This is a genomic window from Paraburkholderia sp. GAS42 (assembly GCF_050436565.1).
Taxonomy (GTDB): Bacteria; Pseudomonadota; Gammaproteobacteria; order Burkholderiales; family Burkholderiaceae; genus Paraburkholderia.
On sequence record NZ_JBNDML010000003.1, the window covers coordinates 288,358 to 403,700 of the forward strand.

102 protein-coding genes and 6 tRNA genes (2 of these 108 only partly in view) are annotated in these 115,343 nt (G+C 62.6%); 74 read left to right on the forward strand and 34 right to left on the reverse strand.

The features are described 5' to 3' along the window. From P3T16_RS06235 to ftsB, 5 genes are all read left to right on the forward strand, one after another. A protein-coding gene (locus P3T16_RS06235; protein ID WP_429341588.1) for an alpha/beta fold hydrolase crosses the window boundary here: on the forward strand, window positions 1-471 show its 3' portion. It extends 333 nt beyond the left edge of the window; only the last 471 of its 804 coding nucleotides appear in the window; its start codon lies beyond the left edge, outside the window; its stop codon occupies window positions 469-471. 176 nt (window positions 472-647) lie between these two features. Then, a complete protein-coding gene (locus P3T16_RS06240; RefSeq protein WP_429257677.1) occupies window positions 648-2,309 on the forward strand; it encodes a CTP synthase in 1,662 nt (553 codons plus the stop codon). Next, window positions 2,306-3,160, forward strand: a complete 855-nt coding sequence (gene kdsA, locus P3T16_RS06245; RefSeq protein WP_429257676.1) for a 3-deoxy-8-phosphooctulonate synthase — start codon at window positions 2,306-2,308, stop codon at window positions 3,158-3,160. The genes P3T16_RS06240 and kdsA overlap by 4 nt, the downstream gene beginning before the upstream one ends. Window positions 3,161-3,298: 138 nt before the next feature. Continuing rightward, window positions 3,299-4,582: a phosphopyruvate hydratase gene (gene eno, locus P3T16_RS06250; RefSeq protein WP_429257675.1), complete on the forward strand. Its 1,284-nt coding sequence runs from the start codon at window positions 3,299-3,301 to the stop codon at window positions 4,580-4,582. 120 nt (window positions 4,583-4,702) lie between these two features. Further along, on the forward strand, window positions 4,703-5,134 hold the full coding sequence (ftsB, locus tag P3T16_RS06255; protein ID WP_429257674.1) for a cell division protein FtsB: 432 nt from the start codon (window positions 4,703-4,705) through the stop codon (window positions 5,132-5,134). A 112-nt stretch (window positions 5,135-5,246) separates the two neighbouring features. On the opposite strand, the gene P3T16_RS06260 is transcribed toward ftsB, so the two are convergent. The 3 genes from P3T16_RS06260 to P3T16_RS06270 form a co-directional block, all read right to left on the reverse strand. Further along, on the reverse strand, window positions 5,247-5,615 hold the full coding sequence (locus P3T16_RS06260) for a hypothetical protein (RefSeq protein WP_429341589.1): 369 nt from the start codon (window positions 5,613-5,615) through the stop codon (window positions 5,247-5,249). Window positions 5,616-5,806: 191 nt separating this feature from the next. Next, complete coding sequence (hslO, locus tag P3T16_RS06265; RefSeq protein ID WP_429257672.1) at window positions 5,807-6,757, reverse strand: Hsp33 family molecular chaperone HslO; 951 nt, start codon at window positions 6,755-6,757, stop codon at window positions 5,807-5,809. 61 nt (window positions 6,758-6,818) lie between these two features. After that, window positions 6,819-7,343, reverse strand: a complete 525-nt coding sequence (locus P3T16_RS06270) for a gamma carbonic anhydrase family protein (protein WP_429257671.1) — start codon at window positions 7,341-7,343, stop codon at window positions 6,819-6,821. 167 nt (window positions 7,344-7,510) lie between these two features. Between P3T16_RS06270 and P3T16_RS06275 the strand changes: the two genes are divergently transcribed. The 10 genes from P3T16_RS06275 to P3T16_RS06320 all read left to right on the forward strand — a co-directional run bounded on the left by P3T16_RS06275 (window position 7,511) and on the right by P3T16_RS06320 (window position 16,696). Continuing rightward, complete coding sequence (locus P3T16_RS06275; RefSeq protein ID WP_429341590.1) at window positions 7,511-8,380, forward strand: ferritin-like domain-containing protein; 870 nt, start codon at window positions 7,511-7,513, stop codon at window positions 8,378-8,380. 279 nt (window positions 8,381-8,659) lie between these two features. Continuing rightward, window positions 8,660-9,544 (forward strand): alpha/beta fold hydrolase, encoded by an 885-nt coding sequence (locus P3T16_RS06280; protein ID WP_429341591.1) that lies wholly within the window; start codon window positions 8,660-8,662, stop codon window positions 9,542-9,544. Window positions 9,545-9,634: 90 nt separating this feature from the next. After that, window positions 9,635-10,465, forward strand: coding sequence for a 3',5'-nucleoside bisphosphate phosphatase (locus P3T16_RS06285; RefSeq protein ID WP_429341726.1), 831 nt, complete (start codon window positions 9,635-9,637; stop codon window positions 10,463-10,465). A 78-nt stretch (window positions 10,466-10,543) separates the two neighbouring features. After that, window positions 10,544-11,179, forward strand: a complete 636-nt coding sequence (locus tag P3T16_RS06290) for an L-threonylcarbamoyladenylate synthase (RefSeq protein ID WP_429257668.1) — start codon at window positions 10,544-10,546, stop codon at window positions 11,177-11,179. Window positions 11,180-11,236: 57 nt separating this feature from the next. Beyond that, entirely contained in the window at window positions 11,237-11,899 is a 663-nt protein-coding gene (locus tag P3T16_RS06295; protein WP_429257667.1) for a site-2 protease family protein, read from the forward strand. A 7-nt stretch (window positions 11,900-11,906) separates the two neighbouring features. Continuing rightward, the gene (locus tag P3T16_RS06300; protein WP_429257666.1) at window positions 11,907-13,109 is read left to right on the forward strand and encodes a tryptophan--tRNA ligase; all 1,203 of its coding nucleotides are present in this window, start codon (window positions 11,907-11,909) and stop codon (window positions 13,107-13,109) included. Between the two features lie 14 nt (window positions 13,110-13,123). Continuing rightward, a complete protein-coding gene (locus tag P3T16_RS06305) occupies window positions 13,124-13,726 on the forward strand; it encodes a class I SAM-dependent methyltransferase (protein ID WP_429341592.1) in 603 nt (200 codons plus the stop codon). Window positions 13,727-13,768: 42 nt separating this feature from the next. After that, entirely contained in the window at window positions 13,769-14,674 is a 906-nt protein-coding gene (gene dapA, locus P3T16_RS06310) for a 4-hydroxy-tetrahydrodipicolinate synthase (protein ID WP_429257664.1), read from the forward strand. Window positions 14,675-14,775: 101 nt separating this feature from the next. Continuing rightward, window positions 14,776-15,915 (forward strand): outer membrane protein assembly factor BamC, encoded by a 1,140-nt coding sequence (gene bamC, locus P3T16_RS06315; protein ID WP_429341593.1) that lies wholly within the window; start codon window positions 14,776-14,778, stop codon window positions 15,913-15,915. A gap of 7 nt (window positions 15,916-15,922) precedes the next feature. Further along, on the forward strand, window positions 15,923-16,696 hold the full coding sequence (locus P3T16_RS06320; protein WP_429341594.1) for an MBL fold metallo-hydrolase: 774 nt from the start codon (window positions 15,923-15,925) through the stop codon (window positions 16,694-16,696). A 177-nt stretch (window positions 16,697-16,873) separates the two neighbouring features. Here P3T16_RS06320 and P3T16_RS06325 read toward each other — a convergent pair whose 3' ends face one another. After that, complete coding sequence (locus P3T16_RS06325; protein WP_429257661.1) at window positions 16,874-17,569, reverse strand: Bax inhibitor-1/YccA family protein; 696 nt, start codon at window positions 17,567-17,569, stop codon at window positions 16,874-16,876. 266 nt (window positions 17,570-17,835) lie between these two features. Here P3T16_RS06325 and ndk point away from each other — a divergent pair, with 266 nt between their 5' ends. From ndk to P3T16_RS06410, 17 genes are all read left to right on the forward strand, one after another. Further along, window positions 17,836-18,261, forward strand: a complete 426-nt coding sequence (ndk, locus tag P3T16_RS06330; RefSeq protein ID WP_429257660.1) for a nucleoside-diphosphate kinase — start codon at window positions 17,836-17,838, stop codon at window positions 18,259-18,261. A 119-nt stretch (window positions 18,262-18,380) separates the two neighbouring features. Then, the gene (gene rlmN / locus P3T16_RS06335; protein WP_429257659.1) at window positions 18,381-19,532 is read left to right on the forward strand and encodes a 23S rRNA (adenine(2503)-C(2))-methyltransferase RlmN; all 1,152 of its coding nucleotides are present in this window, start codon (window positions 18,381-18,383) and stop codon (window positions 19,530-19,532) included. Between the two features lie 183 nt (window positions 19,533-19,715). Beyond that, on the forward strand, window positions 19,716-20,795 hold the full coding sequence (locus P3T16_RS06340; RefSeq protein WP_429341595.1) for a helix-turn-helix domain-containing protein: 1,080 nt from the start codon (window positions 19,716-19,718) through the stop codon (window positions 20,793-20,795). Window positions 20,796-20,876: 81 nt separating this feature from the next. Further along, window positions 20,877-22,193, forward strand: a complete 1,317-nt coding sequence (ispG, locus tag P3T16_RS06345; RefSeq protein ID WP_429257657.1) for a flavodoxin-dependent (E)-4-hydroxy-3-methylbut-2-enyl-diphosphate synthase — start codon at window positions 20,877-20,879, stop codon at window positions 22,191-22,193. 33 nt (window positions 22,194-22,226) lie between these two features. Continuing rightward, on the forward strand, window positions 22,227-23,567 hold the full coding sequence (gene hisS / locus P3T16_RS06350) for a histidine--tRNA ligase (RefSeq protein WP_429341596.1): 1,341 nt from the start codon (window positions 22,227-22,229) through the stop codon (window positions 23,565-23,567). Between the two features lie 66 nt (window positions 23,568-23,633). Continuing rightward, a complete protein-coding gene (locus P3T16_RS06355) occupies window positions 23,634-24,263 on the forward strand; it encodes a tetratricopeptide repeat protein (RefSeq protein ID WP_429257655.1) in 630 nt (209 codons plus the stop codon). 63 nt (window positions 24,264-24,326) lie between these two features. Beyond that, entirely contained in the window at window positions 24,327-25,472 is a 1,146-nt protein-coding gene (gene bamB, locus P3T16_RS06360; protein ID WP_429257654.1) for an outer membrane protein assembly factor BamB, read from the forward strand. 456 nt (window positions 25,473-25,928) lie between these two features. Beyond that, window positions 25,929-27,266 (forward strand): ribosome biogenesis GTPase Der, encoded by a 1,338-nt coding sequence (der, locus tag P3T16_RS06365; RefSeq protein ID WP_429341597.1) that lies wholly within the window; start codon window positions 25,929-25,931, stop codon window positions 27,264-27,266. A 142-nt stretch (window positions 27,267-27,408) separates the two neighbouring features. Continuing rightward, entirely contained in the window at window positions 27,409-27,645 is a 237-nt protein-coding gene (gene hfq, locus P3T16_RS06370) for an RNA chaperone Hfq (RefSeq protein ID WP_006051315.1), read from the forward strand. Between the two features lie 31 nt (window positions 27,646-27,676). Further along, window positions 27,677-28,891 carry a GTPase HflX gene (gene hflX, locus P3T16_RS06375; protein ID WP_429341598.1) on the forward strand — a complete coding sequence of 405 codons (1,215 nt, stop codon included), beginning with the start codon at window positions 27,677-27,679 and terminating at the stop codon, window positions 28,889-28,891. A 49-nt stretch (window positions 28,892-28,940) separates the two neighbouring features. Continuing rightward, window positions 28,941-30,335, forward strand: coding sequence for an FtsH protease activity modulator HflK (gene hflK / locus P3T16_RS06380; RefSeq protein WP_429257651.1), 1,395 nt, complete (start codon window positions 28,941-28,943; stop codon window positions 30,333-30,335). Between the two features lie 11 nt (window positions 30,336-30,346). Next, a complete protein-coding gene (gene hflC, locus P3T16_RS06385; RefSeq protein ID WP_429341599.1) occupies window positions 30,347-31,255 on the forward strand; it encodes a protease modulator HflC in 909 nt (302 codons plus the stop codon). 46 nt (window positions 31,256-31,301) lie between these two features. Continuing rightward, complete coding sequence (locus tag P3T16_RS06390) at window positions 31,302-31,493, forward strand: DUF2065 domain-containing protein (protein ID WP_228977878.1); 192 nt, start codon at window positions 31,302-31,304, stop codon at window positions 31,491-31,493. A gap of 215 nt (window positions 31,494-31,708) precedes the next feature. Continuing rightward, window positions 31,709-32,860 carry an ATP phosphoribosyltransferase regulatory subunit gene (locus tag P3T16_RS06395; protein ID WP_429257649.1) on the forward strand — a complete coding sequence of 384 codons (1,152 nt, stop codon included), beginning with the start codon at window positions 31,709-31,711 and terminating at the stop codon, window positions 32,858-32,860. A 146-nt stretch (window positions 32,861-33,006) separates the two neighbouring features. Continuing rightward, on the forward strand, window positions 33,007-34,353 hold the full coding sequence (locus P3T16_RS06400; protein WP_429257648.1) for an adenylosuccinate synthase: 1,347 nt from the start codon (window positions 33,007-33,009) through the stop codon (window positions 34,351-34,353). Between the two features lie 3 nt (window positions 34,354-34,356). Beyond that, window positions 34,357-34,944, forward strand: coding sequence for a phosphoribosyltransferase (locus P3T16_RS06405; protein WP_429341600.1), 588 nt, complete (start codon window positions 34,357-34,359; stop codon window positions 34,942-34,944). A gap of 287 nt (window positions 34,945-35,231) precedes the next feature. After that, on the forward strand, window positions 35,232-37,118 hold the full coding sequence (locus P3T16_RS06410) for a potassium transporter Kup (protein WP_429257646.1): 1,887 nt from the start codon (window positions 35,232-35,234) through the stop codon (window positions 37,116-37,118). A gap of 143 nt (window positions 37,119-37,261) precedes the next feature. Here P3T16_RS06410 and P3T16_RS06415 read toward each other — a convergent pair whose 3' ends face one another. Further along, window positions 37,262-39,607, reverse strand: a complete 2,346-nt coding sequence (locus P3T16_RS06415; RefSeq protein WP_429341601.1) for a Tex family protein — start codon at window positions 39,605-39,607, stop codon at window positions 37,262-37,264. Between the two features lie 306 nt (window positions 39,608-39,913). Between P3T16_RS06415 and P3T16_RS06420 the strand changes: the two genes are divergently transcribed. From P3T16_RS06420 to P3T16_RS06430, 3 genes are all read left to right on the forward strand, one after another. Further along, window positions 39,914-40,927, forward strand: a complete 1,014-nt coding sequence (locus tag P3T16_RS06420; RefSeq protein ID WP_429341602.1) for a hypothetical protein — start codon at window positions 39,914-39,916, stop codon at window positions 40,925-40,927. A 78-nt stretch (window positions 40,928-41,005) separates the two neighbouring features. Continuing rightward, the gene (locus P3T16_RS06425; protein WP_429257643.1) at window positions 41,006-41,224 is read left to right on the forward strand and encodes a DUF465 domain-containing protein; all 219 of its coding nucleotides are present in this window, start codon (window positions 41,006-41,008) and stop codon (window positions 41,222-41,224) included. A 63-nt stretch (window positions 41,225-41,287) separates the two neighbouring features. Then, window positions 41,288-43,543 carry an ATP-dependent DNA helicase gene (locus P3T16_RS06430; protein WP_429341603.1) on the forward strand — a complete coding sequence of 752 codons (2,256 nt, stop codon included), beginning with the start codon at window positions 41,288-41,290 and terminating at the stop codon, window positions 43,541-43,543. Between the two features lie 196 nt (window positions 43,544-43,739). Here the strand turns inward: P3T16_RS06430 and P3T16_RS06435 are convergent, their stop codons facing one another. Beyond that, on the reverse strand, window positions 43,740-44,021 hold the full coding sequence (locus P3T16_RS06435; protein WP_429257641.1) for a hypothetical protein: 282 nt from the start codon (window positions 44,019-44,021) through the stop codon (window positions 43,740-43,742). 229 nt (window positions 44,022-44,250) lie between these two features. Then, complete coding sequence (locus P3T16_RS06440; protein ID WP_429341604.1) at window positions 44,251-45,480, reverse strand: JmjC domain-containing protein; 1,230 nt, start codon at window positions 45,478-45,480, stop codon at window positions 44,251-44,253. Between the two features lie 32 nt (window positions 45,481-45,512). Here P3T16_RS06440 and P3T16_RS06445 point away from each other — a divergent pair, with 32 nt between their 5' ends. Beyond that, on the forward strand, window positions 45,513-46,055 hold the full coding sequence (locus P3T16_RS06445; protein WP_429341605.1) for an FKBP-type peptidyl-prolyl cis-trans isomerase: 543 nt from the start codon (window positions 45,513-45,515) through the stop codon (window positions 46,053-46,055). On the opposite strand, the gene P3T16_RS06450 is transcribed toward P3T16_RS06445, so the two are convergent. From P3T16_RS06450 to P3T16_RS06465, 4 genes are all read right to left on the reverse strand, one after another. Further along, window positions 46,035-47,339, reverse strand: a complete 1,305-nt coding sequence (locus P3T16_RS06450) for a hypothetical protein (RefSeq protein ID WP_429341606.1) — start codon at window positions 47,337-47,339, stop codon at window positions 46,035-46,037. The genes P3T16_RS06445 and P3T16_RS06450 overlap by 21 nt on opposite strands. After that, window positions 47,326-49,995, reverse strand: coding sequence for a DNA mismatch repair protein MutS (gene mutS / locus P3T16_RS06455; protein ID WP_429341607.1), 2,670 nt, complete (start codon window positions 49,993-49,995; stop codon window positions 47,326-47,328). The genes P3T16_RS06450 and mutS overlap by 14 nt, the downstream gene beginning before the upstream one ends. A gap of 111 nt (window positions 49,996-50,106) precedes the next feature. After that, the gene (gene lplT, locus P3T16_RS06460) at window positions 50,107-51,405 is read right to left on the reverse strand and encodes a lysophospholipid transporter LplT (RefSeq protein ID WP_429341608.1); all 1,299 of its coding nucleotides are present in this window, start codon (window positions 51,403-51,405) and stop codon (window positions 50,107-50,109) included. Window positions 51,406-51,499: 94 nt separating this feature from the next. After that, the gene (locus P3T16_RS06465; protein ID WP_429257635.1) at window positions 51,500-52,303 is read right to left on the reverse strand and encodes an inositol monophosphatase family protein; all 804 of its coding nucleotides are present in this window, start codon (window positions 52,301-52,303) and stop codon (window positions 51,500-51,502) included. 305 nt (window positions 52,304-52,608) lie between these two features. On the opposite strand from P3T16_RS06465, the gene P3T16_RS06470 reads away from it, so the two are divergent. Both P3T16_RS06470 and cysE read left to right on the forward strand, forming a co-directional pair. After that, complete coding sequence (locus P3T16_RS06470; RefSeq protein WP_429341727.1) at window positions 52,609-53,427, forward strand: RNA methyltransferase; 819 nt, start codon at window positions 52,609-52,611, stop codon at window positions 53,425-53,427. 217 nt (window positions 53,428-53,644) lie between these two features. After that, complete coding sequence (gene cysE, locus P3T16_RS06475; protein ID WP_429257634.1) at window positions 53,645-54,436, forward strand: serine O-acetyltransferase; 792 nt, start codon at window positions 53,645-53,647, stop codon at window positions 54,434-54,436. Window positions 54,437-54,481: 45 nt separating this feature from the next. Here the strand turns inward: cysE and P3T16_RS06480 are convergent, their stop codons facing one another. The 4 genes from P3T16_RS06480 to P3T16_RS06495 all read right to left on the reverse strand — a co-directional run bounded on the left by P3T16_RS06480 (window position 54,482) and on the right by P3T16_RS06495 (window position 57,302). Next, the gene (locus P3T16_RS06480) at window positions 54,482-55,291 is read right to left on the reverse strand and encodes a UDP-2,3-diacylglucosamine diphosphatase (protein WP_429341609.1); all 810 of its coding nucleotides are present in this window, start codon (window positions 55,289-55,291) and stop codon (window positions 54,482-54,484) included. An 82-nt stretch (window positions 55,292-55,373) separates the two neighbouring features. Next, the gene (locus P3T16_RS06485) at window positions 55,374-55,868 is read right to left on the reverse strand and encodes a peptidylprolyl isomerase (RefSeq protein ID WP_429257632.1); all 495 of its coding nucleotides are present in this window, start codon (window positions 55,866-55,868) and stop codon (window positions 55,374-55,376) included. Between the two features lie 93 nt (window positions 55,869-55,961). Then, complete coding sequence (locus tag P3T16_RS06490; protein WP_429341610.1) at window positions 55,962-56,549, reverse strand: peptidylprolyl isomerase; 588 nt, start codon at window positions 56,547-56,549, stop codon at window positions 55,962-55,964. Window positions 56,550-56,591: 42 nt separating this feature from the next. Next, a complete protein-coding gene (locus P3T16_RS06495) occupies window positions 56,592-57,302 on the reverse strand; it encodes a tetratricopeptide repeat protein (RefSeq protein WP_429341611.1) in 711 nt (236 codons plus the stop codon). A 241-nt stretch (window positions 57,303-57,543) separates the two neighbouring features. Between P3T16_RS06495 and cysS the strand changes: the two genes are divergently transcribed. The 8 genes from cysS to P3T16_RS06535 all read left to right on the forward strand — a co-directional run bounded on the left by cysS (window position 57,544) and on the right by P3T16_RS06535 (window position 65,506). Then, the gene (cysS, locus tag P3T16_RS06500) at window positions 57,544-58,941 is read left to right on the forward strand and encodes a cysteine--tRNA ligase (RefSeq protein WP_429341612.1); all 1,398 of its coding nucleotides are present in this window, start codon (window positions 57,544-57,546) and stop codon (window positions 58,939-58,941) included. A gap of 47 nt (window positions 58,942-58,988) precedes the next feature. Next, the gene (locus P3T16_RS06505) at window positions 58,989-60,038 is read left to right on the forward strand and encodes a DNA-3-methyladenine glycosylase family protein (protein ID WP_429341613.1); all 1,050 of its coding nucleotides are present in this window, start codon (window positions 58,989-58,991) and stop codon (window positions 60,036-60,038) included. Window positions 60,039-60,144: 106 nt separating this feature from the next. Further along, window positions 60,145-61,116 (forward strand): acetyl-CoA carboxylase carboxyltransferase subunit alpha, encoded by a 972-nt coding sequence (locus P3T16_RS06510; RefSeq protein WP_090530526.1) that lies wholly within the window; start codon window positions 60,145-60,147, stop codon window positions 61,114-61,116. Window positions 61,117-61,156: 40 nt separating this feature from the next. Then, window positions 61,157-62,584 (forward strand): tRNA lysidine(34) synthetase TilS, encoded by a 1,428-nt coding sequence (gene tilS, locus P3T16_RS06515; RefSeq protein ID WP_429341614.1) that lies wholly within the window; start codon window positions 61,157-61,159, stop codon window positions 62,582-62,584. Between the two features lie 372 nt (window positions 62,585-62,956). Then, window positions 62,957-64,207, forward strand: a complete 1,251-nt coding sequence (locus P3T16_RS06520) for an aspartate kinase (protein ID WP_429257626.1) — start codon at window positions 62,957-62,959, stop codon at window positions 64,205-64,207. 214 nt (window positions 64,208-64,421) lie between these two features. Beyond that, a tRNA-Ser gene (locus P3T16_RS06525) sits at window positions 64,422-64,515 on the forward strand. Window positions 64,516-64,721: 206 nt separating this feature from the next. Beyond that, the gene (locus P3T16_RS06530; RefSeq protein ID WP_429257625.1) at window positions 64,722-64,901 is read left to right on the forward strand and encodes a DUF2934 domain-containing protein; all 180 of its coding nucleotides are present in this window, start codon (window positions 64,722-64,724) and stop codon (window positions 64,899-64,901) included. A gap of 239 nt (window positions 64,902-65,140) precedes the next feature. Further along, the gene (locus tag P3T16_RS06535; protein WP_429341615.1) at window positions 65,141-65,506 is read left to right on the forward strand and encodes a hypothetical protein; all 366 of its coding nucleotides are present in this window, start codon (window positions 65,141-65,143) and stop codon (window positions 65,504-65,506) included. A 133-nt stretch (window positions 65,507-65,639) separates the two neighbouring features. On the opposite strand, the gene fabI is transcribed toward P3T16_RS06535, so the two are convergent. Continuing rightward, window positions 65,640-66,431 (reverse strand): enoyl-ACP reductase FabI, encoded by a 792-nt coding sequence (fabI, locus tag P3T16_RS06540; RefSeq protein WP_429257623.1) that lies wholly within the window; start codon window positions 66,429-66,431, stop codon window positions 65,640-65,642. Window positions 66,432-66,739: 308 nt separating this feature from the next. Between fabI and P3T16_RS06545 the strand changes: the two genes are divergently transcribed. From P3T16_RS06545 to P3T16_RS06565, 5 genes are all read left to right on the forward strand, one after another. Beyond that, the gene (locus tag P3T16_RS06545; RefSeq protein WP_429341616.1) at window positions 66,740-68,551 is read left to right on the forward strand and encodes an extracellular solute-binding protein; all 1,812 of its coding nucleotides are present in this window, start codon (window positions 66,740-66,742) and stop codon (window positions 68,549-68,551) included. A gap of 93 nt (window positions 68,552-68,644) precedes the next feature. Then, a complete protein-coding gene (locus P3T16_RS06550) occupies window positions 68,645-69,682 on the forward strand; it encodes a microcin C ABC transporter permease YejB (RefSeq protein WP_429257621.1) in 1,038 nt (345 codons plus the stop codon). 1 nt (window position 69,683) lies between these two features. Next, a complete protein-coding gene (locus tag P3T16_RS06555) occupies window positions 69,684-70,778 on the forward strand; it encodes an ABC transporter permease (protein ID WP_429341617.1) in 1,095 nt (364 codons plus the stop codon). Continuing rightward, a complete protein-coding gene (locus tag P3T16_RS06560; protein WP_429341618.1) occupies window positions 70,775-72,406 on the forward strand; it encodes an ABC transporter ATP-binding protein in 1,632 nt (543 codons plus the stop codon). Before P3T16_RS06555 ends, P3T16_RS06560 begins: the two co-directional genes overlap by 4 nt. A gap of 125 nt (window positions 72,407-72,531) precedes the next feature. Continuing rightward, window positions 72,532-73,200 carry a C40 family peptidase gene (locus P3T16_RS06565; protein WP_429341619.1) on the forward strand — a complete coding sequence of 223 codons (669 nt, stop codon included), beginning with the start codon at window positions 72,532-72,534 and terminating at the stop codon, window positions 73,198-73,200. Window positions 73,201-73,308: 108 nt separating this feature from the next. Here the strand turns inward: P3T16_RS06565 and P3T16_RS06570 are convergent, their stop codons facing one another. Next, complete coding sequence (locus tag P3T16_RS06570) at window positions 73,309-74,280, reverse strand: patatin-like phospholipase family protein (RefSeq protein WP_429341620.1); 972 nt, start codon at window positions 74,278-74,280, stop codon at window positions 73,309-73,311. A gap of 395 nt (window positions 74,281-74,675) precedes the next feature. Between P3T16_RS06570 and gltX the strand changes: the two genes are divergently transcribed. From gltX to P3T16_RS06605, 7 genes are all read left to right on the forward strand, one after another. Next, on the forward strand, window positions 74,676-76,085 hold the full coding sequence (gene gltX, locus P3T16_RS06575) for a glutamate--tRNA ligase (RefSeq protein WP_429341621.1): 1,410 nt from the start codon (window positions 74,676-74,678) through the stop codon (window positions 76,083-76,085). A 127-nt stretch (window positions 76,086-76,212) separates the two neighbouring features. Then, window positions 76,213-76,288 (forward strand) — tRNA-Ala (locus P3T16_RS06580). A 152-nt stretch (window positions 76,289-76,440) separates the two neighbouring features. Then, window positions 76,441-76,516, forward strand: a tRNA-Glu gene (locus tag P3T16_RS06585). Window positions 76,517-76,596: 80 nt separating this feature from the next. Further along, a tRNA-Asp gene (locus P3T16_RS06590) sits at window positions 76,597-76,673 on the forward strand. A 60-nt stretch (window positions 76,674-76,733) separates the two neighbouring features. Further along, window positions 76,734-76,809 (forward strand) — tRNA-Glu (locus P3T16_RS06595). A gap of 80 nt (window positions 76,810-76,889) precedes the next feature. Continuing rightward, window positions 76,890-76,966: transfer RNA gene (locus P3T16_RS06600), tRNA-Asp, on the forward strand. 207 nt (window positions 76,967-77,173) lie between these two features. Further along, window positions 77,174-77,641, forward strand: coding sequence for a GNAT family N-acetyltransferase (locus tag P3T16_RS06605; protein WP_429257615.1), 468 nt, complete (start codon window positions 77,174-77,176; stop codon window positions 77,639-77,641). A gap of 22 nt (window positions 77,642-77,663) precedes the next feature. Here P3T16_RS06605 and P3T16_RS06610 read toward each other — a convergent pair whose 3' ends face one another. After that, entirely contained in the window at window positions 77,664-78,557 is an 894-nt protein-coding gene (locus tag P3T16_RS06610) for an AraC family transcriptional regulator (RefSeq protein ID WP_429341622.1), read from the reverse strand. A gap of 164 nt (window positions 78,558-78,721) precedes the next feature. Here P3T16_RS06610 and rraA point away from each other — a divergent pair, with 164 nt between their 5' ends. Then, complete coding sequence (gene rraA / locus P3T16_RS06615; protein ID WP_429341623.1) at window positions 78,722-79,216, forward strand: ribonuclease E activity regulator RraA; 495 nt, start codon at window positions 78,722-78,724, stop codon at window positions 79,214-79,216. 18 nt (window positions 79,217-79,234) lie between these two features. Next, window positions 79,235-79,636, forward strand: a complete 402-nt coding sequence (locus P3T16_RS06620) for a gamma-glutamylcyclotransferase family protein (protein WP_429341624.1) — start codon at window positions 79,235-79,237, stop codon at window positions 79,634-79,636. Window positions 79,637-79,880: 244 nt separating this feature from the next. On the opposite strand, the gene aceB is transcribed toward P3T16_RS06620, so the two are convergent. Both aceB and P3T16_RS06630 read right to left on the reverse strand, forming a co-directional pair. Next, on the reverse strand, window positions 79,881-81,485 hold the full coding sequence (gene aceB, locus P3T16_RS06625; RefSeq protein WP_429341625.1) for a malate synthase A: 1,605 nt from the start codon (window positions 81,483-81,485) through the stop codon (window positions 79,881-79,883). 56 nt (window positions 81,486-81,541) lie between these two features. After that, window positions 81,542-82,351: a haloacid dehalogenase type II gene (locus P3T16_RS06630; protein ID WP_429341626.1), complete on the reverse strand. Its 810-nt coding sequence runs from the start codon at window positions 82,349-82,351 to the stop codon at window positions 81,542-81,544. Between the two features lie 151 nt (window positions 82,352-82,502). Between P3T16_RS06630 and P3T16_RS06635 the strand changes: the two genes are divergently transcribed. Beyond that, window positions 82,503-83,405, forward strand: coding sequence for a LysR family transcriptional regulator (locus tag P3T16_RS06635; RefSeq protein ID WP_429257609.1), 903 nt, complete (start codon window positions 82,503-82,505; stop codon window positions 83,403-83,405). Window positions 83,406-83,589: 184 nt separating this feature from the next. Further along, window positions 83,590-84,024 carry a universal stress protein gene (locus tag P3T16_RS06640; protein ID WP_429257793.1) on the forward strand — a complete coding sequence of 145 codons (435 nt, stop codon included), beginning with the start codon at window positions 83,590-83,592 and terminating at the stop codon, window positions 84,022-84,024. A gap of 278 nt (window positions 84,025-84,302) precedes the next feature. Here the strand turns inward: P3T16_RS06640 and aceA are convergent, their stop codons facing one another. The 3 genes from aceA to P3T16_RS06655 all read right to left on the reverse strand — a co-directional run bounded on the left by aceA (window position 84,303) and on the right by P3T16_RS06655 (window position 88,311). After that, window positions 84,303-85,607 (reverse strand): isocitrate lyase, encoded by a 1,305-nt coding sequence (gene aceA, locus P3T16_RS06645; RefSeq protein ID WP_429257608.1) that lies wholly within the window; start codon window positions 85,605-85,607, stop codon window positions 84,303-84,305. Between the two features lie 438 nt (window positions 85,608-86,045). Next, a complete protein-coding gene (locus P3T16_RS06650; protein WP_429341627.1) occupies window positions 86,046-87,641 on the reverse strand; it encodes a DEAD/DEAH box helicase in 1,596 nt (531 codons plus the stop codon). Between the two features lie 400 nt (window positions 87,642-88,041). Further along, on the reverse strand, window positions 88,042-88,311 hold the full coding sequence (locus tag P3T16_RS06655; protein ID WP_429341628.1) for an acyl-CoA-binding protein: 270 nt from the start codon (window positions 88,309-88,311) through the stop codon (window positions 88,042-88,044). Window positions 88,312-88,479: 168 nt separating this feature from the next. Between P3T16_RS06655 and tsaB the strand changes: the two genes are divergently transcribed. The 4 genes from tsaB to P3T16_RS06675 are packed head-to-tail and all read left to right on the forward strand — an operon-like array spanning window position 88,480 to window position 91,724. After that, window positions 88,480-89,352, forward strand: a complete 873-nt coding sequence (gene tsaB / locus P3T16_RS06660; RefSeq protein WP_429341629.1) for a tRNA (adenosine(37)-N6)-threonylcarbamoyltransferase complex dimerization subunit type 1 TsaB — start codon at window positions 88,480-88,482, stop codon at window positions 89,350-89,352. Continuing rightward, window positions 89,349-89,843 (forward strand): ribosomal protein S18-alanine N-acetyltransferase, encoded by a 495-nt coding sequence (gene rimI / locus P3T16_RS06665; protein ID WP_429341630.1) that lies wholly within the window; start codon window positions 89,349-89,351, stop codon window positions 89,841-89,843. The genes tsaB and rimI overlap by 4 nt, the downstream gene beginning before the upstream one ends. Next, entirely contained in the window at window positions 89,830-90,738 is a 909-nt protein-coding gene (locus P3T16_RS06670) for a uracil-DNA glycosylase (RefSeq protein WP_429257603.1), read from the forward strand. Before rimI ends, P3T16_RS06670 begins: the two co-directional genes overlap by 14 nt. Then, entirely contained in the window at window positions 90,738-91,724 is a 987-nt protein-coding gene (locus P3T16_RS06675; RefSeq protein ID WP_429257602.1) for a DUF1853 family protein, read from the forward strand. The genes P3T16_RS06670 and P3T16_RS06675 overlap by 1 nt, the downstream gene beginning before the upstream one ends. Before the next feature lie 166 nt (window positions 91,725-91,890). Here P3T16_RS06675 and thiD read toward each other — a convergent pair whose 3' ends face one another. Further along, window positions 91,891-92,697, reverse strand: a complete 807-nt coding sequence (gene thiD / locus P3T16_RS06680) for a bifunctional hydroxymethylpyrimidine kinase/phosphomethylpyrimidine kinase (protein ID WP_429341631.1) — start codon at window positions 92,695-92,697, stop codon at window positions 91,891-91,893. A gap of 82 nt (window positions 92,698-92,779) precedes the next feature. Further along, on the reverse strand, window positions 92,780-94,087 hold the full coding sequence (gene lplT, locus P3T16_RS06685) for a lysophospholipid transporter LplT (protein WP_429257600.1): 1,308 nt from the start codon (window positions 94,085-94,087) through the stop codon (window positions 92,780-92,782). 218 nt (window positions 94,088-94,305) lie between these two features. Between lplT (P3T16_RS06685) and alr the strand changes: the two genes are divergently transcribed. From alr to P3T16_RS06700, 3 genes are all read left to right on the forward strand, one after another. After that, on the forward strand, window positions 94,306-95,376 hold the full coding sequence (gene alr, locus P3T16_RS06690; RefSeq protein WP_429341632.1) for an alanine racemase: 1,071 nt from the start codon (window positions 94,306-94,308) through the stop codon (window positions 95,374-95,376). Between the two features lie 48 nt (window positions 95,377-95,424). Beyond that, entirely contained in the window at window positions 95,425-96,801 is a 1,377-nt protein-coding gene (gene radA, locus P3T16_RS06695) for a DNA repair protein RadA (RefSeq protein ID WP_429257598.1), read from the forward strand. Between the two features lie 144 nt (window positions 96,802-96,945). Beyond that, entirely contained in the window at window positions 96,946-97,212 is a 267-nt protein-coding gene (locus P3T16_RS06700; protein WP_429257597.1) for a DUF2866 domain-containing protein, read from the forward strand. A gap of 44 nt (window positions 97,213-97,256) precedes the next feature. Here the strand turns inward: P3T16_RS06700 and P3T16_RS06705 are convergent, their stop codons facing one another. Further along, window positions 97,257-98,294 carry a CaiB/BaiF CoA transferase family protein gene (locus tag P3T16_RS06705; RefSeq protein WP_429341728.1) on the reverse strand — a complete coding sequence of 346 codons (1,038 nt, stop codon included), beginning with the start codon at window positions 98,292-98,294 and terminating at the stop codon, window positions 97,257-97,259. Between the two features lie 63 nt (window positions 98,295-98,357). After that, window positions 98,358-100,298, reverse strand: coding sequence for an ATP-binding cassette domain-containing protein (locus tag P3T16_RS06710; RefSeq protein WP_429341633.1), 1,941 nt, complete (start codon window positions 100,296-100,298; stop codon window positions 98,358-98,360). 122 nt (window positions 100,299-100,420) lie between these two features. Between P3T16_RS06710 and P3T16_RS06715 the strand changes: the two genes are divergently transcribed. Beyond that, window positions 100,421-100,900 (forward strand): glutathione peroxidase, encoded by a 480-nt coding sequence (locus tag P3T16_RS06715; protein WP_429257595.1) that lies wholly within the window; start codon window positions 100,421-100,423, stop codon window positions 100,898-100,900. An 84-nt stretch (window positions 100,901-100,984) separates the two neighbouring features. Here the strand turns inward: P3T16_RS06715 and cls are convergent, their stop codons facing one another. From cls to dapC, 6 genes are all read right to left on the reverse strand, one after another. Continuing rightward, window positions 100,985-102,433 (reverse strand): cardiolipin synthase, encoded by a 1,449-nt coding sequence (gene cls / locus P3T16_RS06720; RefSeq protein WP_429341634.1) that lies wholly within the window; start codon window positions 102,431-102,433, stop codon window positions 100,985-100,987. 168 nt (window positions 102,434-102,601) lie between these two features. Further along, on the reverse strand, window positions 102,602-103,486 hold the full coding sequence (gene prmB / locus P3T16_RS06725) for a 50S ribosomal protein L3 N(5)-glutamine methyltransferase (protein ID WP_429257593.1): 885 nt from the start codon (window positions 103,484-103,486) through the stop codon (window positions 102,602-102,604). 13 nt (window positions 103,487-103,499) lie between these two features. Then, window positions 103,500-104,639, reverse strand: coding sequence for a succinyl-diaminopimelate desuccinylase (gene dapE, locus P3T16_RS06730; RefSeq protein ID WP_429341635.1), 1,140 nt, complete (start codon window positions 104,637-104,639; stop codon window positions 103,500-103,502). 101 nt (window positions 104,640-104,740) lie between these two features. Further along, window positions 104,741-105,106 carry an ArsC family reductase gene (locus P3T16_RS06735; protein WP_429341636.1) on the reverse strand — a complete coding sequence of 122 codons (366 nt, stop codon included), beginning with the start codon at window positions 105,104-105,106 and terminating at the stop codon, window positions 104,741-104,743. Further along, window positions 105,106-105,933: a 2,3,4,5-tetrahydropyridine-2,6-dicarboxylate N-succinyltransferase gene (gene dapD / locus P3T16_RS06740; RefSeq protein WP_429257590.1), complete on the reverse strand. Its 828-nt coding sequence runs from the start codon at window positions 105,931-105,933 to the stop codon at window positions 105,106-105,108. The genes P3T16_RS06735 and dapD overlap by 1 nt, the downstream gene beginning before the upstream one ends. A 68-nt stretch (window positions 105,934-106,001) precedes the next feature. After that, window positions 106,002-107,219 (reverse strand): succinyldiaminopimelate transaminase, encoded by a 1,218-nt coding sequence (dapC, locus tag P3T16_RS06745; protein WP_429341637.1) that lies wholly within the window; start codon window positions 107,217-107,219, stop codon window positions 106,002-106,004. A 289-nt stretch (window positions 107,220-107,508) separates the two neighbouring features. On the opposite strand from dapC, the gene P3T16_RS06750 reads away from it, so the two are divergent. The 3 genes from P3T16_RS06750 (at window position 107,509) to P3T16_RS06760 (ending at window position 113,490) form a co-directional block, all read left to right on the forward strand. Further along, the gene (locus P3T16_RS06750) at window positions 107,509-108,462 is read left to right on the forward strand and encodes a DMT family transporter (RefSeq protein ID WP_429341638.1); all 954 of its coding nucleotides are present in this window, start codon (window positions 107,509-107,511) and stop codon (window positions 108,460-108,462) included. A 147-nt stretch (window positions 108,463-108,609) separates the two neighbouring features. Continuing rightward, complete coding sequence (smc, locus tag P3T16_RS06755) at window positions 108,610-112,128, forward strand: chromosome segregation protein SMC (RefSeq protein WP_429341639.1); 3,519 nt, start codon at window positions 108,610-108,612, stop codon at window positions 112,126-112,128. 117 nt (window positions 112,129-112,245) lie between these two features. After that, window positions 112,246-113,490, forward strand: coding sequence for a cell division protein ZipA C-terminal FtsZ-binding domain-containing protein (locus P3T16_RS06760; protein WP_429341640.1), 1,245 nt, complete (start codon window positions 112,246-112,248; stop codon window positions 113,488-113,490). Between the two features lie 71 nt (window positions 113,491-113,561). Here P3T16_RS06760 and P3T16_RS06765 read toward each other — a convergent pair whose 3' ends face one another. Beyond that, entirely contained in the window at window positions 113,562-114,404 is an 843-nt protein-coding gene (locus P3T16_RS06765) for a hypothetical protein (RefSeq protein ID WP_429341641.1), read from the reverse strand. A 235-nt stretch (window positions 114,405-114,639) separates the two neighbouring features. Between P3T16_RS06765 and ligA the strand changes: the two genes are divergently transcribed. Continuing rightward, window positions 114,640-115,343, forward strand: the 5' portion of a protein-coding gene (ligA, locus tag P3T16_RS06770; protein ID WP_429341642.1) for an NAD-dependent DNA ligase LigA. 1,348 nt of this gene lie beyond the right edge of the window; only the first 704 of its 2,052 coding nucleotides appear in the window; the start codon lies at window positions 114,640-114,642; the stop codon falls past the right edge of the window.

Below are 115,343 nucleotides of genomic sequence, written 5' to 3' on the forward strand. Positions count from 1 at the left end.
GTGTCGCAATGGACGGGCCTTGACGAGAAACTTTCACCCGCCGCCGCGACGCGTACGCGCCGCACGCACTGGGCCAGTCGCGACGAAACCTGGCGCCACTTTCATTCGAAGCCGGCGTTCGCGCGCTGGGACGAGCGCGTACTGTCCGATTACGTCGACTTCGGCATTCCGCAGACTTCCGCAGATGGTGGCCGCACGCTCGCGTTCGACCGTCGCACCGAATACCTGATCTATCGCACCTTGCCGCATACGCTTGGCGCGCGGCTCGCACATGGCGTGCAGGTGCCGGTCGGTTTCATCGCGGGCACGCATTCGAGGGAGATCCGCCAGGTCGGTCTCGATGCGACCCGCCGCGTGGCAGGCGATCGCCTCGAATGGATCGAGGGCAGCCATCTGTATCCAATGGAAAAGCCGCTTGAAACCGCGCGTGCGTTGCAACGGATGCTTCACGAACTGGAGCGCCGCACGTGAGCGCGCGGCGCAGCTGACGGCAAGGTTCACGCCGGCGGCATCCGAACAGATCTGCCCGGGTGGCGAAGCGGCGAGGGCAATGGAAAACGGTGCGGGATCGGGCCAGCGTCGTCGCATATTGCTGGGTTGAGACCCTGCTTTACGGTATAATCCGTTTTTCCCGCGAGCATCCAGCGATGACCAAATATGTTTTCGTCACCGGCGGCGTAGTTTCTTCCCTCGGCAAGGGTATTGCCGCCGCTTCCCTCGCCGCGATCCTCGAATCGCGCGGTCTCAAAGTCACCCTCCTCAAGCTCGATCCTTACATCAATGTCGACCCCGGCACGATGAGCCCGTTTCAACACGGCGAAGTGTTCGTGACGGAAGATGGGGCGGAGACTGACCTCGACCTCGGCCACTACGAGCGCTTCATCAGCACGAAGATGCGCAAGGCCAATAACTTCACCACGGGCCAGATTTACGAGTCGGTGATCCGCAAGGAACGCCGCGGCGATTATCTGGGCAAGACGGTGCAGGTCATCCCGCACATCACGAATGAGATCCAGGCGTTTGTCGAACGCGGCGCGGCTTCCGCGACGTGCGGCGAGCCGGACGTCGCGATCGTCGAAGTGGGTGGCACCGTAGGCGACATCGAATCGCTGCCGTTCCTCGAGGCCGCGCGCCAGATGAGCCTGCGCATGGGCCGCAACAGCGCGTGCTTCGTGCACCTGACGCTTGTGCCGTGGGTCGCCACCGCCGGCGAACTGAAAACCAAGCCGACGCAGCATAGCGTGCAGAAGCTCCGTGAAATCGGCATCTCGCCGCACGTGCTGCTGTGCCGTGCCGACCGTCCCATTCCGGACGACGAACGCGCGAAGATCTCGATGTTCTCGAACGTGCCGGAAGACGCCGTCATTTCCGTGTGGGACGCCGACAGCATCTACAAGATTCCACAGATGCTGCACGACCAGGGCATGGACGAGATCGTCTGCAACGAGCTGAAGCTGTCGCCGAAGCCGGCCGATCTGTCGATGTGGTCGGATCTGGTCGAGAAGCTCGAACACCCGAAACACGAAGTCACGATCGGCATGGTCGGCAAGTATGTCGATCTGACCGAGTCGTACAAGTCGCTGATCGAAGCGCTGCGCCATGCGTCGATCCACACGTCGACGAAGGTCAACATCGAGTACATCGATTCGGAAGAAGTCGAGGCCGACGGTGTCGAGAGCCTCAGGCATCTCGACGCGGTGCTCGTGCCGGGCGGCTTCGGCCGTCGTGGCACCGAAGGCAAGATCAAGGCAATCCGCTACGCACGCGAAGCGAAGGTGCCGTACCTCGGCATCTGCCTCGGCATGCAGCTGGCCGTGATCGAATTCGCGCGCGACGTGGTCGGTCTGAAGAACGCGAACAGCACCGAGTTCGACCAGGCCACAGAGAACCGCGTGGTCGCGCTGATCACCGAGTGGTACGACCGCGAAGGCAAGGTCGAGAAGCGCGACGAAGAGTCGGACCTCGGCGGCACGATGCGGCTCGGTTCGCAACGTTGCCCGATCAAGCCGGGCACGATGGCCTCGGAGATCTACGGCAAGGACGTGAACGAACGTCACCGTCATCGTTATGAAGTCAATAACCGCTTCGTGCCCCAGCTCGAAGCCGGCGGCCTTATCATCAGCGCCCGCACCCCGAGCGAAGATCTGCCGGAAATGATGGAACTGCCGCGCGACATGCACCCGTGGTTCGTCGGCGTTCAATTCCACCCGGAATTCACGTCCACGCCACGTGATGGACATCCGCTCTTCAAGTCATTCGTCGAAGCCGCGCTCGTGCATCATCTGGCGGGCGTCGAGGAGAAAGCATGAAACTGGGCGACTTCGAAATCGGCCTCGACAAGCCGTTTTTCCTGATCGCGGGCACGTGTGTCGTCGAATCCGAACAGATGACGATCGACACCGCCGGCAAGCTCAAGGAAATCTGCGCGAAGCTGAACATTCCGTTCATCTACAAATCGTCGTATGACAAGGCCAATCGCAGCAGTGGCAAGTCGTTCCGCGGTCTGGGCATGGACGAAGGTCTGCGCATCCTGTCGGAAGTGAAGAAGCAGCTCGGCCTGCCGGTGCTCACCGACGTCCACAGCGAACACGAGATCGAGCAGGTCGCGTCGGTCGTGGACGTGCTGCAGACGCCGGCGTTCCTGTGCCGTCAGACCGATTTCATCCACGCGTGCGCGCGTTCGGGCAAACCGGTCAACATCAAGAAGGGCCAGTTTCTCGCGCCACACGACATGAAGAACGTGATCGACAAGGCGCGCGACGCAGCACGCGAAGCCGGCCTGTCGGAAGACCGCTTCATGGCCTGCGAACGCGGCGTGTCGTTTGGTTATAACAACCTGGTTTCGGACATGCGCTCGCTCGCGATCATGCGCGAAACCAACGCGCCGGTCGTCTTCGACGCGACTCACTCGGTGCAGTTGCCGGGCGGGCAGGGCACGAGTTCTGGCGGCCAGCGCGAATTCGTGCCGGTGCTGGCACGTGCGGCGGTTGCAACGGGCGTCGCCGGTCTCTTCATGGAAACGCATCCGAATCCGGCACAGGCAAAGTCGGACGGCCCGAACGCTGTGCCGTTGCATCGCATGGCCGATCTGCTCGAGACGCTGCTGACGCTCGATCAGGCCGTCAAGCGCGCGCCGTTCCTCGAAAGCGATTTCAACTAATGCAGTCGCTCGCAGCGTGTCAGCCGGCGCGCTGCGAGCAGGTCGAATGGTCGTCGAAAGCATCCAGGCGCGAGCGGATTTTCTGCGCAACGGATGCAGTTTCACCGTCAGAATCCAACGTCATTTCTTGAGGAAACCATGAGTGCTATCGTAGATATCATCGGTCGCGAGATTCTCGATTCGCGAGGCAACCCCACCGTCGAATGCGACGTGTTGCTCGAATCGGGCACGATGGGCCGCGCGGCAGTGCCGTCGGGCGCATCGACGGGTTCGCGCGAAGCCATCGAGCTGCGCGACGGCGAAACAGGCCGCTACGGCGGCAAAGGCGTGTTGAAGGCCGTCGAGCACATCAACACCGAAATCTCCGAAGCGATCATGGGCCTCGACGCATCGGAACAGGCTTTCCTCGACAAGACGCTGCTCGAACTCGACGGCACCGACAACAAGTCGCGCCTCGGCGCGAACGCGATGCTGGCCGTTTCGATGGCCGTCGCGAAGGCTGCGGCTGAAGAAGCCGGCCTGCCGCTGTACCGCTATTTCGGCGGCTCGGGCGCGATGCAACTGCCGGTGCCGATGATGAACATCGTCAACGGTGGCGCGCATGCGAACAACAGCCTGGACATCCAGGAATTCATGATCGTGCCGGTCAGCCAGCCGACGTTCCGTGAAGCATTGCGTTGCGGCGCTGAAGTGTTCCACGCGCTGAAGAAGATTCTGAGCGACCGCGGCATGAGCACGGCAGTGGGTGATGAAGGCGGCTTCGCGCCGAACTTCGGCAGCAACGACGAATGCCTGTCGACGATCCTGCAAGCCATTGAAAAGGCCGGCTATCGCGCGGGCGAAGACGTGCTGCTCGCGCTCGACTGCGCAGCGAGCGAGTTCTACCACGACGGCAAGTACCAGTTGGCCGGCGAAGGCCTGCAACTGTCGTCGACGGAATTCGCGGACTACCTCGGCGCGCTCGCCGACAAGTTCCCGATCGTGTCGATCGAAGACGGCATGCACGAAAGCGACTGGGAAGGCTGGAAGATTCTTACAGACAAGCTCGGCAGCAAGATCCAGCTGGTCGGCGACGATCTGTTCGTGACGAACACGCGCATCCTGAAGGAAGGCATCGAGAAGGGCATCGCGAACTCGATCCTGATCAAGATCAACCAGATCGGTACGCTGACGGAAACCTTCGCGGCCATCGAAATGGCGAAGCGCGCTGGCTACACGGCTGTGATCTCGCACCGCTCGGGCGAAACCGAAGATTCGACGATCGCCGATATCGCAGTTGGCCTGAACGCCGGTCAGATCAAGACGGGTTCGCTGTCGCGTTCGGATCGCATCTCGAAGTACAACCAGTTGCTGCGTATCGAAGAAGATCTCGGCGATATCGCCAGCTACCCGGGCAAGTCGGCGTTCTACAATCTGCGCTAATCGCGCGACGATTGTGCTCTGAGCGCGAATTCGACCTTTGAACCGGTCACACTTCGTTTCTGGATCAGCCCGCCGCCCTGCGTATAGCGCAGGGCGGCGCGTATTATTTGTGCTCTCTTCATGCGGCTTGTTACTGTCGTTTTGATCGTCCTGCTGGCGCTGATCCAGTACCCGCTCTGGTGGGGGCATGGTGGCTGGCTGCGCGTGCACGAACTGCAGGAGCAGCTTGCGCTCCAGCAAAAGAAGAACGCGGACGCGAAGCTGCGTAACGAGCGTATCGATGGCGAAGTGCACGATCTGCAGAACGGCACGGCGGCTGTCGAAGAGCGCGCGCGTTACGAAATGGGCATGGTGAAGGACGGCGAAGTGTTTGTGCAGTTCGTGTCGCCGAACGCGCCGTTGCCTGCTGCCACTACGCCTTCGGCAACGACGTCGACACGTGGTGAAGTGTCGGCCGCGCCGCTGCATGTGGTGCCGAATCCGGAATCGCGCGCGAAGCCGGACAAGAAGCACGCCGCGAAGAAGGATCCGAAACAGAAGGGCGCAGGTTGATGTGCGGCCTGGAAAAACCGTAGTCGACTTCGTCTCAGGTTTCAACCACGAAAAAGCCGCCCATCGGGCGGCTTTTTTTACGGCTGACGGATGCGTTTCCGGGCGCGTCAGGTTACCAGCCCCAGCCCGTTCCGAAGCCCACGCCCGAACCCCAGCCATGCCCCCATCCGCCGCTGTAGTAGCTGCCGTAGACGCTCACGGGCGGCGTGTAATACCTTGACCACGCCTCTGCTGCAGCCTCAGCGGCCATCGACTGGTTTTGCTCCGCGAGCACCTGCCGGTCGATCGCGTCGTAGCGGGCGCGTTCTTCAGGCGTCAAGGGTTGGGCGGTCGCCGATACGCCCGACTGGTCGGCCGGCAGGCGACTGTAGATCGGGGAAGGGCCGGGCGGGTCCATGACGCAGCCGGTCAACGCGGCACTGCCAGCGACGACGGATAGCGCCACAAGAATCCGGACGGAACAAATCAGCGAGGGTTTCATGTCAGCCTCCATCGGCGGGACGCCCGGAATAGTCCGTGTAAAAGTGGCGCCGCCAATGTTCAACCTGGGTTCAACGCAGGGTTGAACGCAAATGTGAGCCATAAGACGCCGCCATCCATACTTGACCAGGAAGGCGGCGCGTTTCAGATTCAGCTAGCGATATGTAACGCGGTGACGCGGCGCGGCGGCGTTTAGTGGCGTTGACCCGCCGCCGGCATCACTCCTTCTGAGAGCCCGCTGACAAGAAAAAGTTGCGCCACGTCGACCGGGTCGAATTCGTACCGCTGATTACAGAACTCGCAGTGGATCTCGACGTGTCCACGTTCTTCGAGCACGCCGTCGACTTCCTCGCGGCCGAGCATTTTCAGCATCGCGCCAACCTTGCCGCGCGAGCAGCTGCATTCGAAACGTGCCGGCGTCGGCTTGAAATGCTGGACGTTTTCCTGCCAGAACAGACGCCTGAATACGGTGTCGGGTTCTTCTTTCAACAGTTCGTCGTTGGATAGCGTGCCGCCGAGCGTGCATACGCGTTCCCACGTGTCCGCGTCGAGTTCGCCTGGATGCGGCACGATGCCACCGTCGCCCGGCAGCTTCTGCAGCAGCATGCCGACGGCGCGTTCCGAATTCGCGGCGAGCCACAGGCGCGTGTCAAGCTGCTCGGAATGGTGCATATAGTGTTCGAGCACTTCGACCATCGACTTGAGCGGTCCGTCCACGCCGTTCAGCGGCACGATACTCTGATACGGCTGCTGGCCGGGCTGCTTGTCGCGCGGATCGAGCGTGATCACGCAGCGGCCGTTACCGCCCGCGTTCAGCAGTTCGATGAGCGACGTGTCGTCGCCGATCGTGCTGGCGACATCGCCGGAAAACTTGGCTGTGGCACGCATCGACAGATCCGAGCTGCATTGCACGACTAGCATCTGCACCGGTCCGTCGCCGAAAATCTGCATGACGAGCGTGCCGTCGAACTTCAGATTCGCCGACAGCAGCGCGCACGCGGCCATCATTTCGCCGAGCACGTTGCGCACGGGCGCCGGGTACTTGCGACGTGTCAGTACTTCCTGCCACGTATTGCGTAGCGAAACGATCTCGCCACGCACCGGCGCCGCGCTGAACATGAATTTTTGCAACTGGTCGTTCACAACTTTTCCTCGGTCGAATGGCGCTGTCCCTGAACTGCGCCTGTGCGCCGCGCACTCCGGCTCAGCCGATGCGCACGAGTTGCGCCTTGAAATAATCCCTGCGTTCCACGTAGCTTTCCGCGGCGCGCCGCAAATTTGCGATGTCCGCTTCCGTCAGTTCGCGGACGACTTTCGCCGGCGCACCCAGAATCAGCGAATTGTCGGGAAAAACCTTGCCTTCGGTCACGACGGCGCCCGCGCCAACCAGACAGTTGCGGCCGATTACCGCTCCATTCAAGACCACCGCCTGAATTCCGATCAGCGCACCTTCCTTGATCGTGCAGCCGTGCAGCATCACCTGATGGCCGATCGTGACATTGGCTTCGATCGTCATCGGGAAGCCGGGATCGGTGTGGAGCACCGCGTTTTCCTGGATATTGCTGCCCGCGCCGATCGAAATCTGGTCGTTATCGCCGCGGATCGTGGCGCCGAACCAGACGCTCGCATTTTCGTCGATGGCGACCTTGCCGATGATGGTCGCGGTGTCCGCGACGAACACGCTTTCGTGGATGGTGGGTGCTGCATCGCCAAGTTTGTAGATTGCCACAGTGTTTCCTCTGCGTCGGGCGTCGCACCGCTGACGTGGGGCGCGACGGCAGCGTGTCGGGCGCGCTTCATGGTCGAATCGCGTATTCTAAACGGTTGCACACGAGGCGCGCCTCGCGCGGTCCCGTTCCTGTCAGACGATTCCCTTTTTTTGCCGCTTTGCTGCCCATGATGAACCCAGCCGTTTCTTCGTTCTCGCCATCCTCGTTTGCGGACGCCTGCCTGCGCAGCGAGGCGCTTGGCGTGCTGCGCGAGCGCGATCCCGCGACAAAGGCGCGGGCGACGCGCGATCTGTACGCGCGCGCCCGCGACGGCCACCTGCATTGCCTGCCCGCGCGGGTGATCAATGAACCGGACGGTCTGCCGGGCCGGCCGGAGCGGCCTGAACTCGTGGAGCCGCGTCGGCTGGGGCGACGCAGCATGCAGTCGCCGGAAGGACGCGCGGTGCTGCTGCATGCGCTCGCGCATATCGAATTCAACGCGATCAACCTGGCGCTCGACGCAGTCTGGCGTTTCGCCGGGATGCCGGCTGCGTTCTATCTCGACTGGTTGAAGGTCGCATCGGAAGAAGCGCACCATTTCTCGCTGCTGAGCGCGCGGCTGGCCGAATTTGGCCACGCGTACGGCGATTTTCCCGCGCACGACGGCCTGTGGGACATGTGCGACCGCACCCGCGACGACGTGCTCGCGCGCATGGCGCTCGTGCCACGCACGCTCGAGGCACGCGGGCTGGATGCGTCCCCGCCGATTCGCGCCAGGTTGCAACAGGCGGGTGATCACACGTCGGCAGCGATCCTCGACGTCATCCTGCGCGACGAAATCGGCCACGTGCTGATCGGGAACCGCTGGTTCCGGTTTCTGTGCGATCAGCTCGCGCTCGATCCGCATGTGACCTACACACGTCTGGCCGACCTGTATCACGCGCCCAGATTGCGCGGACCGTTCAATTTCGAAGCGCGGCGCGATGCCGGTTTTGACGAGGCGGAACTCGCCGCGCTGGCCGGGCTGGAAGCGGGACAGGCGCCGGACGCGGATTGAACGCCTGGTGGATGCACACGATCCCGCAGGGCATTGAATCGTCTCCGCGCGTTGCGGATACGAAGAGCGGAACACGCTTTACAACTCCGGCGAGTAGTTAAATTGACTGCATTTGATCTACTACATCAGAAGCGCCGCGGAGGTCCGAAAGAGTCACATCGACTCGCATCTGATTAATCGACCGACCGCTGGATTTCGCACCTGCGCGCCCGCGACACCGCCTCGATGGCCGACTATCTCGTTATAATCGAACGACCATTCTTTTTTGTGGAATTACCCATGAACACCTCCCAGTCCGACTTCGTCTCCGTGCGCGGCGTGCGCCTGCACGTGCGACGCTGGGGCAACCCGGATGCGCCTGCGCTTTTCATGCTGCATGGCTGGATGGACGTCGCCGCTTCGTTCCAGTTCGTCGTCGACGCACTGGGCGGCGACTGGCAGGTGATCGCGCCCGATGCGCGCGGCTTTGGTCTGTCTGACTGGCCGGTGGCGGCGCATGGTGGCGGAAACTACTGGTTTCAGGAATACATCTCCGACCTCGACGCGCTGCTCGATCATTACGCGCCGTCCGGCGAGGTCAATCTGGTCGGCCACAGCATGGGCGCGAACGTCGTCTGCCTGTATGCAGGCGCCCGGCCGGAGCGCGTGCGCCGCGTGGTCGATCTCGAAGGCTTTGGGCTCGGGGCGTCACGCGCGGAGCAGTGGCCGCGCCGGCTGCGGACCTGGCTCGACGAACTGAAGGAGCCACCCACGCTGAAAAGCTACGCGACGCTCGACGACGTCGCCGCCCGTCTGATCCGCACGAACGCGCGCCTCGAGCCGCTGCGGGCCCGTTTTCTCGCGCAGCACTGGTCGAAGCAGGGCGATGACGGCCGTTTTACGCTGCTCGCCGATCCGGCGCACAAGATGCGCGGGCCGCTGCAGTATCGCCTCGACGAAGTGATGGCCGTCTGGCGCAACGTACGGGCGAAGGTGCTGCACGTCGAAGCGGCCGCCTCGCCGACGCTCGCGCAGATCGCAGGCGAAACGCCGCTCAGCGAGTTCAAGGCGCGCTTTCAGGCATTCCCGGACTGGCGCGAAAAGATCATCGACGATGCCGGTCACATGATCCATCACGACCAGCCGGAGCAGGTCGCCGCGCTGATCGAGGGATTTTGCGCATAAATTTTTGCGCATAAGGTCGGATGCTGGGGGATTGGTGCGACGAACTACTGCATTGCAGTAAAATGGTTGCTGAATCTTTTCAAGGCAACGATGAACGCCGATCTGCACTGCCATTCCACGGTTTCCGACGGCCAGTTTGCGCCGGCCGACGTTGCGCGCCGCGCGCAAGCGGGCGGCGTGACGCTGTGGGCGCTGACCGATCACGACGAGGTGGGCGGTCAGGCGGAGGCGCGCGCAGCGGCGACGGCGCTCGGCATGCAGTACCTGAGCGGCGTCGAGATTTCGGTGACGTGGGCATCGCGAACGGTGCACATCGTCGGTCTGCATGTCGATCCGGAAAACGCCGTGCTGCTGGAAGGCCTGGCCCGCACGCGTAACGGTCGTGCGGCGCGTGCCGAAGCGATCGGCGAACGGCTGGCGACGCTCGGTATTCCTGACGCGTACGCTGGCGCGCTGCGCTATGTGTCGAACCCCGACATGATTTCGCGGACCCATTTCGCGCGATACATGGTGGAAAGCGGTTACGCCGAATCGACGCAGGACGTCTTCACGCGCTTTCTCGGCGACGGCAAACCGGGCTATGTGTCGCATCGCTGGGCAAAACTGGCTGACGCCGTGCAATGGATCAAGACCGCCGGCGGCGAGGCGGTCGTCGCGCATCCGGGGCGTTACGCATACACGCCGGTGGAGTTCGACGCGTTTTTCGGCGAATTCATCGATCTTGGCGGTAAGGCGATCGAAGTCGTCACTGGCAGTCACACGCCAGACCAGTACCGCGAATACGCCGACGTCGCGCGCCGTTTCGGCTTCGAGGCGTCGCGTGGCTCGGACTTCCACGCGGCCGGCGAAGGCCGTGTCGACTTCGGCAGCCTGCCGCCGCTTCCTTCCGATCTCACGCCCGTCTGGGAACGCTGGCTGTGACGCGCTGCAGTTGCGTCGCGCGGTGCGCGCAGACTGTCGCGGGCTGAGCGCGACTTCCAGTTATCCTGATCACTCACCATGTCTCAATTCTTTCGGCTTCATCCCGATAATCCGCAGCTGCGCCTCATCAAGCAGGCCGCGCAGATCATCAACGACGGCGGTGTCGTCGCGCTACCGACCGATTCGAGTTACGCGCTCGCGTGCCGCCTCGACGACAAGGATGCGGTCGAGCGTATCCGGCGCATTCGCGGTCTCGACGAGAAGCAGTTGCTGTCGCTGCTGGTGCGCGATCTGTCGGAGCTGGCCAATTTCGCGATGGTCGATAACCGGCAGTACCGCTTGATCAAGTCGGTGACGCCGGGGCCGTACGTGTTCGTGTTGCAGGCGACGAAGGAAGTGCCGCGCCGTCTGTCGCACCCGTCGCGCAAGACAATCGGCCTGCGTGTGCCCGATCACGCAATTACGCTCGCGATTCTCGAAGAACTCGGTGAGCCATTGCTCGGTTCGACGTTAATCATGCCGGGTGAAACCCAACCGCTGAATGATCCGGAGGAAATCCGTGCGCGCCTCGAAAAACAGATCGACCTGGTGATCGACGGCGGCGCGTGTCCGTGCGAACCGTCGACGGTGATCGATCTGACCGGCGCTGAACCCGTACTCGTCCGTCCTGGCCGCGGCAGCCTTCAGCCATTTGGTCTGGAACAACCCGCGTAAGCAGCCGGCATCGAAAGCCACCGGTTGCGACTCCCCGCATTGATACAATAGCGAGTTATGGATTCTTCCCTGATACAGACCATTGTCGTGTACGCGTTGCCGGTGATTTTCGCCATCACGCTGCACGAGGCCGCGCATGGCTACGTCGCGCGCATGCTCGGCGACAACACGGCGTACGTGCTCGGCCGCGTTTCCTTCAATCCGATGCGGCACATCGATCCGCTCGGCACCATCGCGATTCCGCTGCTGCTGTACTTCGCGACGAGCGGCGCGTTCATGTTCGGCTACGCGAAGCCGGTGCCGGTTGCGTTCGGCAACCTGCGCAATCCGCGCTGGGGCAGCCTGTGGGTCGCGCTCGCCGGGCCGATGTGCAATTTCGTGCAGGCGCTCGTGTGGGGCGTGATCGGGGTTGCGCTTGCGGCGATGAACGTCGACGAGCCGTTCTTCACGCGGATGGCGGGCGCCGGCGTTGGTATCAATCTTGTGCTCGGCGTGCTGAATCTGTTCCCGTTGCCGCCGCTCGACGGCGGTCGTGTGCTGACTGCGCTGTTGCCGGCGCGGCAGTCGATCGCGTTGTCGCGCATCGAGCCCTATGGTTTTTTCATTGTGATGGCGCTCGTGATGACGGGCACCCTGACGAAATTCTGGCTGCGCCCGCTCGTCAACCTCGGTTACGACGCCGTGACGGCTATCCTGACTCCTCTCGCTTCGCTTCTCTAATACAACCATGTTCCCAGACCGTATCTTCTCCGGCATGCGGCCCACCGGGTCGCTGCACCTCGGCCACTATCACGGCGTGCTGAAAAACTGGGTGCGGCTGCAGTCCGAATACCCGTGCTTTTTCTGTGTCGTCGACTGGCACGCGCTGACGACGCATTACGAAACGCCCGAGGTCATCGAAACGAGCGTCTGGGAAGTGCTGATCGACTGGCTCGCTTCGGGCATCGATCCGGCGCAGGCCACGCTCTTCATCCAGAGCAGGGTGCCCGAGCACGCGGAACTGGCGCTGCTGCTCGGCATGAGCACGCCGCTCGGCTGGCTTGAGCGCGTGCCGACCTACAAGGAACAGATGGAGAAGCTGAAGGACAAGGACTTGTCCACATACGGCTTCCTCGGCTATCCGGTTTTGATGGCGGCCGACATTCTGTTGTATCGCGGCTCGCTGGTGCCCGTCGGCGAAGATCAGGTGCCTCACGTCGAAATGACGCGCGAAATTGCGCGCCGTTTCAACTATCTGTACGGCCGCGAGCCGGGCTTCGAGGAGAAGGCCAACGAAGCCGCGAAGAAGCTCGGCGGCAAGCGTTCGAAGCTGTATCACGAGCTGCGCGTCGCGTATCAGCAGGAAGGCGACGACGAAGCGCTCGAACAGGCGCGCGCGATGTTGCAGGAATCGCAGAGCCTGTCGATGAGCGACCGCGAGCGCCTCTTCGGTTATCTCGAAGGTTCGCGCAAGATCATTCTGGTCGAGCCGCAGGCCATGCTGACGGAAGCGTCGCGGATGCCGGGGCTCGACGGCCAGAAGATGTCGAAGTCGTACGGCAACACGATCGGTCTGCGCGAAGACGCCGAAACGATCACGAAGAAAGTCCGCACGATGCCGACCGACCCGGCGCGTGTGCGTCGCACTGATCCGGGCGATCCGGACAAGTGCCCGGTATGGCAACTGCACCAGGTCTACACCGACGAGACCACGCACGAATGGGTGCAGAAGGGTTGCCGCTCGGCCGGCATCGGCTGTCTCGAGTGCAAGCAGCCGGTGATCGAAGGCATTTTGCGCGAACAGCAGCCGATGCTCGAGCGCGCGCAGAAGTACATGGACGACCCGTCGCTCCTGCGCGCGATCGTCGCCGATGGTTGCGACAAGGCGCGCCGTTTTGCGACGGAGACGATGCGCGATGTGCGCGAGGCGATGGGCCTGTCGTACAACTGATCGCGACGTTGCGCATGGGCAATCACGCTTCTTCGACACATTCGACGCTGGCTGAGGTGTCACACTGGGTGCGTCGCTGGACGCATCTCGTGACGGCCGGTGGCGCGGTACTCGATGTTGCATCGGGCGAGGGGCGGCACGCCCGCTGGTTTGCGGCGCACGGCCATCCGGTCACCGCGCTCGACTGTGACGCGGACGCACTCGCCACGCTGCACGATGAGCCGCGTGTGACTACGCTCACGGCCGACATCGAAGACGGGCCGTGGCCGCTTGCGGCGGATACGAAATTCGCAGCGGTTGTCGTCACGAACTATCTGTATCGCCCGCTGTTTCCCCGCCTGCTGGACGCGCTTGCGCCAGCGGGCGTCCTGATTTACGAGACTTTCGCGCAGGGCAACGAAACCGTCGGCAAGCCTTCGCGACCGGCGTTTCTGCTCGCGCCTGGCGAACTGCTCGACGCCGTTCGCGGGCGTCTGCGCGTGGTTGCGTATCAGGATGGTTTTCTCGCGCAGCCGCGTCCGGCTTACGTCCAGCGGATCTGCGCGGTTCTGGAGGCGGATCGTCCGGTCGACGGGAAAGAAGCTCTACCCCCGCCGCGTTACGATCTGGCCGGCTAATCCGCTACAATCGCGGTTTACTGATCTAATTCATGGCGTTTCATGACTAACGGCAATCAAGACGGCATTCAGATTCGCGGCAGCATTCCCGCAATCATCACTCCGATGCTCGAAGACGGCAGCCTCGATCTGCCAGCGTTCCGCAAACTGATCGACTGGCACATCGAAGAAGGCACGAACGGTCTCGTCGTCGTCGGAACGAGCGGCGAATCGGCCACGCTATCGGTCGAAGAACACGTGCTGATGGTCAAGACCGCGGTCGAGCACGTCGCCGGACGCATTCCGGTGATCGCGGGCTCGGGCGGCAACTCCACCACCGAAGCCATCGAACTCACCGAGCAGGCGAAGAAAGTCGGTGCCGACGCCTCGCTGCAGGTCGTGCCGTACTACAACAAGCCGACGCAGGAAGGCATCTTCCGCCACTTCTCGAAGATCGCGGAAACCGTCGATCTGCCCGTGATCCTGTACAACGTGCCGGGCCGTACGGTCGCGGACATGTCGAACGAAACGATCCTGCGTCTCGCGCAGGTGCCGGGCATTGTCGGCGTGAAGGAAGCGACTGGCAGCATCGATCGCGCCGCGCACCTGATCAAGGCGGCGCCGGCACATTTCGGCATCTACAGCGGCGACGATCCGACTGCGATCGCGCTGATGCTGCTGGGCGGCCACGGCAATATTTCCGTGACGGCCAATATCGCACCGCGTCTGATGGCCGAACTGTGCCGCGCCGCGCTCGCGGCCGACGCAAAGACCGCGCGTGAAATCCATCTGAAACTGCTTTCGCTGCACAAGAACCTCTTCATCGAATCGAATCCGATTCCAGCGAAGTGGGCGCTGCAGCAACTTGGCCGCGTTCAGGGCGGCATCCGTCTGCCGTTGACGCCGCTCGACGCGCGCTACCACGATGTTGTGCGTGCCGCGCTGCGCGAGTCAGGTCTGCTGGGCTGATCCCAGCCCAGCATGACCGGCATTCCCATTAACCGACGTCGAAATCGCCCACGTTCCCGGCACTGAACCAGGCAACACGTTCCAGCATCACGAAGGACTTCATGAAACGTTCTGCACTTTCCCTCCACGCAACCCGCATGGCGGCGCTGGCGCTTGCCCTCAGTACGCTCGCAGGCTGCGACACGCTGAACGACTGGTTTTCGTCCGACAAGGTGAACTACAAGGTCGCGGGCAGTGCGCCGCCGCTCGCCGTGCCGAGCGACCTGTCGACCGCGAAGGTCGACCAGCGTTACGTGGCGCCGCCGGTCGACGCTGCATTGGGCGGCGCGCCGCAGCGCGCGGTGACGCCGGCGGGCAACAGGACGGAAGGCGTGCCGAGTGCGCAGGATCCGTTCGGCATGCACATCGAGCGTGACGGCGATCGCCGCTGGCTCGTGGTCGATGGCCGCACGCCGGACCAGCTCTGGCCGCAGTTGCAGGAATTCTGGCAGGAAAACGGCTTCTCGCTGACGACCGATGCGCCTGCTACCGGCATCATGTCGACCGACTGGGCCGAAAACCGCGCGAATATTCCGGACGACTGGTTCCGTCGCACGATTGGCAAGGTCGTCGACTTCGCCTACTCGTCGGGCACGCGCGACCGTTTCCGGACGCTGGTGTCGCGTGGCGGTGCTGACACGACCGATATCTCGATCACGCACAGCCAGATGGAAGAAATGCTGACGGGGCAGGACAAAACGTCATCGCGTTGGGAAGAGCGTCCGCGTGACCCGTCGCTCGAAGCGCTGTTCCTCGCGAAGCTGATGGAGAAATTCGGCCTCACCGATGGGCAGGCAAAGCAGCTGCTGACTGATGCGCGTCCGGCGACGGCACCTGTGAAGATCGACACGACCGCTGGCGGTGCGACGCTCGATCTGCCGGAATCGTTCGACCGTGCATGGCTGCGCGTGGGTCTGGCGCTCGATCGCACCAACTTCACTGTCGACAACCGTGACCGCGAGAAGGGCATTTACTACGTGCGCTACGCGGATTCGATGCAGGAACTGAAGAAGGAAGGCCTGTTCGGCAAGCTCTTCTTCAGCGGTAGCACCGCGAAGAAACCGGGGCAGGAATTCCTCGTGAACGTGCGCTCCAAGGGCGATTCGCTGACGCAGGTTGCGGTGCTCGACGCGAACGGCCAGGTGGATACATCGTCGGACGCGCAGCGCATCGTGTCGCTGCTGCATGCACAGCTGAACTAGGCGAACCGTGCGGTTCGCCAGTCTGGGAAGCGGCAGCGAAGGCAACGCGCTGGTCGTCGAAGCCCAATGCGGAACGACGATGACGCGTGTGCTGCTCGACTGCGGCTTTTCAGCAAAAGAAGTCGAACGGCGCCTTGCGCGTCTCGGCTTCGGCATCGACAGCCTCGACGCCATTCTGATTACCCACGAACACGGCGACCATATCGGCAGCGCGCTGGCGCTGGCCCGCAAGTGGTCGATTCCGTTACACATGAGCTGGGGGACGGCGCGCGCAGTCGGCGCTGACGAAGCCGACGTCGATCTGCACGTGTTATGGGGCGACGAGGCGGTTGCGATCGGCGACCTCAGCGTGTTGCCGTACACGGTGCCGCATGATGCGCGTGAGCCACTGCAGTTCGTTTTCTCGGATGGCGCGGGCCGGCTTGGCGTGCTGACGGATGTCGGCACCTCGACGCCACACATTAGCGCCGTTCTGAGTGGCTGCGACGCGCTGGTGCTCGAATGTAACCACGACGTGCGGATGCTGGCGGCGAGCCGCTATCCGCCATCGCTCAAGGCGCGCATTGGCGGCAACCACGGGCATCTGAACAACGATGCTGCAGCTGAGATCCTCGCTTCGCTCGATCGCACGAAATTGCGCTTTCTGGTCGCAGCGCACCTGAGCCAGCAGAACAATTCGCCGGAACTGGCGCAGGCGGCGATGGCTGCAGTGCTTGGCGCCGCGGCGACCGACGTGCAGGTCGCATCGCAGGACGGCGGATTCGACTGGCTGAGTCTGTGAGTTTTGCCTGAAGCACGGCGGGCTCGAAAAAGGCGCGCAGAAACAAAAACGCCCATGACGAAACGTCATGGGCGTTTTTTGCTTCGGTCGGCTGATGGAGCGATTCCCACCGATGCCGCGGGATGCGACGGCTGAGGCGGCACCAAGTTCGCCGCCGCCGATGCTCCCGTCCGGCGATCAGTTGCGGTTGCCGCCAAAGATGCCAAGCAGCGCGAGCAGGTTGGTGAATACGTTGTACAGGTCCAGATAGATCGCGAGCGTCGCCGAAATGTAGTTCGTCTCGCCGCCGTTGACCACGCGCTGCACGTCAAACAGCATGTAGGCCGAGAAAATCACGATCGCAAGCACGGAAACCGTAAGCATCAACGCCGGCAGTTGCAGGAACATGTTCGCAACCATTGCCAGCAGCAGCACGATCACGCCCACGAAGAGCCATTTACCGAGACCCGAAAAGTCGCGCTTGCTGACCGTAGCGACCGTCGCCATCGCGGCGAAGATCACACCGGTGCCACCGAACGCGAGCATGATCAGCGACGGACCGTTCGAGAATCCGAGGATGAAGCTCAGGAGCCGTGACAGCATCAGGCCCATGAAGAACGTGAAGCCGAGCAGGACGAACACGCCCGCGCTGCTGTTCTTCGTCTTCTCGATCGCGAACATGAAGCCAAAGGCGATCGCGAAGAATGCCAGCAGGCTCATGGCCGGGCTGGTGGCGGCAAACAGCGAAAACCCGGTCGCGACACCCACCCAGGCGCCGAGGACCGTCGGAACCATGGACAACGCTAGCAGCCAGTAGGTGTTCCGTAGTACGCGGTTGCGGGTTTCGACCGTGCTAATCGTACCGGTGCGGCCGAAATTGTAGGGCGAATTCATGGTTTCTCCTTGCGTCAGACGCATTATTGCGCAGTGGTTGTGCAGTCCCGGCTGGCTTTGATGGCGCCTGCCGTTGATCCGTACGCCCCCAAGATTACCCCGACAGGGGCAAGTTTCAATACCTGGCCGAATGGCGGATTGTGAGGTTCCGGACGCTTTGTTAGAGTCTTTCAGTGCTGTAAGGGTTCAATCGCAATCATACAACGGAACATGCTACAATAGCGGATTCATTTGAATCTGTAACCTCTTAATTTTCTGGAGTTTTTATGGCGCTCGAACGCACCCTGTCGATTATCAAGCCGGACGCAGTGGCAAAGAACGTGATCGGTCAGATCTACAGCCGTTTCGAAAACGCTGGTCTCAAGATTGCCGCTTCGCGCATGATTCATCTGTCGCGCGCTGACGCTGAGAAGTTCTACGCTGTGCACGCCGCACGTCCGTTCTTCAAGGACCTCGTCGACTTCATGATCTCGGGCCCGGTGGTAGTGCAGGTCCTGGAAGGCGAAAACGCTGTCCTGAAGCATCGCGACCTGATGGGCGCAACGGATCCGAAGAAGGCTGAGAAGGGCACGATCCGCGCCGATTTCGCAGACAGCATCGACGCGAACGCAGTTCACGGTTCGGACGCAGCCGAAACGGCCGCCGTCGAAATCGCATTCTTCTTCCCGGCAGTCAACGTCTACTCGCGTTAATCCACGTAAACGACTGGCCAGGTAGTAAGGTAGAAGCAGCAGGAACGGGCGCGAACGGTACGGCGTTCATGTGGCTTGTTGCATGAACGTAGTTTCGCACTGATATGGCAGGATTCGATATGACGAGCAGTCCAACCGTCAACCTTCTCGATCTCGACGCACAGGGGCTCGTCGCGTATTGCGACAGCCTCGGCGAAAAGCCGTTTCGCGCCAAACAGTTGCAGCGCTGGATTCACCAGTACAACGCTGCCGACTTCGATGGTATGACTGATCTCGCCAAGTCCCTGCGCGAAAAGCTCAAGGGGCGTGCCGCGATTTCGATGCCTGACATCACCAGCGACCACATTTCCACCGACGGCACACGCAAGTGGCTGATCGACGTCGGTAACGGCAACGCGGTTGAAACCGTGTTTATTCCGGAAGAGACTCGCGGTACGCTGTGCGTGTCGTCGCAGGCGGGATGCGCGGTCAACTGCCGTTTCTGTTCCACCGGCAAACAGGGTTTTTCCCGCAATCTCACCACCGGCGAAATCATCGGCCAGCTACGCATGGCTGAATTTGCGCTGCGTACGTCGCTCGGCACAGCCGGGGGGCGCGCTGTGGGCGGCGAAGGCAAGGGCGAGCGCGTCGTCACGAACGTCGTGATGATGGGCATGGGCGAGCCGTTGCTCAACTATGATGCCGTCGTGCCGGCCATGCGTCTGATGCTGGACGACAATGCGTACGGCCTTTCGCGCCGTCGCGTGACGCTGTCAACCTCCGGCGTCGTGCCGATGATGGACCGTCTTGGCGCAGATCTGCCCGTGGCACTTGCTGTCTCGTTGCACGCGCCGAATGACGCGTTGCGCGACGAGCTGGTGCCGTTGAACAAGAAGTATCCGCTGCGCGAACTGATGGCCGCATGTCAGCGCTATCTGAAGGTCGCGCCACGCGATTTCATTACTTTTGAATATTGCATGCTGGATGGTGTGAACGACACCGAACAGCACGCAAGGGAGCTGCTTGCCGTCACGCGCGACGTGCCGTGCAAGTTCAACCTGATTCCGTTCAATCCGTTTCCGGAATCGGGCCTTCTGCGCTCGAAGCAGGAGCAGATCAAACGGTTTGCGCAGGTGCTGATGGACGCAGGGGTCGTCACCACAGTGCGCAAAACTCGTGGCGACGATATCGATGCTGCCTGCGGTCAGCTGGCTGGTGCGGTCAAGGACCGCACCCGTCTTGCTGAACGCACCGGGAAGGCGGCGAAAGTGATCGAGGTTCGCGCGATATGAGCATTGCAAGGTCTTCGTGACCTCCAGACGTCGGGTGAACTGAAAAGAAAGTTTGCAAAATCGATCGGAAGCGGCGCAGAACGCCGCGCATTTTGTTATAAACGGTCTGCGAATCTGAACCGGTGCCTAAAAGGCGGGGACGGATCGCAAGAGTGAAAAAGAATCGACGCGAAAGGATTTGGGATGAGTGAGCCGCAGCACCCGCAGCCGCATGAAACAGAGACGAACGCAGGCCGTTCAGCACCGGCCGTCGCACCGGCTGCGGCGCAGCCCGGGCTGGAATCGCTTGCGGCAGTCGGGGCGCGATTGACCCAGCTTCGCGAGTCGAAGGGCTGGTCGGTCGAAGACGTATCTTCGCGCCTCAAGGTGTCACCGGCCAAGTTGCGCGCCCTCGAGAGCGGCGACGTGAGCCAGTTGCCCGACACGACATTCGCGCTCGGCGTGGTGCGCAGCTACGCAAAGATGCTCGGCACCGATCCCGCGCCGTTCAGTCAGGCATTGCGACGTGTCAAAGGCGTACCCGAGCCGGACCTGTCGATGCCGGCTTCGTCTGGGCGCGACCTGCCACGGGGTCGTGTATCGCTTTCGCTGGGCAACAGCGCGCCGAAGTCACGTTCGTGGTTGTGGGGCGTTGCAGCTGTGGTCGTGGCGGTAATCGCGCTTGCGATGTGGCACACGAATGGCGGCGAATCGTCGGCGTGGCTGGCACGTCTGAAGGCCGGCGCGAATAGCGCGGCAGGCGGCGCAACGGGTGCATCGGGCGCCGTTGCTCAGGATCAGGCGGCCGCGTCGGCCACGGTGGCAGACCAGGAGGCGGCTCCGGCGTCTGACGCTCAGGTCGCAACCGACGGGAGCGCGTCGCAGGCGACTCCGATGCCAGCTCCGCTGGCAACCGGCGCTGCACCGGCGTCATCGGTCGTACCGGCGCCGGCACTGGCGCCGAAGGCCGCCGTCGTGGCGCAGGCAGCAAGTGCGCCGCAGGCGTCCGCAGCGGAAGTTCCGCCGCCGGTTGGAGGTCAGGCGACAGTCGGAATCAAGGTGACACAGGACAGCTGGTTCAGCGTGCGGCAGAAGGACGGCAAGGAAGTCTTCTCGGGCCTCGTCCGCGCGGGTGAATCGAAGGAAATTGCCGGCGAAGCGCCGTTTAAGGTCACGGTCGGCAACAAGGCAGGTCTGGATTCAATTTCACTGGACGGCCAGGCGGTCGATCCGGGCAAATATGCATCAGCGAAGGGCAATGTGGCTCGCTTCGCATTGCCTTGACAGGGTACGCGTCGCGGCAGGTTAGCCGCGGCGCTTTTTCAATTCTGGCGTCGTGTCTTGTGCGCGGTGCCTGCGGTGTAAATGGGTCTTTCGATGCACTCCGAAGCTCAATCCCTTTCCAGCAGTCAGATCATTTCGTCCGAGCCGGTTTTCGGCGGACACGCGCCGCGCCGTTCGTCGCATGCCGTTGACGTGCGCTGGGGCGGCCAGATCGTCACGATCGGTGGCGACTCGCCCGTGCGCGTGCAGTCGATGACCAATACCGATACCGCTGACGCGATCGGTACGGCTATCCAGATCAAGGAACTTGCGCAGGCCGGTTCGGAACTCGTGCGCATCACGGTCAACACGCCCGAAGCGGCCGCGGCCGTGCCGGCCGTCCGCGAGCAACTCGACCGGATGGGCGTCACCGTGCCGCTCGTCGGCGATTTTCATTACAACGGGCACCTGCTGCTGCGTGACTACCCGGCATGCGCCGAGTCGTTGTCGAAGTACCGGATCAACCCGGGCAACGTCGGTCATGGCGCGAAGCGCGACACACAGTTCGCGCAGATGATCGAAGCCGCGATCCAGTACGACAAGCCGGTGCGAATCGGCGTCAACTGGGGCAGTCTCGACCAGGATCTGCTCGCGAAAATGATGGACGAAAACGCTGCGCGTTCCACACCTTGGGAAGCGCAAAGCGTGATGTACGAAGCGCTTATCCAGTCGGCGATTGGTTCGGCCGAACGTGCGGTTGAGCTTGGTTTGAGCCGTAACAAGATCATTCTGTCGTGCAAGGTCAGTGGCGTGCAGGATCTGATCGCCGTGTATCGTGAACTCGCGCGTCGTTGCGAATTTGCGCTGCACCTCGGTTTGACCGAAGCGGGCATGGGCTCGAAGGGCATCGTTGCTTCGACGGCCGCTTTGTCGGTGCTGCTGCAGCAGGGCATTGGCGACACGATCCGTATTTCGCTGACGCCAGAACCAGGCGCGTCGCGTACGGGCGAAGTGATCGTCGGTCAGGAAATCCTGCAGACAATGGGCCTGCGCTCGTTCACGCCGATGGTCATCGCGTGCCCGGGATGCGGTCGTACGACCAGCACGCTGTTCCAGGAACTCGCTTCGCAGATCCAGACCTATCTGCGCACGCAGATGCCGGTGTGGCGCGATCAATATCCTGGCGTCGAAAAGATGCACGTCGCGGTGATGGGCTGCATCGTGAATGGCCCGGGTGAGTCGAAGCAGGCAAACATCGGCATCAGCCTGCCGGGTTCCGGTGAGAACCCGGCGGCACCGGTGTTCATCGACGGCGAGAAGGTCAAGACGCTGCGCGGCGAGCGCATCGCGGAAGAATTCCAGCAAATCGTGAGCGACTACGTCGAGCGCACTTACGGCCGTGCCGAAGTTGCCAACTAAACCGCTCAATCAAGATCGTCAAATCGAACACAGATGACTGAACAGAAGAAGAAGCTCGAGAAGCTGTCCGGTGTGAAGGGCATGAACGACATCCTTCCGCAGGAAGCCGGGCTGTGGGAATTTTTTGAATCGACTGTGAAGTCGATGCTGCGTTCGTACGGATACCAGAATATCCGCACGCCGATCGTCGAGCATACGCAGCTGTTCACGCGCGGTATCGGTGAAGTCACCGACATCGTCGAGAAAGAAATGTACAGCTTCACCGACGCGTTGAACGGCGAGAACCTGACGATGCGTCCGGAAAATACGGCCGCAGTTGTGCGTGCGTCGATCGAGCACAACATGTTGTACGACGGCCCGAAGCGGTTGTGGTACATCGGTCCGATGTTCCGTCACGAGCGTCCGCAGCGCGGCCGCTATCGCCAGTTCCATCAGGTCGGCGTTGAGGCGCTGGGTTTCGCTGGTCCGGATACGGACGCGGAAATCATCATGATGTGCCAACGGCTGTGGGACGATCTCGGGCTCATGGGTATCAAGCTCGAAATCAACTCGCTGGGTCTCGCTGAAGAGCGCGCCGCGCATCGCGTCGAACTGATCGCGTATCTCGAGAAGCACATGGACGTGCTCGACGAAGACGCTAAGCGTCGTCTCTACACGAACCCGCTGCGCGTGCTCGACACGAAGAATCCGGCGCTGCAGGAAGTCGCGCAGAACGCGCCGAAGCTGATCGACTTTCTGGGCGAAGAATCGCTCGCGCATTTCGAAGGACTGCAGCGCATCCTGAAAGCGAACAACATCCCGTTCAAGATCAATCCGCGTCTGGTGCGGGGTCTCGATTATTACAATCTGACCGTGTTCGAATGGGTCACCGACAAGCTCGGCGCGCAGGGCACGGTCGCGGCCGGCGGCCGTTACGATCCGCTGATCGAACAGCTTGGCGGCAAGCCCACGGCAGCGTGCGGCTGGGCAATGGGCATCGAGCGCATTCTTGAGCTGCTGAAGGAAGATAAGCTGGTCCCTGAAGACGAAGGCTGCGATGTCTACCTCGTGCATCAGGGTGACGCGGCGCGCGAGCAGGCGTTCATCATCGGCGAGCGTCTGCGCGATACGGGCCTCGACGTCATTCTGCATTGCAGCCCGGACGGCCAGTCCGCCAGCTTCAAGTCGCAGATGAAACGTGCGGATGCAAGCGGTGCGGCGTTCGCGGTGATCCTCGGTGAAGACGAGATCGCGAACGGCACGGTCGGCGTAAAACCGCTGCGTCATGTCGGCGCGGAAGGCACAAAGAGCGAACAGCAGAACGTGCCGGCCGAAGACTTGACCGAATTTCTAATCAATGCGATGGTTGCATCCGCCGATGACGGCGACGACTGATCGCGCGGTGCGCTGCACGCATTTCGAAGTAAGACAAGGTATCAAGGAAGAAGGAATCGCCTCGCGATGAGTTACCACGACGAACAAGAATCGATTGAAAGCGTAAAGGCATGGTGGTCGCAGTGGGGCAATGCAACCACATGGATCGTGCTGGTAGTACTCGTTGCCGCTGCGGCCTGGAACGGCTGGAATTTCTGGCAGCGTCGCCAGGCGGCTGAAGCCGCTGTGCTGTACGACCAGGTCCAGCAGTCGCTCGCTTCCGGCGACAAGGCGAAGATCACCCGTGTCGCCGCCGACATGGAAGACAAGTTCGGCGGCACAGCCTATGCGCAGATGACGGCGCTTGGCGCGGCGAAGGCGCTCTACACGGCCGGCGACGAACCGGCTGCGAAGGCCCAGTTGCAATGGGCTGCTGATCACGCGAAGGACGACGAGTTCAAGCAGATCGCAAAATTGCGCCTCGCTTCGTTGCTGCTCGACGAGAAGGCCTATGATGCAGGGCTTGCGTTGCTGGCGGAACCGCAGTCAGACGCCTTCAAGGGTGTCGTGGCGGATGGCCGCGGCGATCTGCTCGCGGCGCAGGGTAAGCGCGACGATGCGCGCGCTGCTTACAAGCTTGCACTCGACACGCTGTCGAAGAACGACACGTCGACGCGTCAGCTGATCCAGTTCAAGCTGGACGCGCTCGGCGGTTGATCTGCGCATTGCGCGTTCAACCGGTTCCATTTGATAAATCCTCGATAAATACTTCGTCTACCGATGAATTTGCTGAAACGTTACGCTGTGCCCGTTGCCTGTGCGATGACCGTCCTCACGATGGCGGCTTGCTCATCCACGAAAGACGAGCGCCGGGTGCCGACGCCGCTCACCGAGTTCAAGCCTGTGCTCGACGTGCAGCAAACGTGGAAGACGAGCGTCGGCAAGGCCGGTCGCTATCTGTTCTCGCCGGTCGCCGTCGGTAACGCGGTGTATGCCGCGGGCGCAAACGGTTCGGTCGCGAAGATCGATGCGCAAACTGGCAAGGACCTCTGGCGTACGAAGCTCGACGATGATCTGTCAGCCGGCGTGGGTAGCGACGGCAATCTGACGGCCGTCGGCGCGCTGAAGGGCGGTGTCTTCGTACTCGGGCCGGACGGCAAGCTGTTATGGAAAGGCACGGCGCCAGGCGAAATCATTTCGCCGCCGCTCGTCGGCAATGGCCTCGTCGTGGTGCGGACCGTGGACGGCCAGATCACCGCGTTCAACGCGCAGACGGGCGAGCAGAAGTGGAACTACCGCAACCGCGCTGTGCCGCTCAACCTGCGTGTGTCGTCGGGCATGACGTTCGCGGGCGACCAGGCTGTGCTGGCTGGCTTCCCGGGCGGTGCGTTCGCTGCGATCAACGTGCAGACGGGCGATGCGTTCTGGCAAACGCCGGTGTCGTATCCGAAGGGCGTGACGGAAGTGGAGCGGATCAACGACGTGACCGGTCCGCCGGCGCTTGTTGGTGCCCAGACGTGCGCTGTGACGTTCCAGGGGCAGATTGGCTGTTTCGACGCAAATTCGGGCCGCGCGGTATGGGAGAAGAAGTTCTCGAGCACGAGCGGTCTCGCGGAAGATGAAAGCGTCGTCGTCGCGGGCGACGACTGGGCGGTCATGCAGGCGTTTGACTCCACGACCGGTCGTCCGCTGTGGAGCAACGACAAGCTGAAAAGTCGCGACGTCGGTGTGCCGTTCCTGCTCGGACACGCTGCCGTGGTCGGCGATTTCGAAGGCTACGTGCACTTCCTGTCGCGTGACGACGGCACGTTCGTCGCACGCATGAAGACCGACGGCAGCGCGATTACCGCCGCTCCGGTGCTTGCCGGTGACACGCTTGTCGTGCAAACGCATGACGGCGACCTGTACGGTTTCCGTCCGCGCTGATCGCTCGCAAGCGGCTTCGTTCGATCAGATCGTCGTGCTGGCCGGCTTCGCCGGCCGCACGTATTTCTGGCGTAGCGCCATTGGCGCCAGAACAGTGTAGTGAATAGAGAGATACAGGCTGCCGGCCTGGCTGGTCCGGCGGTCGAACAAAAAGGTAGTACGAGGGTGGCGCGGTGGGTGCGCGCCCGTCGCGAGATGCGACGTCCCGTTTCAAGCGCCGTCCGCAAAGCTGGATCTGCAGACGCTTAAGGCCACACGCACACCGTACACACGTGGTGTGCAGGCCGCGCCAGCCAGCCAATTCTTCGTCCGCCGGGACATGCATCTATGGTTCGCATCCGGGCGTGACCGATTTCGTGATAATTTTTGTCAAACGCAGCCGACAGGCAGCCATCTGGCGTCGCCGCATGGCCCGTCGAGTGTCTCGACCTTGCGTTTCACTGTGAACAACATCTGATGAAACCCGTTATTGCCCTCGTCGGGCGCCCCAATGTGGGGAAATCCACGCTGTTCAACCGTCTCACGCGTTCGCGTGATGCGCTCGTCGCCGATCTGCCAGGGCTCACGCGTGACCGTCACTATGGCGAAGGGCGTACCGGCGAGCGGCCGTATCTGGTCGTCGATACCGGCGGCTTCGAGCCGGTCGCGAAGGACGGCATCCTGCACGAGATGGCGCGCCAGACGCGCCAGGCGGTGGAAGAGTCGGACGTCGTCGTGTTCATCGTCGACGGTCGTAACGGCCTCGCGCCGCAGGACAAGTCAATTGCCGACTACCTGCGCAAGACCGGCCGGCCGATTTTCCTCGTCGTCAATAAAGCCGAAGGGATGAAGTACAGCGCGGTCGCGGCGGATTTCTACGAGCTGGGTCTCGGCGATCCGCGTGCGATTTCGGCCGCGCATGGCGACGGCGTCACGGAAATGATCAACGAGGCGCTGGGCGTCGCGTACGCAGGTCATCCGGAAGAAGAGGACGGCGACAAGGAAGCGCGTGGCATCAAGATTGCCATTGTCGGGCGTCCAAACGTTGGCAAGTCGACGCTCATCAACACGCTCGTCGGCGAAGAGCGCGTGATCGCGTTCGACATGCCCGGCACCACGCGCGATTCGATCTACGTCGACTTCGAGCGGCAGGGCAAAAACTACACGCTGATCGACACGGCCGGCCTGCGCCGTCGCGGCAAGGTGTTCGAGGCGATCGAGAAGTTTTCGGTGGTGAAGACGTTGCAGTCGATCTCGGACGCCAACGTGGTGATCCTGCTGCTCGACGCGCGCCAGGACATTTCGGAGCAGGACGCGCACATTGCCGGCTTCGTCGTCGAGCAGGGTCGTGCGCTGGTGGTCGGCGTGAACAAGTGGGATGGACTCGATTCGCATGTGCGTGAGCGCACGAAAGCGGATCTGGAGCGCAAGCTAAAATTCCTCGACTTCGCGAAATTTCATTTCATTTCGGCTGCGGAAAAGACCGGCATTGGTCAACTGATGCGCTCAGTCGACGACGCCTATGCCGCTGCCATGGCGAAGCTGCCGACGCCGAAGCTGACCCGTGCGCTGATCGACGCGGTCGAGTTCCAGCAGCCGCGACGTCGTGGACCGGTGCGTCCGAAGTTGCGCTACGCGCACCAGGGTGGACAGAACCCGCCGATCATCGTGATTCACGGCAACGCGCTCGACGCGATCACCGAAACGTACAAACGCTACCTCGAAAACCGCTTCAGGGAAACTTTCGCGCTGACCGGGACTCCATTGCGCATAGAGTTCCGTTCATCGACGAACCCTTACGCGGATAAAGGCTGAAACCCGCGTGTGTGCTGGGTTTGGCCGGATGGCCAGGCTGCTCGCGCAAAAACAAAAATCGGCTATAGTGTAGCGGTTGACGGCGGATTTCTTTTTCTTCGTCGTCAATTCAGTCAACCTGCAAAAAAATACGGAGTTTGCTATGAGCAACAAAGGGCAATTGTTACAAGACCCGTTTTTGAACGCACTGCGAAAAGAGCACGTGCCGGTCTCGATCTATCTGGTCAACGGCATCAAGCTTCAAGGGAACATCGAATCGTTCGACCAGTACGTCGTGTTGCTCCGGAATACGGTTACCCAGATGGTCTACAAGCACGCAATCTCGACAGTCGTGCCGGCCCGTCCGGTGAATTTCCACCCGGATTCTGAACAGTCCTAACCCCTCGTCGCGGCCGGCGTAGCGTCGCCCGTTGGCGATCTCTCCCGGCCGCTTCATTTTGATACCCTCCAATTTGACCAACGCAGCGCTTGTCGGTATCGACTTCGGAAAGATCGATTTCGAAGCCAGTCTCGAAGAACTCAGTCTGCTCGTGCAAAGCGCGGGCGCGAATCCCTTGGTCACCCTCACCGGACGTCGGTCCGCCCCTGACGCGAAGATGTTTGTCGGCAGCGGCAAGGCCGAAGAACTGCGTCTTGCGTGTGAGGCGAATGACATCGAAATCGTCATCTTCAATCACGCCCTCGCACCTGCACAGCAGCGCAATCTGGAGCAGATGCTTAACAGGCGCGTGGTCGACCGGACGAGCCTGATCCTCGACATCTTCGCGCAACGCGCCCGCAGCCATGAAGGCAAGCTGCAGGTCGAACTCGCGCAACTGCAATATCTCGCGACGCGGCTGATCCGCGCGTGGACCCACCTCGAGCGTCAGAAAGGGGGTATTGGTCTGCGTGGTCCGGGTGAAACGCAGCTTGAAACCGACCGCCGGCTGATCGGTGAACGTATCAAGGCGCTCAAGTCGCGGCTCGAAAAGCTGCGTCGTCAGCATGGCACGCAGCGCCGGCAGCGCGAGCGTAATCGCACGATGTCGGTGTCGCTCGTCGGCTATACGAACGCGGGCAAGTCCACGCTCTTCAACGCGCTGACAAAGGCGCAGGCCTACGCGGCCGACCAGCTGTTCGCGACGCTCGATACCACTTCACGCCGTGTGTATCTGGGCGACGAAGTCGGTCAGGTGGTGGTGTCGGATACGGTTGGATTCATCCGCGAACTGCCTCACCAGCTGGTGGCCGCTTTTCGCGCGACGCTCGAAGAAACCATTCACGCCGATCTGCTGCTGCATGTCGTCGATGCGTCGAGCGCCGTGCGGCTCGACCAGATCGACCAGGTGAACGTCGTGCTGCACGAGATCGGCGCGGACGCGATCCGGCAGGTGCTGGTCTTCAACAAGATCGACGCCGTGCCTGAGCTGGCGGCCCGCGGCGACACGGTCGAGCGGGATGAGTATGGTAATATTTCGCGCGTCTTTTTGAGCGCGCGCACAGGGCAGGGGCTGGACACACTGCGCGCTGCCATCGCTGAAATCGCGACCGCCGAATATCTTTCCGACGTAGAGCGTCCATTGCCGGAAGAAGACCGGCGAGCGGCACCAACCGACGACCGCAAGGTCCCAGAACTCGGGCACTGACCCGTTCCAATTGCATTGACCGGCTGTCTACTCTGGTGAACGAACACAGGTGAACGATTACAACGAGCGTAGTACCTGGCTGCGCCTGCGCGCCATTTTCTCGATGAACGATCCGCGCTGGGGCCGGGGAGACGGCAATGGCGACAAGCAACGTCCCAACGAGCCGAAGCGTCCACCGAACGGCAAGGACGGCGAAAGCCCACCTGATCTCGACGAGATGTGGCGTGAATTCAACCGGCGCCTGTCGGGCGTGTTCGGCCGCAAAGGCAAGGGCACGGGCGGTAGCGAACGTCGGCCGGATAACGGCCGTGGCGCACGCATCGGCGTGGGCATCGTCATCGGCGTGCTGATCGCGATCTGGCTCGGCAGCGGCGTATTCGTCGTGCAGGACGGCCAGGCTGGCGTCGTGTCGCAGTTCGGCGAGTATCGCTACACGGCGGGTCAGGGCGCTCACTGGCGCCTGCCGTATCCGTTCGAATCCCATGAGATGGTCAACGTCGGCCAGGCGCGGTCGGTCGAAATCGGCCGCAATAACGTTGTGCGTACGCCCAACGTGAAGGATGCGTCGATGCTGACGCATGACGGCGATATCGTCGACGTGCGTTTCTCGGTGCAATACCAGGTGAGGAAGCCGACCGACTATCTGTTCCGCAGCGTCGATCCCGATCAGACCGTGACGCAGGCCGCACAGGCCGCGGTGCGCGAACTGGTCGGCGCCCGCAGCACGGACGACATCCTCTATCAGGATCGCGAAGCAATCCGTCTGCAACTCACCGATTCCATCCAGCGCTCGCTCGACGAATTCCACACGGGTCTTGCCGTCACTGGCGTGACGATCCAGGGCGTGGCGCCGCCGGAGCAGGTTCAATCCGCGTTCGACGATGCCGCGAAGGCGCGTCAGGATCGCGAGCGTGTGAAAGCCGACGCGCAGACTTATGCAAACAATCTGTTGCCGCGTGCCCAGGCCGACGCGGCCCGCATGATCGATGACGCGAAAACCTATAGCGACCGTGTCGTCGCGCAGGCGGAAGGTGACGCCGAGCGCTTCAAGCAGGTCTACGCGCAGTACTCGAAGGCGCCCGCGGTGATCCGCGAGCGCATGTACCTGGACACCATGCAGCACATCTACTCGAATACGACGAAGGTTTTCGTCGACAGCAAGTCGGCGAATAACGTGCTGTATCTGCCGCTCGACAAGCTCGTCGAACAGACCCGTCAGCGGGCCGCTGACGCGACAGCGGGCGGTGCGCAGTCCGGTTCCGGCGCATCGTCAGCTACGCCGCAGGGCGCCAGCGGCGCAGCCGCGGCGACTGTTGCTCCGATCCCGGCCTCCGGCGCCGCAGCCGCTCCGGCGAGCGGCGCAAGCCAGGCCGCCGCAGCCAGCGACGCATTCCGTTCGCGCGATTCGTTCCGTAGTCGCGGTCGCGACGACGAACTGCAATAAGGAGCGCGAACATGAACCGAATCATTGCGCTCGTCGTTGCAGTTGTGATCGTGTTGTTTGCCGCTTCGTCGATGGTCTATGTCGTCGATCAGCGTCATATGGCTGTCGTGTCCGCACATGGCGATACCGCGCCCGTGCTCGTCGGTCCCGGCCTGCATGTGAAGCTTCCGCCGCCGTTGCAGACGGCGACGCTGGTCGACACGCGCATCCAGTCCGTCGATGCACCGGATGCCGATCGCTACGTGACGTCGGACAAGATCGACATCCTCGTGAACCCCGTGATCCGCTATCGCGTGGCCGATCCGCTCAGGCTCTTCGCCGACACCAGGGGTGACGCGCAGGGTCTGCCGGAACGGCTGGCGACGATGTCGCGCGACGCGCTCGGCGGTGTCTTCGCGAAGTACACGCTGGCCGATGCGCTCGCGAAGCAGCAGGACATCGCCACCCAGGCACGTACAGCCATGCAGAAGGCCGCGGCTCCGCTCGGCATCGACGTGATCGACGTGCAGATGACGCGCGTCGACTTCCCGGCGGCCATGACGGATTCCGTCTACAAGCGCATGACTGCCGCGCGCGAGCAGGTCGCGAACGAAGAACGCGCGAAGGGCGCGGCCGAAGCCGACCAGATCAAGGCAGACGCAGCCCGACAGCAGCAGGGCCTTGTCGCGGATGCCTACAAGGAAGCGCAGACGATCAAGGGCGAGGGCGATGGCAAGGCTGCGTCGATTGCCGCTGACGCGTTTGGTCGCGACCCGCAGTTCTATGAGTTTTACCAGAGCATGCAGGCGTACCGGAACAGCTTCAAGCCGAACGACGTGATCGTGGTCGATCCAGGCAGCGAGTTCTTCCGCTTCATGCGCAGCCCGACGGGCGGCACGTCGCCGGACGCCGCTGCTGCTGCGCCCGCCCGCAAACACTGATTACCGGAGCGCCGCGCGCGTCTCGCGCCGCGGCGCCGTCATTCGAATGGATATAGCCGGCTCGTTATTGCTCGCGATCGCCCTGATGCTGATCATCGAGGGCATGTTTCCCTTTGTGTTCCCGAGCGCCTGGCGCGACACGTTTCGTAGAATTGCGGAGCGCCCGGTGCATCAGGTGCGCATCGGCGGCCTGATCGTGATGGTGCTCGGGCTTGTTCTGTTGCTGATTGCGACGTGATTGCGACGTGATCGCAGCACAAGGTTTCGACTACGGATACGACGTGGTCGCGAACCGGGTGCACACTGGGCGCGATGCGATCGCAACCTGAGCAGGAACCCCGGCGCCGTGGCCCGCAGATCGCGGAAATCCGGCCTGGCGGACACGCTTTCCGCCATTCACCGTCATATACCGGCGCGCCCAGGCGCCGTGTTCAACGTCGTAGGACTGTATCGATGTCGACCTGGTTACTTCCCGAGAATATTGCCGACGTGCTGCCGTCGGAGGCCCGCAAGATCGAAGAATTGCGCCGCCGGTTGCTGGACCGTTTTCGTGCGTATGGTTACGAAATGGTCATGCCGCCGATGCTCGAGTATCTCGAGTCGCTGCTGACGAGCGGTGGCAGCGACCTGAACCTGCGAACGTTCAAGCTCGTCGACCAGATGTCGGGTCGTACGCTTGGACTGCGCGCAGACATCACGCCTCAGGTTGCGCGTATCGACGCGCATCTGCTGAACCGTCAGGGCGTGACGCGCCTGTGCTACGCCGGCAACGTGCTGCATACGCGTCCCCGTGGCCTGCACGCGACGCGTGAACAGATCCAGATCGGCGGGGAAATTTACGGCCACGCCGGCCTCGAAGCGGATCTGGAAATCCAGCAACTGATGCTCGACGCGCTGCACCTCGCGGGTCTCACGAAGGTGCGACTCGATCTGTGCCACGCGGGCGTGCTCTCTGCGTTGATCGCGAACGAACCGAGCGCAGTCGCGCAGGGTGAAGCGCTGTACGAAGCGCTCGCGGGCAAGGACGTGCCGCGTCTGGACGAACTGACGGCGAACCTGACGCCCGCAACGCGCGACGCATTGCGCGTCCTGCCGACGCTCTACGGCGACGCCTCGGTGCTGACCGAAGCGCGCGCGCGTCTGCCCGACACACCGGAAATCGCCCGCGCGCTGGACGACCTGGCGTTCCTCGCCGCGCAGGTCGACGGCGCGGAAGTAATGATCGATCTGGCCGACCTGCGCGGCTACGCGTACCACAGCGGCGTGATGTTCTCGGCGTACGTGGACGGTGTGCCGAACGCGGTGGCGCGCGGCGGCCGTTACGACAAGGTCGGTGAAGCGTACGGTCGTGCGCGGTCCGCGACGGGCTTTTCGCTCGATCTGCGTGAAGTGGCGCGGATTTCGCCCGTCGAGGCGCGCAGCAGTGCGATCCTCGCGCCGTGGCAGCACGACGAAGCGTTGCGGACGAGCGTCGCTGCGCTGCGCGACGCCGGTGAAGTGGTGATCCAGGCGCTGCCTGGCCACGATCACGATCTCGATGAGTTCGCGTGCGATCGCGTGCTGGTCGAACGCAACGGTGCGTGGGTCGTCGAAACACGTTCCTGAGCGCCGGAAAAGCAGGGCGCGGCATGCCGTCGTGCCTTATTCAAAACACCCAGAATAACGTCCACACCATTGAGCGGAAACGGAAAAAATCCGGAACCTTCCGCGAATATCGGTAGAATACGTTTTTAACCAGCTTACGAAACAACATGTCTGCCAGCGCAGTGAATGTGAACCCCGGGCGTAACGTCGTCGTCGTGGGAACCCAGTGGGGTGATGAGGGCAAGGGCAAGATCGTCGACTGGCTGACGGACCACGCTCAAGGCGTCGTTCGCTTCCAGGGCGGTCACAATGCCGGTCACACGCTCATCATCGGCGGCAAGAAAACCATCTTGCGTCTGATTCCGTCGGGCATCATGCATCCCGGCGTCGCGTGCTACATCGGTAATGGCGTCGTGTTGTCGCCGGAAGCGCTGTTCAAGGAAATCGGCGAACTCGAGGCCGCTGGCGTCGACGTTCAAAAGCGCCTGTTCATTTCCGAAGCCACCACCCTGATCCTGCCGTATCACATCGCCATCGACCAGGCGCGCGAAGCGCGTCGCGGCGCGAGCAAGATCGGCACGACCGGTCGCGGCATCGGCCCGGCCTATGAAGACAAGGTCGCGCGCCGCGGTCTGCGCGTGCAGGACCTCTTCGAACCGGAAGCCTTCGCTGAACGCCTGCGCGAAAACCTCGATTTCCACAACTTCGTGCTGACGCAGTACCTCGGCGCGGCTGCGGTCGATTTCCAGCAGACGCTGGACATGATGCTGAGCTATGCCGACCGTCTGAAGCCGATGGTGACGGACGTATCGCGTCGTCTGTACGACGAAAATCACGCTGGCCACAACCTGCTGTTCGAAGGTGCGCAAGGTACGCTGCTCGACATCGATCACGGCACCTATCCGTTCGTCACGTCGAGCAACTGCGTGGCCGGTGCGGCCACGGCGGGCGCAGGTGTCGGCCCGCAAAAGCTGAACTACATTCTCGGCATCACGAAGGCGTATTGCACGCGCGTCGGTTCGGGCCCGTTCCCGAGCGAACTTTACGACGCCGACAACGCCAACCGTCAGGAACAGATCGGTTTGACGCTGGCCACGGTCGGCAAGGAATTTGGTTCGGTCACGGGTCGTCCGCGTCGTACCGGCTGGCTCGACGCTGCTGCACTGCGTCGCTCGATCCAGATCAACGGCGTATCGGGCCTCTGCATCACGAAGCTCGACGTGCTCGACGGTCTCGACGAAGTCAAACTCTGCGTCGGCTACAAGCTCGACGGCAAGGACGCTGACATCCTGCCGCGTGGCGCATCGGAAGTCGCGCGTTGCGAGCCGGTGTACGAAACGTTCGGCGGCTGGAAGGAAAGCACCATCGGCATCACCGACTGGAACAAGCTGCCTGCCAACGCGCAAGCGTATCTCACGCGTGTGCAGGAAGTGGCCGGCGTGCCGATCGACATGGTGTCCACGGGCCCGGACCGTGACGAAACCATTCTCCTTCGTCATCCGTTCAAGGTTTAAGTCATGACGCAGGGTGTGCCCATGATTGCGATGAAAGATCCGCGCAACGACGAAAAGAATCTTTGGGTCGGCTGGGACGAGTATCACCGGCTCATCGAGCTGCTGGCGCTCGCTGTGCATGAGTCCGGCTGGAAGTTCGACAAGATTCTGTGTCTTGCGCGCGGTGGTCTGCGCGTTGGCGACCAGCTGTCGCGTATTTACGATCTGCCGCTCGCGATTCTCGCGACAAGTTCGTATCGCGAAGCCGCTGGCACCGAGCAGGGCGAGCTGGATATCGCGCAATACATTACGATGACGCGGGGCGAACTGTCGGGCAACGTGCTGCTGGTCGACGATCTGGTCGACTCCGGCGTGACGCTCGCACGCGTGCAGCAGCATCTGAAGGAACGTTACCCGGCCATCTCCGCGGTACGTTCGGCGGTGCTCTGGTACAAGGGCTGCTCGAAGGTGACGCCGGATTATCACGTGCAGTACCTGCCCACCAATCCGTGGATCCATCAACCGTTTGAGGAGTGGGATACGGTTCGTCCGCATAATCTCGGCGCCTGGATCAAGCGCGGAACCGCGCAGGATGCGGGGTCGAGGGCATGATGACAATGCGTGCGATCACTGCATGGTGTGTCGCATAAAAAACGGAGCCTGCAAGGGCTCCGTTTTTTTTGCGCGGCCGAGGCCTGCGGCGATGATCCGTCGTCATTGTGCGGCGACGTGCGCGACGTGCCCGAAAGTCATTCAGGTACGACAGACGCGCCTTTAGGGCGATGCTACACTGCGCGGACGGTCCTCGTGGCGTATCCGCAACATGCCGGCCGGTCGGTCTCGACGGCCAGTTTAGAATAGCGCTCGCTTTTCCGATCAGGAACGGATTTTCCGCGTTTATGACAAATACCAACCACGGGAGCAGGCAGCCTTTGCCTTCTCTCGCTATCGCTGCGATCGGTGTGGTCTTCGGCGACATCGGCACGAGCCCGTTGTATTCGCTCAAGGAAGCGTTCTCCCCGTCACATGGGATTCCGCTCACCGACGCGTCCATTCTTGGCGTCATCTCACTGCTGTTCTGGGCGATTGTGATCGTCGTCGGCATCAAGTACGTGCTGTTTGTGATGCGCGCCGACAATAACGGTGAGGGCGGTGTGCTGGCCCTGATGGCGCTCTCGTTAAGATCGTTCGATCACACGAGCAGGGCGGCCGGCATGCTGATGATGCTGGGCATCTTCGGCGCGTGCATGTTCTACGGCGACGCGGTGATCACACCGGCGATCTCGGTGATGTCAGCGGTCGAAGGCCTGCAGATCGCGGCACCGAAGCTGTCGCATCTCGTGATGCCGCTCACGATCGCCATCCTCATCCTGCTGTTCTGGATCCAGCGGCACGGCACAGCCCTCGTCGGGCGTCTGTTCGGACCGATCATGGTGCTGTGGTTTGTGACGATCGCGGTGCTTGGTCTGATGCACATCGTGCAGTCGCCGGGCGTTATCGCGGCGCTCAATCCGTATTACGCGGTCTCGTTCATGTCGGCGCACGTGCTGCAGGCGTATGTCGTGCTCGGCTCGGTCGTGCTGGTGCTGACCGGCGCGGAAGCGCTCTATGCCGACATGGGCCACTTCGGCGCGCAGCCGATCCGCGTGGCCTGGTATGTGCTCGTGATGCCGTCGCTCGTGCTGAACTATTTCGGCCAGGGCGCGCTGCTGATGCACGATCCGAAAGCGATCGAAAACCCGTTCTTCCTGCTTGCGCCCGACTGGGCCCTGTTGCCGCTCGTGATCCTTTCGACGGTCGCCACTGTCATTGCCTCGCAGGCCGTGATTTCGGGCGCGTACTCGCTGACGAGCCAGGCGATCCAGCTCGGCTACGTGCCACGCATGAAGATCCTGCATACGTCGGAACTGGCGATTGGCCAGATCTACGTGCCGGTCGTGAACTGGATGCTGCTGTTCATCATCCTGTGCATCGTGATCAGCTTCAAGAGTTCGGACAACCTTGCGGCCGCGTACGGTATCGCAGTGACGGCGACGATGGTCATCACGACCGTGCTCGCGTGCGTCGTGATGGTGAAGGTGTGGAACTGGAACAGGCTGCTGGTCGCGTTGATCATCGGTGTCTTCATGACCGTCGATCTCGGTTTCTTCGGCGCGAATCTGCTGAAGGTCGAGGAGGGTGGCTGGCTGCCGCTCTGCATCGGCGCGCTGCTGTTCTTCCTGCTGATGACGTGGTTCAAGGGCCGCATGATCGTCAAGGAGCGCACTGCCGCCGACGGTATTCCGTTAATGCCGTTCCTGCAGGGTCTGCTCGCGCATCCGCCGCATCGCGTGTCGGGCACGGCGATCTATCTGACGGGTAGCGACACGCTCGTGCCGGTGAGTCTGCTGCACAACCTGAAGCACAACAAGGTGCTGCACGAGCGCACGATTTTCCTGACCTTCGTGACGCGCGACATTCCGTACGTGAATGACGAGGAGCGCGTGACTGTGAAGGATCTCGACGGTGGCCTGTATCTCGTGAAGGCCGCGTACGGCTTCAACGAAACGCCGGACGTGAAGGCCGTGCTGCTCGACGTCGGCCGCACACACGACATGACGTTCGAGATGATGGACACGTCGTTCTTCCTCGCACGGGAAACGGTCGTGCCGACGCAGTTGCCGGGCATGTCTGTATGGCGCGAGCGTGTATTCGCGTGGATGCATCAGAACGCGGCCAAGCCGACCGACTTCTTCAGCATTCCGGCGAATCGTGTTGTCGAGCTCGGGACGAAGATCGAGATCTGAGCACGGCTTGATCGCCGTGCGGTCGCTTCGCTGCTGGGAAAGCGGGCGCGCAAAAAAGCCCACGCACTGCGTGGGCTTTTTTTATTTCGCGGCAACGGCGACGCGTGTTGCCGTTATCGTGCCTCGTGCCCAGCGTCCGGGCATCAACGCTTCAGCTTCGCGAACGCAGCGGCCATTGCGCCGGCCGGTTCCGCATCGCGCGCGCGTTGCTGTTGTTGTCCACGTCCGCCGCCGGTGCCGCCCGGACGACCCGTACCGCGATCCTGCTGGCCGCCGCTACGCGGTGCGGAGCTGGCCGCGAAGTCGTCGTCGAGACGCATCGTCAGCGAGATACGCTGGCGCTTCACGTCGACTTCCTGCACCTTCACCTTCACGACCTGGCCGGCCTTGACGACTTCGTGCGGATCCTTGATGAACTTCGTCGACATCGCCGACACGTGCACGAGGCCGTCCTGATGCACGCCGATATCGATGAACGCACCGAACGCCGCGACGTTCGTCACGACGCCTTCGAGCACCATGCCCGGCACGAGGTCGGAGACCTTCTCGACGCCATCGCGGAATGTCGCCGTCTTGAACTCGGGACGCGGATCGCGGCCCGGCTTTTCAAGCTCGGAGAGGATGTCGCGCACGGTCGGAAGACCAAAGCGATCGTCGACGAATTCAGTCGGCGAAAGGCCCGACAGCGCTTCGCGATTGCCGAGCACGTCGCCGACGTGTTTGCTGATCTTCGCGAGCATCCGTTCGACGAGCGGATACGCTTCCGGATGCACAGACGAGCGGTCGAGCGGATTCTCGCCGCCGTTGATACGCAGAAAGCCCGCGGCCTGTTCGAACGTCTTGTCGCCGAGACGCGGCACCTTGCGCAGGTGTTCGCGCGACGGGAACGGACCATTCGTATCGCGATAGTCGACGATGTTGCGCGCGAGCGTCGCGTTCAACCCCGACACGCGCGCGAGCAGTGCGACCGAAGCAGTATTCGCATCGACCCCCACGGCGTTCACGCAATCCTCGACGACTGCATCGAGCGAACGCGCGAGTTCGCGCTGGTTCACGTCGTGCTGATACTGACCGACGCCGATGGCCTTCGGTTCGATCTTCACGAGCTCCGCGAGCGGATCCTGCAGACGTCGCGCGATCGACACCGCGCCGCGCAGCGACACGTCCATGTCCGGGAATTCCTTCGCCGCGAGTTCGGACGCCGAATACACCGAAGCACCCGCTTCCGACACCACGATCTTCTGCAACTTGAATTCCGGGTGACGCGAGATCAGTTCGCTCGCGAGCTTGTCCGTTTCGCGCGACGCCGTGCCGTTGCCGATGCTGATCAGTTCGGCCTGCGTCTGCGCGCAGATGCGCGCGAGCTTTGCGAGCGAGCCGTCCCAGTCGCGACGCGGCTCGTGCGGGTAGATCGTGTCGGTCGCGAGCACCTTGCCGGTACGATCGACCACCGCGACCTTCACGCCCGTGCGCAGACCCGGATCGAGGCCGATCACAGCCTTCGGGCCGGCCGGTGCGGCCAGCAGCAGATCTTTCAGGTTGCGTGCGAACACGCGAATGGCTTCGTGCTCGGCTCCGTCGCGCAGATTCGTCAGCAGTTCGTTTTCGATGTGCGGCTGTACCTTTACGCGCCAGCACCAGCGGCACACATCGGCGAGCCATTTGTCGGCTGCGCGGTTCTGGTTCGCGATACCGAAGTGACGCGCGATCATCGCTTCGCCGGGATGCGGCACCTGCGCGTCGAGTTCTTCGCCGAGACCCAGCTTGATCATCAGCACGCCGGCGTTGCGGCCGCGGAAGAGCGCGAGCGCGCGATGCGACGGCACCGTGCGGATCGTTTCCGAATAGTCGTAGTAATCGCGGAATTTCTCTTCTTCCGCGTTCTCCTTGCCCTCGACGACCTTCGACGACACCACGCCCTGATTGAACAGGTAATCGCGCAGCTTGCCGAGCACTTCAGCGGTTTCGCCGAACTGTTCCGAGAGGATGTCGCGCGCGCCGTCGAGCGCGGCCTTCACGTCGGCGACGCCCTTTTCGGCATCGACGTACGCAGCGGCTTCGGCTTGCGGATCGAGCGTCGGATCGGCGAGCAGCGCCTGCGCGAGCGGCTCGAGGCCGGCTTCGCGGGCGATCTGCGCGCGCGTGCGGCGCTTCGGCTTGTAGGGCAGATACAGGTCTTCGAGCACCTGCTTGCTGTCGGCGGCTTCGATCGCGGTGCGCAGCTCGTCGGTGAGCTTGCCCTGTTCGTCGATGCTGGCGATGATCGTCGCGCGCCGCTCTTCGAGTTCGCGCAGATACAGGAGCCGTTCTTCGAGGTTACGCAGCTGCGTATCGTCGAGATTGCCAGTCACTTCCTTCCGGTAACGAGCGATAAACGGAACAGTCGATCCTTCATCGAGAAGTTGCACCGCGGCCGCGACCTGGCGTGGCTGGACGGCGAGTTCGGTGGCGATGCGCTGTACGATCTTGAGTGCTACGGTTTCCGTCATAAGGTGTGCGTGTTCCTGCGGGTTTCGATCAGGGCCGCCTGAAGTGCCGCGTCGGGCGGACCCGCGGCGACCGGTTGCTGACGCGGGGCATTTTGCCATAAATGCCCGAGCGCTCAGGCGTGGGGTGATAGAATTTCGGGCATGTTCCGTTGCCCATCTACGACGTTGCCGACCTCCCGTTTCCCGTTTGTTGTGCCTCGCGACCCGCGCGTTCGTGCGCCGGTTGGCCCGTTTCCGGGTCTGTCTAGCGGTCGTTTTTCTGGTCCGTCTGGCGATAGACACGCCGGCCGGCATTCCGGTTCGTCCTTGAATTCGCGTCCGGGTTCGCTTTCGGCTTCATGGTCGGGCGCGCTCGGCGCCTGTGCTGCTGCCGTCGCGTTTGTCGCCGCGTTTGCCGTCGCCGTGCCGGCGTATGCGCAGAATGCGCCCACAGCGCCGGCCCGTGCTGATGCAGCGTCGGGTGCTTCGGGAGCGCGGGCCGTGTCGTCGACAGCGCCGGACGTCAGCGGCAACGATTTCGAAGCGCGTCAGAAGGTCCTCAATAGTCGTTCCGACGAGAACAACTACAAGTACGCGGTTGCGCAGCACAACTGCTATAGCACGTTCTTTGTGAATCACTGTCTCGGCAAGGCGCGCGACGCGATGCGCGAAGTCGCGGCGGATATCCGCAAGCAGCAGCTCGCGCTCGATGACGAACAGCGCGTCGAACGCGCGCGCGTACGCGACGAGCAGGCCGCGATCAAGCGCGCGCAGGACGAAGCGGAAGCGCCGCAGCGCGCCGCGGACGAAGCCCGCAACGCCCAGGCATTCGACGACAAGCAGCGCCAGCACGCCGTCGATCAGGCGCAGCGCAATGCCGAAGCGCCGCAACGTGCCGCGAACGAGCAGGCGTTCCAGGCAAAGCAGCAGCAACACGCGATCGATCAGGCGCAGCGCAACGCAGAAGCGCCGCAACGCGCCGCGAACGCAAAGGCGTATCAGGGCAAGCAGCAACAGCACGCGATCGATCAGGCGCAGCGGGGTACCGCCGGGGCGAACGCGGCGACCGATGCGGCGGCGAACCAGAAGGCTTACGATTCGAAGCAGTCCGATTACCAGCGCAAGCTCGACGAGGCGCGTCAGCAGGGTGCCCAGAAGGCGCAGGAGCGGACCGAGAACCAGCAGCGTTACAACCAGAAGCAGATCGACGCCGCGCAGCACAAGGCGGACGTCGAGGCCCGCCAGAAGCAGGCCGCCGAGAAAGCGCAGCAAAAGGCACAGCAGGAACAGCAGGATCAGTTGAAGCAGCAGTTGCAGCAACAGCAGCAACAGAACCAGTAACGCGTTTTAAGCCGGACAGCAACCTCAGGCGCAGTGGCTGCACGAGGCAGCCCTCGCCACTTCGGAGGAGGGGCGAGCATGCGCGATCATCAGCACGTCATCAACGCGAATACGCTTCGCGACCGCATTCTGCAGCTGGAATCGGAGCACAGTGGTCTTGATCGCCTGATCGACAGGGTGTCGGAGGATCCCGGCATCGACGACTTCGAGATAAAACGCCTGAAAAAGCGCAAGCTCAAGGTCAAAGACACCATCATTCTGCTGCAGTTGCAGCTGGAACCGGACGCGCGCGCGTGAGATCGCGACCTGGCAGGCGCCGGGTCGCCCCGCGCGCACCGGATTTTGCAGGAATCGCTTGCCTTGAATTCACCGTCTGTTTCTTCATCCCGTCCGCCTGCGGGCGACGACGCATCCGCGCCGCGCGATAAGCGCGCTGCAGACGGCGCCGTTGCGGCTGCGCTGACCCCGAAGCGCGTCACCCAGCTCGACGACATCTTCGCCGCTGACGGCCTGCTCGCGCGGCAGATCGACGGCTATCGTTCGCGTGCCTCGCAGATCGAGATGGCGCGTGCCGTCGCGGCCGCGATGGAAGCCTCGGGCAAGGCGCTCCCCGAACCCGCGATGTTCGAGGCGCAGAAGCGTCCCGCGCGGCGTCTGCAGGGCACTGCTTCGACTGCAGATACGTCAGCCGCTGTGGATGCGTCGAAATCGCCGGACGCGGACAGTGCGACCGATGGCAGCGAGAACACGTTGATCGTCGAAGCGGGCACGGGTACCGGCAAGACCTACGCGTACCTCGTGCCTGCGATGCTGTGGGGCGGCAAGGTCATCGTCTCGACCGGCACGAAGCACCTGCAGGACCAGCTGTTCCAGCGCGACATCCCGACCGTGCGCGACGCGCTCGCGGTGCCTGTGTCGGTCGCGATGCTGAAGGGTCGCGCGAACTACCTGTGCCACTACTACCTGCAACGTACGGCCGACAACGGCCGTCTGCCTTCGCGGCAGGAAACGTCGTATCTGCAGGACATCGTCCGGTTCGCGAAGATCACGCGCACCGGTGACAAAGCCGAACTCGCGAGCGTGCCGGAAACAGCGCAGGTGTGGTCGATGGTGACGTCGACGCGCGAAAACTGTCTTGGTCAGGAGTGTCCGCACTACAAGGACTGTTTTGTGATGCAGGCGCGTCGCGAGGCGCAGCAGGCCGATATCGTCGTCGTGAATCACCATCTGTTCTTCGCGGACATCATGTTGCGCGACACCGGCATGGCCGAACTGCTGCCGACGGCGAACACGATCATCTTCGACGAGGCGCATCAGCTGCCCGAAACGGCAACGCTGTTCTTCGGCGAGACGTTATCGACCGCGCAGTTCCTCGAACTCGCGCGCGATTCCGTGGCCGAAGGTCTCGGCCATGCGCGCGACGCCGTCGAATGGGTAAAGCTCGGCGGCGCGCTCGAACGCGCGGCGCGCGATGTGCGTCTCGCGTTCAGGGAAGACTCGGTGCGGATGTCGATCGGACAACTGCCCGACGATCATCCGCTTTTCGCCGCGCTCGAAGCACTCGAAACCGAACTCGACGCGCTGGCGACAGCGCTCGCGGGTCATGCGGAACGGGCCGAATCGATTGGTGCGTGTCTGCGTCGCGCGCGCGAGCTTCAGGGCATACTCGCCGGCTGGACAACGCCGCCGACCGAAGTCGAACGCGAAGCGGCCAGCGACGACAAGTCGAAAGACGCAACCGATCCGAACGAAAAAGTCCGCTGGATCGAGGTGTTCTCGCACACGGTGCAGTTGCACGAAACGCCGTTGTCGGTTGCGCCGATTTTTGCGAAGCAGCGCGCCGGTGTGCCGCGCGCCTGGATCTTCACATCGGCGACGTTGTCGGTGCGCGGCGACTTCACGCACTACGCTGCGCAGATGGGTCTCAACGCGCGCCGTTCGATGACGTTGCCGAGCCCGTTCGATTACGCGACGCAAGGTCTGTTGTATGTGCCGCGCAATCTGCCGCAGCCTTCTTCGCCCGCTTTCACCGATGCCGTCTTCGATGCCGCGTTGCCTGCGATCGAAGCCTCCGGCGGCGGCGTGTTCATGCTGTGCACGACATTGCGCGCAGTCGATCGCATCGCCACAAAACTGCGTGACACGATCGAATCGCGCGGCTGGAACTATCCGCTGCTAGTGCAGGGCGATGCGAGCCGTACGGAATTGCTGGAGCGCTTCCGTTCGTATGGCAACGCGATACTCGTGGGCAGCCAGAGCTTCTGGGAAGGCGTGGACGTGCGAGGCGATGCGCTGTCGCTGGTAGTCATCGACAAACTGCCATTCGCGCCACCGGATGACCCTGTGCTGTCGGCGCGTCTTGATGCGTTGACGAAGAAAGGACTGAGTCCGTTTGCGGTTCACCAGTTGCCTCAGGCGGTGATCACGCTGAAGCAGGGCGCGGGACGTCTGATTCGCGCGGAAACCGATCGTGGCGTGCTGATGATCTGCGACACACGACTGGTCGACAAACCGTACGGCCGGCGCATCTGGCAGAGCCTGCCGCCGTTCAAACGCACGCGCGAGATTGAAGTCGTACGCGAGTTTTTCGCGGAAGAGGTTTCTCCGTCGAACTGATGCGCGACGCATGAGTGCGGGGCGCGTTCGAGTGACGCGTCTTTTCGATCGGCAAACCATGCGATGGATTGCAAAAGCGGGTCCACCAAAGCAAAACGCCACGGATGTGAATCCGTGGCGTTTTGCTTTACCGCGCGGGAAGTCGGGTAGACCTCCCGATGCGGTATTCGCCCAGAGGCGAACCCTTCACTACAGCTTACTGGCTTGCGCCCGAAGCCGGAGCAGCTGCCGAAGCAGCAGCGCCTGCGTCCGAAGCAGCAGCGCCTGCATCCGATGCAGCCGTCGAAGCCGAAGCAGCAGCGTCGCTCGCAGCAGCAGCAGCACCCGAAGCAGCAGCGCCTGCGTCCGAAGCTGCAGCGGCCGGAGCCGAAGCAGCAGCAGCGTCGCTAGCCGGGGCAGCTGCCTGATCGCTGCTCTTGTTGCATGCAGCCAGTGCCACAGCTGCCAACAGGGATGCTACGAGGAGGGATTTCTTCATGATCACGTCCTTTTATGGTTAAAGGTAAGCAACAGCGCAAAATATTACCGGTAATGTGCTCCAACACCAACCTGGGCCGCTGGTGGAGACGCACTTCATGAGCGTGAATCTTCCCTACGGCTTGGGCGGAAATTATATGCACTTTCGTATCGACCGTCGATAAATCCGGGGTCAATACGTTGTCTTTCTCATACAAATTTTATCGGTACGGTATTACACGTAGACGGACCTAGGCAAGCTCGCCTACCTGTATCCAGCCCGCACAATACCACTCGTGTAGCAGTGCTGTCACCGACGAATCGTCGGAGAGTGTTACAAAGCGTTTCGCACTCATGAAACGTGTGTCTGCGAGTTCAATCAGCCACTTTTTGACGCCTGCAAGCCTGTTTTCTTCCCCATTCAGGAAGTAAAAACGGGCGTCATACAACAGGATCGACTTGCGATCGAGCCGGATGCCACTTTTCGATGCACGCTCGATAAATCGCGTCTCTGTCAATGGCCGCGCGGGTGGATCGAATGCGACGTTCGGTTTCGGCTCGCTCAGATAAGTACCGAGGAAGGTGGAGATGTCACGCTCATTCCATGACACTTCTGCAAGGATCGCGCCAACCCGTTCGACGAGCGCCGCCGGCAATTCGGCAGGATGGACGACGGCGGGCTGTTTCGGATCGCGATAGAGCTCGCGGGCAGCATCCTCTGCCTCGCCACGTTCGGCCAGATGGTAAAGAAACTGGCCCGTCAGCTCCTGCGTGGACGGCGCCCGAAAGCCGATCGAGCAGGTCATGCATTCGCCTTCCGCGATACCGTCGTGAGCGATGTGCGGAGGCAGGTACAGCATGTCGCCGGGCTCCAGCACCCATTCCTCTTCGGGTTCGAAGTGCTGTAATACTTTCAGCGGCAATCCCGGACGCAGCGACAGGTCGCGCTGCGCGCCGAACCGCCAGCGGCGCTTGCCGTGAACCTGCAACAGGAAAACGTCGTAGGAATCGAAATGAGCGCCGACGCCGCCGCCATCTGTGGCGTACGAGATCATCAGGTCATCGAGGCGCGCGTCCGGTACGAAGCGGAACCGGTCGAGCAGCGCGCGGGCACGGTCGTCGTGCAGGTCGACGCCCTGCACGAGCAGCGTCCACGCGCGTTGTTTGACGGGCGGCAGTTCGTCGGGCGCGAACGGACCGTGCTCGAGTTGCCACCTGTTGCGAAAGTGCGTGATCAGGCGCGCTTCGACGTCGTCCTGATCGGCGAGTTCGAACAGCGCGTCGCGCGAAAGCGGTGGCTCGATATCCGGAATGGCCTGACGGATCAGCAGGGGCTTCTTCTGCCAGTACCGGCGCATGAATTGCGACGGCGTGAGATTGCCGAGGAGCGGCGTTGGCGTGTCGGGCAGGGGCGGCAGAACCGGTGAAAGGTTCCGGCCCGAAGCCGTGCCTGGCGGGTGGTCAAGGGGCCGCTTGGGCATCGTATAATGTGAGTTGTATTCTGGAGAATCGAATGAAAATCGCAAAGAACACCGTCGTGTCGGTCGCTTACAAGCTGTCGGATGCGCAGGGCAATCTGATTGAGGAAAGCGACGAGCCGATGGTCTATCTGCACGGCGGCTATGATGGCACGTTCCCCAAGATCGAGGAAGCGCTCGATAGCCATGAGGCGGGCTTCGAAACCCAGGTTCAGCTCGAGCCGGTGGACGCGTTCGGCGAGTACGATCCCGATCTCGTGAAGATCGAGCCGCGTGATCGCTTTCCCGAGCCGCTCGAAGTCGGCATGCAGTTCGAAGGCACGCCGGAAGAGGGCGACGAAGATCTCGATTCGCTGATCTACACCGTGACGGACGTGGCCGGAGACAAGGTCGTGCTCGACGGCAACCATCCGCTCGCCGGCATGGCGCTGCGCTTTGCACTGACCGTCAAGGAAGTGCGTGAAGCCACCGAGGACGAAATCCAGCACGAGCACGCGCACGGCGCGGACGGCCTCGAAGTCCTTGACGAGGACGATGACGACGAAGAAGAAGGCAAATCAGGGCCCACGCTGCACTGAGCCTGCAGGTGCGCCGGGGGAAGCGGGCAGATTGTTCGGGCTGCCAGGGTTAGCCGGGCTTCCTGCTGGATTGCCTGCTGGATTACCCACGGGGTTGCCCATATTTCCCCCGCTGCCGGGCGCTGGTATCGGCATCGCCGGCGGCAGGTCGGGCTCAGGCGGCAGTGATGGAATCTCCGGCATCGATGGCGCCGGCTCCTCATGTACATTCGACGGTGCCACGGACGGCAGCGGCATGTTCTTCGGCACGTCTCGCACGCTCACACGGAACGGCGGTCGCCGCGCCGTGTCAGCATCGATTTCAATCCACTGATTCAACCGGTCTCGCGGCGCGAAGGCGATGCGGGTGAGATTCGTCACCTGCACGCCCTTGTCGTTGCGCAAAGGTTGATCGATCTGGAATCCGGCAGGCACGCTCTCGTCATCGTGATGAATGACGAGAACCGGGCCGCGGAATGTCTGCGCCAGTTTCACGAGGCTGCGTTTGAGTTCGAGATAGCCGTCGCGACGCTGGTTACGCGTGAAGCGCAGCCATGCGAAGCGGTCGGGGCGCTCGTAACGTTCGGGATCCGGATCGCCCTGGATGAAAACAACAATCGCGCGCGCGTCGCGCCGCTTCGCAAATTCGGCCGCATGTTCGAGCCAGAATGCATTGGCAATCACACGGTCTTCGAATTCGCCATTACGGCCGCCTGCGTTCAGATAGTGGTTGTTCGGCGACGGCACGTTGAGCGCGAGAAACACCGTATCTTCCACCTGCCAGCGCACGTTCTCCCGATACGGACGAAAGCGCGAGACCTCGCTTTCGCGCGTGAGCGGAATCGGGTTCTGGCCCATCGACGACGCGTCTGCGAACAAGGTCTGCCGTAGCAGATCCAGCCGTTCGACGGGATCGTAGCCGCCGGCCTGCGCCGTGCCGCAGTTGGCCCAGTCGTGCTGGCCGGCGACGAACACGAGCGCCGGACGCGCCGCTTCGAGCAATGTGTGCCGCCGCTCGTAGAGCGAATCGCTGCACGTTTCCTTTGCGCCTTTCAGATTGCCGTCATAGACGACGAACGACACGCCGCTGTCGCGGCCGATGGCGTCCAGCAGACGCTGCGTCGGGGCCTCATCGGCCGGGCTCTCCAGCGTCCCGCTGACAACCGCGAAGGCATAGCGTGAGCCCGCCGCATGCGCGGCTGCTGGCAGGGCGCAGAAGATCACGCTGCATGCCAGCGCGATGGCTAGCGCCGCGCGGGCATCGCGCGGGAAGGGCCGATGCCACGTACGCTCAACGGTCTGCATCCGGCGCGTCGGCCAGGTGTTGCAGTTCGTAGAGCAGCTGCAGCGCGTCGCGCGCACTCAGTCCGTCCACGTCGATCGAGCGGAGTTTTTCGATTGCGGCGTGCGTGGGCGGAGCGTGCTCGACGTCCGGCTCGTCTTCCGCATCCTCCAGCAGCAGAGGCGCGGCGAAGAGATCGAGTTGCGGCGTGCCCTGGGCCACCGACTGCTGCTCCAGATGCGCCAGATGCCTGCGTGCCGCGCGGATCACGGCCGACGGCACGCCGGCCAGTTGCGCGACCTGCAGGCCGTAGCTCTGGTTGGCGGGACCTTCCTCGACCGCATGCAGGAACACGATGCCGTGCCCGTGTTCCACCGCCGAAAGATGTACGTTCGCCGCCTGCGGGAACTCGGCGGGCAGTTGCGTGAGTTCGAAGTAGTGGGTCGCGAAGAGCGTGTGGCAACCATTGTGCGCGAGCAGGTGCCGCGCGATGGCCCATGCGAGCGCGAGGCCGTCGAAGGTCGATGTGCCGCGCCCGATTTCATCCATCAGCACGAGACTTTGCGGTGTCGCGTCGTTCAGGATCGCGGCTGCTTCTGTCATTTCGACCATGAACGTCGAACGGCCGCCCGCGAGGTCGTCGGCTGCGCCAATACGCGTGAAGATGCGGTCGATCGGACCGAATCGCGCGCGCCGCGCCGGCACATAGCTGCCGACATAAGCCATCAGCGCGATGAGCGCAGTCTGACGCATGAACGTCGATTTACCGCCCATGTTCGGGCCGGTGATCAGCAGCAGCTTGCGCTCGTGTGACAACGTGCAGTCGTTGGCGATGAACTGCTCGACCTGCGCCTCGACCACCGGATGGCGACCTTGCTCGATTTCGATGCCCGCGCCTTCGGAGAAGGTCGGTGCAACCCAGTCAAGCGCGCGTGCGCGTTCCGCAAATGCGGCAAGCAGATCCAGCTCCGCCAGTGCAGAGGCGACGCGCTGGCAATCCGCGATAAACGGCAGCAGCGACTGGAGCAGCGCGTCATACAGCGACTTTTCGCGCGCGAGCGCACGTTCCTGTGCGGACAACGCCTTGTCTTCGAACGTCTTCAGTTCGGGCGTGATGTAGCGCTCGGCGTTCTTCAGTGTCTGGCGGCGGCGATAGTCGTCGGGCACCTTGTCCGTCTGGCCGCGCGTGACTTCGATATAGAAGCCATGAACCTTGTTGTACTCGACGCGCAGGTTCGCAATACCGGTACGCGCGCGTTCCCGCGTTTCAAGGTCGATCAGGAACTGGCCGCAGTTCTCGGAGATGTCACGTAACTCGTCGAGATCCGCATCGTAGCCGCGTGCGATCACACCGCCATCGCGCACCATCGCGGCCGGCTCGGGCGCGACCGCACGCGTCAACAGTTCGACGCAATCCATGGGTGGCTCGAGCGACAGGTCAATGTGCGCGAGCGAATCCGAGGCGGCAGCCAGCGGCGCGATCTGCCTGCGCAATTCTGGCAGGGCAATAAACGTGTCACGCAGGCTCGACAGATCGCGTGGACGCGCCGACAGCAACGCCAGACGCCCCGTGATCCGTTCGATATCGGAAATCTGCCGCAGCGCCGTGCGGAGTGAGTCGAGACTCGCGCCGGCAGGCGCGTCGAGCAGCGCGCCGATGGCCTGCTGGCGCGCCTGGGCAATCGCGGCATCACGCGGCGGATGATGCAGCCAGTGACGCAGCAGCCGGCTACCCATCGTCGTGCAGCACGTATCGAGCAGCGAACATAGCGTCGGCGACTCGGTGCCGCGCAGCGTTTCAGTCAGTTCGAGGTTGCGTCGCGTGGCCGGATCGAGACCAATATATTCCGACTCGGATTCGACCTTCAGACTGCGCACGTGACGCAACTGCTGACCCTGGGTCGCCGCCGCGTAAAGCAGCAGCGCGCCAGCCGCGCCGCACGCGCTTGCAAGTGAATGCGCGCCGAAGCCGTCGAGGCTCGCGACGTTCAACTGATCGCACAGACGCTGCGTGCCCGACGATACGTCGAAATGCCACGCAGGCACGCGCGTGACGGCGCCCGAGCCGGGCGCAGGAGAAACGCCGTTCACGTCCGCCGGCGTATCGGCCACGAGAATCTCCGCGGGGCGGATGCGCTCCAGCGCGGCCGCCACCTGATCGGGCGCGACTTCGGCCAGGCGCAACGCGCCGCTCGCCAGATTCAGCCACGCAAGCCCCACACTCGTCGCGATGCCGCGACGGTTATGTCCGACACACATCGCGAGCAGATACACGTCGCTCTTGTCTGACAGCAGCGCGGCATCGGTCAGCGTGCCGGGCGTCACGACGCGCATGACCTTGCGTTCGACCGGACCCTTCGACGTGGCCGGATCGCCGATCTGTTCGCAGATCGCCACCGATTCGCCGATCTTCACGAGCTTCGCCAGATACTGCTCGACGGCGTGATGTGGCACGCCCGCCATCTTGATCGGATTACCCGCCGACGCGCCACGCTGTGTCAGCGTGAGGTCGAGCAGACGCGCGGCCTTTTCCGCGTCTTCGAAAAAGAGCTCATAGAAGTCGCCCATCCGGTAGAACACAAGCGTGCCCGGATGTTCGCTTTTGATGCGCAGATATTGCTGCATCATGGGCGTGTGTTGTGCGGCGGTGTCGTTGGGAGTTGCGATTGGAGTGCCCATCCTGATGTCGTGCCTTGGTGTTCAGGGCGTGAGTTTAACCCGCCTGCGTCGCGTGTGAACCTGGCCGGATGGCCAGTCTTCCGCGAGAAAGCGGGCAACCCGCGCTGGGCGTCATTCCTCGACCAGCGCCCGCATATCCACCTTGCGCGCATTCACGGCGCTGCGCCGTTTGGCGAGCCACATCATGAACGTAACAAATGTGCCGAACACGACGATGATCCATTGCACCGGAACCTTCGCCGTCAGCATCACGGCATACGCACCGAGCATCAGCAGTACGGCCAGATTCTGGTTGAAATTCTGCACCGCGATCGAGTGTCCGGCGCTCAGCAGCGTCGCGCCGCGGTGCTGCAGGATCGCGTTCATCGGCACGATGAAAAATCCCGACAGTGCGCCGAGCAGAATCATCAGCGGATAGGCGAGCACGATATAGACCGGCGCGACGAACGGGCCGATCCTGATGCCCATGCCCGCCGGGAAAAGTCCCTTGCTGTAGAACGCCATGGCAATCGCCACCGCGCCCGTCACGATGCCGACCGGCAGTACGCGCAACGAGCCGCGCAACGGAATCCACGCCGCGGCCGCCGCGGCACCCACCGCAATCCCGAGGCCCGTTACGCCCTGCATGACGGCTGCCTTCGGCAGCGACAGCCCGAGGTTCACGTCAGCCCATTTGAGCACGAGTAGCTGCAACGTGACGGCGCCGCCCCACATCAGCGTCGTCACCCACAGCGCGATCTGCGCGAGCCTGTCGGCCCACAGCACGTTGAAGCTGTTCGCGAAATCGCCGACCAGCTTCTTCGGCTCGGTGAGCCGGTTCGGGTAACGCGCGCCGGTATCGGGGATCGCGATGTTGATCACCGCAGCCGCTGCATATGTGAGCATGACGACGAACATCGCAAGATCGGCGGCGCTGTGGACCATCGGCAGATGCGCGTGGGCGACGAACTTCGTCGCCAGCGTGCTGATCAGCGCACCGCCGACCATCGTGCCGACAATCGTCGACAGCACGGTAGCCGATTCGAGCCACGCGTTCGCTGCGACAAGCTTTTCTGCCGGCAGCAGTTCGGTCAGGATGCCGTATTTGGCCGGCGAATAGGCCGCTGCGCCGAAGCCGACCACGCCGTACGCGATCATCGGGTGGACGCCCGCAATCATCATCAGGCAGCCTGCAGCCTTCAGAGCGTTCGAGACGAACATCACGTGGCGTTTTTGCAGCGCATCGGCGAATGCACCGACGAAGGGCGCGAGCAGCACGTACGAAATCGTGAAGAAGATCTGCAGCAGCGGCGTGATCCACGCGGGCGACTGGATCACAGTCAGGATCGCGATCGCCGCGATCAGCAACGCGTTGTCCGCCAGCGACGACACAAACTGTGCCGCAATGATCGTGTAGAAACCTTTTTTCATGAAGCGGACCGGAGTGCGCGACAGGCTGCGTAAAGATGGACCAACGACGACGCCACAACAAAAAAGCGGCCGAAGCCGCTTTTCCGTTCATGCATCAGGCCGCTTGCTGCTTCGTGCGGCTGTACTTGCCGAGAATCGGCACCATCTGCGCATACATCTTCGGGTTGCCCACGACGATTTCGCCGACGTGCAGGAATTCCGAATCGCCGGTGTAGTTGCCGACAAGGCCGCCCGCTTCGGTGACGAGCAGGCTGCCTGCCGCCACGTCCCACGCGTTGATGCCCTGTTCGAAGAAGCCGTCGAGGCGACCCGCGGCAACGTTCGCCAGATCGAGCGCAGCGGCGCCCGGACGGCGCAGGCCCGCGCACGCATTCGTCATTTCGGTGAAGAGGCGGTTATACGCTTCGAGGCCCTCTTTTTCGCGGAACGGAAAGCCCGTGCCGATCAGGCCATCGGCCAGACGGTCGCGGCGGCCGACGCGGATGCGGCGGTCGTTCAGGAACGCGCCACGGCCGCGCGAGGCGGTGAAGAGGTCGTTGCGGGTCGGGTCATAGACGACAGCCTGCGTCACGATGCCCCTGTGCGCGAGCGCGATCGACACGCAGTAGTACTGGAAGCCGTGGATGAAGTTCGTGGTGCCGTCGAGCGGATCGATGATCCACTGGTATTCCGACTCGTTGTCGGACTTGCCGGATTCTTCGGCGAGGATCGCGTGATCGGGGTAGGCGGTCTTCAGCGTATCGATGATCGCCGCTTCCGACGCCTTGTCGACCTCCGTCACGAAATCGTTGTGCTGCTTCTTGCTGACCTGAACGAGATCCAGATCGAGCGACGCGCGGTTGATGATCTGTCCGCCGCGACGGGCGGCCTTGACAGCGATGTTGAGCATGGGATGCATGAGCGGAATCCTTGTGCCGGACGGCCGCGGCGGCAGTCCGGTAATAGCTGTAAACAACCGGAACGTTCGCTTTGAAGTGATCAAACACGCGTTCCGTCGACGGAGACGAATTGAAGAAGAGCGGGGCGCACGTTCAGGAAACGTTCAAGACGGCGCGAATTTCGTGATTTTACCCGAGTCTGGCCCGATCCGGCAGCCACTGCGCGTCACAACGCCCGGCGAAGCCGTCCGAAAGCCGGTTCGTACGAGGTGGTTGGCGCTACCATAGGGGTTCTCCAGTTCGTCGATTGTCATCCGTGGCCGAAATCCAGCACCCGTCGTTGTCGTCTTCCCGCGATCTGTCCGCCGATAGCGCCGGGCCTGTGCGCGGCGGTTTTACGTCGACGCGCTTCGTGCTCGTCGAGCCGAGCCATCCTGGCAACGTCGGCGCCGCGGCGCGCGCTGTGAAAACGATGGGGTTTTCGCGACTGGTGCTGGTTGCGCCACGCGTCGCTCATGTGCAGAGCGACCCGGAAGCGATCGCGATGGCCAGCGGCGCCGACGACGTGCTCGCATCGGCACACGTCGTGCCCTCGCTCGCCGACGCGCTGAATGGCGTGCAGTGGTCGATCGCCCTGACGGCGCGCGCCCGCGAATATGGTCCGCCGCAGCTCACGCCGCGCGTGGCCGCGGCGCAGGCGCGCGAGCATGCGGCGCATGGCGAAATCGCGCTCGTGTTCGGTAACGAGCGCACGGGTCTGTCGAACGAGGACGTCGAGCGCTGCAGCGTGCTCGCGCATATTCCGGCCAACCCCGCGTACAGCTCGCTCAATCTCGCGCAGGCGATTCAGGTGCTGTCGTACGAATTGCGGATGGCCTACCTGGAAGCCGCTGACAGCGGCGTAAGGGATGGTGCAGATTCGAACGCTTCGGCGCGCGCGGCCAGCGACGAAATCGAACGCATGTACGTGCATCTGGAAAACGCGCTGATCGCGCTCGACTTTCTCGATCCGGTCAATCCGAAGAAGCTCATGTCGCGTCTGCGGCGGCTCTTCGCCCGTTCCGGGCTGGAGCGCGAAGAGGTCAACATCGTGCGCGGTATCGCCAAACACATCCTGCTGAAAGTAAAGCCGCCCGGAAAGTAGCCTCGAAGCGGCGTTCGCCGCTTTGCAAAAATCGCCAGAGCCGACGACCTTGCCGCTAACGCGGGCTTCCAGCAGCGTTTGCGCAATCCCCCTACAATCGCTGAAAACGTCATAAGCAAAGCGGTCAGGCTGGATTCATGGTCGACTGCTCAATGCCCGTTGGCCGGCAATGCCGCCACCGGTAACGATGCCTCACCCCCACGTCAGCCTGACTGCCATGTTCAAAAGACTTCGCGAAGACATCGCCACGATCCGCGAGCGCGATCCCGCCGCCCGCAGCGCCTGGGAAGTCCTCACGTGTTATCCGGGCCTCCACGCCCTCGTGCTGCACCGGGTCGCGCACGCCTTCTGGCTGGCGAAGCGCCGCTGGCTCGCGCGCTTCGTCTCGCAGGTCGCGCGCTTCCTGACCGGCATCGAAATCCATCCGGGCGCGACCGTCGGCCGGCGCGTGTTCATCGACCATGGCATGGGCGTCGTGGTTGGCGAGACAGCCGAAATCGGCGACGACTGCACGATCTACCAGGGCGTGACGCTCGGCGGCACGTCGCTCACGCGCGGCGCGAAGCGGCATCCGACGTTGGAGCGCGGCGTGATCGTCGGCGCGGGCGCGAAAGTGCTTGGCGGCTTCACGATTGGCGCTGACGCCAAGATCGGCTCGAATGCGGTCGTCGTCAAACCGGTGCCTGCCGGCGGCACAGCGGTCGGCAATCCGGCGCGCGTGATCGTGCCGGCTGCTTCGTCCAGAGCGAGTGTGAACGAAGCGAAGCCTTCATCTGCGCGCAGTGCCTTTTGCGCATATGGCATCACGCCCAATGCGGACGACCCCGTCTCACTCGCGATTCACGGCCTGATCGATCACGCGGCCACGCAGACGCAGCGCATCGACGAAATCGTCGCGGCACTGGAGCGGCTCGGCGCGAGTCTTGAAGCATTGAACGGTGCGGATGCGGCGCTGATCGATCTGCGACGCCTGTCGGCAGCGATCGAAGGGAAGGTTGAGCAAAGTTGATATCCAGCGTTGCGTGCGTGCGCACGCGTGCACGCAACGTCTGGGTCAATCCAGCGGCAGCAGCTTGAACCCTTCCGAATCGATGCGCAGATAGCCGCCGCGTCGCGGGCCGTGATCCAGTTCCCAGTCGGGCAGAACCCAGCGCGTGCCTCCAGGGTCGGTGTGCGTGGCGGGGCGGTGCGTATGGCCGTGAATGATCGTTGCCGTGCGGGTCTTTCGAAACAGCGCAGCGACGCCTTTGGGCGTCGCGTCGTATTTCGGCGAGACGGGCCGCGAACGTCCTGCCTCGCTTGCTGAACGCATCCGTTCCGCGAGCTTTCGACGCCAGCTGAACGGCCACGCGAGAAACAGCGCCTGTGCCGCGCGATTGCGGGCGAAGCGGCGGAACAGCTGGTAGCCGCGATCGGCCGTACACAATCTGTCGCCGTGCGCGAGCGCGATGCGCGTGCCGAACGCGGTAATCACAAACGGATCGGGCAGCCAGATCGCGCCCGCCGCTTTCATGAAGCGCTTGCCAAGCAGAAAATCGCGGTTGCCATGCATGATGTAGAGCGCGATGCCGCGCTCCGACAACGTATGCATTAACGCGGCCATCCGTGCGGCGAAAGGATCGCTATCAGGCTCGATGAGCATGTCGTCGCCGATCCAGTACTCGAACAGATCGCCGAGAATAAAAACCGAATCCGCGTGGTCGGCCGTCACGCGGATGAAATGCTCGAACGCGGCGACCGTGCGCGGAATCGCCTCACTCAGATGAAGATCGGAGATGAAAAAAAACGGGCGCGCGGCGTGCGGGCGTTTGCCCTCGCCAGGCACGCCCGCAGCGACGCTTCGCAGCGGCGTTTCTTGCAGCATCGAAGGTGCCTGAGATGTCCTGCGTTATGTCGGGAGAGACAGCCTTTGAGGCCGCCTCTCCCATCTGTGTGATGTGCCGGTATTACTCGGCAACCACAGCCTTTTCGATGATCACGTCGTCGACCGGCACGTCCTGATGGAAGCCCTTCGAACCCGTCTTCACCTTGCGGATGGTATCGAGCACGTCGAGACCTTCGACCACCTTGCCGAACACCGCGTAGCCCCAGCCCTGCGGCGTCGGCGACGTGTGGTTCAGGAAGTCATTGTCGTTCACGTTGATGAAGAACTGGGCGGTAGCCGAGTGCGGATCGTTCGTGCGCGCCATGGCGACCGAGCCCTTGACGTTCTTCAGACCGTTGTTCGCTTCGTTCGTGATCGGCGCTTCGGTCGGCTTCTGCTTCATGCCCGGCTCGAAACCGCCGCCCTGGATCATGAAGCCATCGATCACGCGGTGGAACACCGTGTTGTCGTAATGACCAGCCTTCACGTAGTTGAGGAAGTTCTCAACCGACTTCGGCGCCTTTTCGGCATCCAGTTCGATCTTGATGATGCCGTGGTTCGTATGCAGTTCGACCATGATGAGATCCTTTGACTGACAGGTGAGTGGAGGGCGCGGACGGCGCACAGGCCGCTCCGCGCGGAGGTGTTCCAGCGGGTCTGTGTTACCCGCTTATTTGCTGACGACAGTCGCCGACTCGATCACGACCTGCTTCTGCGGCACGTCGGCCATCGGGCCGCGCGTCGTGGTCGGTGTGCCTTCGATCTTCTTCACGACGTCCATACCCGACGTGACCTTGCCGAACACGGCGTAGCCGTTGCCGTCCGGATTCGGATAGTCGAGGCCGGCGTTATCCACCGTGTTGATGAAGAACTGCGCCGTCGCCGAATTCGGATCACTCGTGCGCGCCATCGAGAGCGTACCCGCAGCATTCTTCAGGCCGTTACGGCTTTCAAGCGGAATCGGCGCGCGCGTGGGCTTTTCGGCGAAGCTCGTCGTGTAGCCGCCGCCCTGGATCATGAAACCAGGAATCACGCGATGGAAAATCGTGCCGCTGTACTGGCCGGACTTCACGTAGTCGAGGAAGTTCGCGACGGTCTTCGGCGCCTTCTCAGGATACAGCTCGACGCGAATGTCGCCTTCCGATGTCTTGAAGAGGACGGACGGGTGCGCGGCCTGCGCCTGTGAACCCGTTTGTGCAAAAGCGGGTGCGTTCGCGATGAGGGCGGCGCTGCCGAGCGCCAGCATCAACCATTTCATGTAAATCCTCAGGGTGGAAAAAACGGGATGGCGAAAGCGCGCCTATTGCGACGGCGCGACGTACGGCGGAACCGCCAGCGAGCCGGTCGGGCCGCCGAACAGGAAGCTCGGGCTCTCCGTCACATTCGTCGTGGCGCGCGCGGTGTAGTCGTCTACCGCTGCCGCACTTTTGCGCGCCGGCTTGTTGCCGCCGGGCGGCGGCGAAACGATTTTCTGGATGTCGGCGAGACGCTGCTGCGTCGTGCTGCTCGCGTGACCGATGCCCTGCGCGCGCCTGTACGATTCGGCGGCGAGCCGCAGGTACAGGTCGCCGAGGTTTTCGTAAGCGAGGCCGTAGTTCGGATTGACGCGTGTTGCGGTTTCGAGCGCGGCACGGGCTTCCGGATAGCGGCCTTCTTTCGCGTACAGCGCGGCGAGGTTGTTATACGGCTCGGGCAGTTCCGGATACATTTCCGTGAGCTCGGTGAACGCCGTGATCGCATCGCCGTCGCGGTTCAGGCGCGCGAGCACCGTGGCGCGCTTGAACTTCGCCTGCGCGTCACGCGGGTTCGACGCGATGCGCGCGTCGAGCTGCTTCAGTGCGCCGGCCCAGTCTTTCTGCGCGATCGACGCGTCGATCTGCGGCGTGCCGTCCGCGACGGCTTTCACCTGCGCGTGCGCGGCGGGACCCGCCAATACCATGAAGGCGACGCTGCAAAAGGCTGTCGCGGCGAGGGTCGCAGCGCGTCGCGCGCGGCCGCTGGAAGGTTTCATAGGCTCAGGTCTGGGTGTTATACTCCGACCCATTCTAACAAAAGGTCTGCGCGTTCCGTCGAACCACAGACTGTCTTTTCGCCACTCGTGGTCGTCTCCGCCTTGAATGCAGCCTGACCGCAGCATTAAATGCACCGGTTTGCTGCCTGCTGTCGTTGTCGTGTCCGTCTGAGTCGTGAGGCAGCGGGCGCAGCATGCGCGTAACACAATGCGGATTTCTTTCGGCCCACGCATCGTCTCTATGGAACCTCTGCGCATCTACAACACGCTCGCGCGTGACAAGCAATCTTTCGTGCCGCGTGAAGCGGGCATCGTGCGGATGTACGTCTGCGGGATGACCGTTTACGACTACTGTCACGTCGGTCATGCGCGCGTGATGGTGGTCTTCGATATCGTCCAGCGCTGGTTGCGTACCCTGGGTTATCAGGTCACGTATGTACGCAACATCACCGATATCGATGACAAGATCATTCGACGCGCGGTCGAAAACGGCGAGACAATCAAGTCGCTGACCGACCGCTTTATCGCCGCGCTGCATGAAGACGCGGACGCGCTCGGCATTGCGCGGCCCGATATCGAACCGCGTGCCACCGATTTCATTCCGCAGATGCTCGGCATGATCGAGAAACTCGAAGCGAACGGCTACGCGTACCAGGCAACCGACGGCGACGTGAACTACGCAGTGCGCAAGTTTGCGAACTACGGAAAGCTGTCGGGCAAGTCGATCGAAGACCTGCGCGCGGGCGAACGCGTCGCGGCGAACGACGCGAAGCAGGATCCGCTCGACTTCGTATTGTGGAAACAGTCGAAGCCGGACGAGCCCGCCGATACCGGCTGGGATTCGAAGTACGGTCGCGGCCGGCCCGGTTGGCATATTGAATGCTCGGCGATGAGCTGCAGCCTGCTTGGCGAACATTTCGACATTCATGGCGGCGGCCAGGACCTGCAGTTTCCGCACCATGAAAACGAACTCGCGCAGAGCGAAGGTGCGTCAGGGCAAACGTTTGTCAATTGCTGGATGCACAACGGCTACGTGCAGATCGACAATGAGAAGATGTCGAAGTCGCTCGGCAATTTCTTTACGATCCGCGAAGTGCTTGCGCTATACGATGCCGAAGTCGTACGCTTTTTCATCGCGCGCGCGCATTACCGTTCGCCGCTGAACTACAGCGATACGCATATCGACGATGCACGTAGTGCGCTCACGCGTCTCTACACCGCATTGAAGGACGTCACGCCGGACGATGCTCCGCTCGACTGGAACGAAGCGCACGCGCAACGTTTCCAGACCGCGATGAACGACGACTTCAACACGCCAGTCGCGGTGTCGGTGCTGTTCGAACTGGCCAGCGAAGTTAACCGTACCCGCGACGCGGCGCTCGCACGACAATTGCGTGCGCTCGGAGGTCTGCTGGGCCTCCTCGGTCGCGAGCCGCGTGCTTATTTGCAGCAGGCTGCGGGCACTGCGAACGAAGGCGCACTCGATGCCGCTGGGATCGAAGCGAAGATCGCAGCACGGGTCGCCGCCAAGCAGGCGAAAGATTATGCCGAAGCAGACCGGATCCGGGCCGAATTGCTCGAAGCCGGTATTGCACTTGAAGACAAACCGGGCGGGTTGACCGAGTGGCGCCGCGTGTGAGCGCGCCCCGAACATCCCTCTGATCGACTCGCCAGGCAGGAGGCAGGATGGCAACGGCCACGAAGACGCCGGCTAAACGAGCCGCGTCTCAAGCAAGCGCGACAGCCGCAGTGAAAACGACGCGCGCACGCAGTAACGTAAAACCCTCGCTGAAGGCTGCAACCGCGGCAGGCAGCGTTGGAACGGCAGCGACGAAAGTGCTGGCGAAGGCGTCCACCGGGTTGTCCGCGAAGGTGGCGGGCAAGCGCGCGCTGAACGGTGCATCGCATAAGCAGCACAAGGTGGCGAAGCCCGTGCGCAAGTCGCGCGTGAGGGGCAATGGCGAGTTGCCGCCGGAACTCGCCGGCGACGTGCAGGAACTCGCACGCGACACGCTGCATGATGGCGAAGTCGTGCGCAAAACCCGTGCGTCGACGTCGACCGAAGTTGCCGTGCCGGTGCAGATCGGCGGGCTGGCGCCGGCCGTGACGCGTCCACCGTACTGGGACCGTGCATGCGCCGATCTCGTCAAGCGCGATCGTATTCTCAAGAAGCTGATTCCGAAGTTCGGTCCGGTGCATCTGTTGAGCCGCGGCGATCCGTTCGTGACGCTCGCACGTTCGGTAGTCGGCCAGCAGATTTCCGTGGCGGCCGCGCAGGCGGTCTGGCAGCGCGTCGAGACGGCGTGCCCGAAGCTCGTGCCGCAGCAGTTCATCAAGCTCGGTCAGGAAAAGCTGATGGCGTGCGGCCTGTCGAAGCGCAAATCCGAGTACGTGCTTGATCTGGCGCAACACTTTGTGTCGGGCGCGCTGCACGTCGGCAAGTGGGAGTCGATGGAAGACGAAGCCGTGATCGCCGAATTGACGCAGATTCGTGGCATCGGACGCTGGACGGCAGAGATGTTCCTCATCTTCAACCTGTCGCGTCCGGACGTCCTGCCACTCGACGACCTCGGCCTGATTCGTGCAATCAGCGTGAACTACTTCAGCGGCGAGCCGGTGACGCGCAGCGAAGCACGCGAAGTCGCGGCAAACTGGGAGCCGTGGCGCACCGTCGCAACCTGGTATATGTGGCGTAGTCTCGATCCGTTACCGGTCGACTATCAAGAAAGAGCGTAACAATTCGCAACTATCGATATCTTATAATTGATAGTTGCGACAGGGTTTTGACATGGCCGAGCGCGGTTAGAATACGCGCTGCCGGTAAGTCCAAGGATTACAACCAATGAAGACCACGTTTCTGGATTTCGAACAGCCGATCGCTGAACTCGAAGCGAAGATCGAAGAATTGCGCTTCGTGCAGGACGATTCGGCCGTCGATATTTCGGAAGAGATCGAGCGGCTGTCGAAGAAGAGCCAGCAGCTCACCAAAGATCTCTATGCGAACCTGAGCCCATGGCAGGTCTCGCAGATCGCGCGTCATCCGCAGCGTCCGTACACGTTCGATTACGTCAGCGAACTCTTCACCGATTTCCACGAGCTTCACGGCGACCGCAACTATGCGGACGACCTGTCGATCGTCGGCGGTCTGGCGCGTTTCAATGGCCAGCCGTGCATGGTGATCGGCCACCAGAAGGGCCGCGACACGAAGGAGCGCGCACTGCGTAACTTCGGCATGCCGCGTCCGGAAGGCTATCGCAAGGCCGAGCGCTTCATGCGCCTCGCCGAGAAATTCGGTCTGCCCATTTTCACGTTCATCGATACGCCGGGTGCCTATCCGGGCATCGGCGCGGAAGAGCGCGGCCAGTCGGAAGCGATCGGCCGCAATCTGTACGTGATGGCCGAACTGAAGACGCCGATCATCGCGACGATCATCGGTGAAGGCGGTTCGGGCGGCGCGCTCGCGATTGCCGTCGGCGACAGCGTGCTGATGCTGCAGTTCTCGACCTATTCGGTGATTTCACCGGAAGGCTGCGCGTCGATTCTGTGGAAGAGCGCGGCGAAGGCGCCGGAAGCTGCCGAAGCGCTGGGTTTGACCGCGCATCGTCTGAAGGCGCTGGGTCTCATCGACAAGATCGTCAACGAGCCGCTCGGCGGTGCGCATCGCGATCCGAAGGGTATGGCTGCGATGCTGCGTCGTGCGCTGGCCGATTCGCTGCGTCAGTTCCAGGGCATGAGCATTCAGGACCTGAAGCAACGCCGTTTCGAGCGCCTGATGGCGTACGGCAAGTTCAAGGAAACGACGCCCGGCGCATAAGCCGGCGTCCGTTCTCAAGGGCGCATCGCGCCTTTCCGCCGTGAATTCCCCCACTGAAAATCCCGCCGACCGCCTCGTTCTCGATGCGGTCGGCGCGGCGTTTGCGTCGCTGCCTTCCGATGCGCGTGTCGCCGTGGCGTTCAGCGGCGGACTCGATTCGACGTCGCTGCTCGATGCGGCCGTGCGCACCGGCGGCGCGAAGCGTTGTGTGGCGCTGCATATTCACCACGGCTTGAGCCAGCACGCGGACGAATGGCTCGCGCAATGCGAGGCGTTCGCGCGCGAGCGGGGCGTTGCGTTCGAGGCGCGACATGTCGACGTATCGCGTGAAGCAGGCGTGAGCATCGAAGCCGCCGCGCGCGATGCACGCTATCGCGCGCTCGATGCGATGTGCGGGGAGCACGGCGTTCACGCGCTGTGGCTCGCGCAGCATGCGGACGATCAGGCTGAGACGGTGCTGCTTCAACTGCTGCGCGGGGCAGGGCTTGCCGGCCTGGCCGCGATGGCGCCCGAGCGGCTGGCGCCGGGTACGCAGGTCGTGCGAGCAAGGCCGCTGCTCCACGTGCTGCGTGCGCAACTGGAACAGTATGCGCATGCACGCGACCTGAGCTGGATCGACGACGAATCGAACGCGGATACGCGCTACGCACGCAACGCATTGCGTCATGAAGTGCTGCCACAACTGGCGGTCCATTTTCCGGGTTTTCGCGACGCGCTCTCACGCACGGCGACGCATGCCGCAGCCGCGCAGCGTCTGCTCGACGACCTCGCGCGCATCGATATCCAGCAGGCCGCGCGCGACGCGGGGCGTGCCCTGTCACGCGACGCATTGCTTGCGCTTGACGATGAACGCGCACTCAATCTCCTGCGCTACTGGATGCGCACGCTCGGTTTGCCGGCGGCATCGACGGCGCGTCTCACCGACGCGCTGCGCCAGCTTCGCGAAGTGAGCGACGATCACGGCATGCGCGTCGATCACGCGGGCCAGTCTCTGCGCAGTTATCGCGACGAAATCTTCTGGGAAGCTGGCGACAGCGCCGATCCGGCCGATGAAACCGTGCTTGACGCGCGGCCTGCCAGCGAACTCACGTGGCGTGGCGAGTCGATCTGGCGTCTGCCCCAATGGCGCGGCACGTTCGTGTTCGCCGAAGTAGAGGCGGATGATCCTGACGCCATTTCTGAATCCACGCTCACGCGTGCGCCGCTGGCAGCACGCGCGCGCAGCGGTGGCGAGCGCATGCGTATCGATGCGTACGGGCCGAGCCGAACACTGAAAAATGTCTTTCAGGAGCGCGGTGTACCGGCATGGAAGCGCGATGTGCCACTTGTTTTCAGTGGTGACGATCTGCTCTTTGTGCCGTTGCTCGGCGTCAACCGCGAGACGGCCCCAGTCACTTCGGACAAGGCGCGCGCCAACGCGTCCCGACATTTTCGTCTCGACTGGCGTCCGGACCTGCTGGTCGCCTGAGCGGGCGTTCGCAAGCCCCGCGACTGCCCTGAAATAGCGCGCAAATCCTTTGTGCACAACCGTTTGGGCCTTCCCATTACGGGATTTTGGCTTGTCTTTTTGTGCCCGATCGGGTAGGTTTACATGTTTGCCCGGCCAGATTGTGCCGTGTTTTTATCGTAATCCCGGTCATGTCCGGACCGGTTGCCAGGCGCACCCCGCTCGCAACCGTCTGTTACGGGCAAATAAAGGGCAAATAAAGGGCAAACCCCGCGCGTGCTGCACGCGCGCTGCATCTACGCCGCCACACCTCATCGTCATTCCTGAACGTTGCCTCGTGTGCGGTCGTCTCCAGCGCGCCCAGCGCGGTCACCACTTCAGTTCAGAACGACAATGGCACTCATCGTACATAAATACGGCGGCACTTCGATGGGCTCAGTCGAGCGCATCAGGAACGTCGCGAAGCGCGTCGCCAAATGGCATAAGGCCGGCCACAAGATGGTCGTCGTGCCGTCGGCGATGTCCGGCGAAACGAACCGTCTGATCGGTCTCGCGAAAGAACTTTCCGCCCAGCCGAGCCCGCGTGAACTCGACATGATCGCGTCCACCGGCGAGCAGGTCAGCGTCGGTCTTCTTTCGATCGCGCTGCACGAGGCAGGCGTCGACGCGGTCAGCTACGCCGGCTGGCAAGTGCCGGTCAAAACGGATAGCGCGTTCACGAAAGCGCGCATCAGCGACATCGACGGCGAGCGCGTGCTGCGCGACCTCGACGCCGGCAAGGTCGTCGTGATCACGGGCTTCCAGGGTATCGATCCGGAAGGTCATATTACGACGCTCGGCCGCGGCGGTTCGGATACGTCGGCGGTTGCAGTGGCCGCGGCGCTGAAAGCCGATGAATGTCTGATCTACACGGACGTCGACGGCGTCTACACGACCGATCCGCGCGTGGTTGAAGAGGCACGCCGCCTCGATCGCGTGACGTTCGAAGAAATGCTGGAAATGGCCAGCCTCGGCTCGAAGGTGCTGCAGATCCGCTCGGTGGAATTCGCCGGCAAATATCAGGTGAAGACGCGTGTGCTGTCGAGCCTGACGGATCCAATGATCCCGCTCGAAGCGGAAATGAGCTCGGGCACCCTGATTACTTTTGAAGAAGACGAGACCATGGAAAAAGCAGTCATCTCGGGAATCGCGTTCCAGCGCGACGAAGCACGTATCGCCGTGATGGGTGTTCCGGACAAGCCGGGCATCGCGTATCAGATCCTCGGCCCGGTGGCGGACGCGAATATCGACGTCGACATGATCATCCAGAACCAGAGCGTTGAAGGCAAGACGGCGTTCACGTTCACAGTGGGTCGCGGCGACTATCAGCGCGCAATGGACATTCTCACGGGCCAGGTGAAGGGTCATGTGAACGCCGAGCAGGTGCTGGGCGATCCGAAGGTGTCGAAAGTCTCGGTGGTTGGCGTCGGCATGCGTTCCCATGTCGGTATCGCGAGCACGATGTTCCGCACGCTGTCGGAAGAGGGCATCAACATCCAGATGATTTCGACGTCGGAAATCAAGATCTCGGTGCTCATCGACGAGAAGTACATGGAGCTCGCCGTGCGCGCGCTGCATAAGGCATTCGAACTCGATCAGGCGTGAATATTTGCGGCGAGCTCGATGTGAGGATTCATCGAGGGCTCGCTGCATCGTCTGCGAATGCATGGCGGGTGCATGAGCGTGAGTGAGTTTGAGTTGAATTCACGCGTCAATGACGAACTGGCACAAAAAATGTGTCTTAGAAATTGACCACGTTCCGTGAACCCGCTATTATCTTGGCTTCGTCGCGCTGACTCCCTGCGCGAGCGAAAGTTTGGGAGACGTGGCCGAGAGGTCGAAGGCACTCCCCTGCTAAGGGAGCATCTGGGCCAAAACCTGGATCGAGGGTTCGAATCCCTCCGTCTCCGCCAGCGATGGCGGCGAAACCCCGTAAGTTCTCGGACTTACGGGGTTTTTGTTTTTCGACGCGCTTTTTGCACGTCATATCCACGTTTTTACGGCGCGTACATCGCGGCATGCCGATTGCTCTAATGACCTGGTCGAAACGAAACGTTTGAAATGCGACGAGTGCATGCCGTGCTGGCATGGCCTCTCGCGAACCAACGGAGGTCACGTCATGGACAACACTTCAATCGAAGAGCGGATTCGGACACGCGCCTATCATCTCTGGGAAAACGCACCTGATCCCAAAGGCACACCAGACGAATACTGGGAGCAGGCCCGCAGCGAAATCCAGATCGAAAACGGCGAGGGCAAGTCGCTGGAAAGCGGCGCCGATCCGGATGGAAAGACCTGACGCTATCGACTGGACCAAACGTAGAAATAAGCAGGAGCGGATCGACTTCCAGCTTTCGTCTGATCGCAGCGCCTCTTTTCCGTCTGTGAAAGCTTTTCAAATCTGCCACCCGTGTAACCACACGTAACGGAGTGAGTCAGGCTGCGATGTTGTGCATCAGTTATTACAAAGTTGAAATACGCAAACGGCCACCTTAAGTTATATTCCGGCCAACAAAATCAACTTGCCAAGGTGAATACATGAAGTCGGCTAGTGTTGTTTCGTTGTTGATCGGTGCGCTGGCGGTCGGGGCGTCAGGCGTTGCGATGGCAGGCGTGAACGTGGGTGTCAACATCGGCATTCCGGCTCCTGTCTACGTTGCGCCGGCGCCGGTCTACGTGCCGCCTCCGCCACCGCCCGTCGTCTATCAGCCTGCGCCGGTGTATGGCGTACCCGTGTACGGCGCTCCGGCGATTGTGATCGGCTGGCACGGTGACCGTTACTATGATGGCCGTCGCTATTGGGACCGCGATGACTGGTATCGTCGTCATCCGGGCCGTGGTTACGATCGTGATTACCGTGACCATGATCATCATGACAACGGCCGCCACAATGGCTGGCACTAAGCGTGTCGTGAAGTGTGGAACGAAAAAGCCGCCCTGCTGGGCGGCTTTTTCGTTGGGGCGGCGATCGCTGCAACCACTGCGATCACGCCGTCGTCGCGTCGTCTCCGGCGGGCAATACTGAAGCCCGCGCGGGTTATTCGCCGATACCGGCCATGCCGCCGACGACCTCGCTGAACCCGCTGTCGACGTGCACGATCTCCGCGGTCACGCCGCCTGCGAGATCGGACAGCAGGAACGCCGCCGTATTGCCGACCTGTTCGATCGTCACGTTGCGCTTGAGCGGCGCGTTGTTTTCGACGAATTCGAGAATCTTGCCGAAGCCCTTGATGCCGCTCGCCGCGAGCGTCTTGATCGGGCCCGCCGAAATGCCGTTCACGCGAATGCCCTTGCCGCCGAGCGAAACCGCCAGATAACGCACGCTCGCTTCGAGCGAAGCCTTCGCCAGACCCATCGTGTTGTAGTTCGGGATCGCCTTTTCCGCGCCGAGATAGCTGAGCGTGAGCAGCGCCGCATCGTTCGACAGCATCGGCAGCGCAGCTTTCGCGAGCGCCGGGAAGCTATAGGCGGAAATGTCGTGCGCGATACGGAAGTTTTCGCGCGTCATGCCGTCGAGGAAGTCGCCAGCAATGGCTTCGCGCGGTGCAAAGCCGATCGAATGGACGAGGCCATCGAGGCTGCCCCAGTGCTCTTTCAGCGAGACGAAGAGGGCGTCGATCTGTGCGTCGTCAGCGACATCGCACGGGAAGATCAGGTTGCTGCCGAACTCGGCGGCGAATTCGGTGATGCGGTCCTTGAAGCGGTCGCCGACATACGTGAAGGCGAGTTCGGCGCCTTCACGTTTGCACGCCTGCGCGATACCGTACGCAATGGAACGGTTCGACAGCAGGCCGGTCAGCAGGATTCGTTTACCAGCGAGAAAGCCCATGAAATCTCCAGATGAAGTCTGCGCGCCGTGACGTTCGACCGGGTTTTGACCGGGGTTGACATGAGTTGGACCTGGGTTAGCCCTGGCCGAATGGCCATGACGTGGCCAGACGTACGGTTCGCGCGGGTTTATTGGGTAGAATTCTCTCACATTGCAACTGCCCCCTGACCAATAAGGCCCCTATGACGACTGGCTTGCCAACTGGCTCGCGATGGCCGCACCCGTTTCGTGCTGGATGGCATGCCGCAATTCGCACGTTATCGCGTGTCAGCGTCAAGGCGATTCCGCGTTCGGTGGCGGTGTGTTCGATGGCCGTGGCGTGCGGTTCTGGCGCGATGCTGGCAACGCAGACGGCTCATGCGGTGTACGCGATTGCGCAGTACGGCGAGCCGAAGTATCCGGCTGACTTCAAACACTTTGATTACGTGAATCCAGATGCACCCAGAGGCGGCACGCTGGTGCTCGCGAATCCGGACCGTCTGACGAGCTTCGACAAGTTCAATCCGTTCACGCTGCGCGGCAATTCGGCACCCGGCCTCGGCGTCATGTTCGAGAGCCTGATGACAGGTAGTTCCGACGAAGTCGCGTCCGCCTACGGCTTGCTGGCGGACGATGTCAACATCGCGCCTGATGGCATGTCGACGACGTTCCACATCAATCCGCGCGCGCATTTCTCGAACGGCGATCCGGTGACGGCAGACGACGTCAAGTATTCGTTCGACACGCTGAAAAGCCCGAAGGCCGCGCCGCAGTTCGCCGCGTTCTTCGCGGAGATTACACGTGCGGTTGTCGTCGACCCGAAGACGATCCGCTTCGAGTTCCGTCAGCGCAATCGCGAGTTGCCGTTGATCGCGGGCGGCGTGCCGGTCTTTTCGCGCAAGTGGGGCGCGAAGCCGGACGGTAGCCACGTTGCGTTCGACCAGGTTGCATTCGAGGAACCGGTCGGCAGCGGGCCGTACCTGATCGAGCATTACGATAACGGCCGCAATATCACCTATCGTCGCGATCCGGATTACTGGGGGGCCGCATTACCCGTGCGCGTCGGTACGTTCAACTTCGAGCGCATCACGTACAAGCTGTATTCCGATGAAATTGCGCGACGCGAAGCCTTCAAGGCCGGCGAGTACGACGCGTTTGTCGAATACGTCGCGCGGAGCTGGGTGCGCCGGGACGTCGGCAAGAAGTTCGACAGCGGCGAACTGATCAAGCTCGAGTTTCCGCAGCACAACGGCACGGGCATGCAGGGCTTTATCCTGAATCAGCGAAGGCCGCTGTTTCAGGATGTGCGCGTGCGAAAGGCACTTGATCTTGCGCTCGACTTTCAGTGGCTGAACCGGCAACTCTTTTACAGCCAGTACAAACGGATCGACAGCTTCTTCGCGAATACCGATCTGCAGGCGAAGGGTCTGCCGTCCGCCGGCGAACTCGCGTTGCTGAACCCGTGGCGCGCGAAACTCGACCCCACCGTATTCGGGCCACCGCCGAAGCAACCCGATACTGATCCACCTGGCTCGCTGCGCGCGAATCTCTTGCAGGCGCGCGCGCTGCTTACCGCCGCGGGCTGGACCTATCGCGACGGCGCGTTGCGTAACGCGAAGGGCGAGCCGTTCGAATTCGAGATTCTCGACGATTCGGGCGCGGCTGCGTCGATGGAGCCGATTGTCGCGACTTTCGTACGCAATCTGAGCAAGCTTGGCATCGTTGCGCGCTTTCGCGTGGTCGATTTCGCGCTGTATCAGAAGCGTCTCGACGCGTTCGATTTCGACGCCACGACGATCCGTTTGCCCGACGTGCAGGTGCCCGGCTCCGAACAGATCGACCGTTTCGGCAGCAAGGCGGCAGGCGAAACGGGCTCGGGCAACTACATCGGCCTGAAGTCGCCGGCCGTCGATTCGATCCTGAGTGCGCTGATCCAGGCGCAGACACGTGAGCAGCTGGTCGACGCCACGCACGCGCTCGACCGCGTGCTGATGCATGGTTACTATGTTGTGCCGCATTGGTACAGCGCGACGCACCGCGTGGCTTTTCGGCGCGGCATGGCATGGCCGAAGACGCTGCCGCTGTACTATTCGGCAAACGAATGGATCACCTCGATGTGGTGGTTCGTGCCGAAGCCGTGATGTTCCACATCGCACCCGATCGATCAACTGCCGCACCCGTCAGCATCGCAGCACGCTTTCAGTTGCTTTAGACCGCGCACCGGACCACCGCTCATGTGGAGTTACATCCTCAAACGTCTGCTGTTGATGATCCCGACGCTGCTCGGCGTGCTGACGCTGACGTTCGTCGTGATCCAGTTCGTGCCGGGCGGCCCGGTCGAACAGGCCGTTCACGATCTGCGCAAGGGCGCGGAGCAGGGCGCGCCGTTCGGCCTGCGCGCGCATTCGGGCGTCGACGCACAGCAGATCGCGCAACTCAAGGCGCTCTACGGCTTCGATAAACCGCCGCTCGAACGCTATGTGCTGATGCTCAAACGCTTCGCGCGCTTTGATCTCGGACAAAGCTATTTTCGTCATCAGAGCGTGTGGTCACTGATCGTCTCGAAGCTGCCGGTGTCGATCAGCATTGGCCTCTGGACCTTCTTCCTGACCTATCTCATATCGATACCGCTCGGCATCGCGAAAGCGGTGCGCAACGGTTCGCGCTTCGATGTCGCGACGAGCCTGCTGGTGCTGGTCGGTTATGCGATTCCTGGCTTCGTGCTGGGCGTGCTGCTGCTCGTGCTGTTTGGCGGCGGCTCGTTCCTGCAACTCTTTCCGTTGCGCAATCTCACGTCCGATAACTGGGCGCAACTGAGTGTCGGCGGCAAGATCGTCGATTATCTCTGGCACATCACGCTGCCAATTTTCGCTTCCGTGATCGGCAGCTTCGCGGTCATCACGATGCTGACGAAAAACGCGTTCCTCGACGAAATCCGCAAGCAATACGTGCTGACCGCGCGCGCGAAAGGCCTCTCCGAGCGGCGCGTGTTGTGGAAGCATATATTTCGCAACGCGCTGCTGCCGTTGATCGTCGGTTTTCCCGGTGCGTTCATCGGCGCGTTCTTCACGGGCAGCCTGCTGATCGAGACGCTGTTTTCGCTCGACGGTCTCGGGTTGCTGTCGTATGAATCAGTTGTGCGTCGCGACTATCCGGTCGTGCTTGGCACGCTGTATCTCTTTACGCTGATCGGTCTTGCGACCAGGCTGATTTCCGACCTGTGCTACGTCTGGGTCGATCCCCGTATCCAATTCGAGCAACTGGAGCGCTGACTTGAGCCAGGCCGTTCCAAACACCCGCACCGAGACGGTTCGCGCGTTCGTGTCGCCATCGCCGACGCGACGTATCTGGCAGCGCTTCAGGCAGCAGCGTCTCGGGTACTGGAGCCTGATCATTTTCGTCATCGCGTTTGTGGCGAGTCTCGCCGGGCCGCTGTGGTCGAACGACAAGCCGGTCGTCGTGCGCTACGAAGGGCATCTGTATTTCCCGCTGTTCGAGACATATCCGGAAACCACATTCGGTGGCGACTTTCCGACGCCCGCGGATTACCTCGATCCGTACATCAAACATCGCTTCGACACGCCCGGTAACTTTGCGATCTATCCGCCGAATCCGTACTACTACGACACGCTCAACTATTTCTCGAAGGTACCGAATCCTGCGCCGCCTTCGCGCGACAACTGGCTCGGCACCGATGATCGCGGCCGCGATCTGTTCGCGCGGCTGCTGTACGGCTTTCGTGTATCCGTGGAGTTTGCGCTGGTGTTGACGTTCATCGGTACGGTGATCGGCATTTTCACGGGTGCGATACAGGGATATTTCGGCGGACGGACCGACATCTTCGGCCAACGTTTGATCGAGATATGGAGTGCGATGCCGGAGCTGTATCTGCTGATCATCTTCGCGTCGATCTTCGAGCCTGGCTTCATCCTGCTGATCGTGCTGCTGTCGCTGTTCGGCTGGATCGGCCTGTCGGACTACGTGCGTGCGGAGTTTCTGCGCAATCGGCAACAGGACTATGTGCGCGCGGCGCGGGCGATGGGTCTGTCGAACTGGCAGATCATCTGGCGTCACGCGCTGCCGAACAGTCTCACGCCGGTCATCACGTTTCTGCCGTTTCGCATGAGCGGCTCGATTCTCGCGCTGACGAGCCTCGATTTCCTCGGCCTCGGCGTGCCATCGCCGACGCCGAGTCTTGGTGAACTGCTCGCGCAGGGTAAGGCCAATCTCGACGCGTGGTGGATCTCGCTGTCGACGTTCGGCGTGCTCGTCGCGACGCTGCTCCTGCTCACCTTCATGGGCGACGCGCTGCGCAACGCACTCGACACCCGCATCGCCGATGCCATGCGTGCCGGAGGTAACCAGTGAGCGGCGCGAACAATCCGACGACTCCGCCGTTCGCCGGGCCGCTGCTCGCGCTCGATCACCTGCGCGTCACTTTCGGCGACACGGTGGCGGTCAACGACGTGACGCTTGCCATCGAGCGCGGCGAGCGCGTTGCGCTTGTCGGCGAATCGGGTTCGGGCAAAAGCGTGACGGCACTGTCGATCCTGCGTCTGCTCAGCGACGCGCAGGTGAGCGGCTCGATCCGCTTCAACGGCGAAGAACTGTTGACGCAGAGCGAACGCGAGATGCGCGGCCTGCGCGGCTCCGACATCGCGATGATCTTCCAGGAGCCGATGACAGCGCTCAATCCGCTCTACACGATTGGTGACCAGATCGCGGAGACGATCGTGCTGCACGACGGCGTGTCGCCGCTCGAAGCGCGTAAGCGGACTGTCGCGCTGCTGGCACGCACGGGTATCGCGGAGCCGGGGAAGCGCGTCAACAGCTATCCGCATCAACTGTCGGGCGGCCAGCGGCAGCGCGCGATGATCGCGATGGCGCTGTCGTGCCGGCCGCGGCTGCTGCTCGCCGACGAGCCGACCACCGCGCTCGACGTCACGATCCGTGCGCAGATCGTCGAACTGCTGCTCGAACTGCAGCGCGACGAAGCGGAGAAGCGTGGCATGGCCGTGCTGCTGATCACGCACGACCTGAATCTGGTGCGTCACTTCGCGCAACGTGTGGCGGTGATGGAGAACGGCGTGCTCGTCGAAAGCGGGCCGGTTGAACAGCTGTTCGCGTCGCCGAAACATCCGTATACGCAACGCCTGCTGCAAAGCCACCCGGAGCGGACCGTGATGCCGGTCATGCCGATTGCCCCGGTCATCCTCGAGGCGCGCGATGTCTCGGTCGATTTCCGCACGAAGCTGCCGGGCGTGCGCGGCTGGTTCGGTTCGGGACGATTCCGCGCGGTGGCCGACGCGGATGTGTCCGTGAGGCAAGGCGAGACTCTCGGGATCGTCGGCGAATCGGGGTCGGGAAAATCCACGCTCGCGATGGCGCTCCTCGGTCTCCAACGGACGGCGGCGGGAGAAATCGATTTCCAGGGCAGGGCGCTCAAGACGTATCGGGGGCAGGAACAGACCACGCTGCGCTCGAACATGCAGGTTGTCTTTCAGGACCCGTTCAGTTCGCTTTCTCCGCGACAGACCATCGAGCGGATCGTCGGCGAAGGCCTGGCGCTCCATCGGCCGCAGCTGGGTGCGCAGGGCCGGCGCGAAAAGGTCGTTTCGGTGCTGCGTGAGGTTGGCCTCGACCGGACGGTTCTGCAGCGCTATCCGCACGAATTCTCCGGCGGGCAACGACAGCGGATCGCTATCGCGCGTGCGCTGGTGCTGGAGCCGCGTCTGCTGATCCTCGATGAGCCGACCAGCGCGCTGGACGTATCGATCCAGCAGCAGGTGCTCAAGCTGCTGGCCGCGTTGCAAAAAAAGTACAACCTCGGCTTCGTTTTTATCAGTCACGACCTGGCGGTGATCGGTGCGATGGCGCATCGGGTCGCGGTGATGCAGAACGGTTCTATCGTCGAGTCTGGGGATGTGGAGAAAATTTTTGCTGCGCCAGATCACCCTTACACACGAAAGCTGCTGAAAGCTTCGTTCGCTACCTAACATTCACCAATTGGGTGCGTGTCTCGATTGTATTTTTCTATTTGTTTTGACAGATAAATACTTACTGGCTAGTATCGTCAAAACTTTCCGTATCCCACTGATTTTTAGGCAAAAACTACCGACCGATGCAGCACCGATCTCTAACCCAGGCTTGTACGCGCGTCGTCGCCGGGATGTTCATCGGCGTCATGATGGCTGCAGCTCCCGGCGCGTTCGCCGACGAAGTAAGCAGTATTAACCAGAACGCCACATTTTCGATCCAGAATGGATCGAATTCGCTGTCCTCCCCCAATTCGCAAAACCAGAGCGCCGCATCGTCCAGCGATAGCGGCGCACGGTCGTTTCTTTCCGGCATGGCCGGCAAGGCTGGCGATGTCGTGGTGGGCGCGCTTAACATGATTGGCGTTCGCTACCGCTGGGGCGGCAATACGCCCGATTCGGGACTGGATTGCAGCGGCTTCGTCCGCTACGTGTTCCAGGACACGCTTGGCATGGCGCTGCCGCGTCGCGCGGAAGAAATGAGCCGCGTCGGCGAAAAAGTACGCATGAGCGAACTGAAGCCGGGCGATCTCGTGTTCTTCAACACGATGCGTCGCGCGGCGTCGCACGTGGGCATCTACATCGGCGACAACAAGTTCGTGCATTCGCCTTCCACCGGCAGCACCATCCGCGTCGACGATCTGGATGATGGCTACTGGGAAAAACGTTTCACGGGCGCCCGTCGTATCGAGACATCGTTTACGGAACAGCAGGACCTGCGTACGCGCGTGAATGCCACCATCGGCGGCAACTGATCGGCGCTACGGGTTGCACCTTGCAGGTACGAAAAAGCCCGCTTCGAAAGAAGCGGGCTTTTTTACTTCTGGCGCCAACCGACGGCTGAAATCAAGGCGCGCCAGCCGTCAGACGACCGGTCGTCCCGCTGCGAGCCTGCGTTGCAACTCCGGCATGATCTTCGCGACCGCTTCCTCGCCGGCAAGAATCGCCGCGTTGCGCTGGCTGAAATCGCTGCTGTTCATCGCGGCGAGATTCGGGCTGATCACGATGTCAGCGTATTTTTCGAGTTCGTAGGCCTTGATCGTCTGGCCCATGATCGTGAACGTCTGCATCAGCACGTCGAACGAGCTGGCCGTGAGGGCCGTTTCCGGGCGCGCGGAGATATCGACTGCGATCACGAAGTCCGCACCCATTTTGCGGGCGAATGACGCCGGCACCGGGCTCACCAGACCGCCGTCGACGTATTCATGTCCACCGATCTTCACCGGCTCGAACACCGATGGCACGCTGCACGATGCGCGCACGGCAATGCCCGTGTTGCCGCGCTGGAACAGGATCGGCTGACCGGTTTTCAGATCGGTCGCGACGACGCCGAGCGGCTTCACCATCTTTTCGATCGGTCGATTGTTGAGCGTCGCGTTCAGGTAGTTCTGCAGCGCGATGCCCTGCAGAAGGCCGCGCGTGCGAAACGGCATCGCCCAGTCGCTGATCGACGCTTCGTCCATCTTCAACGCCAGCCGGTTCATGTCGATACCGGTCATGCCCGACGCGTACAGCGCACCCACCACCGAGCCCGCGCTCGTGCCGCACACCAGGTCAACCTGGATGTTGCGCGCTTCAAGCGCCTTGATCACGCCGATGTGCGCGAAGCCGCGCGCAGCGCCGCCGCCGAGTGCAATGCCGACTCGAACGGGTCGCGGCGGTTTGGCGACAGGCGGCGGATTGGTCGCGATCGGGTTGTCGGTCGACGCGCCGGCGCCGGATTTGCTGCCGGCCGTGTTCGTCGTCGCAGGCGTAGTCGTGCACGCGGTAAGGACGGCGGATGCCGCGGCAAGTGAAAAGGTGCGGCGGCTCAGGCGAGGGGATGACGGCTTCAACGATTTCTCCAGCGGCTGCGTTGCGCGACCCGGATCCGGGCATCTCGCGACAGGACGCAGCGATCATGCGTACACGAGCGCCCGTGGCGATCGCACCGCGCCGCGAACGGAACGGCGGCGCGCGCACATCATAAAGCAAAGCGCGATCGCCGCGCGGTTACGGCGTGTGGCAATCCCGCCTGGTAGCGTTGCGCGGCAATGCCCCGCGATTCCCGCCTCGCGCAAGCTAGCGCGGCGCGGGAAGCAGCAGCCGACGGGTATAATCGCCGTCTCGCATCTGTCATTCGAGTCCACGCGCCGCGTTGCACACTGCATGCGCCGCATGGACGCGTTCCGCTTTCGCGCGTCACCGCGACAATGTCCGCGCGTCGGCGCCTGCCTTCGAGTAACCGCATATGACCACACCCGTCCGTACCCGCTTCGCACCGAGTCCCACTGGTTTCATCCATCTGGGGAACATCCGTTCCGCGCTGTATCCGTGGGCGTTCGCCCGCAACAAGAAAGGCGCGTTCGTGCTGCGAATCGAGGACACCGACCTCGAACGATCGACGTCCGAATCTGTCGACGCGATCCTCGAAGGGATGGAGTGGCTCGGCCTCGATTACGACGAAGGTCCGTTCTACCAGATGCAGCGCATGGACCGTTATCGCGAAGTGCTGAAGCAGATGGCGGAGAAGGACCTCGTGTACCCGTGCTACATGTCCACGGAAGAGCTCGACGCGCTGCGCGAACGCCAGCGCGTCGCGGGCGAGAAGCCGCGTTACGACGGCACGTGGCGCCCGGAACCGGGCAAGGTGCTGCCGACGCCGCCTGCAGGCGTCGAGCCGGTGCTGCGCTTTCGCAATCCGCTGACGGGCACGGTCGCCTGGGATGACGCGGTGAAGGGGCGCATCGAGATCTCGAACGAAGAACTGGACGATCTCGTGATCGCGCGTCCGGACGGCACGCCGACGTACAACTTCTGCGTGGTCGTCGACGATATCGACATGCGCATCACGCACGTGATTCGCGGCGACGATCACGTGAATAACACGCCGCGTCAGATCAACATCCTGCGCGCACTCGGCGCAGAGCCGCCGGTCTATGCTCACCTGCCGACCGTGCTCAACGAGCAGGGCGAAAAGATGAGCAAGCGGCATGGCGCGATGAGCGTGATGGGCTATCGCGATGCCGGTTACCTGCCGGAGGCCGTGCTCAACTATCTCGCGCGGCTCGGCTGGTCGCACGGCGACGCGGAAATTTTCTCGCGGGAACAATTTGTCGAATGGTTCGACCTCGAGCATCTGGGCAAGTCGCCGGCACAGTACGACCACGACAAGCTCAGCTGGCTGAACGCTCACTACATCAAGGAAGCCGACAACGCGCGTCTTGCGGGTCTCGCAAAGCCGTTCTTTGCCGCGCTGGGTATCGATGACGCGGCGCTTGCCAGCGGCGCCGATCTGACGGCTGTGGTGGGCTTGCTGAAAGACCGTGCGTCGACCGTCAAGGAGATCGCCGGGAACGCTGCGATGTTCTACCGTGAGCCGGCTCCGGAACCCGAAGCCGTTGCGCAACACGTGACCGACGCAGTGCGTCCCGCGCTCGCCGATCTGGTCAGCGCGTTGAAGAACGCGGAGTGGACGAAGGAGGGCATCGCCGCTGCGCTGAAGGCCACGCTCGGCGCGCACAAGCTGAAGATGCCGCAGCTCGCGATGCCGGTACGTCTGCTCGTCGCTGGCACGACGCACACACCTTCGATCGACAGCGTGCTGATGCTGTTCGGTCGTGATGTCGTTGTGAGTCGCATCGAGAACGCACTCGCCTGAACGATCAGCGTGGCCTGAACGAACATGTGCACAAGCGCATGCGGCTTCGAAAAAAGTCGCATGCGATGACTCAAAGGGTATTTACAAAACGGGATTCGCTATCTACAATCTCGCTTCTGTTCTGCAAGGGGGTATAGCTCAGCTGGGAGAGCGCTTGCATGGCATGCAAGAGGTCAGCGGTTCGATCCCGCTTACCTCCACCATCAGAGCAGGTTGAAGTCTTTCGCGAACGCAGTGGTTGTAGCAAAAAAGACTTCACAAACGGCAGTATGGCAGTTAGAATGGCGTTCTTCGCTGTTAACGAAACGTTGACGTTAATTAGCAGCGAGAACAAGACAGAATCTGAAAAGATTATGTCCCCTTCGTCTAGAGGCCTAGGACATCACCCTTTCACGGTGAGTACAGGGGTTCGAATCCCCTAGGGGACGCCAGACATCAGCGTCGCTTCGTAGTTAAAGCGATGTCGCTTGCAGAGATTTAGCTATCGCTCGCGGGCCACGATGCAGTAAATGGAGTGGTAGTTCAGTTGGTTAGAATACCGGCCTGTCACGCCGGGGGTCGCGGGTTCGAGTCCCGTCCACTCCGCCAGACAAAGCCCGTTCAGGTGCGCTTGAGCGGGCTTTTTCATTAAAGGTGTAAGCGTACGTTGTCCCCTTCGTCTAGAGGCCTAGGACATCACCCTTTCACGGTGAGTACAGGGGTTCGAATCCCCTAGGGGACGCCAGACATCAGCAGCGCCATAACATGCCGGCGATGCAGCTTGAGAGAGATAACCAACGCTCACAAGCCACGATGCAGAAAACTGGAGCGGTAGTTCAGTTGGTTAGAATACCGGCCTGTCACGCCGGGGGTCGCGGGTTCGAGTCCCGTCCGCTCCGCCAGATCAAGGAAAGCCCGCTGAATTTTCAGCGGGCTTTTTCTTTTTCGTCGCCGGCTTTCGCCGACTCCTGTCGCCACCTTAGCCGCGGCTTCCATTGGCGCTTTCCCGGCCGGCCCACAGTCCTCACCGGGCCGCATCGGGCAAACCGCCCTTGCCAGCGCACGCCGCCTGTCTTACCTTTGTGGGTCATCACCCCGTCCGATGCGCCATGCTCGACCCGACCGAAGTTTTGTCGCCTGCCTTCCTGTTGCGCGAAGCCAGCATGGATGACTTCGAGTTTGCAGAAGCGCTCACGCGCAACAACATGGGCGGCTACTACAAGCGACACCATCTGGTGTGGCGCGGCGATCTGTTTCTCGCCAGCTGGCGCGAGTCGGAGAATTTCATCCTCGAAGTGGATGGCGAAGGGATCGGCGTTCTGCGGGTCACCGAAGAAGGCGACTCGCTGCATATCCGCGACGTGCAGATCGCCGAAGGACATCGTCGGCAGGGTGCCGGCACATACCTGCTGAACATGTCGCACCGGTGGGCGCGAGCGCGCGGGCTGAGGGAGTTGCAGCTGCGCGTTTTCGTCGACAACCCGGCCGCGCGGCTTTATCAACGAATGGGCTTCCGTCTCGCCGGGCCGCGTCTCGCGCAGCTTGGGGCGATCCGGCATATGGCACGCCGCGTCTGATACCTTCGGTACCAGCGTGCCGCTATTTCAGCTGGCCGCGATGCGTGTCGTGCTCGTCCACGAGCAGATTGCTCTCGTCTTCATCCTCGCTGTGTTTGCCCTCGCGATGCTCGGCGCCACGTTCGATGAACGCACGTGGGCTCTCGCCAAACGCGCGCCGGAACATCGCAGAAAACGCACTCTGGCTTTGATAGCCCAGTTCCTGGGCGACCTGCGAAAGCGGCCGTCCCTGGCTCAACAACGGGATCGCACGCGCGAGAACGGCCTGCTGACGCCATTGCGAAAAACTCACACCGAGTTCCTGTCGAAACAGACGCGCGATGGTGCGCGTGCTGGCGCCCACGGTCGATGCCCAGCCTTCCAGAGAATCCGTATTGGCCGGGTCGGCGATGACGGCTTCGCACAGCGCCCTGAGTCGTTTCTCAGCTGGCATCGGCACCGAGAGGGGCAACGGTTCCGAGCGCGTCAGTTCATCAAGCGCCAGCGAGCCGAGTAGCTGCTCGCGTGCCACAGACAATCCAGTCGTATCGAGCGCGGCGATGACCTCACGCAGTAGCCCCGACACCTCGACCACACGGCACGTATCGAGCCCCGGCGGCACGACTGACTCGTTCACGTAGAGCGTGCGCAGAAAGGCATCCTCGACGATAACGACCTCGTGCGTGACGTAAGGCGGTACCCAGATCGCGCGCGATGGCGGCACCATCCAGGTCGTACCTGACGTTGTGATCCGCAATACGCCGCGTGACGCATACGCGACTTGCGCCCATGCGTGCGTATGACGCGCAACGCGCACGCCAGCGGGCATCGGCCGCGACCGGACGCGGATCGGGTGTGTGGGCGTCGGCGCGAATTCCGGTGGTATGTCGGCGAAATCGACGCGCGTCGATTTCGGTGTGGCAATGGGCAGGTTCATGGAGAAGCAGGATCGCAACCGGATGCAAGATGTGATGCCATTGTAGGGGCGTTGCGTGGACTTCGGCGCGGGTGTCATGCAGCGTTAGCCAGACGGCCGAGGGTTGCCTGAAATTCTTGCGGGGCATAATGCATGTCATCCGATTCATTTCTCTGGAGACATCGATGACCTTCGCAACCGCAGACCTGTGCGACGCCAATGAGGACCAGCTGGCCGCAGACACACTTCGCGTACTCGAGCCCGTGTTTCGTTTGTGGGGCCGCGCGGGTTCGTTTAGCGGCGAAGCCGTGACGTTGAAGCTGTTCGAAGACAACACGCTTGTACGCACCACGCTTGAAGAAAAGGGTGCAGGGCGCGTGCTGGTCGTGGATGGTGGGGGCAGTCTGCGATGCGCGCTCGTCGGCGGCAACCTCGGCCAGATTGCCGAAAAAAATGGTTGGGCGGGCATCGTCGTGAATGGCTGTGTGCGAGATACGCTCGAACTGAACGAATGCAATATAGGCATCGCTGCGCTCGCGACGCATCCACAACGAAGTCAGAAGCGCGGTGGCGGCGAGCGTGACGTGCCGGTACGTCTGCCGGGATCGGTCGTGCGCCCGGGCGAATGGGTCTATGCAGATATCGATGGCGTGCTGGTTGCAACCGCGCCATTGAACTGATCGGAAGAGGAAGAAGGCATGCAGAACGTATTCGTCTACGGCACGCTCCGGGCGGGCGAAGTCAACGACATCAGCGCGGCAGCCGCACGTCACGATATCGCGCCGCCCACCCTGCTCGGCACGGCAGCAGTGAACGGCCGGCTATACGATTTCAGCTCGTATCCGGGCCTCGTTGTGGATGATCGTGGTGTGCCTGTCGTGGGCGACGTCTACGAAATCGACGACGAACTTGTGGCTGTACTCGATGAAATCGAACAGGTGTACCCGGGTGTCGAAGGGCTGTTTCGCGGACGTGATGTCACGATCGAGGTCGACGGCGTGGCGGTCGCGTGCCGCATTTATCCGGTTACGAAAGAGGCGGTGGTCGGGCTGAAGGAGATTGCGTCGGGTGACTGGGTCGCGCATCGTCGCGGGCGATAGGGTGAAGCTCGCTTGCGGATACATGACCGTCAGCGGGTCCATCGGGTTTTCGTCGACGTGGTAACAGGCGCATCCACTGCCGCAACCGCAACGGGTCCGTCCTCCGCAGCGACCGCCGCCAGCGGATAAAGCGTAACGGCCCAACAGGTCTGGACCTGTTGAGCCGTTACGTCACACGCTGGAACCGCGCTAAACCCGTAGCAAAGCGCTCACGCGGGCTCGCGATCAGGCGAACGCGGCAGCATCAGATTTCCTCGTACAGCGGCAGTGTCAGAAACTCGGTGAAGCTCTCCGAGGTCGACATCTGTTCGAAGATTTCTGCCGCGCGTTCGTACGGCTTCGTGTCGCCGCCTACCGCGGTCCTGACCTTGTCGAGTTCCTGTCTGATCAGGTCGCGCACCAGCGCGGCGGTGACCTTGCGATCGTCGTCAAGCTTGCCCTTCGGCGAACGGATCCATTGCCACACCTGCGAGCGCGAGATCTCGGCAGTCGCCGCATCTTCCATCAGGTTATGGATCGGCACGCAGCCATTGCCAGCGAGCCACGAGCCCAGATAGTGAATGCCGACGTTGATGTTGTTGCGCAGACCGGCTTCGGTGATTGGCGCTTCCGGACGGAAGTCGGTCAGGTCCTTCGCGGTGACCTGCACGTCTTCACGCTGTTTGCCGATCTGGTTCGGTTTGTCGCCCAGCACCTTGACGAACTCTTCCATTGCGATGGGCACGAGACCCGGGTGAGCGACCCAACCGCCGTCGTAACCGTCGCCAGCGTCGCGTGCCTTGTCGGAACGCACACCGCCCATCGCCTTGTCGTTGGCGGCGGGGTCATTCTTGATCGGGATCAGCGCGCTCATGCCGCCGATCGCGGGTGCGTTACGACGATGACATGTCTTGAGCAGCTGCAAGGCGTAAGCGCGCATGAACGGTACGGTCATCGTGATCTGCGAACGGTCCGCCAGACAGAAGTCCTTGTCGTTCTTGAACTTCTTGATCGCCGAGAAGATGTAGTCCCAACGGCCCGCGTTCAGGCCCGAGCTGTGCTCGCGAAGTTCGTACAGGATCTCATCCATTTCGAACGCCGCGAGAATCGTCTCGATCAACACTGTCGCGCGAATCGTGCCGCGTGGAATGCCAACCGCTTCCTGAGCCGCGACGAAGATGTCGTTCCACAGACGCGCTTCAATGTGGCTCTCCAGCTTCGGCAGATAGAAGTACGGACCCGAGCCGCGTGCCACCAGTTCCTTCGCGTTATGGAACAGGAACAGCGCGAAATCGAAGATGCCGCCGGACACGCGCTGGCCGTCTACCGTCACATGCTTCTCGTCGAGATGCCATCCGCGCGGACGCACGATCAGCGTCGCGACCTTGTCGTTGAGACGGTACGACTTGCCGTTCTGCTCGAGCGAGATCGTTTTGCGCACTGCGTCTTTCAGGTTGAGATGCCCGGTGATCAGGTTGTCCCAGCTTGGCGCGTTCGAATCCTCGAAGTCCGTCATGTACGAATCCGCGCCCGAATTCAGCGCGTTGATGATCATCTTGCGTTCCACCGGCCCGGTGATCTCGACGCGACGGCATTCGAGATCCTTCGGCAGCGCCGCAACCTTCCAGTCGCTGTCGCGGATGTGCTGCGTTTCAGCGAGGAAGTCGGGGCGCTCGCCGGCGTCGAGGCGCTTCGTGCGTTCGGCGCGCACCTTCAACAGTTGCTGGCGACGTGGCTCGAACACGCGATGCAGATTCGCAACGAGGTCCAGCGCGTCGGGCGTGAGAATCGATTCGAAGCCCGGCTTGATTTCAGCGGTGATCCGCATGCCCTGCGGCAGTGGCAACGACAACGACGATGTATTCGTCATGGTTTCTCCCTTGGTCGGTCAGATTATGAAATTGCGATGAGGTGTTGCATGCCCGTTCAATGCCGTTCATTCCGCGTGGCACCAGGGCTGTGGCGCGTGCGGCCTGAACTTTTGTCGGGCGGCGAAAGCGAAAGGGTGTCCAGAAACACGGACAGATCGGCGAGACTTGCGCCGGTGCCATGCGGGCTGACGCCGAGTTCCTCGGCCGGCCCGTGCGCACGGTTGATCCAGAAAGTGGTGTAGCCGAACCACGTCGCGCCGGCCGCGTCCCAGCCGTTCGACGACACGAACACGATCTCGCGCGGCGTCGCGCCGAAGGCGGCCGTGCCGAGCGCGTAGGCGGCCGGCGCAGGCTTGTAGGCGCGCACCGCGTCGACTGACAGCACGTGATCGAAGAGGCCGGTCATTCCCGCGCTCTTGATGGCGATATCGAGCATCTGCGGGTTGCCGTTCGACAGAATCGCCAGGCCGATGCGCTCTCCGGCACCACCATCGGTGCCGCTGGCTTTACGGTCGCGCAACTGGCGCAGCGCCGGCACGGCGTCGGGGAAGGCGGAGAGGCACGCGTATTCGTCCATCAGGCGCTTTTCGGCGGCCGTGTTCAGCGTGAGGCCGAGCTTGCGCGCGGAGAAGCGCAATGCGTCGAGCGTGATGGTCCAGAACGGTTCGTAGCGCGCACCGCCGGTATCCGACAGCGTACGCAACTGTGTGTATTCGATCTGCTTTTGACGCCACAGCGGCGAAAGTGCATCGCCGTGGCCGGGGAACATCTGCTCTGCGGCAGCGACGACCGAATGCACGTCGAAAAGCGTGCCGTACGCGTCGAAAATCACTGCTTTGGGGAAGAGTGTCGTTGTGGCCGACATTGCCGTGCGCTCCAGTCAGAGGTCAAGACGGATTCTATTAGTGATGTCTTGCGCTTAAAAAGACCATAAACATCACTTGATCTTTTACTTTCATATACCTAATCTGGCGCTCAATGCCATTTTCAGCGTCCGCGCGACGCGCCCACTCGCCATGGACCGTTTCAAGCAGATCGAAACTTTCATCGCCGTCGCGACGCGGGGCAGCCTGTCGTCGGCTGCGCAGGCCGAAGGCGTCGCGCCAGCCATCATCGGACGCCGCATCGATGCGCTCGAAGAGCGTCTCGGCGTGAAACTGCTTGTGCGCACGACACGGAAAATCACGCTGACGTTCGAAGGCTCTGCGTTTCTCGAAGACTGCCAGCGCGTCATTCACGACATGCAGAACGCGGAGGCGAGCGTGTCGGCGGGCGGCGTGAAGGCAAGCGGGCATCTGCGCGTGTCGGCGCCGGCGGGCTTCGGGCGACGTCACGTCGCGCCGCTCGTACCGGCTTTCACGGTCGCGCATCCCGATGTATCGATCACGCTCGATCTCTCGGACCGGATGGTCGATCTGGTCAACGAAGGGTTCGACTGCGCGGTGCGGCTCGGCGAACTGCCCGATTCGTCGCTGGTGTCGCTGCGGCTGGGCGACAACCGGCGCGTCGTCGTCGCTTCGCCGGCTTATCTGGCGCGTCGCGGCGCGCCGCAGACGCTCGCCGAACTCGCCCGTCACAACTGCCTCGCGCTGGGCGCAAGCGCGAACCAGCAGCGCGGCTGGATGTTCCAGCAGGGCGATAAAACCGTATCGATCAGGGTCTCCGGCACGATGGAGTGTTCGGACGGCGCGGTGCTGCATGAGTGGTGTCTCGAAGGCTACGGGCTTGCCTGGCGCTCCTGGTGGGAAGTCGGAACGGACATCGCGGCCGGACGCCTCGTCGCGGTGCTCGACGAGTTCGCGGCCCCGCCCATCGGCATACACGCCGTGTTTCCGCAGCGTCGCCATCTGCCGCTGCGTGTGCGGCTTTTTCTCGACTTCCTGAAACATACGTACAGTCATCCAGGCTATTGGGGCTAGCGCAAAGCCACGGCCCACGAGGCTCGCGCGGGTTTCCGATATGCGGACAGACCCGCACGCGGGCCGTGTTGCTGATTTCTGCGCACTACAATCGATTCGAGGCGCCGCGCGTTGCCAGACGAACTGCACACGTCCTGCATCCCCCGGACCTGCCGGAATGCCACAGCTGACGACGGAGGGCACGATGTTCAAGCACATCCTTGTTCCGACCGATGGTTCAGATCTGTCGAAAATGGCCATCGACGGTGCAATCGATCTCGCGAGAGCCGTCGGTGCGCGCGTCACGGCGTACGCGTGTCTGCCGCAATATCCCTACTCGCCGTTCTCCGAGGTCGTGATCGAGCCGCCCGTCGATTTTCAGGAGCGCAGCGAACGCGAAGCGCGCCTGCATCTGCGGGAGGTCGAACAGGCGGCGCTCGAAGCAGGCGTCGACTGCTCCAGTGAGACCAGTGTTCATCCGTCGCCGTACCTCGGCATCATCGAGGCGGCGGAGCGGGGCGGCTGCGACGTCATCTTCATGGCATCGCACGGCAGGCGCGGGCTCGGCAGTCTGCTGATCGGCAGCGAGACCCAGCGTGTCCTCACCCATACGAAAATTCCGGTGATCGTCTACCGCTAGGCTTGGGGACCACCTTCCACCCTGGCGTCAGCCGCGTGACCGGGACCGGTGCGGCGCGTTCAGGACAGGCAAGGAAAAACGCGCCGGCGGGTAGCCGACGCGCGTTGTGTCAGTTCCCAGCACGGGATGCCGTGCCGAAACGCCTCGCAGGTGCCATTCCAGCCGCCGGTGTGTGACTGGCAGCCGGGCTTCCTTTCGTGACGGCCCTCTGCGGGGCCGTTTCTCCCTGTTTTGCCTGTCGTGCCGTTCGGGCCGCAATCAGTCCACGGTTAGCCGGATCAGGCGACCTTCTTGTCGAAGAACTGCTCGTCTTCCGTCGAGCCGTGCAGGGCCGTCGTCGACGCATCGCGCTCGACGGTTTGCGTCACAGCGTCGAAGTAGCCGGTGCCGACTTCGCGCTGGTGCTTCACCGCGGTGAAGCCCTTTTCGGCTGCCGCGAATTCAGCCTGCTGCATTTCGACGAAGGCGCTCATCTGCGTGCGGGCATAGCCGTGTGCGAGGTTGAACATTGAGTAGTTCAGCGCGTGGAAGCCGGCGAGCGTGATGAACTGGAACTTGTAGCCCATCGCGCCGAGTTCCTTCTGGAACTTCGCGATCGTCGCATCGTCGAGGTTCTTCTTCCAGTTGAACGACGGCGAGCAGTTGTACGACAGCAGTTTGTCCGGGAACTGCTTGTGGATCGCTTCAGCGAATTTCTTCGCGAATTCGAGATCCGGCTTGCCGGTTTCGCACCAGATCATGTCGGCGTACGGTGCGTAGGCGAGGCCACGCGAAATTGCCTGTTCGATGCCCGGCTTCGTGCGGTAGAAGCCTTCGATCGTGCGCTCGCCGGTCAGGAACGGCTTGTCGTTGTCGTCGATGTCCGACGTCACGAGGTCAGCCGCTTCCGCGTCCGTGCGGGCAAGCAGGATGGTCGGAGTGCCGGAGACATCAGCCGCGAGACGCGCAGCCGTCAGCTTCGCGATGTTTTCGCGCGTCGGCACGAGCACCTTGCCGCCCATGTGGCCGCATTTCTTCACCGAGGCCAGCTGGTCTTCGAAGTGGACGCCTGCGGCGCCGGCTTCGATCATCGACTTCATCAGTTCGAACGCGTTCAGCACGCCGCCGAAACCGGCTTCCGCATCAGCGACGATCGGTGCGAAGTAGTCGATATAGCCTTCGTCACCCGGGTTCTTGCCTTCTGACCACTGGATCTGGTCGGCACGCGTCAGCGTGTTGTTGATGCGCTTCACGACGAGCGGCACTGAGTTCGCCGGGTACAGCGACTGATCGGGATACATTTCGCCCGCAACGTTCGCGTCGCCGGCCACCTGCCAGCCCGACAGATAGATCGCCTTCAGGCCGGCCTTCACCTGCTGCATGGCCTGATTGCCGGTCAGCGCGCCGAGTGCGTTGACGAACGGCTCGTTGTGGATGGATTCCCACAGCTTTTCTGCGCCGCGCTTCGCGAGCGTGTGCTCGACAGGCACGGAGCCGCGCAGACGCACCACGTCTTCAGCGGAATACGTCCGCTTGATGCCCTTCCAGCGCGGATCGGTGTCCCATTGCTGTTGAAGTTGTTGAGCCTGTTGTTGACGTGACATGGTGTGCTCCTTTGATTTGCCGTAATAGGGTGGATCAGTTGACTCGTGTCTCCTGCGATTCGGGCTTTCCGGCTGCTCCGTTTCGTGAAGTCTTATATAAGAGTCTAGGCAAATCGAGCCAGGTGCAACAGCCATGATCTCAGCTTTGCTTGAGATTTTTTATTGTTATAAATCAATGGTATATTTGTTTTATTTCACAATGAGAAACGCAATTTCCCCTGTTGCAACAGCTTATGTTGTGCCACGCAACACGATTTTTTACGACGCAAAAAATTTTTCCACATTGTGAAATTTCGAAGGTGCGGCGAGAGGGCGAAAAAAAACCGGTGCATGAGCACCGGTTTTCCTTGATACCTGATACGGCACGGGGCCGCTTGCATCGATATAGACACAGCTTAGGGGTCTGCATACACCGCAGACCCGCCGCCTGTGACTGTTTTAGCTGCCGCGACGCGCCGTACGCGGACCGTCGCTGCGACGGGCGCCGTAGCCACCGTCACGCGAGCCGCCGTAGCCTTCACGCGAACCGCCGCCTGCCGACTTGCCTGCCCAGCCGCCGCCGCCCGTGCGAGCGCCGCCGCCGTTGCCAGCCGGCTTGCCGTCGCCAGTGCCGCTACCGAAGCGACGGCCACCGCCGCTGCCACCACCCGGACGGCCACGGCCGCCGAAACCCGGACGGCCATTGCCCGACGGAGCCGATTTGCGCGGCTCGAAGCCTTCAACGACGTTGACCGGCAGCGGTGTACGCACGAAACGCTCGATGCGCTTCAGCGCGCCCTGTTCGGCGTGATGCACGAGGCTGACTGCGATACCCGAGCGACCGGCACGGCCAGTACGGCCGATACGGTGCACGTAGTCTTCAGCGAACTTCGGCAGATCGTAGTTGAACACGTGCGTGATGCCCGGAATGTCGATGCCGCGAGCAGCCACGTCCGTTGCCACGAGGACACGTACCTTGCGATCGCGCAATGCCTTGATCGTGCGGTTACGCGCGCCCTGCGGCAGATCGCCATGCAGCGCGGCCGATTCGAAACCGGCGTCGGCGAGACGGCCAGCCAGCTGGTCCGCTTCGTTCTTCGTTGCCGTGAACACGATGGCCTGGTCGAGGCCGGAGTCGCGCAGCAGATGGTCGAGCAGGCGATCCTTGTGATCGCGGTCATCGACGTAATGCACGGTCTGCGCAATGTTCGTACGCTGTTCCATGCGCTGGACGATTTCGATGCGTTCCGGATCCTTCAGCAGGCGGCCGATCAGCGAACCGATCTTGCCGTCGAGCGTGGCCGAGAACAGCATCGTTTGACGCGATGTGGGTGTCGCCTTGACGATCGTTTCGATGTCTTCGATAAAGCCCATGTCGAGCATGCGATCGGCTTCGTCGAGGACGAGGATCTGCAGTTGCGACAGGTCAATACGGCCGCGTTCCAGGTGGTCCAGCAGACGGCCCGGCGTTGCGACGAGAATTTCGGGGTTCTTGGCGAGCAGCATCAACTGCTGGCCGTACGCCACGCCGCCCAGAATGCTGACGGTGCGCAGACGCTTAAGGTGCTTGCCGTACGTCGACGCGGCGGTGGTGACCTGCATCGCGAGTTCGCGGGTCGGCGTCAGAACCAGCAGGCTCGGACGGGCAACCGGTTGCGGACGGCGCACGCTGCGATCCGGGCCGGAGCCTGCGTTACGCGGCTGCGCAGCCTGGGTCTTTTGCAACTGGGCGAAACGCTCGATGGCCGGCAGCATGAAGGCTGCCGTCTTGCCGGAGCCGGTCGGGCTCGACACCATCAGGTCGCGGCCAGCGATAGCTGCAGGAATGGCACGCTGCTGCACCGGCGTCGGCGACGAATAGCCGGCGGCCGTCAGCGCGGAGACGATTTCCGGCGACAGGCCAAGCGACGCGAACGTCGGACCGGTCGGCGCGCCTGCTTCGACAGCGGCGGCTTCGATCGCGACGTCAGACGTGGCGATGGCGGCAGGCGTATCGAGACCGAGGGCTTGATCGGCGATGGCGTTCAACGGGCTGGGGGTATTGCTCGAAGTCATGAGAATCCTTGAAACACGGGAAGTGAAACGTCGGCGCCAATCGGCATACCCAAGTCGTCGGATTCAGCGAGCAAAGAAGCAGCGAGCAAATCGAAAAACGGGGGCAGCTCGCAACAATGAAGGCGAGCTTTTCGTTAGAAGCTGTATCGGATGCGACAAGCCGATATTGGCATTGTCGCCAGCCTGGTACTTGACGGCCCGGAAAGAGGGCCTGCTGGCAGGAGGGGACAGGTTCTAAACTGGATTGGAGCAAAACGCTACGAGGCGCTGCGCAGCAACGGCCGGAATGAAAACCGGGCAAAGCAGTGAAGCGCAGGCGCATTATATAGGGTTTTGCTGCACTGCGCCACTATCCCGGAATTGCCGGCGGCGGATGGATGGGACGGCGCCCTTGGCTATCTCAAGCTGATGCGCCGCTCTTCAGCGATTCGACCAGTTCGACATATTGCTGTTTCGCTGCGTCCTGTGCGGTGCCCTTGAGCGCCGTCCATGCGTCGTACTTGTATTTACCGACGATGTCGGTGAAACCGGGCTTGTCGCCGTGAACGTCGCCGTCGGTGGCCTGCTTGAACAACGCGTACAGACGCAGCAGCGTCAGGTTGCCCGGGCGCTCCGGCAGTTGCTTCACGTCTTCCTGGGCCTGCGCGAACAGTGCGTTGATGTCGCTCATAGTTGTTCTCCATGCTTTTCGAGATCGGCCGGTGATCATATCAAGCGTCGCCCGGCAAATGGCTGGAGCGATTCTTCCAAACGGCGCGAGCTATCGACCCGACGCCCGCGACGATGCCGATGCGGTTCGCGTCCCGGCAACGCGGGGCGCCGCATTACAATAGCGGTCATGACTCGAATCGTGCTGCTTGCCCTTGATACGTCGACCGAATTCTGCTCGGTCGCGCTTTTGTCCGCCGGTCCCGATGTGGACGCCGACGCTTCGCCTGTCAACCCGACTGTCGAGTTGCCGCGCGTATGGGTGCGTCACGAAGCGACGGGCGCGGTGTCCAGTACGCGCCTGTTGCCGGCGATCCGCGAACTTTTCGATGAAGCTGGCCTCGCGCTCGCCGACTGTGACGCCATTGCGTTCGGCGCCGGCCCCGGTTCGTTCACTGGCCTGCGCACTGCGACTGGCGTCGCTCAGGGGCTTGCGTTCGGCCTCGATATTCCGGTGGTGCCGGTCGGTACACTGCTCGCGTGCGCCGAAAGCGCGCGGCTGCGCGATCCGTCGACGAACCGGGTGCTGGCTGCGCTCGACGCCCGTATGGACGAAGTCTACTGGGCCGATTACGCGTGGGACGCCAGGCAGTGTGAGTGGCGCACGGTCCATCCGGCCTCGCTCGACGCGCCTGACAAAACTGCGATTCCTGACGCACCCTTTACATTGGCAGGCAACGCCGCCGCGGCGTTCGGCGAGCGCCTCGTGGCGGCGGCGCGTGCGCGGGTGATCGATGTCGAAGCATTGCCGCACGCGATGCCGGTCGCGATGGTCGCGCTGCGCGCGTATCGCGCGGGCCGCACGGTGCCGGCCGATCAGGCCGCGCCTGAATACATCCGCGACAAGGTTGCGCAGACGACGGCCGAGCGCATGGCCGCGAAGACCGCGCAGCACGGATCGCCGACTGGCCAGCCGGCCCAGTCCGCTCAGTCGGCCCAGTCCGCTCAGCCGGTACAGCCCGCTCAGTCCGCTCAGCCGCAGCAAGGTGAGGGCGCGCAATGAGCGGCGTGCTGCTCGCCGACCGCTACGTATCGCCGATGACAGAAGGCGATCTGGACGAGGTCGCCGCGATCGAGAAACTCGCCTACGAGTTTCCGTGGAGCCGCGGCAATTTCGCGGACTCGTTGCGCAACGGCTATTTGGGCATCTGCCTGCGCCACGTTACGGGCACACTTATCGGGTATTGCGTGCTGATGCCGGTAGTGGACGAAATGCATCTGCTGAATCTGTGCGTCGCGCCTGCGGCGCAGGGCGCGGGCGCCGGCCTGACGCTGCTGCGCGAAGCGGTACGTATCACGCGCACCGAGAAACTCGACGGGCTGCTGCTGGAAGTGCGGCCGTCCAATCACCGTGCCATCCGTCTTTATGAGCATTTTGGGTTCTCATCGATCGGACGGCGCAAGAACTATTATCCGGCGCGACATCGCAGCCGGGAGGACGCCATCGTGATGCGTTTTTCGTTTGCAAGGGAGGGCGCAGATGGCGTTCTCTGAATCGGCGCTGGAAGAACTCGGCCTCGCGCCGACGTGGGTGCGACGCGGGGTGCGGCCGGCGGTTGAAGCGATCGACGCCGTCGATGCGATCGATGCCGTCAAAACGGTCGACGCCGTCGCACAGGCAGTCGATACGTCGTTGCGATCGCAACCGCAGTCGGGGCGCGAGGTCAGCGTTACGTTGCATCAGCAACGGCCTTCCGCGCCGGACGAAGAACCCGCGTGGCTGGACGACGTTCCCGCTGAACCACCGGCCCGCGCCCGGGCGAAAACCATCGTCGCCGATGTCGACAACGGCACCGCCACCGAACCGTCGATCGCCACCCTCGACTGGGATACGCTGAGTGCGCGCGTCGCTGCCTGCGAGCGCTGCCGCCTGTGCGAAAAGCGCACGAATACGGTATTCGGCGTCGGTGACCGTAACGCCGACTGGATGCTGATTGGCGAAGCGCCAGGCGAAAACGAAGATCGCCTCGGCGAACCGTTTGTCGGCCAGGCGGGCAAGCTGCTGGACAACATGCTGCGTTCGCTGACGCTCGCGCGCGACACCAACGTCTATATCGCCAACGTGATCAAGTGCCGGCCGCCCGGCAATCGTAATCCCGAGCCTGACGAGGTGGCGCGCTGCGAGCCGTATCTGCAACGTCAGGTGTCACTCGTCAAACCGAAGGTCATCGTCGCGCTTGGCCGCTTTGCCGCGCAGAGTCTGCTGAAGACCGAGGCAAGCATTTCGTCGCTGCGCGGTCGCGTGCACGAGTACGAAGGTGTGCCGGTCATCGTCACCTATCACCCGGCGTATCTGCTGCGCAGCCTGCCGGACAAGGCGAAAGCGTGGGCCGACCTGTGCCTCGCGCGCGATACGTGGCAGAAAGCGGCCGGCGCGCCGTCCCGCTGATGAATGCCGCCGTCGGGCCCGTGGCGGATGCCGCAGCGCCTGCCGCGCGGCTCGACCTGCTGCGCGACGCCGTCGTACGCGATCTCGCCTGGCTTCTCTTCAGCCCGGATCTGTTGCGTGCGCAACCACCTGCAGGCATGCTCGCGCGCCTCTTCGAAACGGCCGCCGAGGAAACCGCTACGATCGACTGGCTGTGCGCACTCGATGCCGCGCCGGAAAGCCTGCATCGACACATCGCCGCGTCGCGGATCACGCGACTCGGCCGGTACGCGGAGTGTCTGCTCGGCTGGTTTCTTCAACATGGACCGGCGGCGCGGCTCGTCGCGGCGAACATCGCCTTGAGGCGCGCGGGCGTGACGCTCGGCGAATGTGATTTTCTGGTGGAAACGGCGAGCGGTCGGCGGCTGCATTGGGAGCTCGCGGTGAAGTGCTATCTGCATGCCGGTGACGGTCGCTCGGAACTGGCGGATTACGTCGGGCCAAATCTGCAGGATCGCTTCGATCTGAAGCTATCGCATCTCCTCGATCATCAACTGCCGCTCAGCGCGCGCGAAGAATTTGTGACGCTCGGGCATCGCGGTCCATGGGAACCACAGATGTTCATCAAGGGATGGCTGTTCTACGGCGTCACGGACAGCGATGCCGGTTCGCGTCACGAAGCGCCGCAGATCGATCCCGCCCACGCGCGCGGCTGGTGGTCGACCCGTGCGGACTGGCCGGCGTTCGCGGCAACCCAGGCGGATGCGTGGAAGGTGTTGCCGCGTCTCGAATGGCTGGCGCCGCGCCGTTATGAGGCGCGTGGGGCGTCGCCGGAAACGGCGTTCGTCGATGCCGCCACGCTGTTTACCCAGTTCGAACGGCAAACCGGTCCAACGATGGTTGCGGCATTCGCGCTCGATGAGGCGGGGCGGTGGATCGAGCAGTCACGCGGCTTTGTCGTTCCCGACGACTGGCCGCGACGCGGTCAGGCGTTCGCGCGTCAGTGATCGGGTCGGCCGGTACGTGGCGGTGTTGGTCTCGAACCAGCCACCGAAATCCGCCGCTTAAGGACGCCGTCCGCGGGTTCGCCGACACAAGGCATCGCCGTTCTTAACCCCTGCGGTCAATGTCGCGCTTCAGTGACTTTCGTTGGCGACGTGAACGCCGCCTTTACTACCACCACCGATAAAAATGATGCACCGGCCCGACGCCGCTACCGACGTCCAGCCGGTCGCTCTGTTCGAGCGCGCCGGTCAGGTACAGCTTCGCCTCGGCGACTGCGCTGGCCAGATCGCTACGCTGCGGAATCAGCGCCGCGATCGCCGACGACAACGTGCAGCCGGTCCCGTGCGTATTTTTCACCGGCACGCGCGGGCCGCCGAGCCGCAGTGTGCCGCTTTCCTGAACCAGCCAGTCCGGGCTGTCGGGCGAGGCGAGGTGGCCGCCTTTCATCAGCACCGCACGCGCGCCAAGCGCACGCAGCGCTTCGCCCTGGCGGACCATCGCGGTTTCGTCGGTGGCAGCGGCTTCGCCGAGCAGGGCGGCCGCTTCGGGCAGGTTGGGCGTCAGCAGATCGGCCAGCGGCAACAGTTCATCACGTACTGCCGCGACGGCATCCGGCGCCAGCAGCGCGTGATTGCTCTTCGAAATCATCACGGTATCGAGCACGACGTGCTTCGGACGATGACGACGCAATGCCTCGGCCACAGCGCGCGCAATCTGTGCGTTGGCCAGCATGCCGATCTTGACGGCGTCGATGCGGATATCGTCGAACACGGCGTCGAGTTGCGCGGTGACGAACGCAGGGTCAGGCGTGTGGATCGCCGTGACGCCGCGCGTGTTCTGGGCCGTGAGCGCGGTGATCACGCTCGCGCCGTACGCGCCGAGTGCCGAGAACGCCTTGAGGTCGGCCTGAATGCCAGCGCCGCCGCCTGAATCGGAGCCGGCGATCGTCAGGACGTTGGGTATGGATTGAGTCATGGGAAAGCGTGCGGAAAGGGGGAGATGCGCGTGCGGTCGGACCCGATGGAAGGCTGGCGCGCGAGCGGCGCGCCACCTGTCCTCAGTGCTTCACTTCGCCGATCAGCGCGACGGAGTCGAACGCGCGCTGGTTAGCCTGATGTCGCCGCATCACAAACCACATCATCAGGCAGACGAACGTGCCGAACAGCACGATCACAGCCGACACCGGCACATCGAGCCACACCAGCACGGCGTACAGGCACAGCATCACGAGCACCGACAGGTTCTCGTTGAAGTTCTGCACGGCAATCGAGTGACCCGCCGACAGCAGCACGTGCCCGCGATGCTGAAGCAGCGCATTCATCGGCACGACGAAAAAGCCCGACAGGCCGCCGACGACCATCAGGAACAGATACGCAATCAGCAGATAGCCCGGCACGTGCATCCTGCCGAAATAAATGCCCCAGTGCGCCGGAAACATCGTCTTCGTATAGAACGCCATCAGCATCACGGCGATGCCCATCATGATGCCGACCGGCAGCACCGACAGTGACTTTCTGAGCGGCACCTTCGCGGCCGCGATCATCGCGCCCGCTGCCACGCCGACCGCGACGATGGCCTGCAGGATCGCGCCTTCAGACAGCGACATGCCAAGTGACACTTCCGCCCACTTCAACACGATGAACTGCAGCGTCGCGCCTGCGCCCCAGAAGAGCGTCGTGACCGCGAGCGAGATCTGGCCGAGCTTGTCACGCCACAGCACCAGAAAGCAGTCGGCGAAATCGGTGACGAGTTTGATCGGGCCGCGTTCCTGTTTCGGATAGCGGGCGCCGGTGTCGGGAATGCGCAGATTGAAGAGCGCGGCGATCACATAGAACACCATGATCACGAGCATCGCGGCTTCAGCGGGTGTGTTGATCGTGGGAATGTGATGCCGGAGGATGGGCGCCGCGATGTGCGGGCTGATCAGCGCGCCACCCAGCACCGTGCCGAGAATGATCGAGCCGACGGTCGTGCCTTCGATCCAGCCATTCGCCGCGACAAGCCGCTCAGGCGGTAACAGTTCAGTGAGGATGCCGTACTTGGCCGGCGAGTAGGCTGCGGCGCCGAAGCCCACGATGCCATAGGCAATCAGCGGATGCGCGCCGATCAGCATCGCGATGCAGCCGAGCACCTTGATCGTATTCGTGACGAACATCACGTGACCCTTGGGTCGCGAATCGGCGAAAGCGCCGACGAAAGCAGCAAGAACGACGTACGACAGCACAAAGAACAGCTTGAGCAGCGGCGTCATCCAGTTCGGAGCGTGAAGGTCTTTCAGCAGCGCGATAGCAGCAATCAGAAGCGCATTGTCGGCCAGCGACGAAAAAAACTGCGCGGCCATGATTGTGTAAAAACCTTTTTTCATCTGATGCGATGCTGTCCTCGCTGCGGTCTGTCCGCCCCGGCCGTGTGCAATGCGTCCGGGCTTATGCCGTTCGAAATGGGTTGTGCGCACGGCTTTATATCATGAAAATAGGTGCATTCAGACTAGCAGAATCCTTGATCGCACCGTCTGGCGGCCTCCAGCGCGTTGAAAACGCACTGTAAGCTCCTGATTCGCAAGCGTCTTTACGAAAATATCCTATGCCGCGCCCGCTCTCAGCCACTATTCATACCTCCGCCCTCGCCAACAACCTCGCCGTCGTCCGCCGCTACGCGCCGAAATCCCGCATCTGGGCCGTCGTCAAGGCCAATGCCTATGGCCACGGGCTCTCCCGGGCGTTCCCTGGTCTGCGTGCAACTGACGGCTTCGGATTACTTGACCTCGAAGAAGCCGTGAAGTTGCGTGAACTTGGCTGGGCGGGTCCGATCCTGCTGCTCGAAGGCTTCTTCCGTTCGACGGATATCGACGTCATTGACCGCTACAGCCTCACCACGGCGCTGCATTCGGATGAACAGATGCGGATGCTGGAAATGGCGCGTCTGTCGAAGCCGGTCAATATCCAGCTCAAGATGAATAGCGGCATGAACCGGCTCGGTTACACGCCGGAACGCTACCGGGCCGCGTGGGAGCGGGCGCGCGCCTGCCAGGGCATCGGCCAGATCACGCTGATGACCCATTTTTCGGATGCTGACAGCGAGCGTGGCATCGCGTACCAGATGGAAGCGTTCGAGCGCGGTGCGGAAGGTATCGCCGGCGCGCGCAGCCTGTCCAATTCGGCGGCGACCCTGTGGCATCCGGCAGCGCATTTTGACTGGGTGCGGCCCGGCATCATTCTGTACGGTGCATCGCCGTCGGGCGTGACGTCCGATATCGAAGGCACGGGGTTGCAGCCGGCGATGACGCTCGCCTCCGAACTGATCGCCACGCAGATGGTCGCCGAAGGCCAGACGGTCGGCTACGGCTCGACGTTCGCGGCGCGCGGGCCGATGCGCATCGGCGTGATCGCCTGCGGCTATGCGGACGGCTATCCGCGCACGGCGCCCGAAGGTACGCCGGTCATCGTCGATGGGGTACTGACGCGGCTTGTCGGGCGCGTTTCGATGGACATGATCACCGTCGATCTCACACCGTGTCCGACTGCTGGAGTCGGTTCGCGCGTCGAACTGTGGGGCCCGGCGTTGCCGATCGACGACGTCGCGCGGGCGTGCGGCACGATCGGTTATGAGCTGATGTGCGCCGTCGCGCCGCGCGTGCCGGTGCGTGCCGAATAAGCGTCCGCAGACGCAATCAATCAGAAATCGCAGTAACAGGAAGGGCGCGTGGCTAAACAGAAGACGTTGTACACCTGCACCGAGTGCGGCGGGCAGGCGCCCAAGTGGCAAGGGCAGTGCCCGGCGTGCGGTGCGTGGAACACGCTGGTCGAGACGATTGCCGAGTCGGCTTCGGCGAACCGCTTCCAGTCGCTGGCGAAGAACGCGCCGGTGCAACGCCTCGCAGATATTGAAGCGTCCGACGTGCCGCGTTTCTCGACAGGCGTCAGCGAATTCGATCGCGTGCTGGGCGGCGGGCTGGTGGCCGGCGGCGTCGTGTTGATCGGCGGCGACCCGGGTATCGGTAAATCGACGCTGTTGCTGCAGTCGCTTGGGGAAATCGCGAGCGAGCGGCGCGCGCTCTATATTAGCGGCGAAGAATCCGCCGCGCAGATCGCGCTGCGTGCGCAACGGCTTGCGCTGCTCGATCCGCAGTCGAAGGCGGGTGAGCTCAAACTGCTCGCCGAGATCCAGCTCGAAAAAATCCAGGCGACGATCGAGGCCGAGCGGCCCGACGTCGCTGTTATTGACTCGATCCAGACCATCTATTCCGACGCACTGACGTCGGCGCCGGGCTCGGTTGCGCAGGTTCGCGAATGCGCCGCCCAGCTGACGCGCGTCGCGAAGCAGTCGGGCACGGCGATTATCATGGTCGGGCACGTGACGAAGGAAGGCAATCTGGCCGGACCACGCGTGCTGGAACACATCGTCGATACGGTGCTGTACTTCGAGGGCGATACGCATTCGTCGTTTCGCCTCGTGCGCGCCTTCAAGAACCGCTTCGGTGCGGTGAACGAGCTCGGCGTATTCGCGATGACCGAGCGCGGCCTGCGTGGCGTGTCGAATCCGTCGGCACTGTTTCTGTCGCAGCATGAGCAGACGGTCCCCGGTTCCTGCGTGCTGGTGACGCAGGAAGGCTCGCGGCCACTGCTCGTCGAAATTCAGGCGCTGGTGGATACGGCGCATGTGCCCAATCCCCGGCGGCTTGCGGTGGGGCTGGAACAGAACCGTCTCGCACTGTTACTGGCCGTGCTGCACAGGCATGCGGGCATCGCATGTTTTGATCAGGACGTGTTCCTGAACGCGGTGGGCGGCGTGAAGATTACCGAGCCGGCTGCCGACCTTGCAGTGCTGCTTGCAATCCAGTCGTCGCTGCGCAACAAGCCGCTACCGAAGGGCTTGTTCGTGTTCGGCGAAGTGGGACTGGCGGGCGAAATCCGGCCGTCGCCGCGCGGCCAGGACAGGCTGAAGGAAGCCGCCAAACTCGGTTTTTCGATCGCCGTGATCCCGAAAGCGAATGCGCCGAAACAGCCGATCGACGGCCTGCGCGTCATTGCCGTTGAACGGATCGACCAGGCGATCGACCAGGCGCGCGACCTGGATTGACTGTTCTGACCACCGGCGCTGATCGGGCACTTTTGCCGCGTAATCAGCGGTAAAGGTCTCTACATCGCCTGTAACCCGGTGGACATGGGTTTTCCTTATCCTGCCTGAGTTAGCAGTCCGTCACGGGCGGAAAAGGAACGCGTCTTGAAACAGTCTCATGAATCCTCGGCCGAGCGTCTCATGAACCTGCGCGGCTGCCGCGTGTCGGAGCCGATCCGGCAACCCTGGGGCGGCCGCGGCTGCCGTATTGTCGAGTGGGTCGATACCACCGGAACGATCTCGCGGCGCGTCGTTGCAGAAGATGTCACCGCTGACGAAGTGCGCGCCACCATCGAACGCCACGTCGAAGGGCGCAAGCATGTGTTGATCGACGATGAGCGTGAGCCACGGCAGACCTTGCCGCGACGATGAGGGCCGGCATACGCAAGCGGCTGTCGCTTTTTGCGTTGCGGGCGTTATAGATCGTCCGCGCTTTCCTGTTGCATCGCGAAATCCGGATTGAAGAGCGGGTGCCGCGCCGCTTCAGCCGGCGTCAGCACAGGCGAGACGCAACAGTCGAGCGGTTCCAGCAGCGCAATCCAGTCATCCAGTGTCTGGCTCGCGATGATCGCGGCCAGTTCCTGCGTCAACGCGATGGCGTCCGGGCCACCGATGGCCTGGCCGAGGCTCCAGTGCCGGTCGGCCCAGTCACGGCGGCCGAGTGCCGCGCACAGGGTTTCCCAGAACTTCAGTTCGAGCGCGCCAATGGCGAGCCAGCGGCCATCGCGCGTGCGATACAGGTTGTAGCAGGGCACACCGCCGTTCAGCAGGCCGCCGCCCGCACGCGGGCCTTCGCCTTCGTTGGCCAGCGCGACCTGGGCGACGATGTTATTCGCGTGCGACGCATGCGTCATCGACACATCGATAAAGCGGCCGTTACCGCCACGCGCGACGTGCCACAACGCCGCGAGCATCTGCGTGACGGCAGAGAGCGCGCCACCGAGCAGGTCGGCGATCTGGAAATTCGGCATGATCGGCGTGCCGTCCCGGGCAGCGAGCTGGTCGAGCACGCCGGCATACGCGATGTAATTCAGATCGTGACCGGCAAAGGTCGCGAATGGGCCATCCGAGCCGTAACCTGTAATCGCGCAATAGACGAGTTTTGGATTCTCCACACGCAACAGGTCATAGCCGACGCCGAGCCGGTCCATCACACCCGGCCGGAAACTCTCGACCAGCACGTCGGCTTCCTGAGCCAGCGCGCGCAGCACGTTGCGGCCCGCTTCCGATTTCAGATCGAGCCGCGTTTCGCGCTTGCCGCGATTGATGATCCGGTAGAACGCGCCAGGTCGGCCCGCGAGCCGGTCGGCGGTGCTTTGCATCATCGTGCGCGTGTAGTCGCCGGCGCCGGGCGATTCGATCTTGAGGACGTCCGCGCCCAGTTCGGCGAGCCGCAGTGTCGCCACGGGACCGGGTAACAGGCGCGTCAGGTCGAGTACGCGCAAGCCTTTCAATGCAGGGGGAGACGACAAGGCCAACCTCTCATCGATGCCGGCGCGGTCTCAGTCTGAGCGCCGCTAGCCGATTTGTTCGAGTTCCTCGTGCTTTTCGAGCCATTCGGCTTCGAGCGTTTCGAGGCGTGTAGTGACTTCCGCCTGACGACGGATCGCATCCGTCAGTTTTGGTTTCTGCTCAGGCTCATAGCTGGCTGGATCGGCGACGAACGCGTCGAGCGTCGCTTTTTCCGTGTTCAGCATATCCATTTCCTTTTCGATCTTCGTAATGCGCGACTGCAGCGGCTTTTTCAGATGTGAAAGCTTTTGCCGTGTTTCCGCTTCAAGACGGCGCTGCTCCTTACGGTTAACGGCCGAATCCTCGGCAGATTCAGTACTGCCTGCGCCATTGCTGGCTTTCGCGGCGGCGCGCTGGTCGGCGGCGTGCTGCAGTAGCCAGTCGCGATAGTCGTCCAGATCGCCGTCGAACGGTTGCAGCCGATGCTTCGCGACAAGCATGAACTGATCGGTGGTGGCGCGCAGCAGGTGGCGATCGTGCGAGACGAGGATCAGCGTGCCCTCGAACTGCGCGAGCGCCATGGTCAGCGCATGACGCGTTTCGAGGTCAAGGTGGTTCGTCGGTTCGTCGAGCAGCAGCAGGTTGGGCTTTTGCCAGATGATCAGCGCAAGGGCGAGGCGCGCCTTTTCACCGCCTGAAAACGGCGCGATCGCGGCCGTCGCCATATCGCCGGAAAAATTAAAACCGCCAAGGAAGTCGCGCAGTTCCTGTTCGCGCGTATCGGGTGCGAGCCGGGCGAGATGCCGCAATGGCGAATCGTCTGGCCGGAGCGTTTCCAGCTGGTGCTGTGCGAAGTAGCCGATGCGCAGGCCTTTGCCTTCGCGCACGTGCCCACCCAGCGCCTCGAGCGTGCCGGCAAGCGTCTTGATGAGCGTCGACTTGCCCTGACCGTTTGCGCCGAGCAGACCGATGCGCTGACCGTTCTGGATCGACAACTTCACATGCTGGACGATCGGGATCTCGGTGTTCTCTTCGGTGCGGTAACCGCAGCGGACGTCCTCCATCACCATCATCGGGTTCGGCGCCGAATCAGGCGTGCGGAACTCGAACGTAAATGGCGAAGACGCGTGCGCCGGCGCGATCAGCTCCATTCTTTCGAGCGCCTTCACCCGGCTCTGGGCCTGGCGCGCCTTGGTGGCCTGCGCCTTGAAACGGTTGATGTAGCTCTGGAGATGTTCGACGGTTTTCTGCTGCTTCTCATATGCGCTCTGCTGCAACGCGAGCTGCTGTGCCCGCAGGATTTCGAACTGCGAGTAATTGCCGCCGTAGCGCTTGATCTGCTGTTGTTCCAGATGCAGCGTGACGTTGCAGACGGAATCCAGAAACTCGCGATCGTGCGAAATCACGATCAGCGTGCCTGGATAACGGTGCAGCCAGTCTTCGAGCCACACGATCGCATCGAGGTCCAGGTGGTTCGTCGGTTCGTCGAGCAGCAGCAGATCGGAACGGCACATGAGCGCCTGTGCAAGATTCAGACGCATCCGCCAGCCGCCGGAGAAGCTGCCGACCTGCTCGCGCGTCTGTTCGAGCGTGAAGCCGAGGCCGAGCAGCAGCGCTTCTGCACGGGCGGGCGCGGTGTAGCCGTCGGCGTCGGCAAAGGCTGCGTGCGCTTCGCCTTCGGCGGCGCCGTCATGGGCGGCCGAGGCCGCGGCGATGCGCGCTTCAATCTCGCGCAATGCTGCGTCACCATCGAGTGTGTAGGCGAGGGCGGTTTTGTCTGCTGCCGGCGTTTCCTGTGCGACATGTGCAATCTGCCACGAAGGCGGCATCGAGAAATCGCCGCCGTCCGCGTGCAGTTCGCCGCGCAGCACGGCAAACAGCGTGGATTTGCCCGCGCCATTCGCACCCACGAGCCCCGCTTTCTCGCCGGGGTTAAGGGTGAACGAGGTCTGTTCAAAAAGCGGCTTGGTGCCGCGCGCGAGGGTGAACTGGTTGAAGCGAATCACAGGATGGCCGGCTGGGAAAAAACGCTATTCTAGACCGCGCGGGAAAATGGAGGCATCGGCCGTTCGGCCAGATGTCGCGAAAGAGCATTTAGCTTAGACTGAGTGCTTTCCGGGGAGAGCACATGACTTCGATCTACACGTTTTCCGCGCGTACGCTCGGTGGCGACACAATCGGGCTGGACCGCTATCAGGGCAAGGTATTGCTGATCGTCAACACGGCCAGCGAGTGCGGGTTCACGCCGCAGTATGCCGGGCTGCAGAAACTGCAGGATGAGTACGCCTCGCGCGGGCTCGAGGTGTTGGGCTTCCCGTGCAACCAGTTTGGTAAACAGGAGCCGGGCGATGCCGCCCAGATCGGTACCTTCTGCGAAAAGAACTACGGCGTGTCGTTCCAGATGTTCGACAAGATCGACGTGAACGGCGCAGATGCACATCCGCTCTACAAGTATCTGACCGGCGAAGCGCCTGGTCTCCTGGGGCTCGAAGCCATCAAGTGGAATTTCACCAAGTTTCTGGTCGGGCGCGACGGTACGGTTCTGAAACGCTATGCGCCGTTGACGAAGCCTGAATCGATCACTGACGATATCGAGAAAGCGCTTTAGGCCTTTGTGGCGCTCCGCTGCGGCGCGTCGAGGTATCCGTTTGCCGGCCGGCGCCTTGACGCGCCGCTTCGGAACCGCGCGAAGCTACAGCACTGGCGAGAACAGTCTCGCCACATGCATGGCGACCCGGCGGAGTGCGGGAGCCTTTCGGTATTCGTCCCGGTTGATCTCGAACGAATTCTGGAAGTCTCTCATCAGCATGACTTCCACTTCGGCCGCGAACCTGCGGTCGACCGTCATCACCATGATCTCGAAGTTCAACCGGAACGAGCGGTTATCCAGGTTCGCACTGCCCACCGCCGCCGCGACGCTGTCGATCAGCACGACCTTCTGGTGGAGAAAGCCCGGCCGATAGCGGAAGATCCGCACGCCAGCCCTTACGGCGTCGTACGCGTACAGCTTCGACGCCTCGAAGACGACGATATGGTCGCGCCGGCAAGGGATCAGGATCCTTACGTCGACGCCGCGCATGGCCGCAAGTCGCAACGCGGCGAACACCGCTTCGTCCGGGACGAGATACGGCGTGGTGATCCAGATGCGCTCCTGCGCCGCGTTGATCGCCTCGACGAAAAAGAGCGAGCAGGTTTCCTGCCTGTCGGCGGGGCCGCTCGGGATGACGAGGCAGTGCATGCCTTCGTCGGTGGCGCTGATGGCGTCGATCGAGGGCAAGTCGAAGTCGGGAAGCTGCTGCGTTGCCCAGTACCAGTCTTCGGTGAACACGAACTGGATGCTCGCGACCGCCGGCCCGCGTACCTCGATATGCGTATCGCGCCAGGGGGAGAGCGGCGGATGGCCTCCGAGATACTCGACACCCACATTGTGTCCGCCGACAAACGCGCACTCACCGTCGACGACCACGATCTTCCGGTGGTTCCGGAAATTGAGCTGGAAGCGGTTGACGAATTTCCGGTTTGTCGCGAACGGATGCACCTCGACTCCACCGGCACGCAGCTCCGATGTATACCGATGAGGCAGATCGAAACTGCCAATGCTGTCGTAGAGAAAGTAGATACGTACGCCGTGCGCGGCCTTTGCGAGCAGGGCGTCTTTCAGCATTTCACCGAGCGCGTCGGCGCGCACGATGAAGAACTGAACGATCACATATCTCTGCGCGCCTTCGATCGCCTCGAGGATCGCGGCGAACGTCGCTTCGCCGTTCACGAGTGTGCGGACCGTGTTGCCCGGCAGAAACGGCATGCCCCCGAGACGCGTCAACGAACGGATCACTCGATGGCCGAGTTCATCGGTGGGCCGTCCGCCTGAAGAGGCCCGCGTATCCCATTCGGGTGGATGGGCGAGCGTGCGAAGCGATTCGTTTTCGAGCCGGCGTGCGTCCGCATAGCCACGGAACTTGCTGCGGCCAAGAAACAGGTAAGGCACCAGTGTGAAGTAAGGCATTGCCACGAGCGATACTGCCCAGGCAATCGCGCCCTGCGAGGTGCGGGTATAGAGAATGGCGTGGCAGGCGGCGATCACGCCCAGCACGTGAGCGAGGGCGACCAGACTGCCGACGTGAAGCAGGTCGAATTGCATAAGCGTCCGAAATATTCCCGGTGGCGCGTGAGGCGCAGCGTCGAGGGTAATCCCGCCATCTTACCGAACCCGGCCGATAGCTGGTCGGGTTCGTTGCATTCGTTTTGACTCCGGCCGGTCGCAAAGGGGGCGGGCGACCGACCGTATCGCAGGTCTAAAGCAGGATCGTCAGGACGGAAGATCGGACGCCTGGATCAGGAACACGTTGTCGTCGCCGGCGCTCGTCGACAGCCACACGAGATCCAGGCCGCCAAACGCCGCTTCGACGTTCGCCCGCTCGTTGCCGATTTCGACGACGAGTACGCCTTCATCGGTGAGCCAGTTGCGCGCCTCGGTGATGATGCGACGGACGATGTCCATGCCGTCGACACCGCCTGCAAGCGCCATCTCCGGTTCGTGTTTGTACTCGGCGGGCAGTGATGCCATCGACTCCGCGTTCACATACGGGGGATTCGTGATGATCACGTCATAGCGACGCTCGGGCAGCGGCGCGAACAGATCGCCTTCGAAGAGCGCGATGCGGTCGTCAAGCTCGTATTCCTGCACGTTCTTCGTCGCGACTTCGAGCGCCGGGCCGGACAGGTCGACGGCATCGATGTCCGCATTCGGAAACGCGTGGGCGGCCAGGATCGCGAGGCTCGCCGATCCCGTGCACAACTCGAGCACGGCGCCAACCTGCTCGGGATCGTCGACGTACGGTTGCAGGCCGTCCTGCAGCAGTTCGCCGATGAACGAGCGCGGCACGATCACACGCTCGTCGACGTGAAAGCGGAACCCGTGCATCCACGCTTCCTGCGTGATGTACGCGGCCGGCACGCGTTCGGTGGCGCGCCGTTCGATCACGCGCAGGATCGTCTCGATCTCGGGCGTGGTCAGCTTCGCGTCCAGAAACGGATCGAGCAGATCGAGCGGCAGATGCAGCGAGTGCAGGATCAGATAGGCGGCTTCGTCATAGGCATTGGCGGACCCATGCCCGAACGAGAGTTCGGCCTGATTGAAGCGCGAGACCGCGAAACGCAGCAGGTCGCGGACAGTGGAAAACGGAAGCGTCATGTTGGGTCCCTGGTCAGGCGACTAGTTGTTCGAGCACACGGCGATACACGTTTTTGAGCGGTTCGATGAATGCAACATCGATGTGTTCGTCGATCTTGTGGATGCTGCCGTTCGGCGGTCCGAATTCGACAACCTGTTCGCAGATGCGCGCGATGAAACGGCCGTCGGACGTACCGCCTGTCGTCGACAGTTCGGTGGTGACGCCGGTTTCGTCGCTGATCGCCTTTGCCAGCGCGTTCGAGAGATCACCGCGCGGCGTAAGGAACGGCAGGCCGCTGACGGTCCACTTCAGGTCGTATTCGAGCCCGTGTTTATCGAGAATCGCGTGCACGCGCCGCTGTAATCCCTCGACCGTGCTTGCCGTCGAAAAGCGGAAGTTGAACAGCACGTCGGCATGACCTGGGATCACGTTGCTTGCGCCCGTGCCACTGTGGATGTTCGACACCTGCCACGTAGTGGGCGGGAAATACTCGTTGCCGTCGTCCCAGCGCTCGGCGACCAGTTCGGCCAGCGCGGGCGCGAGCAGGTGCACCGGATTCTTCGCCAGATGCGGATAGGCAATGTGGCCCTGCACGCCTTTCACAACGAGCTTGCCGGACATCGAGCCACGCCGGCCATTCTTGACCATGTCGCCGAGCGTTTCGCTCGACGTCGGTTCGCCGACGATGCAGTAGTCCATCCGCTCGCCCCGCGCCTGCAGCGCTTCGACGACCTTGATCGTGCCGTCGGTGGCCGGACCTTCCTCGTCGCTCGTGATGAGGAAGGCGATCGATCCGCGATGTTCCGGATGCGCCGCGACGAATTCCTCGCTCGCCACCACGAAACCGGCGATCGACGTTTTCATGTCGGCGGCGCCGCGACCGTACAGCTTGCCGTCGCGATGCGTCGGCTCGAACGGCAGCGACGTCCATTGTTCCAGCGGGCCGGTCGGCACGACATCCGTGTGGCCGGCGAAGGCGAGCAGTTTGCCATCGGTGCCGTCGATACCGCGTTTCACGGCCCACAGGTTCGTGACGCCGTGCGATTCGATCGTCTCGCAGACGAAGCCGATCGCCGAGAGGCGCCCGATCAGCAGGTTCTGGCAATGCTGGTCGTCGGGCGTGACGGATGCGCGCGCGATCAACTGTTCAGTAAGGGCAAGGGTGCCGGACATGTTTGGGTACTAACCACCTGAGATGAAAAAATGCCGGCGCGCACGCCGGCAACAATCTTTTGCAGAACGATGACGTGGATGTCGGTCAGCCGCGCCGACGACTAGCCAAACAGCGTCTCGTACTGTTCCTCTGAAAAGCCGAGTGTCTTGACCCGTCCGTTCACGACCACCACCGGCCGCCTGATCACCGACGGCTTGTGGATCATCAACGCGATCGCACCGGCTTCGGTATCGGCAGCCGCCTTCATGCTGTCGGACAGCGCGCGCCACGTCGTGCCGCGCCGGTTCAGCAACGCGTCGAGCGACACGTCCTTCAGCCAGTCCTGCACGAGCGGCGCCGTAACGCCCGCTTTCTTGAAGTCGTGAAACTCGAACTCGACGCTATGTTCTTCCAGCCACACGCGGGCTTTCTTCACGGTGTCGCAGTTCGGGATGCCGTAGACGACGGTCTTGTTGGCGCGAGCCATCAATCGCCTCGCAGCAACTCGTTGAGGCCGACCTTCGCGCGCGTCTTTGCGTCGACTTTCTTGACGATCACGGCGCAGTAAAGGCTGTGCGAACCGTCTTTCGAAGGCAGGTTGCCCGCCACGACCACCGAGCCCGCCGGAATGCGGCCATATGTGACTTCGCCGGTTTCGCGGTCGTAAATCTTTGTGCTCTGGCCGAGGTACACGCCCATCGAGATCACTGAGTTCTCTTCGACGATCACGCCTTCCACGACTTCCGAGCGCGCGCCGATAAAGCAGTTGTCTTCGATGATGACCGGGTTCGCCTGAAGCGGCTCCAGCACGCCGCCGATGCCAACGCCGCCCGACAGGTGCACATTCTTGCCGATCTGCGCGCATGAGCCGACGGTGGCCCACGTATCGACCATCGTGCCTTCGTCGACATAAGCGCCGATGTTCACGTACGACGGCATCAACACGACGTTCTTCGCGATGAACGAGCCGCGGCGCGCGATGGCGGGCGGCACGACGCGAAAGCCGCCGGCAGCGAAATCTTCAGCGGTGTAGTTCGCGAACTTCGACGGCACCTTGTCGTAGAACTGCGAGTATCCGCCGGCCGGTTGCGGCACGTTGTCTTCCAGGCGGAACGACAGCAGCACCGCTTTCTTCAGCCATTGATTGACGGTCCAGTCGCCATCCTTCTTTTCGGCGACGCGCAGCGTGCCCTTATCGAGCTGCTCGATGGCGTGCGAGACGGCTTCACGCACTTCGGCGGGCGCGGCCTTCGGTGACAGCCCGGCGCGGTTTTCCCAGGCGTTATCGATGATCTGCTGAAGTTGTTGCGACATGTTCGTGATTTCTGAAGAGTTGAAGTCGGTGGAGAGGGCGGCGCCGGCGTGTAGCGGTTTTCGACGCGTTATCGCGCCAGTGAACGGCAAAAGTCGACGATCCGCTGTGCGCCTTCCGTGCATTCGTCGACGCCGGCGACGAGCGCCAGGCGCACGAAATTGCGGCCGGGGTTCGTGCCTTGCGCGGTGCGCGCCAGGAACGATCCGGGCAGAACGGTCACATTATAGTCGGCGTACAGGCGCTGGGCGAAGTCAGTATCCGAAAGGCCAGTGCGCGATACGTCGGCCCACAGGTAGAACGCGGCGTCCGGCAGGCGCACGTCGAGCACATCGGCGAGCATCGGCGTCACGGTCGAGAACTTCTGCACGTACTTCGCGCGGTTTTCGCGCACGTGCGCCTCGTCGTTCCACGCGGCAATGCTGGCCGTCTGGTAGACCGTCGAGAGCGCCGTGCCGTGGTACGTCCGGTACAGAAGGAACTGCTTCAGGATGGCGGCGTCGCCCGCGACGAAGCCCGAGCGCATGCCCGGCACGTTCGAGCGCTTCGACAGGCTCGAAAGCATGACCAGACGCTCAAAACTGCGGCCCAGCCTGTGCGCAGCTTCGAGACCGCCCAGTGGCGGCGTCGCTTCGTCGAAATAGATCTCCGAATAGCACTCGTCGGACGCGATCACGAAGCCGTAAAGGTCCGACAGCGCGAACAGTTCCCGCCAGTCGTCGAGCGTCAGCACCGCGCCTGTCGGATTGCCCGGCGAGCACACGTACAGCAGCTGCGTGCGCGCCCAGATATCTTCAGGAACTGCTGCGTAATCGCAGGCAAAGTTGCGCGCCGGATCGCTGTTCGCGAAGTACGGCTGCGCGCCGGCCAGCAGCGCCGCGCCCTCATAGATTTGATAGAACGGGTTCGGACAGAGTACGATCGCAGGCTTGCCAACGACCTTTTTCGACGGATCGATCACGGTCTGCGCGAGCGCGAAGAGCGCTTCGCGCGAGCCGGCAACGGGCAGCACCTCAGTCAGCGGATTGACTGCGGGCAGGCTGTAACGCTGGGTGACCCAGCGCGCGATCGACTCGCGCAGCGCTTCCGAACCGAGCGTCGCCGGGTACGAAGCCAGGCCGCCGAGCGATTCGATGACAGCATCGCGGATCAGCGCAGGCGTCGGATGTTTGGGCTCGCCGATGCCGAAGCTGATATGGGCGAGACCGGCGGGCGGCGTGACATCCTTGAAAAGCGCACGCAGCTTTTCGAACGGATAGGGCTGGAGGGAGTCGAGTAGCGGGTTCACTGGGCGGATCGAGCCTGATCGAAGACGGACAAACACAGATGAAGGCGGCGCGCGGCGACATCCTGGCAGCGGGAAGTAGCGACCGGCGGCGAGCATTGGATTATAGCGTGCCAGAGGGGCTCCGGGCCCACGGCGCGCGGCGGGCAGCAGGGCGGAAGCCCTGGCGGCCGGGCCAGACAGGAGGCGGGATGCGAGCGGTAAACAGTGAAAGGCGGTTCGGCGAAAGGCGGATCGACGGAAGGCGGGCCGGCTGGACGGGCGCGGCAGGCACCACGTTGGGTAACGGACGATGAATAACTGGCTTCGCAACGGCTGGCCGACGCTCGCGATCATGATGGGCGCATCGGTCTGGGGCCTGATCTGGTATCCGCTGCGCATGCTGGCCGCGCTTGGCGTGACCGGCACGGCGGCAAGCGCCCTGACGAGCGGCGCCGGGTGTCTCTTCGTGCTGATTTTGCGCCGTCGCGCGATCGCGACCGTCAAGTGGCACTGGCTGCTCCCCGCACTGGCGCTTGCGGCGGGTGTGACGAACCTCGGCTTCGTATGGGGCTCGATCCACGGCGAAGTCATGCGCGTGCTGCTGCTGTTCTATCTCACACCCGCGTGGACTGCGCTCTTCGCGCATTTCATCCTGCACGAACGGCTGACGTGGTCAGGGGCGGCGCTGGCCGCGCTGTCGCTGGCGGGCGCAATGATGATGCTGTGGTCGCTGCAACTTGGCATTCCAGTACCGGGCAACCTGGCCGAATGGGCAGGGCTGGCTGGCGGCATGGGCTTCGCGATGAGCAACGTGCTGATCCTGAAGGCAAGCCGCGTGCTCCCCGACATGAAGCCGGAGATGCGGACGGCGACGATCTTCGGCGGCGCGGCGATATTCAGTTCGTTCGCGTCGTTTTTTGAAGCGATGCCCGCGCCGCCTGCGGGCTCGCATCTGGCCACGGCCGCTTTGCTCGTGCTCGGTCTGGGCTTCGTGCTCGGGTCCAACAATATGCTCGTGCAATACGGCTTGTCGCGCGTACCGGCTAACCGCGCGTCGATCATCATGCTGTTTGAGATCGTGATTACGGCGCTATCGGCATGGCTCTTCGCTGGCGAGACGCCCGGTCCGCGCGAATGGGCAGGCGGTGCATGCATCGTGCTGGCCTCTGCGCTCTCGAGCTGGGTGCATCGCACGAAGGCAAAGCCCGAAATCGGCCCGCACCCAGACCAGGACCGCCAGGATCGAGAACGCGCGATGGTATGATTGCCTCTGCCTGCCGGGGCGCGCTTGACCGCGTGCCTTCGGCGCGAGTACCGCGGAGGTCCCGCGTACCGTTTCGCGATGTTCGCAGATGGTGCCGGGAGCCGGGCGGTCCGATTCAATTTTCCCTTTTCAATCAGCGATATCGCCGTGCGTCTGACCTCGATCAAACTCGCTGGCTTCAAATCATTCGTCGACCCCACGCATTTCCAGGTTCCAGGCCAGCTCGTTGGCGTGGTGGGTCCGAACGGTTGCGGCAAATCCAACATCATCGATGCCGTGCGCTGGGTGCTCGGCGAATCGCGCGCCTCCGAACTGCGCGGCGAATCGATGCAGGACGTGATCTTCAACGGCTCGACGGCGCGCAAGCCGGGTAGCCGCGCCAGTGTCGAACTCATCTTCGACAATGCCGACGGCCGTGCCGCCGGGCAGTGGGGTCAGTATGCCGAGATCGCCGTCAAGCGTGTGCTGACGCGCGACGGTACATCGAGCTACTACATCAACAATCTGCCGGCCCGCCGGCGCGACATCCAGGACATCTTCCTCGGCACCGGCCTCGGTCCGCGTGCGTACGCGATCATCGGGCAGGGCATGATCGCGCGGATCATCGAGGCGAAGCCCGAAGAGTTGCGTGTGTTCCTCGAAGAAGCCGCGGGCGTGTCGAAGTACAAGGAACGCCGCCGCGAGACGGAAAGCCGTTTGCATGACACGCGCGAGAATCTGACGCGTGTTGAGGACATCGTCCGCGAACTGGGTTCGAACCTCGAAAAGCTCGAAGCACAGGCGGTTGTCGCAACGAAGTTCAAGGAACTGCAGGCCGACGGCGAAGAGAAGCAGCGCCTGCTGTGGCTGTTGCGCAAGAACGAGGCTGGCAGCGAGCAGGAACGCCAGCAGCGCGCCATCGAGCAGGCCCAGATCGATCTCGAAGCGCACACCGCGAAGCTGCGCGAAGTCGAAGCGCAACTGGAAACGCTGCGCGTTGCACATTACTCCGCCAGCGATGCGATGCAGGGCGCGCAAGGCGCGCTCTACGAGGCGAACGCCGAAGTCAGCCGTCTCGAAGCGGAAATCCGCTTCATCGTCGAATCGCGCAACCGCGTCCAGGCGCAGATCGCTGCCCTGACTGCGCAGCGCGAGCAGTGGCAGTCGCAGGCTGAGAAAGCGCAGGGCGACCTCGAAGACGCGGAAGAACAACTGGCGGTCGCGGAAGAAAAGGCCGCGGTCGCGGAAGACGAAGCGGCCGCAAAACACGACGCAATGCCGGCGCTCGAAGCCCGCTGGCGCGATGCGCAGACGCAGCTGAACGAAGAGCGCGGCGGCATTGCGCAGACCGAGCAGGCGTTGAAGCTCGAAGCCGCACATCAACGCAATGCCGACCAGCAGTTGCAGCAGCTGCAGCAGCGTCATGAGCGCCTGAAGCAGGAAGCGGGCGGCCTTGACGCCCCGGACGAGGCGCAGCTCGAAGAGCAGCGCATGCAGCTTGCCGAACACGAGGAAATCCTGAGCGAAGCGCAGGCACGTCATGCGGATGCGCAGGAAACGTTGCCGCGTCTCGATGGCGAACGTCGTGCTGCGCAGGAGCGCGTGCAGGCGGAAAGCGCGCAGATTCACCAGCTCGAAGCGCGGCTTTCTGCGCTGAAGCAGCTTCAGGAGAATGTGCAGACCGAGGGCAAGATCCAGCCCTGGCTCGACAAACACGAGTTGAGTGCATTGCCGCGTCTGTGGAAGAAACTGCACGTCGAGGCGGGCTGGGAAACGGCGCTCGAATCGGTGTTGCGTGAACGCCTGGCCGCGCTCGAAGTATCGAATCTCGACTGGGTCAAGGCATTCGCGACCGATGCGCCGCCGGCCAAGCTCGCGTTCTACGCACCGCCTCTCGCCAGTCAGCCGGCCGACGTGCCGGCGACGTTGCGCCCGCTGCTGTCGCTCGTCCGTATCGACGATGCAGGTTTGCGCGCGGTGCTCAACGACTGGCTCGGTCAGGCGTTCGTTGCAGACGACCTCGCACAGGCGCTGGCCATGCGCTCGCAATTGCCGGCAGGCGGCACGTTTGTCGTCAAGGCCGGGCACGTGGTGACACGGGTCGGCGTGCAACTCTACGCGGCCGATTCCGAACAGGCCGGCATGCTGGCCCGTCAACAGGAAATCGAAAACCTGACGCGTCAGGTGCGAGCGCAGGCGCTTCTCGCCGACGAAGCCAGGGCTGCCGCGATCCGCGCAGAAGCCGCGCATACGCAGGCATCGCAGACGCTGTCCGACGTGCGCTCGCAGGCCGAGCGCGCGACGCAGCGCGTGCACGCTTTGCAGATGGATGTGCTCAAGCTGACGCAGGCGCACGAGCGCTACACGCAGCGCAGCACGCAGATCCGCGAGGAACTGGAAGAAATCACCGCGCAGATCGAAGAGCAGCGTGCGTTGCGTGGCGAGTCTGAAGCGAATTTCGAACGTCACGATACGCAGCTGGCCGAACTGCAGGCACGTTTCGAAGACAACCAGCTTGCGTTCGAAGCGCTTGACGAAGCGCTGACTGCCGCACGCGCGCAATCGCGCGATCTCGACCGCGCCGCCACCGACGCGCGCTTCGCCGCGCGCAACATGGCGAACCGCATCGATGAGTTGAAACGCAGCATCCAGGTTGCGCACGAACAGAGCGAGCGCGTCGCGGCATCGCTGGAAGATGCACGCGCCGAACTGGAAACGATCAACGAGCAGACGGCGCACACCGGCCTCCAGGGCGCGCTCGAAGTGCGCGCAGTGAAGGAGGAATCGCTGCACGCCGCACGTCTCGAACTCGACGACCTGACCGCGAAACTGCGTGCGGCCGACGAAACCCGTCTGACCGCAGAGCGTGCATTGCAACCGCTGCGCGACCGCATCACCGAGCTGCAGTTGAAGGAACAGGCGGCGCGCCTGAACGGCGAGCAGTTCGTCGAACAGCTTGCTGCGGCGGGCGTCGATGAAGCCGAGTTGCAGGCGAAGCTCACGCCGGACATGAAGCCGTCGTATCTGCAGGGCGAAGTCACCCGCCTGAACAATGCAATCACGGCGCTCGGGCCGGTGAACATGGCCGCGCTCGATGAACTGAAGGCGGCGAGCGAACGCAAGACGTTCCTCGACGCGCAGTCGGCCGACCTGAACAACGCGATCGAAACGCTCGAAGACGCGATCCGCAAGATCGACCAGGAAACCCGCACGCTGCTGCAGGGCACGTTCGACGAAGTCAACAGACACTTCGGCGAGCTGTTCCCGCGTCTGTTCGGTGGCGGTCAGGCGAAGCTCATCATGACCGGCGACGAAATTCTCGACGCGGGTGTCCAGGTGATGGCGCAACCGCCAGGCAAGAAGAATTCGACCATTCATCTGCTGTCGGGTGGTGAAAAGGCGCTGACGGCCACGGCGCTCGTGTTCGCGATGTTCCAGCTGAACCCGGCGCCGTTCTGTCTGCTGGACGAAGTGGACGCGCCGCTCGACGACGCGAACACCGAACGCTTCGCGAACCTGGTGCGCGCAATGTCGGCCAAGACGCAGTTCCTCTTCATCTCGCACAACAAGATCGCGATGGAAATGGCGCAGCAACTGATCGGTGTGACCATGCAGGAGCAGGGCGTGTCGCGGATCGTCGCGGTCGACATGGAATCGGCCGCGGGCTTTGCACAGAATATTGTTTGACCAGAAGAATGATTCGAGCAGGCGGCGCGCGCCTGCACGCCACGCAGCGGCTTCTGGCCGCGCGGGGCAGGCGCGGCTGGCTGCATCGCAGATAAAAGAATTGCTGATGGAGCATGCATGGACGAGTTGACACTCGGTTTGATCGGCGCTGGCGCCGTGGTGGTCGGGGGAGTGGTGGTCTACAACGCGTGGCAGGGCGCGAAGGTGCGCCGCCGGATGCCGCGATCCATGCCGACCGAAGCCACCGAAAACATCGCGCGCGACGACGAACAGGAACAGAGCCCGTTCATCGAACCCGCACGCCCGACCACACGCCGTGAGCCCTCGCTCGGCGATTCGGCTGACGCGGCGTCGGCATCCCGCGTCGAACCGAGTTTTGGTGGAGCGGGCGTAGCGCCGCTCGACACCCCGGTCGACATCCAGGCTGAAGCAACGACGCCGAACGGCTACCCTGAACCGGGCGATGCGGACACCTCTGGCGCTGCCGGACGGGAACCCGTCGAGCCGATTCTTCCGGCTGCCACGACGATTTCGTCGGCTCCGCCGGCCATCGTGGATCGTCGCATCGATTGCATCGTGCCGATCCGTCCTGCCGGCCCCGTTGCTGGCGACAAGGTGATTCCGCTCGCCCAGCGTCTGCGACGCGCGGGCAGCAAGCCGGTACACATCGAAGGCAAGCCTGAGGGCGGCGGCGCGTGGGAGTTGCTGCAAAGTGGCGCCCGCTACGAGGAACTGCGCGCCGCGGCACAGCTGGCGAACCGCAGTGGCCCGCTCAACGAACTGGAGTTCTCGGAATTCGTGACGGGCGTGCAGCAGTTTGCAGACGCGATCGACGCTTCGCCGGAATTCCCCGACATGCTCGAAACGGTCGCAATGGCGCGCGAGCTCGATGGTTTCGCCGCGCAGTGCGACGCGCAACTGTCGATCAACGTGATGTCCGACGGCGCGCCGTGGTCCGCGAACTACGTGCAGGCCGTGGCTTCGCAGGATGGCCTGCTGCTGTCGCGCGACGGCACGCGTTTCGTCAAGCTCGATTCGAAGCAGAGCCCGGTGTTCATGCTTCAGTTCGGCGACACGAATTTCCTGCGCGACGACCTCACGTACAAGGGCGGCCAGATGATCACGCTGGTGCTCGACGTGCCTGTCGCCGACGAGGACATCCTGCCGTTCCGCCTGATGTGCGATTACGCGAAATCGCTGTCCGAGCGTATCGGCGCGCGGGTCGTCGACGATCAGCGCCGTCCGCTGCCGGAAAGCGCGCTGCTCGCAATCGAGAAGCAGTTGATGACGCTGTATGCCCGGCTTGAACAGGCGGGTATTCCGGCGGGCTCCGCAGCCACACGACGTCTCTTCAGCCAGTAATTTCCCGGCAAGCCGTTTCTTTACCCTGCTGCGCGATACCGTTGACGGGTCGCGCAGCAGCGGTCTGATCGTCACTTCACCCCCTTCGGCCATGTCGCTCCGCTGATCCATGCCTTGATCGCGGCAATCACGGCGCCGTCCTGTCCGTGGAAACCGTGGTGCGCCAATGCCTTGCAGGGATTGCCGCTCGCGCTACCTCCCCTCACGGTGATGAAATCGTGACCGGTGGCAATGCGTTTCGCCGCGTCGAACGAGCACAGGAAGCAGGCATCATTGATGTGATGCACGAATAGTTGCCGTGTGTGGATGGCGCCGTAGTCGAAGCCGGCAAGCGGCAGCGCCTGACCGCGAGAAGGGGTGCTTAGTGTCGACGTATGGACGATCGCATCCCATGCGTCGGGAAGCTCGCGCCCAAGGAGCGCCGTCGAGATCGTGCCTCTGCTTGTGCCGACGAGCACGAGCTTCGCGTCAGGAAAGCGCATCTTCAGGTCAGCGACAATCCGTGCAATGTCCTGCGCGTGGCGGCGCGACGCGCGGAAGGCGTCGGAATAGCCGTCGGGCAGGTCGGATGGCGAATCCACGATCGCTGTAGCGAAGCGATCGTCCACGATCACGCCGCGTGTACGGATCAGGAAGTTGTTTTTCTCGCGCAACGAGATCTTGCTATCCGGCTTCTCCGCGAGGCGCAGCAAGCCGTCGCTGCCCGGCATCATGACGAGAATCCAGGTGGGTTTGCTGCCATCCTTCCGGGTGAGCAGATACGAAATTGATTGACCGCCAGAAAGCGGAACGCCGACGACCTGTTCGAGCGCCAGTGCCGGCAGGGCATGCAACGCCGCGAGCGCGATGCAGAGCATTCCCATCAGCCTGACGAAGCAAGGCACGCGGCTTTCGCAAGTTTGAATAGATGACACGACTTCTCCCGCAATCGATGCGCCAGGCGTCTGGCGCGAGATAGTGCTGCGGTCATCAAATTCGCATTGCGCGGTGCACCTGTCAACGCAGCGGAGTGCACGTTAGCCGAGCGGCCAGGAGGAAGGCGAGGGTGGCTGCGGCATATGCACAAAGCCGGCCATTCGGACGATGCCACGACGGACGCTTCCTGCGATAATCTGGCGTCTGAGATTATTCTGAGAACCCTTCCCCAGCATGGCTCGAACTTCCGCCCCTGATCCCGCAACCACTTCGCCGGCCGAGCGGGCCACATGGTTGCGCGCCGAACTTGAACGCGCGAACCATGCGTACTATGTGCTCGACCAGCCAGACCTGCCGGACGCCGAATACGATCGGCTTTTCAAGGCGTTGCAGCAGGTCGAGTCTGATCATCCGGATCTGGTCACGCCCGATTCGCCAACGCAGCGTGTCGGCGGCGAGGTCGCGCGTGGCTTCGAACCCGTTGTGCATTCAATGCCTATGCTGTCGCTGAACAACGGCTTTGCGGATGAAGACATTGTCGCGTTCGACAAGCGTGTGTCCGACACGCTCGGCAAGGCACCTGTCGATTACGCGTGCGAACTCAAGTTCGACGGTCTTGCCATTTCGCTGCGATATGTCGAAGGCCGCTTCGTGCAGGCGTCGACGCGTGGAGACGGCGAAACCGGCGAGGACGTCACCGAAAACATTCGCACCGTCCGCTCGATTCCCCTCACGCTGAAGGGCAACCGCGTTCCGACGGTACTGGACGTGCGTGGGGAGGTGCTGATGTTTCGCCGCGACTTTGAACGGCTGAACGCGCGGCAGCGGGAAGCGGAGCAACGCGAGTTCGCGAATCCGCGAAACGCCGCGGCCGGCAGCCTGCGTCAGCTCGATCCAAAAATCACTGCACAACGCCCGCTGTCATTCTTCGCGTACGG

Coding starts and splice junctions, on each gene's coding strand:
- P3T16_RS06240 (WP_429257677.1), top strand. CDS start 648: ATGACCAAATATGTTTTCGTCACCGGCGGCGTAGTTTCTTCCCTCGGC.
- kdsA (WP_429257676.1), top strand. CDS start 2,306: ATGAAACTGGGCGACTTCGAAATCGGCCTCGACAAGCCGTTTTTCCTG.
- eno (WP_429257675.1), top strand. CDS start 3,299: ATGAGTGCTATCGTAGATATCATCGGTCGCGAGATTCTCGATTCGCGA.
- ftsB (WP_429257674.1), top strand. CDS start 4,703: ATGCGGCTTGTTACTGTCGTTTTGATCGTCCTGCTGGCGCTGATCCAG.
- P3T16_RS06260 (WP_429341589.1), bottom strand. CDS start 5,615: ATGAAACCCTCGCTGATTTGTTCCGTCCGGATTCTTGTGGCGCTATCC.
- P3T16_RS06275 (WP_429341590.1), top strand. CDS start 7,511: ATGATGAACCCAGCCGTTTCTTCGTTCTCGCCATCCTCGTTTGCGGAC.
- P3T16_RS06280 (WP_429341591.1), top strand. CDS start 8,660: ATGAACACCTCCCAGTCCGACTTCGTCTCCGTGCGCGGCGTGCGCCTG.
- P3T16_RS06285 (WP_429341726.1), top strand. CDS start 9,635: ATGAACGCCGATCTGCACTGCCATTCCACGGTTTCCGACGGCCAGTTT.
- P3T16_RS06290 (WP_429257668.1), top strand. CDS start 10,544: ATGTCTCAATTCTTTCGGCTTCATCCCGATAATCCGCAGCTGCGCCTC.
- P3T16_RS06295 (WP_429257667.1), top strand. CDS start 11,237: ATGGATTCTTCCCTGATACAGACCATTGTCGTGTACGCGTTGCCGGTG.
- P3T16_RS06300 (WP_429257666.1), top strand. CDS start 11,907: ATGTTCCCAGACCGTATCTTCTCCGGCATGCGGCCCACCGGGTCGCTG.
- P3T16_RS06305 (WP_429341592.1), top strand. CDS start 13,124: ATGGGCAATCACGCTTCTTCGACACATTCGACGCTGGCTGAGGTGTCA.
- dapA (WP_429257664.1), top strand. CDS start 13,769: ATGACTAACGGCAATCAAGACGGCATTCAGATTCGCGGCAGCATTCCC.
- bamC (WP_429341593.1), top strand. CDS start 14,776: ATGAAACGTTCTGCACTTTCCCTCCACGCAACCCGCATGGCGGCGCTG.
- P3T16_RS06325 (WP_429257661.1), bottom strand. CDS start 17,569: ATGAATTCGCCCTACAATTTCGGCCGCACCGGTACGATTAGCACGGTC.
- ndk (WP_429257660.1), top strand. CDS start 17,836: ATGGCGCTCGAACGCACCCTGTCGATTATCAAGCCGGACGCAGTGGCA.
- rlmN (WP_429257659.1), top strand. CDS start 18,381: ATGACGAGCAGTCCAACCGTCAACCTTCTCGATCTCGACGCACAGGGG.
- P3T16_RS06340 (WP_429341595.1), top strand. CDS start 19,716: ATGAGTGAGCCGCAGCACCCGCAGCCGCATGAAACAGAGACGAACGCA.
- ispG (WP_429257657.1), top strand. CDS start 20,877: ATGGGTCTTTCGATGCACTCCGAAGCTCAATCCCTTTCCAGCAGTCAG.
- hisS (WP_429341596.1), top strand. CDS start 22,227: ATGACTGAACAGAAGAAGAAGCTCGAGAAGCTGTCCGGTGTGAAGGGC.
- P3T16_RS06355 (WP_429257655.1), top strand. CDS start 23,634: ATGAGTTACCACGACGAACAAGAATCGATTGAAAGCGTAAAGGCATGG.
- bamB (WP_429257654.1), top strand. CDS start 24,327: ATGAATTTGCTGAAACGTTACGCTGTGCCCGTTGCCTGTGCGATGACC.
- der (WP_429341597.1), top strand. CDS start 25,929: ATGAAACCCGTTATTGCCCTCGTCGGGCGCCCCAATGTGGGGAAATCC.
- hfq (WP_006051315.1), top strand. CDS start 27,409: ATGAGCAACAAAGGGCAATTGTTACAAGACCCGTTTTTGAACGCACTG.
- hflC (WP_429341599.1), top strand. CDS start 30,347: ATGAACCGAATCATTGCGCTCGTCGTTGCAGTTGTGATCGTGTTGTTT.
- P3T16_RS06390 (WP_228977878.1), top strand. CDS start 31,302: ATGGATATAGCCGGCTCGTTATTGCTCGCGATCGCCCTGATGCTGATC.
- P3T16_RS06395 (WP_429257649.1), top strand. CDS start 31,709: ATGTCGACCTGGTTACTTCCCGAGAATATTGCCGACGTGCTGCCGTCG.
- P3T16_RS06400 (WP_429257648.1), top strand. CDS start 33,007: ATGTCTGCCAGCGCAGTGAATGTGAACCCCGGGCGTAACGTCGTCGTC.
- P3T16_RS06405 (WP_429341600.1), top strand. CDS start 34,357: ATGACGCAGGGTGTGCCCATGATTGCGATGAAAGATCCGCGCAACGAC.
- P3T16_RS06410 (WP_429257646.1), top strand. CDS start 35,232: ATGACAAATACCAACCACGGGAGCAGGCAGCCTTTGCCTTCTCTCGCT.
- P3T16_RS06415 (WP_429341601.1), bottom strand. CDS start 39,607: ATGACGGAAACCGTAGCACTCAAGATCGTACAGCGCATCGCCACCGAA.
- P3T16_RS06425 (WP_429257643.1), top strand. CDS start 41,006: ATGCGCGATCATCAGCACGTCATCAACGCGAATACGCTTCGCGACCGC.
- P3T16_RS06435 (WP_429257641.1), bottom strand. CDS start 44,021: ATGAAGAAATCCCTCCTCGTAGCATCCCTGTTGGCAGCTGTGGCACTG.
- P3T16_RS06440 (WP_429341604.1), bottom strand. CDS start 45,480: ATGCCCAAGCGGCCCCTTGACCACCCGCCAGGCACGGCTTCGGGCCGG.
- P3T16_RS06445 (WP_429341605.1), top strand. CDS start 45,513: ATGAAAATCGCAAAGAACACCGTCGTGTCGGTCGCTTACAAGCTGTCG.
- P3T16_RS06450 (WP_429341606.1), bottom strand. CDS start 47,339: ATGCAGACCGTTGAGCGTACGTGGCATCGGCCCTTCCCGCGCGATGCC.
- mutS (WP_429341607.1), bottom strand. CDS start 49,995: ATGGGCACTCCAATCGCAACTCCCAACGACACCGCCGCACAACACACG.
- lplT (WP_429341608.1), bottom strand. CDS start 51,405: ATGAAAAAAGGTTTCTACACGATCATTGCGGCACAGTTTGTGTCGTCG.
- P3T16_RS06465 (WP_429257635.1), bottom strand. CDS start 52,303: ATGCATCCCATGCTCAACATCGCTGTCAAGGCCGCCCGTCGCGGCGGA.
- cysE (WP_429257634.1), top strand. CDS start 53,645: ATGTTCAAAAGACTTCGCGAAGACATCGCCACGATCCGCGAGCGCGAT.
- P3T16_RS06480 (WP_429341609.1), bottom strand. CDS start 55,291: ATGCTGCAAGAAACGCCGCTGCGAAGCGTCGCTGCGGGCGTGCCTGGC.
- P3T16_RS06485 (WP_429257632.1), bottom strand. CDS start 55,868: ATGGTCGAACTGCATACGAACCACGGCATCATCAAGATCGAACTGGAT.
- P3T16_RS06490 (WP_429341610.1), bottom strand. CDS start 56,549: ATGAAATGGTTGATGCTGGCGCTCGGCAGCGCCGCCCTCATCGCGAAC.
- P3T16_RS06495 (WP_429341611.1), bottom strand. CDS start 57,302: ATGAAACCTTCCAGCGGCCGCGCGCGACGCGCTGCGACCCTCGCCGCG.
- cysS (WP_429341612.1), top strand. CDS start 57,544: ATGGAACCTCTGCGCATCTACAACACGCTCGCGCGTGACAAGCAATCT.
- P3T16_RS06505 (WP_429341613.1), top strand. CDS start 58,989: ATGGCAACGGCCACGAAGACGCCGGCTAAACGAGCCGCGTCTCAAGCA.
- P3T16_RS06510 (WP_090530526.1), top strand. CDS start 60,145: ATGAAGACCACGTTTCTGGATTTCGAACAGCCGATCGCTGAACTCGAA.
- P3T16_RS06520 (WP_429257626.1), top strand. CDS start 62,957: ATGGCACTCATCGTACATAAATACGGCGGCACTTCGATGGGCTCAGTC.
- P3T16_RS06530 (WP_429257625.1), top strand. CDS start 64,722: ATGGACAACACTTCAATCGAAGAGCGGATTCGGACACGCGCCTATCAT.
- P3T16_RS06535 (WP_429341615.1), top strand. CDS start 65,141: ATGAAGTCGGCTAGTGTTGTTTCGTTGTTGATCGGTGCGCTGGCGGTC.
- fabI (WP_429257623.1), bottom strand. CDS start 66,431: ATGGGCTTTCTCGCTGGTAAACGAATCCTGCTGACCGGCCTGCTGTCG.
- P3T16_RS06545 (WP_429341616.1), top strand. CDS start 66,740: ATGGCCGTGGCGTGCGGTTCTGGCGCGATGCTGGCAACGCAGACGGCT.
- P3T16_RS06550 (WP_429257621.1), top strand. CDS start 68,645: ATGTGGAGTTACATCCTCAAACGTCTGCTGTTGATGATCCCGACGCTG.
- P3T16_RS06565 (WP_429341619.1), top strand. CDS start 72,532: ATGCAGCACCGATCTCTAACCCAGGCTTGTACGCGCGTCGTCGCCGGG.
- gltX (WP_429341621.1), top strand. CDS start 74,676: ATGACCACACCCGTCCGTACCCGCTTCGCACCGAGTCCCACTGGTTTC.
- P3T16_RS06605 (WP_429257615.1), top strand. CDS start 77,174: ATGCTCGACCCGACCGAAGTTTTGTCGCCTGCCTTCCTGTTGCGCGAA.
- P3T16_RS06610 (WP_429341622.1), bottom strand. CDS start 78,557: ATGAACCTGCCCATTGCCACACCGAAATCGACGCGCGTCGATTTCGCC.
- rraA (WP_429341623.1), top strand. CDS start 78,722: ATGACCTTCGCAACCGCAGACCTGTGCGACGCCAATGAGGACCAGCTG.
- P3T16_RS06620 (WP_429341624.1), top strand. CDS start 79,235: ATGCAGAACGTATTCGTCTACGGCACGCTCCGGGCGGGCGAAGTCAAC.
- aceB (WP_429341625.1), bottom strand. CDS start 81,485: ATGACGAATACATCGTCGTTGTCGTTGCCACTGCCGCAGGGCATGCGG.
- P3T16_RS06630 (WP_429341626.1), bottom strand. CDS start 82,351: ATGTCGGCCACAACGACACTCTTCCCCAAAGCAGTGATTTTCGACGCG.
- P3T16_RS06635 (WP_429257609.1), top strand. CDS start 82,503: ATGGACCGTTTCAAGCAGATCGAAACTTTCATCGCCGTCGCGACGCGG.
- P3T16_RS06640 (WP_429257793.1), top strand. CDS start 83,590: ATGTTCAAGCACATCCTTGTTCCGACCGATGGTTCAGATCTGTCGAAA.
- aceA (WP_429257608.1), bottom strand. CDS start 85,607: ATGTCACGTCAACAACAGGCTCAACAACTTCAACAGCAATGGGACACC.
- P3T16_RS06650 (WP_429341627.1), bottom strand. CDS start 87,641: ATGACTTCGAGCAATACCCCCAGCCCGTTGAACGCCATCGCCGATCAA.
- P3T16_RS06655 (WP_429341628.1), bottom strand. CDS start 88,311: ATGAGCGACATCAACGCACTGTTCGCGCAGGCCCAGGAAGACGTGAAG.
- tsaB (WP_429341629.1), top strand. CDS start 88,480: ATGACTCGAATCGTGCTGCTTGCCCTTGATACGTCGACCGAATTCTGC.
- rimI (WP_429341630.1), top strand. CDS start 89,349: ATGAGCGGCGTGCTGCTCGCCGACCGCTACGTATCGCCGATGACAGAA.
- P3T16_RS06670 (WP_429257603.1), top strand. CDS start 89,830: ATGGCGTTCTCTGAATCGGCGCTGGAAGAACTCGGCCTCGCGCCGACG.
- P3T16_RS06675 (WP_429257602.1), top strand. CDS start 90,738: ATGAATGCCGCCGTCGGGCCCGTGGCGGATGCCGCAGCGCCTGCCGCG.
- thiD (WP_429341631.1), bottom strand. CDS start 92,697: ATGACTCAATCCATACCCAACGTCCTGACGATCGCCGGCTCCGATTCA.
- lplT (WP_429257600.1), bottom strand. CDS start 94,087: ATGAAAAAAGGTTTTTACACAATCATGGCCGCGCAGTTTTTTTCGTCG.
- alr (WP_429341632.1), top strand. CDS start 94,306: ATGCCGCGCCCGCTCTCAGCCACTATTCATACCTCCGCCCTCGCCAAC.
- P3T16_RS06715 (WP_429257595.1), top strand. CDS start 100,421: ATGACTTCGATCTACACGTTTTCCGCGCGTACGCTCGGTGGCGACACA.
- cls (WP_429341634.1), bottom strand. CDS start 102,433: ATGCAATTCGACCTGCTTCACGTCGGCAGTCTGGTCGCCCTCGCTCAC.
- prmB (WP_429257593.1), bottom strand. CDS start 103,486: ATGACGCTTCCGTTTTCCACTGTCCGCGACCTGCTGCGTTTCGCGGTC.
- dapE (WP_429341635.1), bottom strand. CDS start 104,639: ATGTCCGGCACCCTTGCCCTTACTGAACAGTTGATCGCGCGCGCATCC.
- P3T16_RS06735 (WP_429341636.1), bottom strand. CDS start 105,106: ATGGCTCGCGCCAACAAGACCGTCGTCTACGGCATCCCGAACTGCGAC.
- dapD (WP_429257590.1), bottom strand. CDS start 105,933: ATGTCGCAACAACTTCAGCAGATCATCGATAACGCCTGGGAAAACCGC.
- P3T16_RS06750 (WP_429341638.1), top strand. CDS start 107,509: ATGAATAACTGGCTTCGCAACGGCTGGCCGACGCTCGCGATCATGATG.
- P3T16_RS06760 (WP_429341640.1), top strand. CDS start 112,246: ATGGACGAGTTGACACTCGGTTTGATCGGCGCTGGCGCCGTGGTGGTC.